This is a genomic window from Caballeronia terrestris (genome assembly GCF_001544515.1).
GTDB lineage: Bacteria > Pseudomonadota > Gammaproteobacteria > Burkholderiales > Burkholderiaceae > Caballeronia > Caballeronia terrestris.
Window position 1 is genome coordinate 56,047 of sequence record NZ_FCOL02000015.1, and the last position, 87,063, is coordinate 143,109.

The following is an 87,063-nucleotide window of genomic DNA, read 5'->3' on the forward strand; positions in this document are numbered from 1 at the left end:
GCGCTTTTATGCGATGACGTATGGCGTGGGCATCGTGATGGCGAATCGCGTCGGCATGGAGGGCATGTTGAGTTTCTGGGGCGGCTCATGCGTGCTCGATCCGTTCGGCAACACCCTCGCTACCGGCTCGCTCACGGAAGAGTGTCTGGTCGAAGCGGAACTCGATTACGAAGCGCTCCGAAGCGCACGCTTTCTGCTGCCGACTGTGCGCGATTCGCTCGCGTTCGCAGCGCGCCATCGTGCGGCGCAAGTCCAACAAACAACCTGAGACATTGCAATGCAAGACTTTCTCCTCGACGACACCGACCGCGCATTTCGCAGCGAAGTACGCGCGTTCCTGCAACGCGAACTCGCGCCGCGCGCGGCGGACATCGAAGACCGGCAGAACTGGGACGCCGTGAAGGCCGTCGTGCGTTCGCTCGGCGAGGCGGGCTATCTGCGCCTGATGTTCGCAGACGTGTACAAGGGCACGCTCGCCAAGCCCGGCCTCACGCACGCGACAATCCTCTCCGAAGAAGCCGCCGCCATCAACTACGCGTTCGAGACGACGATCGCCACCGCGCTCAGTTGCGCGTATCCGCTGCATCGGCACGCAAGCGAGCGCGTGCGCGAGGCGTACCTCGGCCCGATCCTCGACGGCGCCGCAGTCGGCGCTATCTGCGTGACGGAGCCGGACGCGGGCAGCGATGCGTCGGGCCTGCAAACGCGCGTCGAGTTCGACGCGCGCACCGACGAATGGGTCGTCAACGGCTTGAAGCGTTATATCTCGAATGCGTCGGTGGCGGATGTCTATATCGTCTACGGTGCCACGCCCGCTGGCGACGACGCGAAGCAAGGCCTCACCGCGGTCGCCGTGCCGAAGGACGCGCGCGGCATCTCGTTTCCGCGCAACTACACGTTCATGGGGCGGCGCGGCTGCATCGTCGGCGAGGTAAAGTTCGACGATTGCCGCGTGCCGGCGGGCAATCTGCTCGGCGCGCGCGGCGACGCGTTTCGCATCATGCGCGGCATGTTCAACTTCGAGCGCGCGATCCTCGGCGGTTCGGGCCTCGGCGTGGCGCGCAGCGCGTTCGCGATCGCCCGCGAGCACGCGCAGACGCGCCGCGCGTTCGGGCAGGCGCTCGGCTGCAAGCAACTGATCTGGGACAAGATCGCGCAGATGAGCTGGCGCATCGACGCCGCCGAGCTCATCACCTACCGCGCGACGAAGATGTACGACGCGGGCATCGACGGCCGTGCACTGATGAAGGAAGCCGCGATGGCGAAACTCGTCGCCACCGAAACCGCGAATTTCTGCGCGAACGAAACCGTGCAGATTCTCGGCGGCGACGGCATCACGAAGGAATACGGCCGCGCCGAGCAGCTTTACCGCGATGCGCGCGCGTTGACCATCGTCGGCGGCACGTCGGAAATGGCGAAGTACCTGATCGCCTCGCGCGATCTCCCCGACCTCAAGATCAATCTCTGAACGCGCGGCTCTCATGCTTACCATCACATCACTTTTCGAAAACACGGTTGCGAAATATCCGGACAGGCTCGCCCTCGTCTGCGGCGACACGCGCCTCACCTACGCGCAACTCGACGACCGCGTGCGCCGTCTCGCGCAAGCGTTCTTCGAGCTCGGCGTGAGGCAAATGGACCGCGTCGCGATCTTCCAGAAAACGTCGGAGGCGACGCCCATCGCGTATCTCGCGTGCCAGCTGCTCGGCGCGATCGCCGTGCCGATGAACTACCGCCTCTCGGCGAACGAAGCCGCGTTCATCGTGCGCGATGCGGGCGCGCGGGCGCTGGTCTACGACGATTCGATGCTGCCCATCGTCGAGAAAATGGTGACGGCGCTGCCCGATCTGCGCATCTGCGTGCAGGTTTGCGCGGACCGCAACGCCACGCTTCACGCCGGCCATCACGCGTTCGATGCGCTGATCGACGGCGTCGCAGCCTTCGATGCGCCGCTGCCGCCGCTCGCTCCCAGCGACATCTCCGCGCTCGTCTACACCTCGGGCACGACGGGCCGTCCGAAGGGCGCGATCCACACGCACGGCAACGACGTCGCCATCGCGACGAACTGCGTGATGGAGTACAGCCTGACCGAGAACGACGCCGCGTTGCACATCGCGCCGCTCTATCACGTCGGCGGCATGCAGGCGTATTTCGTGCCGCACCTGATGGTCGGTGCAGCGAACGTGATCCTGCAGCGCTACAGCCCCGAAAGCACGCTCGCCGCGATCGCCGCGCACCACATCACGACGCTCTTCGCCGTGCCTACGCAGATCCAGGACATGCTGTTCCATCCGGACTTCGCATCGACCGACGTGAGCAGCCTGCGCATGATCACGACCGGCGGCGCCGCGATCCCCGCCGCGACGATGCAGCGCGTGATCGAGGAGTTCTGTCCGAACGTCTTCAACGGCTACGGCATGACGGAAGCGAGCCTCACGCTCCTGCTGCGCCCCGGCGACGCGCTTGCACGCCTCGGCTCCTGCGGCAAACCGACGCTCATCAGCACGTGCCGCGTCGTGCGCAACGATCCGGGGCGCAGCGTCGCGCCGATAGAGACCGTGGAAGCCGGCGAAGTCGGTCAACTGATCGTGCGCGGCCCGCAGTTGTCGAGCAGCTACTGGAACAACCCGGTCGAATCCGCGAAGAAGTTCAGGAGCGGCTGGCTTTACACCGGCGATCTTTTCAGCGTCGACGAAAGCGGATACTTCCACTTCCACGGCCGTGCCGACGACATGATCGTCTCGGGCGGCGAGAACATCTATCCGCGCGAAGTCGAGGAAGTGCTGTATCACTGCCCGGGCGTGCAGGAAGCAGCGGTGATCGGCGTGCCCGACCAGAAGTGGGGGCAGGCGGTGACAGCGTTCGTCGTGCGGAGCGACCGGCAACTGACCGAGGACGCGATCATCGCGTTCTGCCGCACAAGCGACGACCTCGCGGCCTACAAACGGCCGAAAAAGATTTTCTTCGTCGAACGCCTGCCGCTCAATCCGAGCGGCAAGGTACTGCGCCACGAACTCGCGGGCGCGATCTACCACGGTTTCATCGCACAGGGAGCACAAGGATGAGCGAGCCGGTACGCTACGAACAGGACGGCAACGTTCTCACGCTGACGCTGAACCGCCCGGAGACGCGCAATTCGCTGACGGAAATGGATATGGTCGATGCGCTCGTGGGCTGTCTCGAACGCGCGCAGGGCGACATGAGCGTGCGCGCAGTCGTGCTGACGGGCGCGGGTACCGCGTTTTCGTCGGGCGGCAACATCAAGCACATGCGCGACGACGTCGGCACGTTCGCGGGCGGCTCGTCGCAGATTCGCGAGAACTACCGGCGCGGCATCCAGCGCATTCCGCGCGCGTTCCATGAACTTGACGTGCCGTGCATCGCCGCGGTCAACGGCCCGGCGCACGGCGCCGGCTGCGACTTGACGCTGATGTGCGACATCCGTATCGCGTCGCAAACCGCGCTGTTCGCTGAGAGCTTCGCGAAGGTCGGCATCATTCCCGGCGATGGCGGCGCGTGGCTGCTGCCGCGCACGATCGGCCTCTCGCGCGCGTGCGAGATGATCTTCACCGGCGCGCCGATCGATGCGCAACAGGCGCTCGACTGGGGCCTCGTTTCGCGAGTCGTGCCAGACGATGCGCTCCTCGACGCCGCGCTTACGCTCGCTCACGCGATCGCCGCCAATCCGCCCGGCGTGCTGCGCATGTCGAAGCGTCTGGTGCGCGAAGGGCAGCGAATGGACCTGCCGAGTCTGCTGGAACTGTCGGCGGCGTTTCAGGGCATCGCGCATCGCACGGCGGACCATCGCGAGGCAATCGCCGCGACCTTCGAAAAGCGCGCGCCCCGCTATAACGGAGATTGATTCGCACGGATGGCGGCGGTATCGTTCGAGACCGCCGCCATCCGGCGCACGTTCCTCCCGAGCCCATGCGCAGCAAGCACGAAGACCGCCCGTCCCTCGCCGCCGCGCTGCATCCGGTGCGGCGCGCGCAGGCATCTCTTGGGGATGCGCCTGCGCTCGTCGAGCGCATTGGCTTCTTCCTCGTACCCAATTTCTCGATGATGGCGCTCAGCTCCGCGACCGAGCCGCTGCGCGCCGCCAACCGCATGAGCGGCAAGACGCTCTATAGCTGGCATTTGATCAGCGCGGACGGCGAAGCGGTGTCGTCGAGTTCCGGCTTCGCGCTGCAGCCCGAAGCGGCGATGACCTCGTCGCCGGAGGTGGACCAGTTGTTCGTCGTGGCGAGCATCGGCGTGGCCGACTATCGAAGCGTGCCTGTCTTCGAGTTCCTGCGCCGCTTCGCCGCGACCGGGCGGCCGCTCGGCGCGATCAGCCTCGGCACGATGATCCTCGCGCGCGCGGGCCTGCTCGACAAGCGCACGTGCACGATCCACTGGGAAGCGCAAAAGCCGCTCGCCGACGAATTCCCGACCTTGGCGATAACGCGCGACCTGTATTGCATCGACGGGGACCGTCTCACGTGCGGCGGCGGGACGGCCGCCATAGACATGATGCTCGACCTGATCGCGCGCCGGCACGGCCAGCAACTCGCTGCCGATGTTGCCGACCAGTTCCTGCATACGCGCATCCGCACGTCGCAGGAAAGCCAGCGGATGGCGATTCAATGGCGCTACAGCGTCGAGGACCGGCGCATCGTGAACGCGATCGCCCTGATGGAGCAGAACCTCGAACGCCCGCTGCCCGTGCAGACTATCGCGTCGCTCGTCGGTATCTCGCCGCGACAGTTCGAGCGCGTGTGGCTGCGTCATTTCAAGGTTGGGCCGTCGCAATTCTATGTCGAACTGAGGCTCAAGGCCGCGCAAAAGCTGCTGCACGAATCGACGTTTTCGCTCTTCGATATCGCGATGCAATGCGGCTTCGCGAGCGCGTCGCATCTCGGACGCTGCTATCGGAAGAAGTTCGGATGCACGCCCGGGCAGGAGCGCGCGGGTGCGCAGCAGTCGAGCAGTTTCGACAAGGCGGAGAAGAACGCGAACGAGGCCTGAAACAAAAAGCCCCGCCGTGCGAAGAACGAACGGCGGGGCCCCTCTCAAGGATATTTCGTCGACGGAGAGTAGTCGGCGGGTTGTGCTCTACCGCGCCATGACGCTATCCGGATCGGCTCTCACACTCTTTGGCGGATACGCTCAATGTACATACCATTGCGCGATTCATCGGTGTGCGGCCACACATTTCGCGGCGCATTCAAGCGCCGATATCGCTTGCTTACCCGCATCATTCAGCGCATTGTTGAACAGTTAGATGCACACGGCAGCTTTGTTGCATCGACGTTCCATCCTTCATGACGGTCGGCGCGGCATCAGGCGCGCACCATGACCTTCCGCGCGTTGCGATCGTGGCACGAGCCTCGTGTCCTGCCCGCGCAGACTTTTCCTCCGTCAGTCGACATCGTGGACACGCTCGCGTTTCCACATGCTTTGCATTGCACAACCGAGAAACCTCATGATCGACGACCAAGTGAACCCCGACGAAATCGCGGAGAGCAATAAGCTTCCGCCAACCGATGAAAGCAAGCGCGAACGCCACGGCGACGCCGCCGCTGCGCTATACGGATTGCAACCCGTCCCGCCGATGCGCTGGATACGGCACGCGAAACAATGGTTCGGCGCCGGCGCCGGCGTGACGCGGGCGAAGTGAACCGAGGGAAGTCCATCATGAACGACGACACCACACGTACTTATCGAGGCCTCGGCATCTATCCGCTCATCTACCCGCACCGGCCGCGCGGCGCCGATGGCGCGCGCCATCCCGACGAAGGTTTCGATGCATCGGTGAGGATCACGCGGCCACAGCAAGGAGCCGCGCCGGCGTTGAGCCGCGTATTCCGGATTCCCGCAGTCAAACCGTTCGACGGATCGGGCGAAGCGCGCCTTGCATCGACGAGTTACGCGGAACGCCTGATCGATGGCCAGATCGAAGGCATTTCGTTCGCCGCGCCTTAAAACGCAGGGCGCTCACCCTTGCGCCTGCGCCAGCCGCGTTATGAGCGCGGTCAAATGCGTGGGCTCCTGCCCTTTCTGGCAGTACCCGTCGAATTCGTGATTCGTGAGATGCCTGCGCACCTCGGATTCATCGAGCGCCGTGAACGCAATGATCGCGATGGGACTCGTGCGTTCATCGTGCCGCAGTGCGAGCGCTGCCTGGAATCCGTTGCACTCCGGCATCGAAATATCCATGATGACCACATCCGGATTCCAGTCGGTGCCCATCTGGATCGCCTCCGTGCCGCCGTATGCCAGGCGGCACTCCATCCCCTCGAAAGATAAATAGGCTGCCAGCGCCTCGGCGGCACTAGCGTTGTCATCGACGACCAGTACGCGCAATTGCGACGAATCAGCCTGCACGAGCCGTTCGGTCCAGGGGTGACACCTTCCTGAATGTGAATGTCGGTCCGAGGTCATGGCTTCGCTCCCATTGTTTTTTTTAATAGAGCATGCGCCATACCAGCCGGACTTGGCCGCGCTAGACGTCCGACCGCTTGAGACGCATCGCGACTGAAAAGCGCTCGGCAGGATGGACGCTGATCGATATCTCGAATGTCGCGCCGGACGAGTCCAGATAGCGCCGCACGATTTCGAGTGCGGCCGTGCCTTTTTCGACGCGCAACCGTTCTGCCATCTCCTGTGACACCAATACCGCCTGCACGCCCTGCTGGATCTCCGCGATGCTGCGTCCGTGGCGCGCCTCGATCAGCGAACTGATCAGCGTGCCGGGCTCTTCGCGCGCGGCTTCGGCCACGTCGATGTAGTCGGGATCGATGTAGACATCCGTCCATCCGACGGGCGGGCTGTCCTTGCCGCCATCGATACGCAGGCTGGATATACGTAGCCAGCGCGCGCCATCCGCGCACTTCAACGTCTTCGCGAGCTTGCCTTCCGCGACGATCTCCTCCACCGATTGCACCAGCCGCAAGTGCTCCGAGCCGAACTGCACGAGGTCATCCACCGAGGCGAGCGTCGGCCGGAAATCATTTCGCGGACGCGCCGATTCGACCCGCGTGCCCGCGTTCTTGCGCCTAGAGACCAGTCCCATTTGTTGCAATTCGTGCAACGCGGCCCGCACCGTGTGACGGCTCGTCTGGTACTGATCGCGTAGTTCGAGTTCCGTCGGCAGCACCGAGCCCACTGGATAACGGCCGGAGGCGATCGCCTCGGTCAACTCTCGGGCGATGTCGGCGAAATGCGGTCTGTTCATAGTCGTGTTGTGCGTCTTTGCGTGGCTAGGGTAAATCATAGCTTGTTGCATATGTTCGAACATATTAATCTGCATATGTCCGGACATATTGAGCGTTTTTGCTCTGACTGCTCCGTCCCTTTCCCGCATATCCGTGAGGTCGCAATGACGAGTCGCACTATTCCGATGGCCAGCACCGTGGTCGATTCCATCCTGTTCCGTGACGCGTTCGGCACCGCGAAGATGCGCGCGCTCTTCTCCGATCACGCGCTCGTGCAGCGCTATATCGAAGTGGAAGTCGCGCTGGCGAAGGCCGAGGCGCGCGTCGGCGTGATTCCCGCCGATGCCGCGCAGGTCATCGCGCGCGAATCGACGATTGAGCGGATCGACTTCGACCACATGCGCGAGGAAACCGACATCGTCGGCTATCCGATCCTGCCGCTCGTGCACCAGATGGTCGAAATGTGCGGCGACGCCGGGCGCTACGTGCACTGGGGCGCGACCACGCAGGACATCATGGACACGGCGGTCGCGCTGCAAGTGCGCGATGCGCTCGACGTGATCGACGGCGACATTCGCGAGTTGCGGGCGATCCTCGTTGATCTTGCGAAGAAGCATCGCGACACGCCGATGGCCGGCCGCACGCATTTGCAGCAGGCGCTGCCCGTCACGTTCGGCTACAAGGTCGTCATCTGGCTCGCGATGTTCGACCGGCATCAACAGCGCCTCGCAGAACTGCGGCCGCGCGTGGCGGTGGTCGAATTCGCGGGCGCGGCAGGCACGCTGGCATCGCTCGGCGACAAGGGCTTCGAGGTGCAGAAGGCGCTCGCCGAGGAACTGAAGCTCGGCGTCCCGGCGACGACCTGGCACGTCGCCCGCGACGGTTTCGCCGAAGCGGTCAATCTGCTCGCACTCGTGACGGGCTCGCTCGGCAAGATCGCGCTCGACATCATGATCATGGCGTCCACCGAGTTCGCCGAAGTGTACGAGCCGTTCGTCAAGGGCCGCGGTGCGAGCAGCACGATGCCGCAAAAGCGCAATCCGATTTCGAGCGAACTGATGCTCGCCGCAGCCAAGGCGGTACGCCAGCACGCGGGCCTGATGGTCGACGCGATGATCCAGGACTTCGAGCGCGCGACCGGCCCGTGGCACGCGGAATGGATCGCGATCCCCGAGAGTTTCATTCTGTCAGCGGGCGCGCTGCATCAGGCGAAGTTCGCGCTCGGCGGCTTGATCGTCGATACGGAGCGCATGAAGCACAACCTCGGCATCACGAAGGGGCTGATCGTCGCGGAGGCCGTCATGATGGGCATGGCGCCGTTCACGGGCCGCCAGCAGGCGCACGACATCGTCTACGACGCGTGCCGCACCGTCAACGAAATGGGCGGCACGCTCGCCGAGGCGCTCGCGGCGCTGCCCGAGGTCACGAAGCACTTCGACCGCGCCGAGATCGATCGCATGACCGATCCCGCCAACTATCTCGGCCTCGCTCCGCGCATGGTCGACCGAGCCATCGAACTGTCGAGCGGCATCTGACCCGCGACGTGGAGGAGCACACCATGAACAACGAAATCGCATCACGTGACGAGTCGATCGTCGCGCCGCCGAAGAAGCTGCCGTGGTATCGCAAGCTCGGCATGCAAGTGTTGCTGTCGCTCGTGCTGGGCATCGCGGTCGGGCTGATCTTTCCGAAGTTCGCCGCGCAACTGAAGGTGATGGGCGATATCTTTCTCTCGCTGATCAAGGCGGGCGTCGCGCCGCTCGTGTTCCTCACGATCGTGCACGGCATCGCATCGGCCGGCGACGTGAAGAGTGCGGGACGCGTCGGCTGGCGCGCGATCGTCTACTTCGAAGTCGTCTCGACGATCGCGCTGATGGTCGGTCTGCTCGCGGGCAACCTGCTGCAGATCGGCAAGGGCATGACGTCGGTTGCAGTCGGCGCCGTGCCCGCGACGGCCGCGAAAGCCGCGCCGCAGGGCTTCACCGAGTTCATCATGCACGTCGTGCCGGACAACTTCATCGGTGCGTTCGCGAAGGGCGAATTGCTGCAGGTGGTGGTGCTCGCGGTGATGGTCGGCATCGGCATCCTCGCGATTCCCGAACGGCGGCGCGTGCGGATCAACGAAGGGCTCGACCTCGTCTCCGAAGTGCTGTTCTCGTTCATCAACCTCGTGATGAAGCTCGCGCCGCTCGGCACGTTCGGCGCGGTCGCTTACTCGGTGGGCAGCAATGGCACGGCTGTGCTGATCGCGCTTGCCCAGCTCGTGCTCAGCTTCTACGGCGTGGTGTTCCTGTTCATCGTCGTCGTGATGGGATTGATCGCGAAGCTCGCGGGCTTCTCCCTCTGGCGCTTCCTGCGCTATATCAAGGACGAGATCTTCATCGTGCTCGGCACGGCTTCATCGGAAAGCGCGCTGCCGCGTCTTTTGATCAAGCTCGAACGGCTCGGATGCGCGAAGCAGACGGTCGGCCTCGTGCTGCCGACGGGGTACGCGTTCAATCTCGACGGCACCTCGCTCTTCATGTCGATGGGCGTGATGTTCATCGCTCATGCGTATGGTGTGCCGATCACGCTCGAACATCAGATCGGCATCCTGTTGCTGATGCTGCTGACTTCGAAGGGCGCGGCAACGGTATCGGGCGGATCGTTCGTCGTGTTCGCGGCCACGGTGACATCGACGGGCATCCTGCCGGTCGAAGGACTCGCGGTGATCTTCGGCGTGTACCGCTTCATGTCGATGGCGATCGCGACATGCAACACCATCGGCAACAGCCTCGCGACGGTCGTCATCGCCAAGTGGTCGCGCACGTATGACGCGAGCGTCGCCGAGCGGCATCTTTATCCGGAGCGTTATCCGGAGACGGCATCGGCCGATGCTAGTCTCGCTGACGGCAACCTGCTGCCCGAAGACATGAACGACGCGAATCCGCATCCTGCCGGTATTTCGATGACGAGCGCGGGCACCACGCGTTGAGCATGCGATGCCCGCGCTACGTCAGCGGGCGTTACTGCTGAGCATGCTTCGCCGCATCCTCGATCACAGCGGCGACCTGCTGCGGGCGCGACTCGTACACCGAGTGACTTGCGCCCGGAATGACCGTCGTGTGGCTATGCGCCCGCTCGTAGTACCAGCGTTCGAGATCGGGATTGATGATCTTGTCATTGGCGGCGACGATGCCCCAGCTCGGCTTCGTCGTCCACGCGGCGGCGGTCAGCGGCGTGCTGAACACTTTCGCCGCGGTCAGGATCTGGCCGTGCGATTCGAATTGCGCTTGGCTAAGCGGCAGATCGGCCGCGAAGTCTTTCGGAAACACAGCGGGATTGAGGTACGTGTAGCCGTCAGCGGTCTTCTCTACCGCACCCGCCTGTTTCGACGTATAGCTCGGCGTCTTCTTGCCGAGCGACCCTTCATCCTCGCCGACATTCGGCGCATGCGCTGCGACATACACAAGCCCGACGATCTTCGGATCGACGCCGGCTTCCGTGATGACGGAGCCGCCGTAACTGTGGCCGACGAGGATCGCCGGGCCGTCTTGCAGATCGATCACGCGCTTGGCTGCGGCGACGTCGTCTTCGAGTGAGGTCAGCGGTTCCTGCACGAGGCTGACGTGATAGCCGTCCTTGGTCAGGATGTCGTAGACCGGCTTCCAGCCCGATCCATCCACCCAGGCACCATGAACGAGCACGATGTTTTTGACAGGCCCGTGGGCCGGTTGAGCATCCTGCGCCATCGCGCCTGCGGATGCAAAGAAAGAAACCGACAAGGCGATAACCGATGCTGCGCGCGGCAAGAGTTTCACGGGTGACTCCAAAATGCTAAAGGGGTGAGACGCTAAAGTGATAGGACGGTTCGACGCTGCGCGCACGGCTCGTGCCGCAGCATCATGACCTGGCCACTCAGCTTCCGAAGTACAGGTTGCAGAAGCTCGCCGGTCCCACGCATGCCGACTTCATGGCGACGCGAGCAGGTTTGCCGGATGCCGACGACGTATCCGCGACGCCGCCGTAGCTTTGCTTGCCTTGATCGTCCTGCTTGGCGATCTTCGCTTCAGCGGCTTGAACGTCTTGCGGGTAGTAAGGGTCGCTGGCGAGCGCCGGGTTGTAGCCGGCCTGCTCGACACGCACCAGATCAGCGCGCACTTCCGCACGCGTGACCGGATCGTTCGATTGCGCGAAGCTCACGGCGGGGGCGGCGAAAACGCCGGCGGCAACAGCGAGGCAAACGAAGAGGTTCTTCATGGCAGTCATACTCCTTAGATGGGTGGGCGATTCTTTTGTCGAACATCGGGTTTTAATGACACTGCAAACACATCTGCCGTCCTGGTGATGTGAACACCGCTAGCGATTCATCCATTCCACGCTTGCCAAAAAATTTTTGATTCGGGCTTTGCGGCTTGAAGCGTTACGGTGAATGCAGTCTAGGCCGAGGCCGATGCGAGACCAATCGCTACAAAGGCACGTGTATGCGGAACGATCGTTGGATCAGCCGATACTTCGAGATGGATTGAGCGCAGGGTCGAGCGACCATGCACATGTAAAGAATCACGCCCGAGGATGAGCGGATAAGCCACGCGTCTTAGCGACCTATACGAAGGTATGGATCGCTCGTCTTTCTAAATGACGCGGCGACGATGACGTCGCCATAAGACTCAGGAGGTGATCGATCCTTGACGCGCGGCGCGCACGGGCGCCGCCGCCGCCCGGCGACGCGCCGAGCGCTTGCGCAGCCAGATCATGAGACCGGTCGCGCTAAGCACCGCGACCGCGACGCCTACCACGCTGATCAGAATGCGTCCGGGAAGTCCGATGATGCGTCCCGAGTGCAGCGGGAATTGCGCCTGCATGAAGATGTCGCCGGCAGAGCCGCGGCCGGGAATGTTCGAGCCGGCCAGCTCGCCCGTGTTGGCGTTGTAGTAGAGCCACGCGTTGCCGAGGCCCACGTCGCCGTGATCGTGGCCCGGCGCGAAAAACCCCACCGCGTATCCATGCAGCGGCGCCGCGTAAAACAGCGCACCAGGCGCCTCCGCAATCCCGTGCGCCTTGCCGTCAACGACCGCCTTGACGAGCACCTGTTCGCGCGTGAGCGGCACCGCGCCTGCTTCGGCCGAACGCGCGAGTTCGGGATTGGTGAGCATCGTCGGCGCGAGCTTCGAAAGCGTCGAAACGATGGGCCGCATGGCCGGCTCGCCGAGGTTCATCGATATCGACGTCAGCGCCATCATCAGGAGCAGACCCCAGATCCACACGCCGCCCGAGCGATGCAAGTCGAACGTGAGCGCGTAGCCGCCGCGCTGCACGCGAAACGCAAACGACTTGCGCCATGCCTTGACGCTCGGAAACGAGAGGACCAGCGCGATCGCGCTATCGAAGAACCACACGATGCCCGCGATGCCAAGCAGCCACGTCCCGAGATCGAAGCCCCCGATGAACGGCAGCAAGTCGATGCGCGCAAGCGACACGGCGCCCCATTCGCGGCGCGCTTGAATTTCGCCGGTGGCGGGATCGAGAGCGAGTTGATTGAAGCCGATCGCATACGGCTGGCCGGTCGCCGGATCGGTGCGCGGCTGAACCATCATCTGCTGCGTGTGGCCTGGCTCGACGCCGAGCGGCAGATACGTGACCTCCACGCGCGGATCGGCGGCTTCGACACGCCGCGCGAGTTCAAGCGACGGCAACGCGGCGCCATCGGTGTGCGCATAGAACAACGACGGATTGAGCATCGCATCGAGCTCGTGATCCCACGCGATGATCGCGCCGGTCAGCCCCGATACGAAGAGGAACAGCGCCGTCGCAACGCCGAGCCAGCGATGCAGGCAAACGAGCAGCGGCCTCATGCCCGCAGCCATCAATCAGACGAAACGCGCGTAATAGCTCATGGAAATGCGACCCGGCTACATGCTCGTAAACCTCGGCGCGACTTACGCGACGCGTATCGCAGGACACGGTGTCGCGTTTCGCGCGGCGATCGACAATCTGACGAATCGCCGCTATTGGGAGTTCCAGTACGCGGATTACATCGCCCCGGGCGAGCCGCGTACGCTGTCGCTCAACGCACGACTTGACTTCTGATCATGCGATAGAGGCGCGCGCTCGCGACCGGCCGACGTATATGATGTCCACGTCAGTCTGAAAGCGAGCATCCGTCATGCGCATCACGCCCCTTCCCCCGCTTCAATGTCTCGTGGCGTTCGAAGCCGCGGTCCGGCATTCGAGCTTCACCAAAGCCGCAAGCGAACTCCATCTCACGCAAAGCGCGATCAGCCGGCAGATACAGCAGCTAGAGGAATTCCTCGGGCGTTCGCTTTTCGTGCGCGAACACCGGTCGTTGCGTCTCACGATCGCAGGAGAAAGTTACGCGGGGCATGTGCAGTGGCTCCTCGCCAATTGCGCGGAGGCGACGCTCGAAGTCATGAAGCGCTATGGCGATCTCGAACTGACAGTCGCCTGTTCGTCGGGCGTCGCGGTTTTGTGGCTCACGCCGCGCCTGCCGCATTTTCGCGCGGCCTATCCGAACATCAAGCTGCGCATGATCGTGCGTGATGGACTGGCGTCACTCTCGCCGGCTGAATTCGATGTCGGCCTCTACTATGCTCGGCAGCACGTCGCGCCGCATTTCACCGCGCGCCGCATCTTCGACGAAGAAGTGTTCCCCGTCTGCTCGCCCGCCTACTTGCGCGGCCGCGTGCTGAGTCCCGCCGACCTCGCGAATGAAACGCTGCTGATGCAGGAAGACGGCCAGCGACAGTGGATGTCGTGGCCCGAATGGCTCGCGCTCAATGACGTCGAGATGCAGAAGACACCGCAAGCCGTCACGATCAACCACTACCCGCAACTCGTTCAGATGGCGATCCTCGGGCAAGGCGTCGTGCTCGGATGGCGCCATATGATCGACGCGTGCATCGACGAGGGCCTTCTCGTTCGCGCGACGCGCGAGTCGGCGAGTCACGGCGGCGGTTACTACATCGTGTCGCCGAACGATCGCGCGCAGAACCAGGCTGCACGTCTTTTCACGCGCTGGGTGTTCGAACAGGCGCAGACGCCGCCAACAAACTGAACGCGTTCGCATGCGCTACACGCATGCAAACATGCGAATCTTTCGTTTCAGAAATAAATCGATGCTCTTCTAGCATGTGAGTCATACGTCGCAGCTCCATCTGACCCAAGGAACGACATCATGCAAGGAACGCTTTCACCGCACGCGGCCATATCCGTCGAAACGCTCGCACAGCAGCGGCGGCGAGCCATTATCGCCACCGTCCTCGGCAACGGCCTCGAATGGTTCGACTTCACCGTCTACAGCTTCTTCGCGGTGATAATCGCGAAGCTGTTCTTTCCGACCGGCAACGAACTCACGTCGCTGCTGCTCGCGGTGGCGACCTTCGGCGTCGGCTTCATCATGCGTCCGGTGGGCGGCATCGTGCTCGGCATCTATTCCGACAAGATCGGCCGCAAGGCAGCGCTTTCGCTCACCATCCTGCTGATGGCATTCGGCACGGCGATCATCGGACTGGCGCCTACGTATGAACAAATCGGCGTGGCGGCGCCGCTGCTGATCGTGGTCGCCCGGCTGCTGCAGGGATTTTCCGCCGGCGGCGAAATGGGCGGCGCAACCGCGTTCCTGACCGAGTATGCCCCGCCTGAAAAGCGCGCTTACTACTCGAGCTGGATTCAGGCGAGCATCGGCTTCGCGGTGCTGCTCGGCGCGGCGGTGGGCACGTTCGTCACGTCTTCGCTCGATACCGAATCGCTCAATCGCTGGGGCTGGCGCCTGCCGTTCCTGCTCGGCATCCTGATCGGACCAGTGGGCTACTACATTCGCAGCCGCATGGACGAAACGCCCGCGTACAGCGCGGTCTCCGAGGAAGCGAAGGCCAAGTCGCCGCTCAAGGAAGTGCTCGCCGATTTTCCGCGCGAAACCTTTGCCAGCTTTTCGATGGTGATCCTGTGGACCGTCTGCACCTACGTGCTGCTCTTCTACATGCCGACGTATTCGGTGCGCACGCTGCATCTGCCGCAATCGACGGGCTTCATCGCCGGCATGATGGGCGGGCTCATGATCATGTGTTTCTCGCCCGTGATCGGCAAACTCGCCGATACGTACGGCCGCCGCATCTTCCTTTCAGGCGCTGCGCTTGCGATCCTGCTGATCGCCTATCCGATGTTCGCGTGGATCAACCATGCCCCCGGCCTCGGATCGCTGCTCGTGTTCCAGGCGGTCTTCGGCGTGCTGATCGCAGCCTACACGGGTCCGATTCTCGCCGCATTCTCCGAGCTGTTCCCGACCAAGGTGCTTTCGACCGGCCTCTCGGTCGCCTACAACTTCGCCGTGACGATCTTCGGCGGCTTTGCGCCGTTCTTCATTACGTGGCTCATCGCGCGAACCGGCAGCAACATGGCGCCCGCGTTCTACGTGATGATCGCCGCGGCCATCAGTCTTGCCGGCACGTTCTATGTGAAGGACGCGAAGCACATGAAGCGCACGTCAGCTTCGATTCGATAAGGAACCATGCAATGACCATCACCGTGATTCAGGGCGGCAACGTACTCGACCTCGTGCGAGGCGTCCTGCTCGATCATCATCATGTCGTGATCGAAGACGGCGTCATCGTCGAGGTAACGGATCGCAATGTCGATCTGCCGGGCGCGCGGGTCATCGATGCGCGCGGCAAGACCGTGATGCCGGGTTTCATCGACTGCCACGTCCACGTGCTCGCGTCGAATGCGAATCTCGGCACGAACGCAGCGCAGCCGAACATCCTCGCCGCGATCCGCGCGCTGCCTATTCTCGACGCGATGCTCTCGCGCGGCTTCACGAGCGTGCGCGATGCGGGCGGCGCAGACTGGGCGTTAATGCAGGCCGTCGAAACCGGGCTCGTGCCGGGGCCGCGCATTTTCCCGTCAGGCAAAGCGCTTTCGCAGACGGGCGGTCACGGCGACTTCCGTCCGCGCGGCGATCTCCTCGAACCGTGCTCGTGCTGCTTCAGGGCCGGTGCGATAGCGCGCGTGGTCGATGGCGTCGATGCCGTGCGGCTCGCGGTGCGCGAAGAGATTCAGAAGGGCGCGACGCAGATCAAGATCATGGCCTCAGGCGGCGTGGCGTCGCCTACCGATCCCATCGCCAACACGCAGTACTCGGAGGATGAGATCCGCGCGATCGTTCAGGAGGCGGAAGCGGCCAACACGTATGTGATGGCGCATGCATACACGGGTCGCTCCATCGCGCGCGCCGTGCGTTGCGGCGTGCGCACGATCGAACACGGCAACCTCGTCGACGAGGCCGCGGCGCAGGTCATGAAGGAACACGGAGCGTTCGTCGTGCCGACGCTCGTCACCTACGATGCGCTCGCGAAGCACGGCGCGCAATACGGCATGCCGCCGGATTCGATTGCGAAGGTCGCATCGGTGCAGCAGGCGGGGCGTGAGTCGCTGGAGATTTACGCGCGAGCAGGCGTGGCGATGGGTTTCGGTTCGGACCTGCTCGGCGAGATGCACGCGTTTCAGTGCGGCGAGTTCAAGATCCGCGCCGATGTTCTCGGCAATCTCGAAGCGCTGCGCAGCGCGACGACAGTCGCGGCGGATATCGTCGATATGCGCGGCAAGCTGGGGACTATCGCAGTGGGTGCGATTGCCGATGTGCTCGTCGTCGACGGCAATCCGCTGGCCGATATCAATGTCGTTGCGGGACAAGGCGAACGCATCGAGTATGTGTTGCAGCGGGGTGAAGTGGTGAAGGCCAGCGCCTAAAGAGAAAAGGCGGTGCCGTCGAAAGCACCGCCCGTTTGGCTTAACCGAGCCAACCCTTGATCGTCGTCGCCATCACATTGGTCGAGATGCCATAGCGATCATGCAAGGTCGGCAGCGCGCCCGCTGCGAGGAACTCATCGGGCAACGCGATCTGCCGATACATCGGCGTGACGCCAGCCGTGAGCAGCGTCGTCGCGACGGCTTCGCCGAGACCGCCGATCGTCGAGTGGTTCTCGGCGACCACCACCAGGCGTCCCGTGCGTTTGGCTTCGCGCAGGATCGTCTCCGTGTCGAGCGGCTTGATGGTCGGTACGTGCAGCACGCCCACGCCGACGTTGTCCGCTTCCAGCGCCTTCGCCACTTCCAGTGCACGCATCGTCATGATGCCCGACGCAATGATCAGCACTTCAGTGCCGTCGCGCAGCAGTTTCGCCTTGCCGAGTTCGAACTTGTAGTCGTATTCGTCGAGCACGGCGGGGACGTTGCCGCGCAAGAGGCGCGCATACACCGGCCCCTTGTGCGCGGAGATCGCGGCGACCATCTGCTCGGTATCGAGCGCATCGCATGGGTCGATCACGGTCATGTTCGGCATCGCGCGCATCAGGGCAAGATCTTCCGCTGCCTGGTGGCTCGGACCATAACCCGTAGTCAGGCCGGGCAAAGCGCAGACGATCTTCACATCGAGATTATCTTCAGCGATCGCCTGATGCATGAAGTCATACGCGCGGCGAGTTGCAAACACGGCATACGTCGTCACGAACGGCTGCGCGCCTTCGTGTGCAAGACCCGCAGCCGCGCCCATCAGCAGTTGCTCGGCCATGCCCATCTGATAGTAGCGTTCAGGAAATTCCTTTGCGAAAAGATGCAGGTCGGTGTACTTGCCCAGATCGGCGGTCATGCCGACCACGTTCGTCTTTTCGCGGGCGAGTTGCACCAGCGCATGACCGAACGGAGCGGAACGCGTGACCTGTCCCTCGCCCGCGATCGATGCAATCATCGCGGAGGTCTTCAGACGCGGCTTCTTGGTGATGGTGGTATCGCTCATGCTTGTCTCCCTGCTTCGAGTGCGGCGAGCGCCAGTTGCCATTCGTGGGCATCGACGCGGATAAAGTGGTTCTTCTCACGTTCTTCGAGGAACGGCACGCCGCAACCCATACGCGTATCGCAGACGATGATGCGCGGCTGCGGCTTCGGATGATTGCGTGCGTTGTCGAAGGCGGCCTTCACGGCATCGATGTCGTTGCCGACCACGCGTTGCGTGTACCAGCCGAACGCTTCGAGCTTTTCGACGAGCGGCTCGAACTGCATGATCTGCGTCGAAGGTCCGTCGGCCTGCTGGTTGTTCACGTCGACGATGGCGATCAGGTTGTCGAGCTTCCAGTGCGCCGCCGACATGATCCCTTCCCAGATCGCGCCTTCATCGAGTTCGCCGTCGGAGAAGAGCGTGTAGACGAATGCGTCAGAGCCTTTGCGCTTGAGTCCGAGACAGCGGCCCACTGCAATCGTGAGGCCGTGCCCAAGCGAGCCGCCCGACATCTCCATGCCTGGCGTGTAGCTCGCCATCCCGGACATCGGCAAGCGGCTGTCATCGCTGCCGTAGGTTTCGAGTTCCTCGGCGGGCAGGATGCCGGCTTCGAGCAGCGCCGCATACAACGCGATCGCGTAATGGCCGTTGGAAAGCAGGAAGCGGTCGCGGCCTTCCCAGTGCGGGTCCGCGGGCTGGTAGCGCATCGCGCCGAAGTACGCGACGGCAAGCACGTCGGCGATATCGAGCGCCTGACCGATGTAGCCCTGCCCCTGCACTTCGCCCATCAAGAGGGCGTTCCTGCGAATCCGATAGGCGCGCTCGGCGAGCGGCACCGCAGATGAGGGAGTGTTCATGTTGTCTCCTTGAATTGACGTTGATTAGCGATTGACGGATTTCGCCGGCACGAGGAAAACAAGCCCTGCCCCCAGCACGATGGCAACAGAGATGAAGATCAGCCCGGCCGTCGACTTGCCGGTGAAGTCGTTGAGCCACCCGACGATGGCCGGTGAGAAGAAGCCAGCAAGATTGGCGAAGCAGTTCACTGCGGCGATCCCTGCTGCGGCCGACATGCCGCCCAGCAACGCGGTCGGCAGCGACCAAAACTGCGACGATGAAGCGAGGATGCCCGCCGCAGCCACGCTGACACACACGAGCGACGCACCGACTCCACCGAGCATCGGAAGCGTGGCGAAGCCTGCTGCGGCGACGAGCATCGGGATCGCCAGATGCAGGCGGCGTTCACGATGACGGTCCGCGCTTGCACCGACGAGCGGCAACGCGATGATGGCGCACAGGTAAGGAATCGCGGTGAAGATGCCCACCCAAAGCGGATCGGCGACGCCTGACTTGCGGATGATCGTCGGCAGCCAGAACGTGAGGCCGTATTGACCGAGCACGACGCAGAAGTAGATCGAAGCCATCAGCCACAGACGACGATCGCCGATGAACGAACCGATCGAAACGTGCGACACCTTGTGTGCATTGTCGTTGGCGACGTTGCGGGCGAGGAGTGCTTTCTCGGCGTCTGTGAGCCACTTCGCGGAAGCGATGCCGTTGTCGAGATAGAACAGAATCGCGACACCGAGCACGAGCGAAGGCAGCGCTTCGAGAACGAACAGCCACTTCCAGCCCGACAAGCCGTGCACGCCCTGGAACGCGTGCATGATGTAACCCGACAACGGTCCACCGATCATGCCCGCAAGCGGAATCGCCATGAAGAAGAGCGAGAGCGCCTTGGCGCGCCGTGCCGCGGGGAACCAGTACGTCAGGTAGAGAATGACGCCCGGTGCGAATCCCGCTTCGGCTACGCCCAGAAGAAAGCGCAGCACATAGAACGTAGTGGGAGTCTGGACGAAGGCGAAGCACGCTGAAATGACCGCCCACGTCAGCATGATGCGAGCGAGCCAGTTGCGCGCGCCGACTTTGTGAAGCAGCAGGTTGCTCGGCACCTCGAAGATGAAATAACCGAGAAAGAAGATACCGGCGCCGATGCCGTAGATGGTTTCGCTGAAGCGCAAGTCGCTGAGCATCTGCAACTTCGCAAAGCCCACGTTCACGCGATCCAAATAGGCGCCGAGATAGCACAGCATCAGGAACGGGATCAGGCGCCGCCCGACCTTTGCGTAGGTTTTAGATTCGAAGCTCGCCGAATCGGCGTGCGTCATCATCTCGGCCGTCGCGGACGGCGCGTGAGTTTTCGTTTTCATGCTTTGTCTCCTGTCGACCAGAGTTGGCGCTTTAGCGCCTTACTTTGGTCCCATGCTGATTTATCGCAACCATGTTGCCCCGGATGTTTGTCCGGGTGCATATAGCGTTCCGCTGCGGAACGCGACGAAAGACACCTCAGTGAATCAGCATCCCGCCATTGACGTCGAGCGTAATACCCGTGAGATATGTCGACAGGTCGCTCGTGAGGAACAGGCATGCGTTCGCGACGTCGTTCGCGTCGCCGAGGCGGCCAAGCGGAATGCCCTTGATGATGTCGGTGCGCATCTCCGGCGTGAGCTTGTCGCCGGTGATGTCGGTCTGGATGAGGCCCGGTGTGATCGAGTTGACGCGGATGCTGTCCGCGCCGAGTTCACGCGCCATCGCACGGGCGAGGCCGAGCACGCCCGCCTTCGCGGCGCTGTAGTGCGGGCCGCCGAAGATACCGCCGCCGCGTTGCGCGGAAACCGACGACATGCACACGATGCTCCCGCTCTTTTGCTCGCGCATCTGCGGGATGATCGCTTGCGACATGTAGAGCGTGCCGCGCAGGTTCACGTCGACGACGGCATCGAAGTTGGCCGCTTCGATGTCCATCGTCTTGAGCGGCTGCGTGATGCCGGCGTTGTTGATGAGCGCGTCGATGCGACCGTATTTTTCGAGCACGGCGGTCGCTGCCGCAATGCAGGCCTTCTTGTCGGTCACATCGCAGGCGAGGCCCAGGTGGCCTTCGCCGAGATCGCTTGCCGCGCTCTCTGCATCTTCGAGTCGCAGGTCGAGGATCACGACGCGTGCGCCCTGTGCGGCCAGCGCCTTCGCGGTCGCCTTGCCGATGCCGCGCGGCGATGCTGCGCCGGTTACGAGTACCACTTTGCTGTCGAGCAACATGTTGTCTCCATTGATCGTTGGGTTGGTGTAGGCGCAGTTTCGGCGCAAGCACCAACGCGATCAACGCAGATTGGCTCAGCTATCGTTGAAAAATTTTCAGGTATCGGCGGATCATCGGGCCTGATGTGGCGTCGCGCCGCGCGCGACCTGGTTCTCGGCCCATGCAAGGAACCGGGCGACACGCGGCAGATCCGCGTTCTGGGAAGGGTAAACGAGGTGATGCGCGCCGACCTCCACAGCAAAGCTGCGATCGAAGACCGGCACGAGCGAACCGCGTTCGAGATGGACCGATGCGAGCATCGTGCTTTCGAGCGCGATGCCGTGACCGAGCGCCGCCGCTTCGAGCGACATGTACGAGCGGTCGAAGGAGAAATCGAACGCCTTGCGCGTCACCGCGACGCCGAACTTGCCGAACCATTGCTGCCACTGCACGAGCGGCGTTTCAGAGAAGATCAGGCGCCGCTCGAGCAGGTCGTCGGGCTTGTTCACGGGAAAGCGTTCGAGATAATCCCTGGACGCGAGCGGCGCGACGAACTCGTTGCGCAGCGTCTTCACGTGAACATCGGTCCAGTGCGCGTAGCCGTGGCGGATATCGACGTCGTAATAGCCCGACGTGAACGACACATCCTCATACGAGCACGCGAGGTTCAGCTGGATATCGCCGTTGGCTTCCTGAAACGACGCGAGCCGCGGCAGCAGCCACATCAGGCCGAAGCTCGGGCTCGAATGAATGCGCAGGATTTCGACGCCCGTTTGCGATGATGCGCGCTCCGTCGCGCGGCTGAGATCGGCGAGCGAGCCGGTGACATCGGCGAGATATTGCTGGCCTGTGGGGGTCAGGACGAGACCGCGTCCGAGTCGCGTGAACAAGGCGCGGCCGACCGCTGATTCGAGATTCGCAATCTGATGGCTGACAGCGGAGGGCGTGAGGCCAAGCTCGTCGGCCGCCCGGTTGACGCTCTTCGTGCGCGCGACACTTTCGAATGCGATGATGGCTTTGAGCGGTGGAATGCGCATTGTCGTTCAACACCTGGTTCGCAAGAGTGGCCGGCTGGCGGGCTTCGAACGCTAGTGTATCGCTGCATGCGCATTCATCGCTCATGGTGTTTCGGGTGCGCTTGCGGGCGATTTGATGGAGGTTTCAGCAGGCTCAGTCACTTCAGGCATCGACGGAATAATCGGCGGCAATTCAGGCGCTTCTGAAGGCGCTTCCGGCGCTTCTTGTTGAACTACCGGCGCATGACGCACCGGAGGCCGCGCCTTCGCCTGTGGCACCGGAGGCGCAGGCTTCGCGGGAAACAGCTTGTCGAACCACGCGCGCGCATCGGCGATCCACGCGCCGAACGTGCCATGCGGCTCTTCCTTCACGAAGCGCACCCGCTGGTCGATCAGGCGGGAGCGCAACGAGCGCTGAAAGAAGTCGCCGACGATCGGCAGCGCACTATGCGCGCCCTGCCCCCAGTAGTCGCTGCGAAGCGTGACGCGGCTATCGTTGAAGCCGACCCACGCTCCCGCCACGAGTTGCGGATGCATCAGGATGAACCAGCCGTCGGCGTTGTCCTGCGTCGTGCCGGTCTTGCCCGCCACGTCGCCGCGTATGCCGAATCGGCTGCGAATGCTCGTGCCCGTCCCGCGATTGATCACGTCGCGCATTACGTCGAGCAGTTCCTGCGCGGCTTCGGCGGACAACACCTGCTCGGGTTTCGCGGGCTCGAATTGCGCCAGCACCTCGCCCTTGCGATCTTCGATGCGCGTCACCAGCACGGGATCGATGCGGCCGCCGCCATTCGCGATCGTCCCATATGCCGCGACCATTTCCTTGAGCGTCACCGGGCTCGTGCCGAGCGCGAGCGACGGGACGACGTCGAGCCTGCTGTCGCGCACACCCATCCCACGCGCGAGTCTCGCGACCTTCGCCGGCCCGACGTTCTGCATCAGTTGCGCAGTGATGCGGTTCTTCGAATACGCGATGCCGTCGCGCAGCGTGACGGGCCGGCCGCTCGGCGGCGCATCGTCGGTGGGACGCCAGATTTCGCCGCCCGCAAGCGGGATTTCGACCGCCTGATCGATCAGCGTGTCTTCAGGCTTCGATCCTTGCGCAAAGGCCGCGCCGTAGACAAACGGCTTGAAGGTTGAACCGGGCTGACGGCGCGCCTGCGAAACGTGATCGAACGGGTCCTGGCTGAAGTCGCGACTGCCGACCCATGCCCTGATCTGCCCATTGCGCGGGTCCAGTGCGAGGAAGCCCGCCTGCATGCGCGTCTTGTTTTCGCATAGCGTGCGCATGAAACCGCGGTCGGAGGCGAAGCGTTTCATCGCATCGTCGTCGGTGAGACCCATGTCGCGCGCCGCGCGATATTCGGGCGTCTCGCGCACGAACGCATGCACGAGATCCGCGTTGCCAGCGTTGCATCCCGCATGCGCACCCCATGCCGCGTTGGCGATCGACTGCAACTGATTGCCCTGCCACACGACGGCCTGCGTCGCCATCGCCTGCAAGCGCGAATCGATGGTCGTGCGCACGACGAGCCCATCGGAATAGATGTTGTAGTCGTTGTCGTCGGCCCAGGCGATCAGCCACTTGCGCAACTGCTGCGCGAAATGCGGCGCGCGGCCGGGGGCTTCCAGTTGCCGCTCGAAATCGACGCGCAACGGCCGGCGTTTCAGCGACTCATACGCGGATGGCGCGAGATGACCGAACTTGACCATCTGCGCGAGCACGATGTTGCGCCGCTGCAGCGCGCGCTCAGGGTTGATCACCGGATTGTAGTAGCTGTTGCCCTTGAGCATGCCGATGAGCGTCGCGCTCTCGGTGACGTCGAGCTTGCCGGCGGACTTGTCGAAGTACGTGCGCGCCGCCATCTCGATGCCGTATGCGTTGTAGAGGAACGGCACCGTGTTGAGATACGTCTCGAGGATCTCTTCCTTCGTATAGACCGCTTCGATCTTGAACGCCGTGATCGCTTCCTTCACCTTACGCGTGATGGTCTGCGAGCGGCCGATGTCGTCGGGATAGAGATTGCGCGCGAGCTGCTGCGTGATCGTCGAGCCGCCCTGTCGGTTCCCCGAAAACGTATGCAGCGCCGCCGATGCGGTGCGCCGGAAGTCGAGCCCGTGATGCTGATAGAAGCGATGGTCTTCGGTCGCGACGAGCGCGTCGACCACGTGCGGCGAGACATCGGCGAGCTTGACCCATTCGCGGTTCGTGGGCTTGAACTCGGCGAGCAGCTTGCCATCGGCGGAGAGAATCTGCGCGGGCTGCTCGACCTTCGCCTTGCGAAGATCGCCGATACCCGGCGTAAACGGAATCAGGATCAGCACATAGAGCAGCACGAGCGCCGGTACGGCGGCGGCCGTCCAGGCGAAGTCGCGTCGCGTGGGATGCCTCAGGCGCGTCAGTGCGCGGGCGGCGTAGGGCTTGATGCGGGCGATGGACCGTGCAAAAAGGTCTCGAACAACGGATACGTCTGCGTGCTTCACACTGGCATACCGGCAACTGAGAAAGGCTGCATGCTACCAAACGATCGCACGCAAGCCGTTCTTCATGGATTCATCGCCGGGCGCCGCAATCGAGAATCGCGAGCAGCGCATCCACCTGTCGCAGATGCGCCCTCGATAAATGCTGAACGCTCATCAGCTGATTCAGGCGGCGCCGCCAGTACTCGGCGCCGAGCGCCGGATTGCCGGATTGATCGCCGAGCGAGCGCAGCACGGCCGAGCGGACGTGCCGGATATCCGCATCGATGATCGCCATTTCGTAGGCACCCGCAGGCATGTCGTTGTCGTATTCCATGCCCTTGTTTACGGCCGCTGCAACCCAAAAGTTGAGACTGAAGATCGGTGATGTTCGTTATCACACGGCCGTTATATTGGAACATCTTTTGTCCACGGCTTACTCGACGACTGCCGTGCAAGCCGCGCGTTACCCACCGATCAGCTTGGTCAACGCAGGCACGCTGAGCACGGCCGTGTAGTAGCCCATGAACTGCACGCCGGTATTGAACCCGAAGTTGCGCGAGAGCAAGCCGCCGAGCAGACCCACCGTCAGGATCACTAGCAGGCCGAGCAGTTGCCCTTCCCACACGCTGATCACGACGATCAGCCCGACGAACGTCGCGATGATCGCTTCGTGGCTCAGCTTGCGCGCGACGAACGATGCGGCGCGATGCGCGTAATGCATCGACAGCGGATACGCGATCAGCGCGGCCAGCACGACGGCGAGCAAACCATAACCAAGGAACTCCCAGGTCGTCATCAGCGTGTGCAGGTTGTTGATCTGCCCGGTCGCCGAATCGACGAAGAAGCGCGGCGGCGCATTGAAGAGCGGCGCGGCGGGACCAGCGGCCACCGGGCTCAGCGGCAAGCCGAACGCGATCAGCGGGATTAGCGCCTCGGCGATATACGTCGCTTCGGTCACACCGTTGCGTGCGGAAATCACGGTGGTGAGACGGTGATACGCATGCTTCACGCGCGACCCGACGAGTTCGCCGAGCACGACCGTCATCGCGACCGGGCTGAATACGAACGTCGCGCTCGAGATCGCGGCAGTCGCGGCGACCCAGCCGCGCTGCTGTTTGTCGAGCACCTTCAGCGGGTTCGGAAAGTAGCCGCTCCAGCTCTTCACATCGGGGGCCAGCGAGAACGTGCGCACGCGCTCGCGCTTCATGCGGGCACGGTCGGCGGGCGAGAGGATCGAAAACAGGTCGGCGATCAACGGTCCGATTGCGATGCCGAGAAAGTAGCTCACGCTCAGCTTCACGCCATACTTGCCGGTCAACGCCTGCAAGCCGACGATCACCAGCACGAACGGCACGAGCAGCAGCACCGACGCCCAGCGTCCCGACGAGAAGTACGCGATAGCAAGCGCAGCCGCGAGAAAGACCCACGGCGCGGCCTTCGTGATCGTCGGACCGAACGGCGCGAGCAGCACGGCGAAGAGCACGGCGAGCGGCACCGCGACGAACGCCGCGACGATCGCGCCCGAGATCATCTTGCGCAGCGCGATGTGCGGCACGCCGAGATTGCGCAGCATCGTCGCTTGCTGAAGGAGCGGCGTGGCGAGCGTGTCGCCGGGGATGCCGAGCAGCGCGGTCGGGATCGCGTGCGTCATGTGCTTCGACACGGCGCCCGCCATGAAGAACGAGAACACGCCGACGGGCGGCACGCCGAGCAGCACCACGAGCAACGTGAGCGGCGCGAGCGTGGTGGTCTCGTCGGTGCCCGAGATGAGGCCGATGCCCGAGAAGACGATCGCGCCGATCAACCCCATCGAGAGCGCGGCGATGAATTGCGAAAGCAGATGTTCCATCAGATGACTCCTTCGCGGCTGGCGTGAAGAACGGGCGTTTTCGTATCGGGCGGCACGTCGTGTTTTTCGTAATCGGCGAAGAGGTCGTAGAGGCCGAGTTCCTTCATCTCGGCGACAACCGCCGGCGGCAGGTCCGCCACGCGCCCCAGGCCACCCGCTTCCGCCGCGAGCTGCGCCAACACTTCTTCGCGTCCGGCCGTGCCGATCGCTTCCTCGATCACCTCGCGTTTCGGCTTGAAGAGCCTCGCGCAGATGACGCCCGCGACAAGGCAGCCGCCGAGGCCGACGAGCATCGCGTAGGCGCGCGCCATCGCCGGATCGTGGACGTATGCTGCGAGCACGCGGCTCGCCACGAAAAACGCCCCAAGGCTCACCACGATGCCGATCGCGACCGACCACGCGAGATGCCGCGTATCGACGGTATCGCCCCATATCTCGACGAGCTGATAGCCGTCTTGCCTGACCCTGCGTTGTTCCATCGTCTCCTCCTTGTGGAGTTATCGGTGCCCGCGAAAACGCGGGCTTTTGTCTTCAAGTACCGCACGCCTCACGACGACGCTTTCCTTCGATCGCACGCGCAACACGCGACGACGTCTCGCGCTTCAACGCCTGCGAAATGAACGCGCCGGCATCGGCGAGTTTGTACAGATCGATGCCGGTTCCGATACCCATCTCCTCGCACAGATAGACGACGTCCTCCGTCGCGACGTTGCCCGTCGCGCCCGGCGAATACGGACAGCCGCCGATGCCGGAAACCGAGCTGTCGAAGGTCGCGACACCGCATGCGAGCGCCGCGTTCACGTTGGCGATCGCCATGCCCCACGTATCGTGGAAATGTCCGGCCAGCGCTGTCACTGGAATGCTTTCCGTGCACGCATTGATCAGCGCTTCTGTCTTGCGCGGCGTGCCCGCGCCGATCGTGTCGCCGAGGCTGATCTCGTAGCATCCCATCTCGAAGAGACGCCGCGCGACGTTCGCGACCGCATGCGGATCGATCGCGCCTTCGAACGGGCAGCCGAGCACGCACGAGACGTAGCCACGCACCCGCACACCAGCTTCGCGCGCCGCCGCGATCACCGGCGCGAAGCGCGCGAGGCTTTCATCGATGGAGCAATTGATGTTCTTCTGCGAGAACGTCTCCGATGCCGCCGCGAATACCGCCACCTCTTCAACATTCGCTTGCAGCGCCGCTTCGAGCCCCTTCACGTTGGGCACGAGCGCGGCGAGCGTCACGCCTTCGCGCCGACCGATGCGCGCGAGCACATCGGCGCCGTCGGCCATCTGCGGAACCCACTTCGGCGAGACGAACGAAGCGGCCTCGACATACGTGACGCCCGCATCGATCAGGCGCTCGATCAAGCCGACCTTCACCTCGACCGATACCGGCGACGGCTCGTTCTGCAGGCCATCGCGCGGACCGACTTCGACGATGCGCACGCGCGCAGGCATCAACGCGGCATCACGCATCGCGCGGCCCCTGAAGCAGGCTCATGCCATAGTCGACGCTCACGTTCTTCGCGGCCACCATCTTCCTGACGACCCAGTCGACGTCGCCGCCCGTCGCGCCCGCTGCGAGCGCGATGTTGCGCGCGTGCAGCGCCATGTGGCCCCGCTGGATGCCTTCGGTCGAGAGCGCGCGCAACGCGCCCATGTTCTGCGCGAGCCCGACTGCGACTGCGACTTCGCCGAGCGCCTGCGCCGACTTCACATCCATGATCTTCAACGCGAGGCGCGCGAGCGGATGCGTCTTGGTCGCGCCGCCGACGAGTCCGACCGGCATCGGCATCTCGATCGTGCCGACGAGGTCGCCGTTGTTCGCCACTTCCCACGTCGTGAGCGACGTGTAGCGCCCGTTTCGGCTCGCGTATGCATGCGCACCCGCCTCGACCGCGCGCCAGTCGTTGCCCGTCGCGACGATCACGGGATCGATGCCGTTCATGATGCCCTTGTTGTGCGTCGCCGCGCGATACGGATCGATCGCCGCGAAGAGGCACGCATCGACGACACCGGCAATCACGTCCTCGCCCGAATACTCTTTCGTCTTCAGCGTCTCGGCGGAATAGCGGACCTGGGCGCGTGCAAGGCGCAAGTCGGCGAGATTCGACAGGATGCGCAGCCGCACCTTGCCGCCCGTGATTTCCTCGATGCGACCCGCCACCGACTCCGCCATCGTGTTGACCGTGTTCGCACCCATCGCGTCGCGCACGTCGACGATCAGGTGCGCGACCACCATCGCGCCGCGCGGCGTGTCGGGGAACACGTGCACTTCGATGTCGCGGCAGCCGCCGCCGAGGCCGATCAGCACCTTGTCGCGCGCATTCGCGAGTTCGACCAGTTCATCGCGATGCTTGAGGATCGACAGGCGCGCGCCGTACGGGTCCGACACGCCGATCACCTGCACCTGCGCGCGCATCAGCGGCCCGGTGCTCGACGTGCGAAAGCCGCCGGCCTCGCGCGAGAGCTTCGCCATATACGACGCCGCGGCGACGATCGACGGCTCTTCGACCGCCATCGGCACAAGCACGTCGCAGCCGTTGATCTGGAAGTAGCCGGCGACGGCCATCGGCAGTTCGAACGTGCCGATCACGTTCTCGATCATGCCGTTCGCCGTCTCGAGCGATAGCGCGCCGGGGTTCGCGAGCAACGCATGCTCGGCGTCGTCCAGTTCGACGGCGCGTGCGATGTGCCCGAGGCGTTCCGCGGGCGACATCGTCCGGAAGTTCGGCAGTTTCGAATCGATCATGTGTCTTCCTCTCCTGATGGGGCGCCGTGCCGGCGGACTTGCGGGCATTCGGCGGTTGAGCGAATAATAGGCGGACTGTACCCATATGAAAGGTACAATTCGGGAAGACAGTCTGCGTACTGTACCCAAAACAGTCACGCGTCAATAGGGAGGATTCGAGGTCATGCGCGGCGAGAAGAAGAGCCTGTCTGGCGTGCTGGCGGACAATTTGAGCAGACAGATCGCCGAAGGCCTCCTGCGCGCCGGCGACAAACTGCCCTCCATTAGGGAATATGCTGAGGCGAACGGCTGCTCGAAAAACACCGTCATCAGCGCATTCGATGCGCTCGCGGCGAACGGCCTGATCGAGCCGCGTCGCGGAGCGGGATTTTTCGTGGCGAGCGCGGGCAAGGCTCCACAGCACGACGAGGACACGCGCACGCTCGATCGCGCGATGGATTCTGTCTGGCTCATGCGCGAGCAGTTGCAGAGCAAGCCCGGTGTGCTGAATCTGGGCGAAGGATTTCCGCCGGTCGAATGGCTCGAGGAGACGCGGCTCGACCACTTTCATCAGCGCGTGGTGCGCACGGGTGTCGCGTCGCTGTTTCGCTATGGGAGCCGCTTCGGGTATCTGCCGTTGCGGCAGCATTTGCAGCAGAAGCTCGCGGGCTACGAGATCGAAGCGGCGCCGCAACAGATCGTGATGACGCACGGCGCCAATCAGGCGATGGACATGGTCGTCCGCTATTTCGTGCGGCCGGGCGATGCCGTGCTCGTCGACGATCCGGGGTATTACGCGCTGTTCGGCAAGCTGAAGCTGAGCGGGGCGAATATCGTCGGCGTGCCGCGTGGCATCGACGGGCCGGATATCGCTGCGCTGGAGGAAAAGCTCAAGACGCATCGGCCGAAGCTCTTCTTCACGCAATCGGTCGGACACAATCCCACCGCCACCGATACCAGCGCCGCCAAGGCGCATCGCATCCTGCAACTGGCGGAGGCGCACGACTTGATCGTGGTCGAGAACGATGCGCTCGCTGATCTCAAGCCGCGCTCGGCCATGCGGATTTCCGCGCTTGATCAGTTGCGGCGCACGATCTATATCGGGAGCTTTTCGAAGTCGGTTTCCGCAGCGCTACGAGTGGGATTTCTCGCGTGCGATGCGAATCTCGCAAGCGATCTCGCCGATGTGAAGATGCTGATTCACGTAAGCAGTTCGGAGTATTGCGAGCGCACGCTCGATGCCATCGTCAGCGACGGGCATTTCCTGCGCCATACGAACCGGTTGCAGGAGCGGCTCAGGCGCGCGACGGCGGCGGGCGTTGCCGCGCTCGGCAAGCTGGGGGCCGAGATCTACAAGGTCAGCGAACAGAGCCTTTATCTGTGGGCTGCGCTACCCGGGCACGACGATTCGATCGAACTCGCGAGGAAGATGCTGGAGCACAACGTCATTCTGGCGCCGGGGACCATCTTCTCCGCGCATGCGGATGGCGCTTCGAAGTGGTGCCGGTTCAATGTCGCTTATCTCGGGGATGAGCGGTTTGTGAAGGCGTTGGAGCGGTGTCGATGAATGAGCGTGCGAGCAAGCCCGCACGCTTTTGCCACACCATCATTTTCAGAACTGCAGCGTAGCGCTCGCCACCGCCGTCCGCGTCGCCGACGGCACCACGTAGTAGCCCCACGCCGTCGTCCAGTAGCGACGATTCAGCAGGTTGTTGATACCCGCGCGCAGCGTCACGTCCTTGCCCGCGATGCGCGTGTCATAGCGACCGCTCAGGTCATAGATCACATAGCCCGGCACGTACTGCGTATTCGCGGCATCGACGGCCATGTTGCCGACGTACTTGCCGCCCAGCGCCACCGTCAGCGAACGCAGATACGACGGGTTGTACTCCACTCGGCCCGTTGCGGTAAAGCGCGGCGCACCGTAGACACGGTTGCCTTCGATCGTCGGATCGTCGACGTCGACCGCCTTCGTATTGAGCCACATCACGCCGCCGAGCAGACGCCAGTCGCTCGCCAGTTGAACCCAGCCGCTTGCATCGAGACCGGTGTAGCGCTTCGTGCCGCTCTGCACGTACACGTTCTGCGAGTTCGTGTAGTTGTAGCCCTGATCGACGCGGAAGAGCGCGATATTGGCGCCCCACTTCTGGCGATCCGTCTTGAAGCCCACTTCATACTGCTTGCTCTTCAGCGGCCCGAACTGCGCCGGGAAATTGACGTTCGTGTTCGACGCCGACCCGCCCTGTTCGAGCGACTCCACATAGCTCGCGTAGACCGTCGAATACGGGTCGGTCTTGAACATCAGCGCGACGGTCGGCGTGACCGGATCGGCATCGTATTGCGATGCCACCGCGCCCGTCGGATCGTATGTGTGCTGGCGATACTGCGTGTAGCGCAAGCCGACCAGCGCGGACCAGCGCGAGTTGAACTGCACGGTGTCGCTGGCGTAGACGGCGGTCTGCGTCGTGAGCGACTGGCGATACAGGTTCCCGCCGATATGCACGGCATCGTTCGTCAGCAGCGTGCTGCCGTAGATGTTGCTCTCGCCGAGCGGGTACCCGACGTTCCAGCCCTCGCTGTTGTCGTACTCGCTGACCTGCGCCTGATAGCCCGCGCCGAACACGACATCGTGCTTGATACTGCCCGTCGAGAACTGGCCCTGCACCATCGCATCGACGTTCTGGTAAAAGTAGCGCGTGAGTGCCGCGTACAGCGTGTTCGAGTAGTTGCCCGCGCTGTCGAACACGTACAGCAGGCTGTCCGAGTTGTAGCGGTTCTCCTTCGCGAAACGATACTTCAGGCTCGCGTGCCAGTTCTCGCTCAAGCGATAGTCGAGGCCCGCGCCGAACGACGCCATCTCGGTCTCGTACCAGTTCTGCGGCTGCGTCAACTGGTGCGTGACCTGGCTCGCATCGGGAATGCCGAGGCCCGAGCCGAACAGCAGGCCGAACAGCGTGCCGTTGGTCTTGCGCTTCTGATAGAACGCATCGGCGGAAAGCACGAGGTCCGGCGTGATGCGGAAGTCGAACGCACCCGATGCCACCTGACGACGCAGATGCCCGTTCGCCTCGGCCGTGTTGCCCTCTTCGTTCACGAGGTTCACGCGATAGCCGAAGCGCTTGTCGGTGCCGACGCGCCCGCCCACGTCGATCTTCTCGCTGAACACGCCCGCCGACTGATAGCCGATCGAGACGCTGCGATACGGATCGTCGGTGGGACGCTTGAGCACGTAGTTCACGATGCCGCCCGGCGCGCCGAAGCCGTACATGAAGCCCGACAGGCCCTTCAGCAACTGCACCTGCTCGAACGGTTCGAGCGACAGGTCCGTGTCCCACGAAGGGAAGCTCTGGCCGTCGACCTTGATGCCGTTCAGCGTATCGATCGGGATGCCGCGCACGGTGAACATCGCGTTCTCGGCGATCGCGTTGTTGCTGATGTTCGACACGGCCGGGTCGTACTTGAAGAGGTCGTTCGCGGTCGTCGCGAACATGTCCTCGCCCTCTTCGCTCGACACGACGACCGTCGAAAACGGCGTATCGACCTGTTTGCGCGCGCCCAGTGCGCCGGCGTTGACGGTGTCGGTCGGCACGACGGCGCTCTCGCGCGATGCCGTGACGCTCACGGCGGGCAGCGTCGTCGAATCGGCGGTCGTCGCGGCGGCGGCGTCTTGCGCCCAGCCAGCGGACGAGAGCGTCGAGAGCGAAATGCCCACGCTCGCCATGAGCGCGGCACTGAGAAGCGACGGAGTACGGCGTGTGGCGCGCACAAACGCCAGACGGCTGGCGACGGAAGAAGTCTGCATGTTTTTTTGGTCGGGCAGGGGCGTACGCCGCGCAGCCTTGGGATAGCTGGGCGTCATCGCTCGTAGCGCGTGAATTAACAGTGGTTGAAAGCGGTGGTGAAACGAAGATGGCGAGCGCAATCATAGATGAAACTGATTCGCATTTACAACATTTTTTTACAAAAATACAACGCCCTAGATAGGCGTCTCCCGGACTTGCGCCGGGCGTCCAGGTGGGGTTCTCAGTTGCTTCCGGCGCCGTAGCGCGTATCGGTGCCGGATCCGGGCTTGATGGTCGGCGCGCCTTTTTTGGCTTTGTCTTTCTGTTTCGCGACGCGTTGTTCTTCGGTGCGCGTGAGGGTCGCCGGGTCGGTGCCGGCCTGGCCCGCCGCGCCTGCGCCGCCGCCCACGCCTGCCGCGCGGCCATCGCCGCCCTTGTCGGTGCTGTTCATGCCTTGCGCGAGCGCTCCGGCCGAAAGCGCGGCCAGCAGCAGCGCGGATGCCGCGTGTTTCATCGTCGATTGCATGTTTTGCTCCGTGAAGTCTCACGGATCCGCAGCAACCGCTGCGCCCGATGGCTAGATCGCGCGCATCGTCTTCGGCGGCGTCTGCACGATGGGCGCGGCGGCCTGAAGAATGTCCTCGCGCACGCGCGTGCGCGGCGGGTAGATGCGATCGCAATTGATCGTCTGCTTCGTGCGCTTCGCCGCCTCGCCTTCCGATACGAGGTGCCGGTCCCATCCCTCCGTGTAGACGGCACCCCACGGACCGAGGTCGAGAATCGTCGTGTACCAGTCGATCTGAAGCGGCAGCATCGGCAGGCCGTATAGATCGCACACCACGTTGTGGCCGGCGTAGCGCCCCATCGGCCGGCCGTGCTGGCACGACATCACCGAGGGCCTCACGCCGTCGATCGGCAGCCACGCGCAATCGCCGGCCGCGAACGCACCGGCGACGCCCTCCACGCGCAGGAATGCATCGACGGGCACGCGGCCGAACCCGTCCGCCGCGACCGGAAACTGCGCCGCGAGCGGACTCGCGCGCATGCCGCCGCACCACGCTACGGTCGCGGCTTCGACGCGCTCGCCGTTGCTAAACTCGACGCCATCGGCATCAAGCGATTTGAGCGATACGCCCGGCCGCAGTTCGACGCCCAGCTCGCGCATCGCGCGTTCGATCACGGGCTGGGCGCCGCCCATCGCCTGGCCGATTTTCGGCGAGCGGTCGGCGAGGATCACGCGGATCGCCTGACGGTCCGCCTCCGGGACAATGCCGCAGAACCGCGCTGGCAACTCGGCGGCGAGTTCGACGCCCGTCAGCCCCGCGCCGACGACCACGGCCGTATAGCGCCCCGCCGACGCCGCGCGCGACGGTAACGCGTGCAGATGGGCCTGGAGCTTGCAGGCGCCGGCGTAGGTATCGACGTCGAACGAGTAGTCGGCGAGGCCCGGTATCGCGGGATGCACGAGCTTGCTGCCTGCCGCGAATACAAGGCGGTCGTAGTCGAGTTCGAGCGGCTCGGTGGAATCGACCGACACGCGGCGATTCACCGTGTCGATTTGCGAGGCCACGCCCTCGATCAGACGAACGCCGATCGGATCGAACACGTCGGCGAGCGGTACGAGCGTCTCTTCCAGCCGCGACTCGTAGTTGCGCACGCGAATGCTGTGATATGCCGTCGGATTCACGACGACGACCTCCACGTCGTCCGCGCTCACGTGCAGTTCGTCGAGCTTGCGCGCCGCACCGACCGCGCTCCACAGGCCGGCGAAACCCGCTCCGATCACCACGATTCGCTTCATGTGCGTCTCCCATGAATGCCGGTCGGCTTCAATTACGCGAGTTGAAAGCGCGCCAGGGCCTGCCCGCGCGCCCGAACACCGGCCCGACCCTAACGCAACGTTCCGAAGAACGTCCGCACATCATCAGCAAGCAACTCCGGCTGTTCGAGCGCCGCGAAGTGCCCGCCCTTCGGCATGACCGTCCATTGGCGCAAATCGGTGAACACACGCTCGGCGGCCGAGCGCGGCGGACGAATCATTTCGCGCGGAAACGCGGCGTGAGCGGCGGGCACCGAAATCGTGTCGCCCGGCGGCAGGATGACCGCGCCGTGCAGCCGCCCGTAGTACGGCCAGAACGACGCGTTGATCGACCCCGTGAACCAGTAGAGCGCGATATCGGCAAGCATGCGGTCGCGGCTGATCGCGCGCTCGGGTTCGCCGCCACAATCCGACCACGCCTGAAATTTCTCGACGATCCACGCCGCGAGCCCGGCCGGCGAATCGGTGAGACCGAACGCGAGCGACTGCGGCCGCGTTCCCTGAATCGCGATATAGCCGCCCTCTTCCTGCGTCCAGCGCGCGAGTTCTTCGAGGTAGCGGCGCTCGTCGTCGGTCGGGTTCGGATAGGCGGCGGGATCGCGGCTCACCGCCGACAGCAGGTTCACATGCACGCCGATGATCGCCTCCGCGCGCGCATACGCGAGCCGGCTCGCGACGGCCGCGCCCCAGTCGCCGCCCTGCACGCCGAAGCGTGCGTAGCCGAGCACGTCGCGCATCAGGTCGAAGACGCAATCGGCCATCGCGGGGACGTCGAAGCGCGGCTGGTTCGGGCTGAACGAGAGCCCGTACCCCGGCAACGACGGCACGACGACCGTGAACGCATCGCGCGGATCGCCGCCGAAGCGCGCGGGATCGGTGAGACGCGGGATGATCTCGAGGAATTCGAACACCGAGCCGGGCCAGCCGTGCAGAAGGAGAAGCGGCATCGGCGCGGGGCCGTCGCCTTCGATGTGAAGGTAGTGCAGACGAATGCCGTGCAGCCCGACCTCGAATTGCGGGAACGCATTGAGCGCGGCTTCCTGCGCGCGCCAGTCGAAACCGTCACGCCAGTAGTCGACGAGATCGCGCAGATACGTCACGTCGGTGCCGAACTGCCAGGCGTCGCCGGGCGCCTGATCCGGAAAGCGCGTTCGGGCGAGGCGCGCCTTCAAATCGGCGATGTCGTCATCGGCGACGTGCAGTGAAAATGGAATCGGTGCGTTGTTCATGGCGTGGCCCACCTTATCGACGACGAGCGTGACATCGCAGATTATCAGCGCCCGCGAAATCAGGCACACATCACGTTCTCCTTGACATGCAACCAAATGGTTGCATAATGATTGCATGAACGACGACGCGGTGTTTCGTGCTCTCGCGGACCCAAGCCGCAGGCTGCTACTGGACCGGTTGCACGCGAAGAATGGCCAGACGCTCGGCGATCTGTGTCAGGGCCTCGCCATGTCGCGTCAGGCGGTCACGAAGCATCTCGCGATCCTCGAAGAAGCGAACCTCGTCGCGTGCCAGCGACACGGCCGCGAGAAGCTGCATTTCATCAATCCCGTTCCGATCAACGAGATCGCCGAGCGCTGGATCGGCAAGTTCGAGCGGCCGAGACTCAGCGCCCTGTCCGACCTCAAGAAGACCCTCGAAGGAGAAGATCATGACTGACGCGCCCACTTCCACATTCGTCTATGTCACGTTCATCCGCACCACGCCCGAGAAGGTATGGACGGCGCTGACGAGCCCCGAATTCGTGAAGCAATACTGGTTCGGGATGCATCAGGAGAGCGACTGGAAGTCCGGCTCGTCGTGGCGCATGGTTTTCGAGGACGGCCGCGTCGCGGATGCGGGCGAAGTCCTGGAGAGCGATCCGCCGCGCCGCCTCGTGCTGAAATGGCGCAACGAGTTCAAGCCGGAACTGGCGGCCGAAGGTTTCTCACGCTGCGTGTACGAGATCGAATCCGTCGATGGCGCAACGAAGCTGACCATCACCCATTCGATCGACCGCGCCGATTCGAAGCTCATACACGCCGTGTCGGGCGGATGGCCGCGCATTCTCTCGAACCTCAAGTCGCTGCTCGAAACGGGCGAAGTCGTGTTTGCGAAGAAGGTAGACTGACTCTCCTTCATCGGCCCGGCAGAGAGCGAACCTTATGAGCATCGACACGCGTTCCATCGCAAACGACACCTGGCCCGCGCAAGGCCTCGCGCCCACGCGCGAGCAGATCGTGCGGCATCTGCGGCACGCGAGCGCCGTCGCCGAACGCGCGACGCTGATGGGCCATCATCCGTTCGGCGCGATCCTCGTCGGACCGGATCAGGAGAGCGTGCTGATGGAGCAAGGCAACGTCGATACGGTGAATCACGCCGAGTCGGTACTGGCGCGCGTTGCGGCGCTCAACTTCACGCCAGAGTATTTGTGGAGTTGCACGCTCTACACGACGGTCGAGCCGTGCTGCATGTGCGCGGGGACGGCGTACTGGGCGAACATCGGCCGCGTTGTGTTCGGCATGACCGAAGCGCGCCTGCTCGAAGCCACCGGCGACCACGCCGAGAACCCGACGATGAGCGTCGCGTCGCGCTATGTCTTCGATCACTGCCAGAAGACCGTTGATCTGATCGGGCCGGTGGCCGAGGTCGAAGAGGAAGTGCTGCGCGTGCAGCGCGAATTTTGGGCGAAACGCTGAAGCACCGTAACGCTTGCCGACGCCCCCGCTCGCGTCGGCACATCTTTCCCCCGTCAAACTATTTCTCCATCGCCGTGCATCCGTCCGGATCGCGCGCTCGTAATTGCATCTGAAGACGGCACACAAGCTCGCGCAAGTTCGCGACCGATGCCGCTTCGCGCCCGCGAGTCCACATCGTCCTATCGCGCAAGGCCGTCTCTTGTCCCCAGAGCGCGCTGCTTCGCAGGCATGCCGACAACCAGCGAATCCATGAAGGAGATGACCATGAACGATGCATCGGTGCTAATGGGTGTGATGGACCGCCGCGGTGAGCGGCGCGCGCAACGCCGCCAGTTCTTTCGCAATGCTGGCGGTCTGGGGCTCGGTCTGATCGGCGGCACGCTGATCAGCGCATGCGGCGGCGGCTCGGGCAGCAACGTGATGGCGAGCACGACCACGCCAACCGACGAAGAGATCCTCAACTTCGCGCTCAACCTCGAATATCTGGAAGCGCAGTTCTATGCGTACGCGGTGACGGGCGCCGGATTGCCCGCCGGCATGCTCGGCGGACAAGGCACGCAGGGCGCCGTGATCGGCGGATCGCAGGTGCCGTTCCAGGACCCGCTCGTCGCGCAATACGCGAAGGAGATCGCACGCGACGAGATGGAGCACGTCGCCTTCCTGCGCACGGCGTTGGGCGGCTCGGCGGTGGCGCAACCGGCGATCGATATCGGCGGCACCGATCCGAACGGCGCGTTCTCGACGGCGGCGCGCGCGGCGGGACTGGTCGGCGCGGGCGTCGCGTTCAATCCGTACCTGAACGACAACAACTTCCTGCTCGGCGCGTTCATCTTCGAGGATGTCGGCGTGACCGCGTACAAGGGCGCGTCGCCGCTGATCACGAACAAGACGTATCTCGAAGCGGCGGCCGGCATCCTTGCGGCCGAGGCGTATCACGCGGGCATCGTGCGCACGACGCTCTATGCGAAAGGCCTGCAGACGCCGAGCCTGCGCACAGCCGCCGGAGCGATTTCGGACGCACGCGACAGTCTCGACAACACCGTCGACGACGACCAGGGCATCGTCGGCGCGACGCCCGACATCGCCAACATCGTCCCGCTCGATCAGAACGGCCTCGCGTTCAGCCGCAGCCCCGGCGACGTGCTCAACATCGTGTATCTCACGAGCGCGGCGGCCACCAAGGGCGGGTTCTTCCCGGCGGGCGTCAACGGGACGCTGCATATGAGTTCGTGATCATTGTGCGCGTTGGACAAGACCACGCAACACGGACTCGAGGCCGATGTCGCCCTTCACGATATCGGCCGCGTCGTGTTCGAACGCGATCCAGCCTTCGTTGAAGCCGTCGAGCATCTGGATGCGCGGCATCGGATCTTTGGTGCCTTGCGAACGAAATAGCGCGCCCCATGTTTCGCGCTCGACGGCTTCCGCACTCACCGGACGACCGAGGATGCGCGCGAACGTCGCGGCAAGGTCGTTGGGCGTCACGCGCTGCGGTCCTTCCAGTTCAACGATGCGATGGCCGCTCCAATCATCCATCAACAACCGCGCGGCGACGCGCCCTATGTCCGCCGTCGCGACCATAGGCACGGGTTTGTCGAGCGGTTGCAGAAAACTCGCGATCACGCCCGTATCGCGCGCGGACGCCACGTCCCACGCGGCGTTCTCCATGAACCACGCAGGACGCAGGAACGTGACTGGCATCGGCAGACCGGCGAAGGCGCGTTCCATCAGCGTGCGTTGTGTCAGCAGGTTCGATTGCGTGGCCTGCGCGCCGATCGTCGAAAGACACACGACCCTGCCCGGACGAGCCGCTTCGAGCGCGGTCATCACGGAGTCGATGACGGCGCGCGCTTCCGGAAAACCGGGCGCCGGATCGAACTCGGGCGGCGGCAGAATGAAGACGCCATCGGCGCCTTCGACCGCTTTCGTCAGCGCCGCCGCGTCGGTCACATCGGCGAGTGCGAGTTCGCAGCCGCGTTCGGTCCACGCACGTCCCTTGCCCGAGTCGCGCACGACGGCGCGCACGTCCTGCTGCGCTGCCAACAACGCATCTGCGAGCGCCCCGCCGACCTGTCCGGTGATGCCTGTGATTGCATGCATGATTCACTCCTTTTCGATGACTGAGTGCATGATAGGCGCCGGCGACCGTTGATGGAATCGACTGCGTGTCACATAATTAGTGACTTCGAATCACGAGTGATGAACATGAATTTCGATGGACGGATGCTCGCGAACGTCAGCGTTCTCGCGGCGATCGTGGAAAGCGGCAGCTTCGCGCGCGCCGCCGAGACGCTGGGCCTGACACCTTCCGGCGTGAGCCGCGCGCTCGGCCGGCTGGAGTCTCGCATAGGCGTGCGTCTCTTCGACCGCACGACGCGCTCGGTCGCCCTCACCGACGAAGGCCGCCGTCTCTACGAAGACATCGCCCCTTTGATTGCTGGCATCGGCGATGCGATGACACTCACCGCGGGATCGTCGGAAGCGGTGCGCGGGCGCTTGCGCGTGAACGTCGATCCGTTCTTCTCGCGACGGATGCTCGCTCCGCACATCGCGAAGTTCCTCGACCGCTATCCGGAGATTTCGCTCGAACTCGCGTCGCGTGAACAACTGGGCGACCTGATCGCAGAGGGTTTCGACATTGCCGTGCGCTTCGGACAGCCGCCCGCCTCGTCGCTCGTCGCGCGAAAATTGCTCGATACGCGCACCGTGACGGTCGCGTCGCCCGCATATATCCGCAAGCACGGACAGCCCGAAACGCCCCCCGATCTCGCCGATCACGCGTGCATCCAGATGCGCAGCACGGTGACGGGGCAGCCGCTCGAATGGGCGTACAAGTCGGGGCGCAAGGTCATTCCGGCGAAGACGTCGGGGCGCCTCCTCGTGAACGATGCGGGCACGTTGCTCGGCGCGTGTCTCGCGGGCGCGGGCATTGCGCGCATCAAGGCGAGCGGCGTGCAGGAACTGATCGATAAAGGCCGCCTTGTCGAACTGCTCGGCGACTTTACGGGCGAGTCGTTCGCGCTCTATGCGCTTTATCCGTCGCGCCACTTGCCTGCGGCGAAAGTGCGGGCGTTCATCGACTTCGTGATTGAAGTCCTGAAGGCGGATGATGCTTAGCCTGCTCCAGCAGGTTCGATAACACGATCACCTGATTCACCGCGTCGGTTTCCAAACGCGTGAGGCGTGTCGTCGGGAACGTGCGCAGTGCTTCGGCGCGTTCGTTGGCGGTGAGCCTTGCATCGAGCGCGTGCGCGACCGCGCGCACCCACGCGACCAGACGCTCGTCGGTCGTCGCGACGCCGACGGTGAGCCGTGCGCGCGTCGCCGTCCCCGCGATGCGCCGCAACAGCGCGAGCGCGGTCGAGCCAAATTCCTCCGTCGCAGACGTGTTGAGCCGTTCGAGCCGCAGTCGCGCCAGCGTCTCCTCCGCGTTGTTGCTCGCAAGCCCCGCCCCGCGCCGTGCGTGTTCGATTTCGGCGTCGGCGATGCGGGCCCGCGCGAGTGCCGCTGCAAGGTAAGCGAGATTCGCGCTGATCGCGCGGGCGAGCTTGTCGTCGAAGCTGGCGGGCTCGCGGCTCGGCCATAGGAGGAACGTCGCCGCGAGCGCGATCACGCAGCCGAGCACGTTGTTGCCGAGCCGCGTCGCGGCGTGCACGAATTCGCCCGCGCCGACGCTCGCCGCGAAGTCCGCGACGAGCACGAAGCTCGGCGTGATGAAGAACACGAATAGCGCATAGCTGACGGTGCGCAACGCCATCGTCGCGCAGACGAGCGGGAAGACGAAGAGCGAGATCGCGAGCGGCGTATGCACGAACAGCCCGAGGCCGGCCGCGAACAGCGCGCCAGCGACGCTGCCCGCCGCGCGTTCGACGCTGCGTGTCCAGCTCGTCGCGAGCGACGGCTGGAGAATCAAAAGCGTCGCCATCGTCGCCCAGTAGCCGAACGGCACCTGAAGCGTGCGGACGATGAGGAACGCGAGCGTCGTCGCCACACCGACGCGCGCCGCGTGCCGCATCCCGATCGATTCGATCGACGCATTCGCCTTCACCGTTTCGCCCGCGCGCCGCAGGACACTCAGCAACGCGGCGCGCCAGTCCTTGAGCGGCGCGGCCGCTTCGACCTCGGCCGGCTCCGTGCAGAATTCAAGCGACGTCCGCTCGCCGATCGCCGCGTCGAGCCGCTTACCGAGCGCGTGCAGGCGCTCGTGCGGTTCCGTCGACGGCGCTCCGGTCTCGCCGGTCACGATCTCGGCCAGGCGCTGCAGCGTCGCCGCGATGCCGTTCAACGCGCGCGCCGCGCGACGGGGATTCGGCAGCGTGTCGCGGCCGCGCTCGCAGGTGTCGGTCACGGCGATCAGGTACGCGAAGATCTGCTCGCTGTTGGCGAGCGCAATCAGCAGATCGCCGTAGGTGAGGCGCCGGTCCGTGCGCGCTGACGGCATTTTGCCGAGCGCCGCGCGTGCCGTTTCCACCGCGCCGCGCGCCTGGCCCCGGAACGTCGACGCATGCGCGGCCCATTGCGCTGCGTCGGCGTCATCGCTTTCGAGCAGGCGGGCGCAGTCGCGCGCCATGTCGGCGAGACGCAGGTACGCCGCGCGCAGCGCCGCGCGGGGCGGGCCGAACGGATGAATACGCCAGACGGTGAAACTGAGCAGCGTCGCGAACGCGCAGCCGAGGAAGTAGAGCAGCAGGAAGCGCGCATCTTCCACGCCGCCGTGCATCGGCCGGTCGACCATCACGACGCACGCCGTCGCGCCGAGAATCGCCACTTGCGATGCTGCCGCGCCGAAGATGCGCGCCCCTGCGCCGAGCATCGAAAACACCAGCACTGCCGCGGTCGCTGGCGCCGCGCCGAGTCCGGACGCCCACGCGGTCAACCCGCCGCAGAGCGTCGAGAGGAATGCGAACGCCGTCATCGATGCGAAGCGCATGCGGTTGGTACCGGCGGCATCGGCGAGGCAGGTCCAGAAGGCACCGATCGCCGCGTATGAAAAGTCCGGCTCGTGCAGCAACTGACCGAGCAGGAGCATCGCCGTCGATGCGCACGCCGCGCGCAGCCCTTCCGACAGGTTCGCCTCGGCAAACGCCAGCGACAACATCCACGCCGGGCGGCGCCGCGCGAGCGCGTCGAGGAATGCGGACCACGTCCGCGCGTGGCGGCCCGTCACGGTCGCCGACCAGGTGCGGAAGTCGTCCAGATAGCGCATGCATCGGCCTCGAAATCGTGCGGTCGTTCGCTTCATGCGAGCGCACCGCGCTGCCCGCGACGAATTTTTCGCGAACTTGACAGGCAATTATGAACGGGGCAATTTTGTGTTGCGACGCAGCAAAACGTGTGCCCCGGCCCTTCTCTTCTACGCGAGGCGAGTCATGTGGAAAGTCATTCTTTGCGGTGGTGTGATCGTCATGGCGTCGACTTCCGTATCGGGCGAATCGGCGACATCGGGGAGTGCCGCGAGTCAGGCCCTGCTTCACGAATCGGCAGCGGATCAGGAAATACGCGTCGCAAGCATGGCGCCGTCCGCGATGCGCACGAGTTACGACAGCGGACCGTGCGGCGCGAATGCACGCCGTGTGCAGATCGACATGCGCGGTTCCATCGATGGCGGCGCGCGCTGCAAGCTCTATTCGAGCGAGGACGAGTGAGTTTTTTTGGGGCGCCGCTCGTTTTGTCCAGCGCGAGCGGCGACTGAAGCGCTAACGCATCAATGCGCTTCGTGCTTCACGTGCTTGGCGTGGGGAGACTTGTGGTGATGATGCGTCGACTTGGCAAGCGCCGCAGTCGAAACGGCGAAGGTAGCGAGAAGCAAAACGGCAATACTTTTTTTAGCGAAAGCTTTCATCTGACAGTCCACGTTGTAAGGTCGGTTTGGCCGCATCGGCGATGGTTTGTCGATGCCGGGTCAGTCTAGCGTGTCAATTTTGGATTGTCGGCATTTGCGCGCGCATTACCTCCCGCGTAATTGTTCTCCCTCCCTCGAATTGCGACGATGAAGTCATCGAACGGCCCAACGCCGTGCGACTTTCAACCGCTTCGATCGAGGAGAACGACATGCTCGCCAACGCAATCACCCGCCCCAACTTCGTCACGACCCCCGACGGCGTCGAACTCTTCTATCGCGACTGGGGCACAGGCCGGCCGATCGTCTTCGTCGGCAGCTACTCGCTCCCGAGCGACATGTGGGCTACCAGATGCTGCCGCTCACGCGCGCGGGCTTTCGCTGCGTCGCATTCGACCGCCGCGGCCACGGACGATCGAGCGACCCGGGCCGCGGCTACGACTACGACACCCTCGCCGACGACATCGCCGCCGTCATCGAATCCCTCGACCTGCGCGACGTCACGCTCGTCGGTTATTCGATGGGCGGCGCCGAAGCCGTGCGCCACGTCACCCGCCACGGCACGGCGCGCGTCGCGCGGCTCGTGCTGATCGCCGCCACGCTGCCGATGCTCGCGAAGACGCCTGACAATCCCGACGGCATCGAGCGCGCCCACGTCGACGCCTTCCAGCGCGATCTCGCCACCGACTATCCGCGCTGGCTCGCCGAAAATGCGCGGCCGTTTGCGGGGCCGGACGTATCGGAGGCGATGATCGAATGGATTTGCGAGATGGCGTTGCGCACGTCACCGCTTGCGCTGCACGAGTGCTACGAGACGATCAACGGCGGCGATTTCCGCGCGGAACTCGAGGCGCTCGATTTGCCGACGCTCGTCGTGCAAGGCGACGACGACGTATCGAATCCGCTCGAGCTGACGTCCCGTCGAACGGCCGCGCTCGTGCCGAACGCGCGGCTCGTCGTGTATGAAGGCGCGCCGCACGGGGTCTTTCTGAGCCACACGGAGCGCCTGAACGCCGACATCCGCCGGTTCGCGAGCGAAGCGTGAGCCCTTTGTGCGCGGTGGTGCTATGTTGGGAACACGAAAACCCCGGAGCATCGCGATGATCTTCCATGCATCGATACCCGCGAAACAACCCGAGCGCGTCGCCGGCGTGATCGCCGAATTGTGGGACGGGTTCGCCGCGCCCTTTGCCGCGTTCCCCGGTTCGTGGATGGCGGTCGCGGGCGACGAGCGCGGCACCGTGCTGGAGGTGTATCCGGCAGACCGCGTCCTGCGTCCGGGCGACGCCGACTTCATTCCCGGCGACGCGCCTCCGGCCGGCTACAGCGCATTTCACCTCGCCATCGCGACAAAGCTGCCGGCGGAAGACGTGATCGCGATCGGCGCGCGCGAAGGCTGGCGCGCCGTGCGCTGCACGCGCGGCAATCACTTCTTCGATGTGATCGAACTGTGGATCGATAACGTCACGCTGATCGAATGCCTGACGCCCGAGATGCAGGCGCAATACTTGGCCTTCGCGACGCCAGACACGTTCCGCGCGATGGCGGGCGCGGGCGCACGCTAGAAACCGCGCTTGGAAGGCTCTTTCGCGACACCAAGCATCAGCGCAAGTCCGCTCAACAGCAGCAATCCGGCCAGCAGGTAAACAGCGAGATCCATACTGCCGGTCGTCGTGCGAATCTGGCCGATGACCCACGGACTCACGATCCCGCTCGTGATCCCGATGCTGCTGATGAATGCGATGCCGGCCGCCGCAGTCTTGCCCGTCAGATAGCTCGGCGGCACCGACCAGAAGATCGGCAGCGCGGCGAAAATCAGCACGCAGGCGACCGAGAGGATCGCGAGCATCGCCGGGAAGCTCGGCAGGTGCAGCGTGAGCGCCGAGAGCGCGAGGCCGCCGCCGATCGTGCAGAACGCGAAGTGCTTGCGGCGCTCATTCACGCGGTCCGAATGGCGCGCGATCAGAATCAACCCGACCGCGCCGATCGCATTCGGCACGACCGAATACAGGCTCACCGACACGACGTCCTTGATGCCGAAATCGCGGATCATCAGCGGCATCCAGAAGCTCAGCGTCAGCGAAGCGCACGTCAGCGAAAAGTAGATGAAGGCGAAGAGATAGACGCGCGGATTGCGCAGCGCGTCCAGCAGACTGTGCGAATCGTGAGCGTTTGGCGCGGCGTGGCTTTCCGCGCACAGCGTTTCGAGCCGATCTCGCTCGAAGGGCGTGAGCCACTTCGCGTGGCGCGGCGAATCGACGAGATAGAAGAGCGCCACGAAAGCGAGCAGCACGGCCGGCGCGCCTTCGATAGCGAACATCCACTGCCAGCCGAAGAGGCCGAGCACGCCGCCCATGTCGCGCATGATCCAGCCGGACACGAGCCCGCCGAACACACCCGCCACCGCGACGCCCGCGAAGAACACCGACAGCACCGCCGCACGCCGGCTCGCAGGGAACCAGTAGGTCAGATACAGCACGATGCCGGGGAAAAAACCCGCCTCGAACACGCCAAGCATGAAGCGCAACAAATAGAAGTGGCCGGGCGTCGAAACGAACATCATCCCGACCGAGGCAAGTCCCCACAGCAGCATGATCCGCGTGAAGGTGCGGCGCGCGCCGTACTTTGCGAGCAGCAGGTTGCTCGGCACCTCGAACATCACGTAGCCGATATAGAACACGGCGGCGCCGAGGCCGTACATCGCGTCGCTGAAACCGAGATCGTGCTTCATCTGCAACTGCGCGAAGCCGATATTGATGCGGTCGAGAAACGACACCACGTAGCAAAGAAACAGGAACGGGATGATCCGCCAAGCGACCTTGCGCAACAGCAGGTCGTCCTCATCCGCGACGGCGGTCACGGGGACCGTCGCCGTACTGATCGGCTTCGACATGTCTCACTCCAGGAACAGGATGGCCGGCGTCTGATGCGCCGTGGATTGAATTGAAGAGGGACGCGAACGGCGGGCGCCGTTCGCGGTGATCACGTTAAAGCGCGCTCATTCCTGCAGCGCGGCCCACATGTCCTTGTCGCGCTGCGCCGTCCAGATGCGCGGATGGGTGATGCCGCTCGCTTCGTCGAAGGCGCGCGAGACGTCGAACGGCAGGCAGTGCTCGTAGATGAACACATGGCCGAACTTCGGGTCCATCGATTTACGGGTATGCGCCATCGCGCCCTTCAGGTCGAGCTTCTCCTCGACGGCTTCGCGGCCCGCCTGCAGGAGCGTCGTCACGAAGTCCTTCGTGTAGTCGATGCCCTTAATCACGTCCGCCGGCGACAGCAGCGCGGGGCCGCGTCCGGGCACGAGCTTTTCGGCGTTCAGCGCGCGCAGGGCTTCGAGCGTCGTCGGCCATTGTTCGAGTTGCGCGTCGCCGCAATAACAGGCGGCATCGTATTCGACCAGGTCACCCGAAAACAGCACTTTCTGCGACGGCAGCCAAACAACCGTATCGCCCTTCGTGTGGCCCGAGCCAAGATGCGCGATCTTCACTTCGAGCTTGCCGAGCCACAGCGTGATTTCCTTCTCGAAGACGAGCGTCGGCCAGGTCAGGCCCGGCACCGTTTCGACGCCCGCGAAAAGTCGCGGAAAGCGCTCGATCTCGGATTTCATGTCCTGCTCGCCACGCTCGACGATCATCTCGTAAGTGCCGCGGCTCGCGATCACCTGTTGCGCGCCTTCCGCGAAATACGCCGACGCGCCCAGCACGCGCACCGCGTGGTAGTGCGAGAGGACGACGTACTTGATGGGCTTGTCGGTGACGCTGCGGATTTTCTCGATCAGGTCCTGCGCCATTGCCGGCGTGGCCGTCGTATCGACGATCAGCACGCCATCGTCGCCGATGATCACGCCCGAGTTCGGATCGCCTTCCGCCGTGTACGCGTAGGCGTTCTCCGAGAGCTGCGTGAACGTGATCTTCTTTACTTCCAGGTCGGCCTGGGATGCAAATGCCTTTGCCATATTCGTCTCGCTGAAGTGTTCTGTGAGGGGATGGGGCGATGATCGGCGTCCCCCGAATATTTGTCAACAGCAAGTGTGTTTGCTATATGCAAATTACGGGTAAACGCCGGGTCGCGGGTTCGGTTTCGGTTTTGAGGCGCGTCTCAGCTACCATCTTCCTTTCTCGAAATCTTGCCAACCGGGATTTGCTTGGCCGAACCATCCACAAACGACGCGCCGGAAAAGAAACAGCGCGGCATTCAGAGCGTCGAGGTCGGCGGGCGGCTGCTTGATGCGCTCGCGCGTCATCGCTCGCCGCTCGCCTTGAGCGCCCTCGCCGATGCCGCGCAATTGCCGACGGCGCAGGCGCATACCTATCTCGTCAGCCTGACGCGGCTCGGGCTCGTCAAGCGCGACGCGCTCACCGGCAATTACGAGCCGGGTCCGCTGTCGCTGCGGCTCGGTTTGCTGCAACTCGAACAACAGAGCGCATATCGCGTGGCCGTGCCGCACGTCGCGGCGCTCGCGGAATCGACCGGGTTCAGCGTGGCGGTGTGCGTCGGCGGGCCGCAGGGGCCGACCATCGTGCGTTTCGAGCGCGGCGGGTATCCGCTGCATGTGAATCTGCACGTCGGCACGGTGATGTCGCTCTCGGCGACGGCCACCGGGCGCGTCTTCCGCGCGTTCCACGATCCGGCACAGATCGCCGCGATGCTGGCTAATCAGCAAGACGCGGTGCTTCCCGACGAACGCATCGAGGAAATCCGCGCGCGCGGTATCGAGCGCAGCGTCGATGCGCCGAGCCCCGGCATCAGCAGCCTGAGCGTGCCGGTCGTCGATGCGTCGCAGCGCATGCAACTGGCACTGACCGTGATCGGCCCGTCGGGTTCGATCGATGTCGCGTGGGACGGCCCGGTCGCGCGGGCGCTCCTCGCGACGGCGCGCGACATCGCCGCACTCCTATGACGCCTCCCACCGACGACACCAAAGCCCAGCGCGGCATCAGCGCGCTCGACAACACCGGCGACCTGTTGCTCGCGCTCGTCGGCGCGGGGCGACCGCTTGCCCTGCGCGATCTCGCGGCGGCCGCCGGGATGCCCGCCGCGAAGGCGTTTCCGCATCTGGTGAGTCTGGTCAAGATCGGCCTCCTGACCCGCGACGACGCCGGCCTCTTCGAAGCCGGGCCGCTGAGCCTGGAACTTGGTTTGATCGCGCTCCAGCGCCTTTCGCCGATCCGCGATGCCGAGCCGGAAATCGCCGCCCTCGCCGCCGATACCGGCATGAGCGTCGCGGCGGCGGCGCTCGGGCCGCTCGGGCCGACCGTCGTGCGATTGGAGGAATCGGCGCGGCCGCAGCACGTGAGCTTGCGGATCGGCACGGTGATGTCGCTCGTGAATACGGCGATCGGGCGGGTGTTCGCGGCGCATCTCGCGCGCGACGTGCTCGCGCCGCTGTTGCAGCAGGACGGCATCCGGCTCGCGGGCCGGGCCAGTCCGCCAGACGACGCTTTTGAAGCGCGCCTCGCTTCGATAAAGCATGAAGGCTTCGACACCGCGCTCGGCGCGCCCGTCCCCGGCATCCACACGCTGGCGTCGCCGGTCTTCGATCACACGGGGAGCGTGTGTCTGGTGATCGCGGTGATCGGCTCGTCGGGCGGCTTCGACAGCGATCCTGCCGGCGCGCTCGCGCAGCGCCTGCTGACCGCGACGCGGCGCCTTTCATGGCGCTTCGGCTTCGCTCAAGGCTGATCCGACGGCCTTAGCCCCCGATAAACCTCCGCATAATCCTGCGCCGCCGCTTCCCAGCCGAAGTTCTTCGTCATCGCGCGCCGCATCACCGTTTTCCACTCGGTGCGGCGTGCTTTGAGCGCGAACGCCCGCCGGATCGCCGCGACGATGCCCGGCCGCTCGAACGAATCGAAGACGAAACCGGTCGCGAGATCGTCGGCGAGATTTTCCAGCGACGAATCCACGACCGTGTCCGCGAGACCGCCCACCCGATGCACGAGCGGCAGCGACCCGTAAGCGAGCGCGTACAACTGCGTGAGCCCGCACGGCTCGAAGCGCGACGGCACCATCACGATGTCGCTGCCCGCGATGATCGAATGCGACAGCGTCTCGTCGAAGCCTAGTTCCACCGCCACCGCACCCGGATGCGCCGCCGCCGCGTTCTTCATACCGTTTTCGAGCGCCGGGTCGCCGGTGCCGAGCACGGCGAGCTGTCCGCCACGCTGAACGATGTCCGGAATCGCCGACAGCAGCAGATCCAGCCCCTTTTGCTCCGTCAGACGGCTCACGACGCCGAAAAGCAGCGCGTCGTCGTTGCGTTCGAGCCCCAGACGCTCCTGCAACGCCGCCTTGCATTTCAGCTTGCCGGTGGGCTTGGCGGGCGTGTAGCGGGTGTCGATCGTCGTATCCGTCGACGGATTCCAGATCGAATAATCGACGCCGTTCAAAATGCCGCTGATGTCGTGCGAACGCGTCTGTAGCAAGCCGTGAAGGCCCGCTCCGTGTTGCTGCGTCTGGATCTCGCGCGCGTAGGTGGGGCTCACCGTCGTGATGCGCTCAGCGAAATAGAGCCCCGCCTTCAGGAACGACACATGGCCGTAGAACTCGACGCCATCGACCGCGTAAAAGTCCGCCGGGAGTTGCAGCACGCCGAAGTGCTCGGCCGGGAAGACGCCCTGATACGCCAGGTTGTGCACCGTCATCACCGACGGGATGCGCGGCGCGCCGCTGGAACGCTCGAACGCGCGCAGATAGGCCGGCGCCAAGCCCGCGTGCCAGTCGTGCGCGTGGAGGATGTGGGGATGCCAGTCGGGATCGGCGCCCGTCGCGACGCGCGCCGCTGCCCACGCGAGCAGCGCGAAGCGGCGGTCGTTGTCGCCGTACGGATGATGCGACGCGTCCAGGTACGGGTTGCCCGGACGGTCGTAGAACGAATCGGCCCGCACGACGTACACCACGACGCCGTGCGGCTCCAGAAGACCGCGCTCGAGCCGGACTTCGCCCGCGCCGAACGCGTGGCCGAGCACGGCGACCGGCTCGATGCCGGTCATACCCGCGAGCACTGCCGGAAAACCCGGCAGGATCACGCGCGAATCGGAGCCCAGTTGCGATTGCGCGGGCGGCAGCGCGCCCACGACATCGGCGAGTCCGCCGGTTTTCAACAGCGGATACATCTCAGCTGCGACATGCAGCACGCAAACGGTCATCGGCTCTCCAGTCGATTGCTTTTTTCGGGGGCGCGGCGCAGCAGCTCACCGCGCCGTTATGTGAGCCGTCGCAGCGCCTCCTGCGTGACGAGCGTGATGCCCGTCTCGGTGCGGAAGAAGCGCCGGGCGTCTTCCTCGGCATCCTCGCCGATCACGAGCCCTTCCGGCACGGTGCAACCACGGTCGATCACGACGCGCGTCAGGCGGCAGTTCGGTCCGACGGTCACTTGCGGCAACAATACTGCCTCGTCGATGTGACAGAACGAATGCACCCGCACCGCCGACGACAACACCGACTTCGACACGTGCGAACCCGAAATCACGCATCCGCCGCAAACGAGCAGGTTCGTGATCTCGCCCTGCTCGCCTTTCAGGTCGCGCACGAACTTCGCAGGCGGAAGCTGCTCCTGGTTGGTCCAGATCGGCCATTTGCGGTCGTAGAGATCGAGTTCCGGGATCGTCGAAGCGAGGTCGAGGTTCGCGGCCCAGTACGCGTCGACCGTGCCGACGTCGCGCCAGTAGGCCGGTGCGTTCGGGTCGCTGTCGGAGGTCACGCACGACATGCCGAACGGATGCGCGATCGCGCGGCCGGTCGTCACGACGCGCGGGATGATGTCCTTGCCGAAGTCGTGATCCGTGTTCGATGCCGCGATGTTCTCCTCCAGCAACTGGAACAAGTACTTTGCGTTGAACACGTAGATGCCCATGCTCGCGAGCGCGATGTCCGGCTTGCCGGGCATTGCGGGCGGATCGGCGGGCTTTTCGAGGAAGGCCGTGACGCGGCGGTCCTCATCGACGTGCATCACGCCGAACGCGACCGCCTCCATGCGCGGCACTTCGATACAACCGACCGTGCAGTCCGCGCCGCTTTCGACGTGATCCAGCACCATGCGCGTGTAGTCCATCTTGTAGATGTGGTCGCCCGCCAGCACGACGATGAACTCCGGCGCGATCGACCGGATGATGTCGAGGTTCTGGAACACGGCGTCGGCGGTGCCGCGATACCAGCTCGAATCGACGCGCTGCTGCGCCGGCCAGATATCGATGAACTCGTTGAACTCGCCGCGCAGAAACCCCCAGCCGCGCTGCAGATGGCGCAGGAGCGAATGCGCCTTGTACTGCGTAACGACGGCGATGCGCCGGATGCCGGAGTTCAGGCAGTTGGACAGCGCGAAATCGATGATCCGGTATTTCCCGCCGAAGTGAACGGCAGGTTTGACCCGCTTGTCGGTCAGCGGTCCGAGCCGTGTACCACGCCCGCCCGCAAGAACGATTGCGAGCGTGGACTTCTGCAAATCGGTGCGATTCTTTGCCAGCGTCTCCATTCCAGCCTCCTGATTTGACTTGCGGTTATTGATGTCTGTCCGTCTTCTGATCGCCCCGCTTTCTTCGTGGATCTGTTTGCTGTATTTCTTTAGCGCATAGGTAGTATGAAAGTGAATGCGCGGCTTTGCGCGTGAAAAGCATTATCGGGCTCACAAGCGAAATAGTGTGCCGGCATTACTCGTTTTTTTCGAGTGGCGAATAATCGTTCGCGTCGGAGAAATAAGCCCCTGTTTAGCGACGAAATAGAGCAATCGCCATGCCGTTTGTTGCATCGGCGCTACCATTTGCGCACCACGCGGGCACACTGGACGACAAAACGTCGCGCCTTTGCACGAGTTTGCAATTAATAACCGAGCGGCAATGCCGCAGCGCGCCAAGGCGCGGCACAATAGGACTCACGCGCCGGGCGGTCCCTTTCGGGCCTTAGTGCTCCGGTGTTCTTTAGCTAAACATGCAATTCGCCGCTCTCGTTTATCGTTTGCGGCGCGCGTGTTGTTTCGACGAACCGAGCATCCCGTTTCAAAGGGCGCCGTCCGCATCCCGGAAGAGATCATGAACAACGTCCTCAGTATTCAGTCGCATGTGGTTTTCGGGCACGCCGGCAATAGCGCGGCGGTGTTCCCGATGCGTCGGCTCGGCGTCAACGTCTGGCCGCTCAATACCGTCCAGTTCTCGAATCACACGCAATACGGCCGCTGGACCGGCAGCGTCTTCGATGCCGACGAATTGCAGAACGTGATCGACGGAATCGGCGCGATCGGCATGCTCGCGCGCTGTAACGCAGTGCTCTCGGGCTTTCTCGGCTCGACCGAGCAAGGGCGCGCGGTGGTCGAAATCGTGCGGACGGTGAAATCGGTGAATCCGCGCGCGATCTTCTTCTGCGACCCGGTCATGGGCGCGACGGGCGGTTGCACCGTCGAGCCGGCCATTCAGGACTTCCTCGTCACGACAATGCCGGACGTCGCCGACGCGATGATGCCCAACCACATCGAACTGGAGAAACTTTCCGGCCGGACGATCGAAACGGTGGAAGACGCCGTCGACGCGTGCCGCGAGGTGATCGGGCGCGGGCCGCGTTTTATTCTGGTGAAGCATCTGATCGACCGGAACAGCCGCGCGGATACGTTCAACATGCTGGTGGTCAGCGCGACGGAGGCGTGGTTCGCGCAGCGGCCGCTGTATCCGTTTGCTCGGCAGCCGGTGGGCGTGGGCGATTTGACGAGCGCGGTGTTCGTCGCGCGCACGCTGCTCGGCGATTCGCTGCGCGACGCGCTCGAGCACACGCTCGCGGCGGTGAACGCGGTAGTGAAGGCGACTTACGAGGCGGGACGCTACGAACTGGAGATCGTCGCTTCGCAGGATGAAATCGCCAAACCGACCGATCGTTTCCCCGCGATTCGCGTCGCCGGCAACGACATGGCGCGGCGTGGCCTTGGCCTCGGCATGGACCTGGGCTTCGACCGCGCCTTCGACTGAGGCCTGAGCATGCGGTGCACCGCGGTGGTGAAGCTCGCGAGGCAGGCGTCGTAGACCGGGCGGCCCGCTGCGAAAACCAGCGGGATCAGGCGCTCGTCGAAATGATGGCGCAGGGTGGGCTCAGTCGCGGTGCGATGAAGGGCGCGGCGGAGGGTATCGAACGGATCGTCGGCGAATTCCTCGTGTTGCGCCCCGAACTCCGCGACGTCTTGCTTCACCAGCGCTTCGAAGACGATGGTCGCCTCGTCTACGGAATCCGGACTAATCGCGCAGATGCGCCATGTGTCGTAGATGTGACGGACAAGCGCTGCGTCGAAACTGCCGCGTTGGCGGCCGTCCCGGTGCCACGCGCAACGCCGGAGCAGCGACAGGATTTTCTCGCCGAGCGTCTCCGCGACGGAGATGCACGGCATCGAAAACGGTTCGGCTGACGCGCGGCCAACCGGATGATCGAGCAGACAACCCATCTCGCGCGGCTCGATTAGGAGCATCGGCGGGCGGTGAATCAGTTCGATTTTAAGTTCGGGGCGCAGGGCAAAGTCGCTGCCGCCGAATTCCGCCCGGTACGCAAGATGCAGGCAGTAATAGCGACGATTGTCGCGTGAGCGCGGATTGTCTTCGTCCTCGGCCTCGATGAGGGTAAAACCCGAACCTTTCAGCCGTTCGCAGACTTCGACCTGCAGTTCGCCCAGGCGACTCCGGTCGCCGCGCCCGCCCGCGAGCGCATAGCCCTCCGGCACTTCATCCAGCACGACCTTGATGTCGATGTCCTCCGACACGCTCGATCAACCCGTGCGCCTTCGCGAGACAGGTGCCACCCGCAAAGATCATCCGCGTCTCGACAGCCACTTCAGCCGGCCGCGTGTCACGCTGCGACCGCCGATCCTTCCGATACGCCGTGTGACTCACGCGAATGCCGGCAAGCGCGGCAAGCGCATCAGTTACGTGAATGTCCTTTTCCAGGATCGCGGGGCGCAAGTGCCCGAGCAAATTTCCAGCGCGTGCGTCTTCGATTTCATTGTGCTGTTCGCGTGCGATCGTTCTCATACTTCACCATCATTCCAGCGACTTCGATTTTGCGGCTGATTCGCCGCTTGCCCGTATCAGCGACCAGTTCCACCGGCATCTGCGTCGTCTTGCGCTCGCTGTATTCGCATATCAGCCGCCCAGGCCGCACGGGGATACCGAGCTTCCTGAATGTCTCCGATGCGATGTTTTCGAGCGACCCCGCCACCGTCAACGTCCCGGTGAATTTGTTGATTCGCGTCTTCGCAAACACGCCTTTGCTCACGCGCACGAGTTTCCCTTTCTCCAGCAATTGCGCGAGCACGCGCGTGATTTGCGCGGCGCTGCCGAGCGGGGCGAGTTCCGAGCGCAGCACGACGGTTCCTTTGCGCAGGCTGATCGATCGGATGATGCGGTCTTCGAGGTTCATGACGTTTTCGCAGGCGTTTTCCAAAAGAGGTCACCATTCTATCAAAATCCGCTAGAACTCATGTGCAGCAATGTGTTGCAAGAACAGTGATTGCTCATCATCAAGCATTTTCTGCAAAAGATCCCGACTATCGCCGAAGCCAATAAAAACCCTTCAGGCGCGCCCCTTGCTCCCACACCAAAAGGCCCGCCTAACTCAAGAAAACGCCAAGGAACGCAATGACCAAACCCCTCGAAGGCCAGATCGCCCTCGTTACCGGCGCGAGTTCCGGCATCGGTTTCGGCGTCGCGCAGGCGCTCGCCGACGCCGGTGCAAGCGTCGCGATCAACTATCACTCGCACGGAGAGCCCGCCGAAACGCTCGCCGCCGACATCGAACATTCCGGCGGCCAGGCTTTCACGATCGGCGCCAACGTCGCCGACGAAGCCGAAATCGACGCCATGTTCGACGCCGTCACAAAGCGCTTCGGCACGATCGACATCGTCGTCGCGAATTCGGGGCTGCAGAAAGACGCGCCGTTCGCCGACATGACACTCGACGACTGGCACACCGTAATGAACGTCAACCTCGCGGGCCAGTTCCTGACCGCCCAGCGCGCCGTGCGCGAATTTCTGCGGCGCGGCCCGCGTCCGGTCTCGAAGGCGCTCGGCAAAATCATCTGCATGAGTTCCGTGCACGAAATCATCCCGTGGGCGGGGCACGTGAACTACGCGGCATCGAAGGGCGGCATCCAGATGATGATGAAATCGCTCGCGCAGGAAGTCGCGCCGCAACGCATCCGCGTGAATTCGATCGCGCCCGGCGCCATTCGCACGCCGATCAACAAGGAAGCCTGGGACAGCAAGGACGCGCTTCAGAAACTTCTCAAGCTGGTGCCGTACGGCCGCATCGGCGAAGTGGACGACATCGGGCGCGCTGCCGTCTGGCTCGCCTCCGACGAAAGCGACTATGTCGTCGGCACGACGCTTTTCGTCGATGGCGGCATGACGCTCTACCCGGGGTTCGCCGGCAATGGCTGAACAAACACAAACACAAATGAAGCGCGTTCCGTGCAGCACGCCGATCGAAGAGCACGGCGTGATCGGCAATATGCGCACGACGGCGCTTGTCGCCACCGACGGCGCGCTCAATTTCATGTGCTATCCGCGCGTCGATTCGCCGACGATCTTCGGTGCGCTGCTCGATGCGAAGCGCGGCGGGCATTTCCAGATCGCGCCCGCCATCGACGCCCCGCGCGTCAAGCAGATGTATCTGCCCGAAACGAATGTGCTGGTGACGCGTTTCATGTCGCCGGATGCGGTGTGCGAGGTGATCGATTTCATGCCGCTCACGCGCTCCGGCGACGACGCACCGAATTGCGTCGTGCGAATAGTGCGGGCGATATTCGGCCGCGTCTCGATGACGATGCGCTGCGCGCCGCGCTTCGATTACGCGCGCTCGAAACACGAAGTCGTGCAAGCCAGCGAGCGAGCGGTGCGCTTCGAACCGCCCGAGGCCGAAGCACTGACCCTCTGCGCCACCGTAGACCTTTCGATCGACGGCAAGAAAGACGCCATCGCCCGCTTCGACCTCGACGAAGACGAAACCGCGTGCTTCGTGCTCGGCGGCGCGTCAGAACCACTCGAACGCACCCAACCCTGCGACGCATCGCTCGACGAAACCGTCGCGTACTGGCGCGCGTGGGCTACGCAATCGACATATCGTGGCCGCTATCGCGAAGTCGTGATGCGCTCGGCGCTCTTGCTGAAACTCCTGAGCTCGCGCGAGCACGGCGCGATCGTCGCGGCGCCGACATTCGGCCTGCCGGAAACGCCGCAAGGCGGGCGCCGCTGGGACTATCGCTACACGTGGATCCGCGACGCCGCGTTCTCCGTCTACGCGCTGCTGCGGCTCGGCTACACGGGCGAGGCGCAGCAATTCATGCACTGGATCGCCGAACGCAACAAGCGCTGCGACTCGGACGGCTCGCTGCGCGTGATGTACGCAGTGGATGGCGAGCCGCCGCCGGAAGAAACCATCGCCGACGAGTTGCACGGAAGTGGCATCGAGCCGCCGCTCATCGGCAACGCGGCGCGCGACCAGATGCAGCTCGACGTCTACGGCGCGCTGATGGACGCCGTCTACCTCTACAACAAGTACGGCGCAGCGATTTCGCACGACGGCTGGCAGCACGTCACGCGCACCATCGATTACGTCGCCGCGCACTGGGAGGAGCCGGACCACGGGATCTGGGAATTCCGCAACGGCGCGCGGCCGCTGCTGCATTCGCGCCTGATGTGCTGGGTCGCGCTCGATCGCGCGTTGCGGCTCGCGCAAAAACGTTCGCTGCCGGCGCCGTTCGCGGAGTGGTTCGACGTTCGCGACCGCATTCATCGCGACATCCACGAAAATTTCTGGAACGATGAACTGGAAAGTTTCGTGCAGACGCCCGGCTCGACCATCCTCGACGCGTCCGTCCTGATGATGCCGCTCGTGCGCTTCATCGGCCCGAAAGACGCGCGCTGGCTCTCGACGCTCGATGCGATCGGCCGCGACTTGCGCGTCGATCCGCTGATCTTCCGCTACACACGCGGCGGGGCGCTCGATGGCCTCGACGGCGAGGAAGGCGGCTTCAGCGCCTGTTCGTTCTGGTACGCGGAGGCGCTGGCGCGCGCGGGGCGCGTCGACGAGGGTCGGCTCGTCTTCGAAAAGATGCTTGCCTATTCGAACCATGTAGGGCTTTACTCGGAGGAAGTCGCCGTCGATGGCGCGTCGCTCGGCAATTTTCCGCAGGCGCTCACGCATCTCGCGCTGATCAGTTCCGCGTTCCAGCTCGATCGCAGTCTGGAAGGCCGGCATGCGCCGTGGTCGTGAGCGCTATGACTCAAATGCCTGGAAAGGACTTATGAAAGAAGAACGGGTTGACGTCGCCGTGATCGGCGCGGGGACGGCTGGGATGTCCGCGTTTCGCGCGGCGCGCGCGGCGGGCAAGCGGGCCGTGCTGATCGAAGCCGGCGAGTTCGGGACGACTTGCGCGCGCGTCGGCTGCATGCCGTCGAAACTGCTGCTCGCCGCCGCCAACGGTTTACACGACGCGCAAGCGCTTGCGCCGCGCGGGATCGACGGCACGCACGCGCTCGAAGCGAACGGCGCACAGGTGCTCGATTACGTGCGCCGCGAACGCGATCAATTCGTGAAGGGCATCATCGAAGAGACGGATTCGTTTCCCGCCGATTGCGTGATTCGGGGACGCGCGCGCTTCGAGAAATCAGCGGCGGGGCATCACGTTTTATCGATCGATGAGACGCACAGGATCGAGGCGAAAAGCGTCGTGATTGCGACGGGCGCGCGGCCATCCGTCCCCGATGGTTTCGACGTCTTCGGCGACCGCCTGATCACGAGCGACGACATCTTCGAACTAAAGACCTTGCCGAAGCGAGCCGCCGTGTTCGGCGGTGGCCCGATCGCGCTGGAACTCGGGCAGGCGTTCGCACGGCTCGGCGTCGACGTCTTCATGTTCGGCAAGGGCGGGCGCGTGGCTGCGCTCTCGGATACGCCGGTGCGCGACGCGCTCACAGCGGCTCTGCGCGACGAGTTCTATTTCGATCCGGACGCCAGAATCGAAGCGATGTCGATGCAGGACGGTCTGCCGACGATCCGCTTCAAGGCACTCGACGGTACCACGCGCACCGAGCAGTTCGACACCGTGCTCGTCGCGACCGGCCGCGCGCCGAACCTCAAGCCGCTGTGCCTTGAAAACACCGGCACCGAACTGAACGACAAGGGTGTGCCGCGCTTCGATGAAACGTCGATGCAATGCGGCGACAGCAGCATCTTCATTGCAGGAGATTGCGACGGCACGCGCCCCTGGCTCTCCGATGCCGCCGACGAAGGCAAGCTCGCCGGCGACAACGCCGCGCATTTTCCCGACGTACAGCACGTCAAACGCAAGGTGCCGTTCGCGATCGTGTTCAGCGAGCCGCAGGTGGCGATCATCGGCGCGTCCTATGACGACCTCGACAAACAGATGGCGGTGACAGGATCGGCGTCGTTCGAAACGCAGGGGCGCAGCCGCGTGATGCGGCAGAACCGCGGTCTTTTGCACGTCTACGCCGATGCGAAGACGGGCAAGCTGCGCGGCGCGCAGGCATGCGGTCCCGTGGTCGAGCATCTGGGGCATTTGCTCGCGTGGGCGCTGCAACTCGAACTCACTGTCGAGGACATGCTCAAGTTGCCGTTCTATCACCCTGTCGTGGAAGAAGGCTTGCGCACGGCGCTAAAGGATGCGAACCGGAAGTGCTACGAAGAACGCGCGCAGACTCCGCCCGCGTTGCCGACTGCTGCCGGCTGCTGAAAAAAACAAAGCCGGTTGCGGGAGCAACCGGCCTTCTCTTACCGCGCAAAAAATCAACGCTTCTCAGATCGCATATTGCAGTGCAAGGTCGAATCCGAGCACGACGAGCGAGCAGAACAATCCGAGCAGCAGATTCGCCATCCGATGGCCGAAATCATGATGCTTGGTCAGTCCAGCAGCAGCGAGAAACGCGATTTCGACGATCACTTGCATTGCGAACACGGCGACCATCAACGCGAACTCGTAGCCCATCGACTTGAAGTTCATGAAGTTGAAGCCGTTGACGGCTACCCACGACCCCACGCGCCACGCTTCATACGCCAATAGCAGCAACGGAAACAAATAGCTGGCCACGTACGTAGGCATCGTGGCGTGCCGCAATTCCATGTTCAGGTGACGGGTTACTTGCATCGCGTGCTCCTTTGTCCAGGTCGGCAACATGCCGAAGTTCTACGTGCATCGAGCGTTTTCTTCCGTTGATTCGAAGCGTTAAGCAGCTACTTCGTTTTTACCGGAGCAGAACGTCGTGCTTTCAGAATAGGACATTTTTTGGGAAAGCGAATCATCGTAATCCCGATGCCCACGGCAGTCATGCGATTGCGGTCGGCGTTGTGCAGTGCAGCTTAGTAAAGCAGTTATTTGTTTGCAAATTCAGGCACGTACGTGCGTGCCTGAAAGCAGTTTCTAGTCCTTGCCGCTAGTCCTTTCCGTATAGCTTGATGATGCCCGAAAAATCGAGACCGCCCAGGCCCTGCTGGCTCATCGACTGATAAAGCTGCTGGGCAAGCGCGCCCATGAAAACCGGCTGTTTTGCCTGTCGCGCTGCATCGACGGCAAGGCCAAGATCCTTGAGCATCAGATCGGCGCCGAAACCACCGGTATAGCCGCGCGATGCGGGCGCCGTCGGCACGATATCTGGATAGGGATTACACGTTTCAGAACTCCAGCAGCGCCCCGTCGACGTGTTGACGATGCTCGCGAGTTTTCCCGGATCGATGCCCAGCGATTCGCCGAGTTTCATGGCCTCGGCGACGCCGATCATCGATATCGCGAGCAGCAGGTTGTTACAGATTTTCGCGATCTGTCCGGTGCCCGTTTCGCCGCAGCGCACCATGTTCTTGCCCATGCCGGCGAAGACGGGTCGCAGCGTTTCGAAGAGCGCTTCGTCGGCGCCGACCATGAACGTGAGCGTCCCCGCCTGCGCGCCGACGACGCCGCCCGACACCGGCGCATCAGCGAACGGATTGCCGTGCGCTCGCGCCGCCTCGCCGATCATGCGCGCGGTCGCCGGATCGATCGTGCTGCTGTCGATCAGCGGCACGCCGGGGCGCACGCCTGCTAGAACACCGTCGTCTTCGTTCAGATAGACGGCTTTGACGTGCGCGGCCGCCGGCAGCATCGTGATGACGACTTCGCTCGCTTCGGCTACCGCGCGCGGCGAGGCTGCCAGTATCGCGCCTGCTTTTTTCGCTTCGTCGAGTGCGGGTTCCGACAAGTCGAAAACCGTCAGCGCGTGACCTGCTTTCAGCAGGTTCGCCGCCATCGGACCGCCCATGTGTCCTAGTCCTATGAAACCGATTTGCATCGCTTGCCTCCTTATATCCAACGAAGTTGGGCTCAACGCAGTGAAATCGTCGTATTGACCCCATCGTTCACCGTCGCATCATCGAACCAGCGCGCGGTTACGGTTTTCGTCTGCGTATAGAACTGCACGACTTGCTTCCCATACGGCCCCAGATCGCCTAGTTTCGATCCGCGGGAACCGGTGAAACTGAACGACGGCACCGGCACTGGAATCGGAATATTGATCCCCACCTGGCCGATGTCGATTTCGCTCTGGAACTTGCGCGCTGCCGCCCCGCTTTGGGTGAAGAGCCCGACGCCGTTCCCCATCGGATTACGATTCACGAGCGCGATGGCCTCATCCAGCGACGCCGCTTCGAGCACGCAAATCACCGGCCCGAAGATTTCCTGCTTGTAGATGGTCATGTCGGTCGTGACACCTGCGAAAACCGTCGGGCCGATGAAATTGCCTTTTTCGTAGCCCTCGACCTGCACGCCGCGGCCGTCGAGCGCGAGCGTCGCGCCTTCGTCGACGCCCTTTTCGATCAGCCCCAGAATCCGCTCTTTCGCCGCGCGCGAGACAACCGGCCCGACGTCCGTGTTCGGCTCCATGCCGCCGTTGACCGTCAGTCCGCGCGCGCGCTCGACGAGTTCCGGCAGCCAGTTCTTCGACGCCCCGACGAGCACCACCACCGACGTCGCCATGCAGCGCTGCCCCGCTGCGCCAAAACCCGCGCCGGCGAGCGCGTTGAGCGTCTGCTCCTTGTTGGCGTCGGGCAGGACGACGGCGTGATTCTTCGCGCCCATCATCGACTGCACACGCTTGCCGTGCTGGCTGCCGAGGTTGTACACGTGCGTGCCGACGTGCGTCGAGCCGACGAACGAAATCGCCTTGATCTCGGGATGCGTGCAGATCGCGTCGACCACTTCCTTGCCGCCGTGCACCACATTCAGCACGCCCGCCGGAATGCCGGCCTGCACGGCGAGTTCGACGAGTTCCATCGTCGAGAGGGGGTCCTGTTCCGACGGCTTCAGCACGAACGTGTTGCCGCAGACGATTGCCATCGGGAACATCCAGAGCGGGATCATCGCGGGGAAGTTGAACGGCGTGATGCCCGCGCAGACGCCGATCGGCTGGCGCAGCGTGTACGTATCCACGCCGCCCGCCACGTTTTCCGCGAACTCGCCCTGCTGCAGCGTGCTGATCGAGCACGCGTGCTCCACGACTTCGAGGCCGCGGAAGATGTCGCCTTCGGCATCGGGCAACGTTTTTCCCTGCTCGGCGGTGAGCGTCGCGGCGATGCGCTTCATGTTCTGCCGCACGAGATCCTGGAACTTGAGCATCAGGCGCATGCGCACGCCGAGCGGCGTCGTGCGCCACGTCTGGAAGGCCTTGTGCGCGGCGGCGACGGCCGCGTCCACCTCGTCGATTGTCGCAAACGGCACGCGGCCGATCACTTCCTGCGTCGCCGGATTGACGATATCGCGCCATTCGGCCGATTTCGACTCGACGAACTCTCCATCGATCAACAGTTTGGCGGTGCGCACGCCTTGCGCGGCTTGCGCCGGATGGTCAGCAGCATTGTTCACGGATGGCTCCTTGGGACGGGATCGGGGGAGAGGACGAAAAGAGTCGGACGCGGCTTGAGCGCGTCGATGGGAAAAGGCATGTCGTCTCCATTTTGTGTGCCCGCCGGTCGGGCGGCGGGTCGATACCTTTTAGTATAGTTATGCAAAAGTCCATCAAGTATCGATAAAAATACCCGACTGACATGCAAAAAAGCATCAACCTCGATCCTTCGAAACTGAACTGGGACGACCTGCGCTATTTCCTCGAAGTCGCGCGGACGCAGCGTGCGAGCGGCGCGGCGAAGCGCCTGGGCGTCGATTACACGACGGTCGCGCGGCGCGTGCGGGCGCTGGAAGACGCGCTCGGAACGCTTCTCTTCGACAAGTCGCGCAGCGGCGGTTTCGTGCTGACCGCCGAGGGGCAGCGCCTGCTCGGCTACGTCGACGCGATCGAAACCACGGTGCAATCGGCGACCGAGCAGATCGCGAATACGGGGCACGCTTTATCGGGACACGTGCGCGTCGGATCGACGGAAGGGTTCGGCTGCTTTTTTCTCGCGCCGCAGCTCGCGCGTTTTCAGGATACGCATCCGAACATCACGATCGATTTGCTGCCCGTGCCGCATTTCGTGAGCTTGTCGAAGCGCGAGGCGGACATTGCGGTCACGCTCGAGCGGCCGGAACAGGGGCAGTATGTATACACGAAACTCTGCGACTATCGGCTGAAGCTTTACGCGACGGCCGATTACCTCGCGCGCCACGCGCCAATTGCCTCCGCCGACGACCTGCGCGGCCACCATTTCGCGAGCTATATCGACGATCTTGCGTTCAGCTACGAACTACTGTATCTGGAGCGCGCGGTGCCGGGCGCGCAGTCGCGCTGGCGCAGTACGAGCGTGATCGCGCAGTATTTCGCCGCGCTGCAGGGCCGCGCGCTCGCGATCCTGCCGTGCTTCATGGCGGCGCAGGATGAGCGGCTCGTGCCGGTGCTGCCGGACGAGATCGTGGTGACGCGTGCTTTTTATCTGTCGTGCCGCGAGGATTTGCGCAAATTAAAGCGCATCACGACGGTGTGGGACTACTTGCGCTCGGCGGCGGAGGGAAATCGCGCGTTCCTGATGGGCGACGGCGACGTGATGCAGTGGGTAGAAACCGGGACGCCCTGAACCACGGGCGCCCCGCATCGGCGATCAGCGCGCCGGCATCACGGCGACCGACACGGCCTCCGTGTAGACCAGCGTGACCTGGTCACCGGCCTTCACCTTCGCAAGCTTCGCGCGGTCCTGGACCTGCACGTCGAGCAGGTTGCCTTGCGGCCCCTTCAACTGCACGACGCCGCCCTTGTCGTCGACCTTCACGATGTCCGCGACGATCTTCACCTGCTGCGCGGCTATCGCGCCCGGCTTCGCACCGGCCGGCGCGCGGGCGGTGGCTTCCGTCTCGACGGCGCTGCGCAGCCCGCCGCCCTTCGTCACCGCGACGACGACATCGCGCGTCATGCGCACGCGCACCTCGTCGCCGACGTTCAACTGCGCGAAATTCTTCGCTTCCGGCCCGACAGTGAACGTCGCCGTGCCGCCCTGCTTGCCGGCGATCGTGACTTCGCGCGATTCGCGGTTCACCGACTGGATCGTGCCGGCCGCTTCCGCGACGCTGATCCCTTCGATCGCGTTCGGCTGCACAGTTGCGCTCGTGGCTGAAACCGGAGGCGCTGCATGCGCGATGGACAGGATGGCGGGTGAAATCGAAATCAGCGCGCCGGCGATGACGCTAATAGCTTGTTTGTGCATGTTTCCTCGAGACGTTAAAAAGTGCTGCAAGCGTTGAAATATCGAAGGTGAATTCGCAGTCGAATCGCTTCGTTTTGCGAAATCAAGTCAATCGGGGGTTTCCGAATTTTCTGAAGCGCTACTGGGTCATGCAGTGTGTTTTTCGAGATACCATTTGTCAACGCTGCACCCGAAACCGCCGTCAATGCTCCGCAACGCCTTGTGCGACAAGGCTTTCAACCCTTCGATCGATCAGCGCTACCCGGTGAACGACAGCACGCATCACGCGCAATGCAAGGTATTTCTGTAACTTGCATTGCAATCCTAATAAATTGAGATGAGCCGCGCACGAGACGTTGCATAATCGCCGCCTCACTCATATCTGACCGCGAGACAATGCGGCCTTTCATCATCGACGTGACACCTATTCTCTTCATGCCGACCGCGTTCCGTGCGCGCCCCCGCCTCGCCTCGCTCGCCTGCGAAGGAAGGAGGCGCTGATGGCCTTCGTCATCTGGTCCCGCCGCTCGGTTTCGAGCCAGCGCATCCGTTTCGTCGAGGCGCGTACGGCGCGGGTGATCGCGGTCGTCGCCCTGATCGCGATGATCGTCGCGGCGCTCGCGCTCGGCGTGGCGATCGGCTCGACGCTCGGCACGAGCCACGCCGCCGACGAGCAGGCGCAAGCCTCGCGCAGTTCCTACGAACTCGACGAGCTCGGCAAAGTCAGCGCGACGCTCACGCAGATCGAGCCGCGCGTTGCGCAACTGAGCGCGCAGGTGAGCGAGCTGCGCGCCTTCGAGGATCGTCTGAAGGCGACGCGCAAATCCGCCGACGGCCCCGACGTCCACGTCGTGCCGCCGCTGCCCGACAGCGAGGAAAGCGAACCGCTCGACGGCGCCGGCGGTCCACTGCTGCCGCCGCACGTCTGCGACGCGGATCGCGTGAAGAAAGGCGGCTCGGCGCCGCAGCGGCTCAAGCGCACGCAAAGCGTCATCGATTGCCTGAACGACACGCTCTCCCAGCTCGAAGACGACGTCCTGCCGCACTACGCGTCGTACATGTCGTATCCCGGCCGCGATCCGGCGCCGGGCGCTCGCTCGGGCTCGCCGTACGGCAATCGCGTCGATCCGTTCACGCGGCACGCGAGCTTTCACCCCGGCATCGACCTCGTCGCGCCGACCGGCACCGCGATCGTCGCGACGGCGGGCGGCCGCGTGATCCAGTCGGGTCCGCACGGCGGCTACGGCAACGCGATCGACATCCGTCACAGCGACGGCATCGTCACGCGCTACGGGCATACGTCGAAGATTTTCGTGCGTGTTGGCGATGTCGTGATGCCGGGACAGAAAATCGGCGAAGTCGGCTCGACGGGGCGCTCGACGGGTCCGCACCTGCATTTCGAGGTGATCGTCGATGGCGCGCAGATCAATCCCAAGCCTTATCTGGCGCTCTTCAGGCTGAAGCCCAATGCGCAAAGTTGACCGCAACCGCACCACGCATCAACTCGCGCGGCGCACCTACTCACTTACGCCGAAGCGCGGCCCGGTGCTGCTGCTCGGCGGGATCGCGGCCGCCTGCGCGATCTCCGCGATCGCCGCTGCCGGCTTCGCGCTGGTGAGCTCGCGCGAGTACAGCCGGCAGGTCGACGCGATCTGCGCGCCGCCGCTCTCCGAGCAGGATCTGCGCGACGAACTCACGCACGCGCGCCTCGCGCTCGATCACGAAGCCGCGACGCGCGCGGCCCTGCAAAAACAGGCCGAGGGCACCGAGGCCGAACTGATCAAGCTGCGCACGGATCTCGCGTTCTTCAAGCGTCAGCGCGACAAGTCCGACTGATCACCTACACGCATCCCCGCTTTTCAACGAAACGACGCAACGGAAGGCTCAAGCCATGTTCAGCAAGAAAAAAACCCCCGGCATACAGCAAGCGAAGCTCGCGACGCTCATCGCGCACGACGTCCACCTCAAGGGCGATCTCGAATTCAGCGACGGCCTGCGCATGGACGGCCACATCACCGGCAACGTGACCGGCCGCGCCGGCGAACAGACGCTGCTCGTCGTGAGCGACCAGGGCGCGATCACCGGCAACGTCAGCGCCTACGACATCGTGATCAACGGCACCATCACGGGCGATGTGACGGTCGAGCATTTTGTCGAGCTTCAGTCGAACGCGCATGTCAACGGCAACATCTACTACCAGCAGTTGCGCATGGACGTGGGCGCGTCGGTCGAAGGCAAGCTGACCAAGCGCGAAGCGGCCCCGATGCGCCACGACGCGATCTCCGATATCACCACCGATTGAGCCCGCCCGGTCTTTTACGCCGGGCAAACACGCCCAAATCCGCTAAGATGCCGACGAAGGGTCACGCGCGACAAGCCGCCGCCAGCGGAGCGGCGAAGCGGCGCGACAGTGCGCGGACCTACCTCCACTGCATCCGGGGCATCCATCCATGCTGGTCAATTGCGCGGCTTATCAGAACGGCCGCAAGCTCGCCGACGTTTCCATCGACGATATCAACGCATATCGCGATCTGCCCGACTGCTTCATCTGGGTCGCGTTGAGGGAGCCCGGCCCCGGCGAGCTCGCGCACATGATGCATCAGTTCGGCTTGCACGAACTCGCCGTGGAGGACGCGCAGAACGGTCATCAGCGGCCGAAGATCGAGGAATACGCCGATTCGCTTTTCGCCGTCTTCCACACGGTCGAATTCGACGAGGAAGGCGAATTGCTCGTTGGCGAGATCAATGTGTTCGTCGGCAGGAATTACGTGCTTTCGGTACGTAATCGGACTACGCAAGGCTTCCAGGAAGTGCGCACGCGCTGCGAGCGCGAGCCGCATCTGCTCAAGCACGGTCCGGCGTTCGTGATGTACGCGCTGCTGGATAACGTCGTCGACCGGTATTTTCCGGTGCTCGAAACGCTCGCCGCCGAGCTCGATGAAGTCGAGGAACGCATCTTCGCGCGCAATGGGTCGGCGGCGTCGCGCGAGATCATCGAAGACCTGTACTCGCTCAAGCGCCGGCTCGTCCTGCTGCAGCATCACACGGCGCCGCTGCTCGAAGCCGTCAGCAAACTGTATGGCGGCCGGCCGCCCGGCGTATGCGCAGGCATGCAGGAATATTTCCGCGATGTGTACGATCACTTGCTGCGCATCGTCAAGACCATCGAGGGACGGCGCGAAATGATCGTCACCGCGATCCAGGTGAATCTCGGCCTGATTTCACTCGCGGAAAGCGAGGTGACGAAGCGGCTCGGCTCGTTCGCCGCGCTCTTCGCCGTGCCGACGATGATCGCCGGCATCTACGGGATGAACTTTCACCGTATTCCCGAACTCGACTGGAATTACGGCTATCCGGCCTGCATCTCCGTGATGCTCGTCGTCGACATCCTGCTGTATTGGAGGTTCCGCAAGGCAGGTTGGTTATAATGGATGCTTCGATGCGTTGAACGCGTCTATATAGCGGCATCGAGAGGCGGGGCTTCCGGCGACAGCGGAACTATTTTCCGATTTACGCTGTCTAACAAGACTTGACGCGCCACGGCGCAGCAAACTTATCCCCGGCAGTAGCGACCACCCAGCATGTCAGCGCGCACGCGACACACCAGATACAAGCGCTGAATGTCATCGCCCCGGCAATGTCGGCAGCAGTTTCGCGGCATTCGTCTTCAAGTTTGGCTCAGGTTTGAGCATTAGCGACGTTGGCGGTCATGTGACCTCCGCGTTCTTCATCACCTAAAGCACATCGAGCGACCGCGCCCCAAGCGCTGCGCTCTTGTTTTTTTGCTCGCGTATCAACCGGGCCCCGGCAGGAGCCGCTTGTAGCCGTTTTGCCGCTTGGCGGACGTCTCGCGGCAGGAGCACCGTTCAATGCTCGCGCAAGAAGTGCGAATGGCCCCGGATCGAGCGCAACACAGGACACCAGGAAACATGAAAGACACAGTCAAGACGTATAAGGGTTACGAGATTCATCCGCTGATCTATCCGCGCGGGGCGCGTGATGGCGTTGCGGTGCGCGCGGCGGACGCGGGCTACGAGGCATCGGTGCGGATTCGCCGCGCGGTGCCGGAAGGCGAGGAAGCGGCGGGCGACAGCCGCGTCTTTCGCGTGACGCAGCCGGGCGCGTTCGAAAACGGCGGTCAGGCGCGACGCGCGTGCATGTTGCACGCAGAGAAACTGATCGACGGACAAATCGACGGGCAGACGGTCGCCGACCTCTGATGTTGCGTTGGAAAAACGCAATGCACGTATTGGCCGAGGCGCAAAGCCCGTGCGTCACCTACAATCTCATTATTATTGTTTAGTCAGGAGCTATATATGGCGAAAGAAGAACTCATCGAGTTGGACGGCATTGTCGACGAAGTGCTTCCCGATAGCCGCTACCGCGTGACGCTCGATAACGGCGTCGTGGTCGGAGCATACGCGTCGGGCCGCATGCGCAAGAATCACATCCGTATTCTCGCGGGCGACCGCGTGACGCTGGAACTGTCGGTGTATGACCTCACCAAGGGCCGCATCAACTTCCGGCACAAGGACGAACGCGCAGGCGGCGGAGCACCGCGCCCGCAGATGCGCCGTCGTTGATGCATCGGTGATGCATCGTCGCCCGCCCGGCATCCTTAGCCGGCAGGCGCCAGGAAGAGCACGGTTCGACGCCGCTGGAGCACTCTGCCATGCAGCAGTGCGCGCGCGTCGAGGCCGCTCTCCGCTCTCCCTCTCTCCCCGTTTTATCCCGTCACAGCATCGCGCGCCGCCAGAATCGCGTCGATTGCGACTGCAAAACCCTCTTCATCGTTGCTCGGCGACACCAGGCACGCCCGCGCCTGCACGGCCTCCGACGCTTGTCCCATCGCGATCGCGAGCCCCGCGACATCGAACATCGGGACATCGTTCGACATGTCTCCCAGCACCGCCACGCGCCCAAGCGGCACGCCCGCATGGCGCGACAGCTCGCGCGCCGCTTCGCCCTTGTTGGCGAGCACGCTCGTGACGTCAAGGTAGTAGGTCTGTGAGAGCGCGGCGAGCGCCTGACCGTGCAGCGTCGCCTGCAATTCGTGTTCGATGCGAGCGAGCAGCGGCTCGTCCGCCGTCGATCCGACGATCTTGTCGACCCCCGCGAGATCCAGCTCGTCGAAGCGCTTCACGAGCACGCCGTCATAGCCGACCGTGCGGCGCTCGAGCGCGACATAGGTACCCGCGGGATTCGTCAGATACCAGTTGTCGCCGATGAACACCCACGCGTCGATGCCCTCGCTCGCCAGGCGCCCGAGCACCGTCTCGACGGCCTCGCGCGGCAGCTTGTGCGCGCCGAGCACGTCCCACGACCCCGGCGCGACGATGTTGCCGCCGTTATACGACGCGAATGGCAAGTCCACTTCCAGCGCCTCGACGATATGCCGCATGCCCTTGCCCGGCCGGCTGCTCGCGACCGCGAACTTGACGCCGGCCGCGTGCAGGCGGCGCACGGCGTCGATGGCGGCGGCCGAGAGCGATTTGTCCGTGTGCAGCAGGGTGCCGTCGCAGTCGGTGATCACGAGGTCGATCTGCGCGAGTTGATCGAACGCGGCCTGGCCGTCGCCGATCACCGGGCGCAATCCGTATTTACGGTAGGGACTCATTCGAACGCTCCCGTGCGCAGGTTGGCCGCTGGCAGTTGCCGCGATTCGCGCACCGAACGCGGGTGCCAGAGCTTCGCGCCGCCCTCGATCCCCGCCGCGTTCGAGACGACCGCCACGTTCGGCGGCAGGTCGAATTTGAGATGCGCCGCATTGCCGCCGCCGATCCACAGCTTGTCGTAATTCACGAGCGACGCCAGCACGCCGATGATCTTCTCCACTCGTTTATTCCAGCGCTTGCCGCCCGCCTTCTCGCGCGCGGCGTTGCCGATGTACTCATCGTAGGTCTTCTTTTTCGCGACCGGATGATGCGCGAGTTCCAGATGCGGCATGAGTTCGCCGTCACGGAAAAGCGCCGTGCCCGCGCCCGTGCCGAGCGTCAGGACGAACTCGATGCCGTGGCCTTCGATCGCGGCAAGCCCCTGCATTTCGGCGTCGTTGATCATGCGCACGGGCGGATTGCCGAGGCGCTTTGCGATCATGTCGGCGAGCGGTATGTCGTGCCAGTTTTCGTTGCCGAAGTGCGGCGCCGTCAGCACGTGGTTGTTGCGCACGACGCCGGGGAAACCGATCGAAATGTGCGTCGGCGGCGGGTCGGCGAGCGGGGCGACCAGCTTGACAAGCGCATCGACGATGACGTCCGGCGTGTACGGCGCTGGCGTCTCGACGCGCAGGCGCTCGGTCTGCATGTGCCCGTCGGCGCTGACGATCGCCGCCTTCAGTCCCGTTCCGCCTACGTCGATCGCCAGAATCCGCTCGACTTTCTTATGTCCCTTTCCGGTTGTCACGCTTTGTCCTCCTCGTTCTTCTTGCTTTTGTCGATTAGTGACCGCCACGCGCGCCCGTCGGCCGCGATCAGCGCGTCAGCTTCCACCGGCCCTTCGCTGCCGGCCGCGTAGCCGTGCACGTCGATCGGCGCGCCTTCCGGATGCAACACCGGATCGGCCGCGGCCCACGCCGTTTCGATGCTGTCGGCGCGCTGGAACAGCGTCTCGTCGCCGAGCATGCAGTCGTAGAGCAGGGTCTCATAGCCGACGTTTGCCCGCTCGTCGAAGAAGTCGCCGTAATTGAACGACGACTGCACCGCGCCGACCTGCATCACCGGCCCCGGCACCTTCACGTTGAAATCGAACGTCGTGCCGTGCGCCGGATCGATGCGCAGCGTCAGCACGTTGGGCGTCAGCGCATCGACGGGCGTATCCCGAAACAACCGGAACGGCACCGCCTTTAGCTGCACCGACACCTCCGTGCGCCGCGCCGCGAGCCGCTTGCCCGTGCGAAGATAAAACGGCACGCCGGCCCAGCGCCAGTTCTCGACGTACACGCGCGCCGCCGCGTACGTTTCCGTGCGGCTCTCCGGCGCGACGTCCGGCTCCTCCCGATACCCCGGTCCCGCCGGTCCCTTCTCATACCGCCCGAACACGACGTCGCGTGCGCTGAGCGGCTGGATTGCGTCGAAGACTTCGGCCTTCTTGTCGCGCACGGTTTCGGCATCGAAGGAATTGGGCGGCTCCATTGCGATCATGCCGAGCAACTGGAACAGGTGATTCGGCACCATGTCGCGGAACGCGCCGGTCTGCTCGTAGAAGCGCCCGCGCCCTTCCACACCGATCGTCTCGGCCGCCGTGATCTGCACGTGGTCGATGTATTCGCGCCGCCACATCGGCTCGAAAAGCGCGTTGGCGAAGCGCACGGCAAGAATGCTCTGCACCGTGTCCTTGCCGAGAAAATGGTCAATGCGATAAACCTGCGATTCGCTCGCGTAACTGAGGATGTGCGCGTTCAGGTCGCGCGCGGAGGCGAGATCGGTGCCGAACGGCTTTTCGATCACGATGCGCCTGAAATTGCCGCCCTCTTCCTTCAGCAGCCCGGCGCGGCCGAGATGCTCGACGATCGGCTTGAAAAAGCGCGCCGTCACGGCTAGATAAAAGACGACGTTGCCGGTTTTCATCGTCGCGAGCAGTTGGGCGAGCTGGCTGAACGTCTCGTCCGATTCGAACTCGCCCGCGAAATACTGCAGCCGTTGCAAGACCCAGTCCCACGCCTTCTCGTTCAGTTGCGACGTGTGGAACGTGCTCGCGCGATCGGCGGCGAACTTGCGCAGCGACTCGGAAAGCTCGTCGCGCCATTCGCTCGTCTCACGCTGGCCGTGATTCACGCCGATGATTTGCATCTTGTCGTCGAGGAGAGCGTCGGACGCGAGGTTGTAGAGCGCCGGCATCAGAAGGCGCTTGGTCAGGTCCCCGCCCGCGCCGAAGATCACGAGCGTGCAAGGCGGCGCCGGATGCTTGCCGGCAAGCGGCGCGGCGGGTTGGTCTTTATCCGTTGGCATGGCGATGCGTTTTCCATGAAGAAGTGATGAAGCGGACAAACCGAACTCGAATCAGGAAAGACCTCGTTTCGCGCGGCACAGTTCAATAAAGGCTCGACGGCAGCTCGCAGCGAGTGGAGTGCCGTAGGTATTTTGTAATTTTTAACCTTACGTGTCGTAAAATATGCGCCATTTGGCGCTCGCGTTTCTGGCGCTTCTTTACGGGCAGGACTTCGAACATGAACGCAAAAATCACTCCGATCGACCTCGACGCCTACTTCGCCCGCATCGGTTTCGACGGCCAGCGCGATGCCTCGATCGAGACGCTCAACGCATTGCATCTGCTGCATCCGCAGGCGATTCCCTTCGAAAATCTCGATCCGCTGCTCGGCCGCCCGGTCCGGCTGGATGCGCAATCGATCCAGCGGAAGCTCGTCGGTGCGCGGCGCGGCGGCTACTGCTACGAACACAATCTGCTCTTTCGCGGCGTCCTCGATGCGCTCGGGTATCAAACGCGCAGTCTCGGCGCGCGCGTCGTCTGGGGCCGGACGGACGCCGAAATGCCGGCGCGCACGCACATGCTACTGCTGGTCGATCTGGAAGGCCGCACTTATCTCGCCGATGTCGGCTTTGGCGGCGTGACGCTCACCGCGCCGATCGTGCTAGAAACCGGCCGTGAGCAGGCGACCCCGCACGAGCCTTTCCGCCTCGACAGCATCGGTGAGAGCGATTTCCTGCTGCAAGTAAAGCTCAACGACGCCTGGACGCCGCTCTACCGCTTCAACCTCGAACCGCAGTTCGACATCGACTTCGAAGTGGCGAACCACTACGTCTCCACCTACCCGCAGTCGATTTTCCTGCACAACCTGCTGGTTGCGCGCGTCGCGGGCGAATCGCGCTACGGCTTGTTCAACCGCCGCCTGAACATCCACGGCGCGAACCGCGGCCAGCGCGAGCTGACGACCGTCCAGCAGATGCGCGACCTGCTGCAAAACGAAATCGGCATTCGTCTGCCCGATGACGCGGGCGATGTCACTTCATCCGAACTCGACGCGATGCTTGCCCGCCTCCCCTGAAGAATCCGCGATGCCCAACAAGAATAAAACGCCCAGCCGCGACGTTTATCAGACGCCGCATCAGAATCCGATGCTCGCGAGCCGTCTGCCGAAGTGGCGTTCGACGCTCGTCGTGATCCTCATGTCCTGCGCGTTCATCGCGCTCGCGGGCCGCGCGCTGTGGGTGCAGGTGCTCAACCAGGATTTCTACATCAACGAGGGCCAGAAGCGCTACCAGCGCACGCTGGAACTCACGGCGACGCGCGGCCGGATCGTCGACCGGAACGGCGCGATGCTCGCCGTGAGCCTTGCCACGTATGAGGTCTGGGCGTCGCCGAAACTGTTCGATGCCCAGCACGCGCCCGACGTCGCCCGGCTGCTCGACATTCCGTCGAAGGAATTGCTGCGGCGCGTGAATGCGGGCCGTTCGTTCGTGCTGCTCAAGCGTCAGGTCGATGCCGACACCGCCGCCAAGGTCGCCGGGAAGGCGCTCGCCGGCGTCACGCTCGTGCCGGACACTAAGCGCTTCTATCCGGAAGGCGAATCGGCGGCGCATATCGTCGGCTTCACGAATAACGAGGACAACGGCCAGGAAGGCATCGAGCTCGCCGCCAACTCCCGGCTCACCGGCGAGCAGGGCCAGCGCGAAGTGATCCGCGACCGGCTCGGGCGCGTCATCTCGGAAATCGGCGAGTCGGACCCCGCGCACAACGGTGAAGACATCCAGTTGACGATCGATCGCCGCATCCAGGCGCTCGCGCACGCGCAACTGAAGGCGGCGATCACGAAACATCAGGCGAAAGCGGGGAGCGTTGTCGTGCTCGATGCGCGCAACGGCGAGATTCTCGCGCTCGCGAACTACCCGACCTTCGATCCCAACGACCGCGCGCGCCTGACCGGCGAGCAGTTGCGCAATCGCGCGCTCACCGACACCTTCGAACCCGGCTCGACGATCAAGCCGCTGGTCGCCGCTCTTTCCATCGATCTTGGCAAGGCACGGCCGGACACGCGCATCGATACGTCGCCGGGGAGTTTCAAACTCGGTCCGAACGTGATCCACGATACGTCGAATCACGGCGTGATCACGGTTTCGCAGGCGGTGCAGATGTCGAGCAACATCGCGCTTACCAAGCTCGCGCTGCAGCTTCGGCCTGAAACGATGTGGCAAAAGTATCGCGAGTACGGCATCGGCAGCGCGCCCGAGCTGACGTTCCCCGGCGCCGCGACCGGCCGGCTGCGCGCTTACGAGCGCTGGAAGCCGATCGAGCAGGCGACGATGGCCTACGGCTACGGCCTCTCGCTGTCGCTGTTGCAAATTGCGCAGGTTTACACCGCGTACGCCGGGACCGGGCATTTCCACCCCGCTACGCTCGTCCTCGACGACAAGCGCCATGCGCCGGTGGCAGTCACGAAGCCCGCGACGGCCGCCGCTATCCGCACCATGCTCGAAATGGCGATGGGGCCGGAAGGCACGGGCCGCGCGGCGAACGTGGAAGGCTATCGCGTCGGCGGCAAGACGGGCACGGCGCGGAAGCAGGTCGGGCGCGCGTACGCGAAGAACAAGTACCGCGCGTCGTTTGTCGGGATGGCGCCGATGAGCGAGCCGCGCGTGATCGTCGCGGTGATGATCGACGAGCCATCGGGCGGGTCGTATTACGGCGGAACGGTCGCGGGGCCGGTGTTCGCAGGCGTCGTCGGGGGGACGATGCAACTGCTTGGCGTGCCGCCCGACGCGTGAGACAGCAGAAAGCGGGCGCGGCCCTTGCTGCCCCGTTTCTGCCAAAACCGTAAGGGGGCTATGCTCTAATGTCGTGTTCAGAACGAGACAATCGCGAAAATCGTCAACAACGCAAAGGGACCATGAAAAAACTCGTAGCCGCGCTCGCATTGCCGCTTCTCCTTAACGCGTGCGCCTATTTTCATAACGAAGACGCCGGCCAGCCGGAAGTGGAAAAGGCGTCGTCTCAGAATAACGTCGACAGCATCGTGCAATGCATCAGCGACGAAGCGAAGAAACACGACACCACGTTCAAGAAAACGTCGATTCCGCAGGGCGTGATGCTCGAATTCGGCGATTCGAACGTCGTCAAGGTCCGCTTCGACAACGGCGAAACCACCTATCGCTTTTATCCGGGCCAGCGCCACGCGTCGAATATGTGGATCGAAGGCGCCAGCAAGAAGTGCGCTCCCTGAGTTCCGTAGACCATGCGCTCCACCAAGGCAATCAACGCTGTCGAACGGCTCAAGACGCGTAGCGGCAATCCGCAATACGCGGCCGTCAGCCTGAGCGGCGGCCTCTTTTACCTCGTCGACAAATCGGTGAGCGGCGACCAGAAAGTCTCCCAGCCGCTGCCGATGGACGACTTCGTCGCATTCGTCAACGCGCTCAAGCCCGAAAAGCCGCGCAAGGTCAGCAAGCTCGACCTGGCGATGGAAGCGCAGATCCAGCGCAGCGGCAAAGCGCGCGAATCCGGCGAAAGCTGAACCCTTTTCACCCACCTGGTATTGCACTCGACGCGGCACAGCATTGTGCTGCTCAATAGCCCTTCGGCGAAACAATGTGCGATGACAGACGGTGCACCCCCGCCTGCGTTGCGTACATTTTTGATAACGGTCGCAGAACCAAAGGGCCGCCCAGAACGACGACGAGCGTTCGGGCGAACGGGGTGCCCGCGCGGCGTCGGATGAGCTTTCAGCGTCCTCCGCCACGTGGCTCGAAGGGTGACGAGTAAATGAAAAAGAAGAAATCCGAGACCACGGGCAGCTTGCTGCCTTCGGCCCTGGCCGACGTAGAACTCCAGCATATCGAGCGCGCGCTCGCTCAGCTCAGAACAATGAGCAACCAGTCGTCGGGAACCTTGAACGTCGAATACTGGCGCGAACGGCTCAACGCCGTCAGCGCCGGGCACGCGCTCGTGCCGGCGCAGAAGCGCCGCATCGAGTCGCTGCGCGCGGTGCTTGACGCGGTCGGCAAAGGTCCGCGCGACACGACGCCCGGGCGCCGAAAGACGACCAACAGGCTTTGGGCGAAAGCGGCCTGACCCGCCGCTTTCGCCACTTCGCGCCACGGCGCGATCAGGTTGCGCCGTCGCGGTTGCGACGGCGTGCGTCTGCTTGCTGGAAAGGTTTCAGGCATTGAACGTGCTCCATCGGAAGGGCCTTTAGCCGTCTTCCATGGAGCACGCATGACTCATTCCAATTCGATTCTCCGCTTCGTCACGCTGCGCCGCGTGGTGTCGGCCGCGCTCGTTTCGTCGATCGCCGTTTGCAGCACCTATGGCTTCGCGCAAATCACGAGCGGCGGCGGCTCCGAGCAGCAGGAAAGCCGCAGCACGGCGACCGGCACCCAACCCGCCGCCACGAACGCGACCGTCCACGAATCGCAAAAGCCGCAATCGCAGGATGCCGCCGGCAAGAACCGCGGCGTCACCGCCGGCAAAGGCCACAAGACCGAAGGCGCCGGCGGTTTCAACAACGGCCTTTACGGCACGGGCGCGGGCAGCAACAAATAAGCGCCGAATCAATCCTGCCGCGTCGACATGCCCGTGATCTCGGGCGCGATCGCGGCATGATTGATGATCGCGACGAGCGAAATCCCGCCGATCATGTTGCCGATGAACGTCGGTACGAGAAACACACCGAAGTAGTCGCGAACGGTCGCCGCGCCGATCATCACCGCGTACGACGCCTCCACCGATCCCGCGATCACGTGCGTCAGTTTGCTCACGGCGACCGTGTAGGTGATCAGCACGATCGTCAGCAGGCGCGCCGAGCGGGCGCTCGGGAGCAGCCACACCATCAGCGCGATCAGCCAGCCCGAGAAAAACCCGCGCACGACCGTCACGCCGAAACTGGCGGAAAGCGGCAGCATCGCGACTTTGGCGAGCGAATCGTCGACTTCCGGCGAAAACACGCCGTCGATCTGCAGGATCGCTGCGAAAATCACTGTGCCGACCAGGTTGAACAGCAACACGATCGCCCAGAGGCGCAGTGTTTTGAGGAGAGTCTTCAGGTCGCGTCGCGTGAGGACCGGCAGCACGGCGGTCAGCGTGCTTTCCGTGAAAAGCTGCTGGCGGCCGAGAATCACGATCACGAAGCCGATCGTGTAGCCGAAACTCGACACCAGCCCACGCCAGCTCGTCTCGGGCAGCGCGCTTTCCAGGATCGACTGCACGAGAAACGAAAATCCCATCGACAACCCCGCCGCGAGCGCCGACCACATCAGCGCGGCGGCGGTGCGGTCCATCGCGGCTTCGCCCTCCTCGCGCACGATTTCGTGGACGACGAGCGCCTGCGGGATCGAATGCTCGGCGGCCTGGTCCTGCTCTTCGCTGCTGAGATTGGGGGATTTGGAACCGGCTTGCTGTTCTGCCATGACCTTCTTTTCTCCGGAGTGCCCGCCGCGGTCGGCGGTGATCGGAGCCAGCTTTTTCGGCCGGCTTGTCCGCTAGAGGGGACGCATCGTTGAAGCACGAACGATGCCCGCGCGATGCCTTTTATCAGCCTCCGGCATATCGTCAGGCGCAATCGTTGGTTGGGGCGGGCGGGTCGCGTCGCTACTATTTGGGCTCGCCATGACTCCGACCGCCCATGTCCCTCTACCTCGATGACGCCCAACGCCAGGAAATCCAGCGCATGCGCGCATCGATGCGCTGGCGCAGCGAATGGCCGACGTGGCTGTTGATCGCGGGCGTGTATGGCGGATGGTTCGGGGTCGCGCTGAACGCCCAGACCCTCGGGATGCCGCTCGCGCTTGGGGCGCTGGCGCTCTTGTCGTGCTGGTACATGTCGCTGCAGCATGAGCTGCTGCACGGTCATCCGACGCGTTTTCCGCTCGTCAACGCGCTCTTCGGCGTCGCGCCGCTCGCCGTGTGGTTTCCGTACGCTGTTTATCGCGAGTCGCACCTGCGCCATCACGACGACGATCACCTCACCGATCCCGCTCGCGACCCGGAAAGCTATTTCGTGTCGCCCGAGCGCTGGGCGGCGGCCGGCGCGACGATGCGGCTCTTTCTCGCGCTGCGCAATACGCTCGTCGGCCGCGTGCTGCTCGGACCCGCGTTTTCGATCGCGGGCGCATTGCACGGTGCCGCCGTCGCGTTCGCGCGCGGGGACGTCCGCGTCGCGGCGAGCTGGGCGCTGCATCTCGCGCTTCTCGCCGCGCTCGCTTATTGGCTGGAGCATCGCTGCGGCATCCGCTGGTTCGCGTTCATGTTCGGCGTCGGCTATCCGGCGCTCGCGCTCGGCGCGGTGCGCTCGTTCCACGAACACCGCGCCGTCGCCGATGCGCCGCAGCGCACCGTCATCAACGAAGCGGGATGGTTCTGGCGGCTGCTTTTTCTGAACAACAACTATCACGCGGTCCATCACGACCTGCCCGGCGTGCCGTGGTTCGCGCTCGGGACGGTCTATCATCGGCGGCGTGAGGCTTATGCCGAGCGGACGGGGCGGTTCGTGGTGCAGGGATATGGCGAGTGGCTGAAGCACTTTGCGCTTGCGATGGTCGCGCCGGTCGTGCATCCGTTTGCGGGTCACAAGGTTCCGGCCGCACGCGTCACGCGCATTCGTGACCCGTTCGCCCGGCCTACCGCGAACGATGCCTCGAATCGCCTTGCGGGTTGAGGGCCGGTAGGCGGTTCACCGCCCGCATCCGCTCGCGTGCCTCATCGAGCCGCTCGTGTTTTCAAGATAGCCCGCAGATGAACTGGATCGCCGCCTTGCCGATGTACAACGTGACGCCCGCCCTCGCCGCCGACTGGCGCGAGTTGCTCGCGCACGTTCACACGAAACTCGAGGACTGGCTTTCCACGCGCGGCGAAACGCTCGTGATCGTCGATGCGGACGCTCCGCTCGAACCCTTCTGGCTGCGCGACGGCCTGCTGCTCTCGCAGACCTGCGGCTATCCGCTGGTCCACGCGCTCGACGGCCGCGTGCGCGTCATCGCGACGCCTGATTTCGACGTCGATGGCTGCGCGAACAGCAGCTATCGCAGCGTCCTCGTGACGGGCGCGCACGTGGATGCGCCATCGCTCGAAGCGTGCCGGGGCCTGCGCGCCGCCTACAACGACGACGATTCGAACAGCGGCATGAACCTTCTGCGCGATGCCGTCGCGCCGCTCGCGCGCGGCTCGCGGTTTTTCGCCTCGGTGCACAAAACCGGCGGACATCTGGCGTCGCTGCGGGCGCTCGCGATCGAGCAGAGCGCGGACGTCGCCGCCATCGACTGCGTGACGTTCGCGTTCGTGCGCGAGCATCTGCCGGAACTGGCGGCCGGCGTGCGTGAAATCGGCGTGACGAAGAGCACGCCGGGGCTGCCGTTCATCGCCTCGAACGCGTTGCCGGTGGACGCAGCCGCGCTCCTCGCCGATGCCCTCGACGATGCCGTCTCCGCCAATCCATCGCTCGCGAAGCGGCTGAAACTTAACGGTTTCGTGCGCCGCCCCGCCGCCGACTACGCATCGATCCTCGAGATCGAACGCGCGGCGATCGGCTTGGGCTATCCACGCCTCGCCTGAATAACCCTACCGCCCGCGCAATGGGCAGGTTTTCGCGACATTCGGCACAATCGGCTTTTAAGTACGCATTGCAGCGCGCATCGCACGCGCCTCGCAGCGTCAAGCCACCGGACAGCCGAATGATCCCCTTCTCAGTACTCGATTTATCCCCGATTCCCGCCGGCTCAACCGCCGCCGACGCCTTCCGCCAATCGCTCGATCTGGCGCAGCACGCCGAAAAATGGGGCTACCAGCGCTTCTGGCTCGCCGAGCATCACAACATGACGGGCATCGCGAGCGCGGCGACGTCGGTCGTGATCGGCCACATCGCCGGCGGTACGAAGACGATTCGCGTCGGTTCCGGCGGCGTCATGCTGCCGAACCACGCGCCGCTCGTGATCGCCGAGCAGTTCGGCACGCTCGCGTCGCTGTATCCGGGACGCATCGACCTGGGCCTCGGCCGCGCGCCCGGCACCGACCAGACGACCGCCCGCGCGCTGCGTCGCGACCTGCAAGGCAGCGCGGACAATTTCCCCGACGACGTCGTCGAACTGCAGCGCTATTTCGCCGATCCGGTCGAAGGCCAGCGCGTGCGCGCGGTGCCGGGCGCGGGCCTGGATGTGCCGATCTGGCTGCTCGGCTCGTCGCTTTTCAGCGCGCAGCTCGCCGCCGCGCTCGGGCTGCCGTTCGCGTTCGCGTCGCACTTCGCACCGGACTACCTGCTCACCGCGCTGCAGGTTTATCGCGCGCAGTTCAAGCCGTCGAAGACGCTCGCGAAGCCTTACGCGATGGTCGGCGTGAACGTCTTCGCCGCCGATACCGCCGACGAAGCCGAGTTGCTCTTCACCTCGCTGCAGCAGCAGTTCATCAACCTGCGGCGCGGTACGCCCGGCCAGTTGCCGCCGCCCAAGCGCGACATCGCGTGGAGCGAGACCGAGCGCGCGGGCGTCGAGCATTCTCTTGCGTGCTCGGTGGTCGGCACGCAGGAAGACGTGGAAGCGGGACTCGCGTCGCTGATTGAACAGACGCAGGCCGACGAGCTGATCGTCACGGCGCAGATCTTCGATCACGCCGCGCGCCTGCGCTCGTTCGAGATCACCGCGGCGGCGCACGCTGCGCTCGCACGCGCGAACTGAGCGCGAACCGACGCCTTTTACTCCGCGCGGCGCTGGACGCGCGGAGTTTTGGCAAGCAATAATGAGATGGCCGCCTTGGGTAGGACAAATGGGATCGGCGCGCCACTCATGGGCCACTCACGCGCGCGCTCCGCGTGCCTGCACGGCGCGGCGGCCATGACAACAAACACGCCGGAATACGGAAACGGAACGGAGAATGCTGATGCCGATAAGTGCCGCCACAGGATCGATGACCTTGCTGACGGAGCTGGACGAAGCAAGCGGACAGGAATTGCGCACGCTGCGCCTCGTGCCGGCGGAGGACGGCAAGGCTGTCGTGCTGATCGAAATCGACGAACGCAAAGCCGGCATTCACCGTGAAGTGCGCTATGAAATCACGACGGCAGAATTGATTGCGGCCATTCGCGCGCATGGCGCCGAATTGCCGGGTGAACAACATAATCGCTAGAATTGATTTAGCGCTTACAATAAGCGGCATACAATAGAGCGCATCGAGGTTTTGAAGCGCCTTGGCGTCGCTGGCCGGCTTCCCGGATTTCGTAAAAAGCACCCTTTACGTGCCTGTCCTTCGCAACGCCCGCCAGCCGTGCCAAAGCGCTGCCGTCCCTTTTCGGGGTATTTCGGCATTTGCGGTATTACACTAATTGACGCGTGGTTCGCCGCGCGCCACGCTTTGTAAAAATCACTTAACTCATCGAACCGCCCGGTCCGCGCGGGATTTCGGTTCGCCCTCCAGAAAGTTAAAGCTGAATCAGGACAGCCGTGGACGAAAGAAAGCGAGACAGCATCATTGCCTATTTACGCAGCCGAATGGCTGAGTTCGGCATTACCGAAACCGCGCTGGCCGAGGCATTGGCCGAAGCACCCGCGGCGGCGGCACCCATTCCCTCGAAAGCCAACGGCAACGGCCTGCCCAAGCGGCCTATGCCGCAAATGCCTTCCCTGCCGCGCGCCGAGAATGGCGCGACGCCCGCATTCAGGAACGCCAGCGGCGATACGTGGGACGGCGTCGGCGATATGCCCGAGTGGCTCAAGCGCGCGGTTCACGCGGGGCAGGACATCGAGTTTTATCGCGTGTGACGCAGTTTTGAACGAAAGCTGTGAATAGGCATCCCCAGGCCCCGCGTCATCGTCGCGGGCGGTGGCTGCGTTGTTCCCTGCGATTTCTGCTTTCACGCGCACGCCCTTTCCGCGCGTCCCGCCTGCTCGCGCGCGTGCTCATAAACGCGCGCGCGTTCCGCCGATGCAATGAGCCGCTTCTGCTTCATCGTCACGTACTGAAGCGGCGACGATCCGACCACCGCCGCATATTCGCCGTTGCGGAATTTGCGAAAGCGCTGGAAGAAGTCGGGGCCGGGCAGGCCGTTGTCGCAGGCGAGCAGCACGCCGTAATCCACCGCCGATACATCCGCGAGCGTGCGCACCGCGCTCTCCAGCACGCGATACCGCTCCGTGAGCGGCACCGTGCGCTCGAACATCGCGTGGAATCTCACGTAGGGCAGCACGCCATCGGCGGCCGCTGCGCGTACGAGCGCGCGCGTGATGCGTTCGGCGATCGGCCGTGAGGTTGCTCCGTTCGTCGTTGTGTTCATGATGGCTCCTTTACGTGTTCTCACTCGAAGGTCGCGCTGACCGATAACTGCACCGCGTTGCCGCGCGGGCGCTTGTGCGCCTCGACTTCGTTCACCCAGCGAAACGCAGCCGATACCGGCGTCTTGCCGACCTTGCCCGCCCACGTCACGATCGGCCCCAAACCAACCGAGTTGCCGCTCGCTCCGCCCAGACGGTCCGCGAGGCCGCCGGTGTCGTCGCCGAGCTGCTGGATCCAGCCGCCCACGATGCCCACGCCCCAGCCGCCCTTGAAGCGTTTGAGCGCGAGCACGTCGAGGACGGAGAGCGGCGCGTTGTGGTATTCGGTCGCGTTGTTGGTCGTGTAGAAGTTCACGCCGTAGTTCACCGACAGCTCCACGTCCTGCGCCGGGAAGAGCTTCGTGTACGACACGGTCGGGATGAACGTCCACGTATTTTGTCCGGCGTTCGCGAGGCGGTTCTCGTTGTACGCACCGCTCGGCGCATACATCTGCACACTGAACGCGATGTGGTCGGTCTTCGTCAGGTGGTAGCCCGCGATGACCGGCACGAAGAAGAGGTCGGCGAACTCGGTCGAGTGATCGTTGGGCAGGATGCCGTTGAACGACGACGCGTTCGTGTACTGCACCGGCACACCGATCGACGATGCGAAGTTCCAGCCGCCCGCCGTGATCCCCCAGGTCTTGATGAGGTTCGCCTGCACGTAGACGACGTTGTAGTCGAGACCCGCCGTGACCGTGCCCGCGATCGGGATCGTCTTGCTCGCGCCGAGTTTGCCTTCGTAGAAGATCGTCGTAAGCGTGACGATCCAGTCAGAGGTCGGCGGCACGACGCCCGCGTATGGCGTCACCTGCTGGCCGGTGATTGGCCGGCCGATGCCGCCCTCGGTTGCGTGGACCGGCATCGATGCGACGAGCGCCGCCGATACCGCCGTCGTCACGATTGCCGCCTTCGATGTTGAGCACCATGCGTTCATGACGACCTCCCGGGCCATCGGTTGGGATGCGAGCCTGAGTGCGTGCGTGCGTGGCTTCATTCGATCAACCGCCCGCCTTGACCGGCTTGACGATCTGCCAGGTGCCGTCGAAGACCGGCGCCTCCGGACCATAGATGCGCATGATCACCGTGTAGGCGCCGGCCGGCGCAGGCAGCCAGTTCGACGCCTTGTCCTTTCCCGGCGAGACGTGCTGCACGTAGAGATCGAGCGAGCCATCGGCGCCGTACTTGAGGCCCCGCGTGCGATCGCCGATCGAATAGCGATTGATCGGATTCGCGACGAGACTGCGCCCCGGCAGCTCGTACATCGTCATCGACCAGAAAAAGCGCGCGGGCGGCAGGTCTTTCTTGTCGAAATGCAGCACGTAAGGCTGCGTGCCGACGAGCGGCTTGTGGTCCGAGTCCTCGTGATAGCCGACGTAGACCGCCTCCTCCTTCGTATTCCCGTAGATGCCCATCGCAGCCGCGACGGCGCGCTTCATGTAGTCGTTCTTCATCTCCTCGCGCGTGCCGAAGAGATCGTAGGAACTCGTCGTCGCCCTTATCGACGTGGCGAGCGCGGCCTTGCCGTCCTGCACGCCGGCCGCGATCGCATCGCGCGTCGGTGCATCGAGCTTCGCGGCATCGAAAGGCCTGCCCGCGCCGATGCCGATCTTCGCGAAGCGCTGCATCAGCGCCACTTCAGAAGCGTTCGCCGGCTGCGTGAATTGCAGCAGGAAGTTCAGGTAAGCAATGAAATCGATGGACGTCGCGCGCGCCTCGTCCCACTTCGGAAAGCTGACGGCGGGTATGGGCGGCGGCGGCGCCTTGTGCTCGAACGCGGAAAGCGGCGCGACCTCGTACTGCTGCTGGATGCGCTTCACGTTCTTAACATCCGACGGACCATCGAGCGCGGTACGCCCGAGCGCGACGATGAAATCCGTTTCCGTGCGGAACACCCGGTCGATGCCCTGAGGCGTCTTACCGCTCCAGTGCGGTCCCGCGAATAAATAGTGACCGGCCTTCTCACCCGTCGTGCGCGATCCGACGTACGCGAAGTTGTACGTGAAGAGGTCGATCCACTGAAACACGTAGTAGCGCTTGTCAGGAATCGCCGGCACGCTCAGCACCCACGGTTCGCGGCGCAGATCGAGCCACACCCACGAATAAGGCGTGTCGTTGTTCGGCGTGACGATGTCCTTGTTCTGCGGACCATACGGTTGCGAATAATGACGGAACCTGCCGAAGCCGCCCACGTACGAATTCGATTGCTTGTCGACGGTCTGCTGATAGAGCGTCTTGTAGTTGAAGAGCATCGGATACGCGTAGATGAACGCTTCCTTTGCGATCGCCCGCGTCTCATCCGACGCGGCCTGAGCATGCGCCACGCTGCTGCCGATCAGGCATGCGCATAAAGCACTGAGCATTGGCGCAGATATTCGACTCATCACTTCCATTGCACTTCGTCGAATTGCATTCATCTCGATCCTTCAGGTTTCCATTCGACCTGCGCGAATAAAAAATGCGCAGGAATCTACCCGCCTGTTTGAGAAGGCGTTTCAAGAAACACGATCGATTCTGATGGCGCATAGCTGCGCCGATTCGGCAGACGATCTGGCCGAAAGTGATGCGTCAATCGAACAGCAGGACCCGGCTAGCGGGTAGACAGGGAAGGACGGCCATACACGTTCCTCGGAAAACGTGGGCAGGCGCGCGATTTCAGCGTTCGCGCGGATGGATGCTTACAGCGAGCTTATGCTTGATTGTTGATAGATGCTAACAAACGTTTTTCGCCGATGCCAAGAACATTTTATGACTGACGCCAAATTTGCAACGCGAGCGCTATCAATTGCATTAAGCGTTTTCACCTGCTTAATTCATTCGTTGACGCAATACCCATAGTAAAAATGAAATGAAAATTCAAGAAAAAAATTTGAAGCCCGTTCGCCCAAATCTCCGATAAAACGTTTATTGATACATGCTGTAAGGAGCTTCGGGAAATCGGCGTCGGCAATACGGAATGTGCTTCTTTCGACTCGCGGCGTGGCGCTCTTCACGACCAGGCGCGCCAGTCCGATGCAAGGCAATCACAACGGCGAGTGCGCAGATGCTTTCTCGACCAGAAAACCTTCCGAGCGTCGTGAGGCGAATGACGGCCGGCCAGATGCTGCTCGACGGCGCATCGGTCGAAGACGTCGCCGAGCGGCTGCATCTGTCGACGCAGACGGTCAAGCGCTATCAGGCGATCGTATCGGCGGGCGGGCTCGAAGCGCTGCAGAAGATGGGCATCGGTGGACGCGCGTCCGCGCTCGACCAGCAGGCGCTCGAATGGATCGCGGCTGCGCTGCAAGGCTCGGCCCGCGCGCAGGGCTTCGAAAGCGATGCGTGGACCAATGCGCGATTGCGCGCGTTGATCGAGCGGCGCTTCGGCGTGCGCTTCTCGCGCGTCTACATCTGGCAGATCGCAACGAATCTCGGGCTGGGGCATTTGCTGTCGAAATCACGGCGCTAGGCGGCATAGCGCCAAATCTTCTCTCACCTCCAACGAAGGAGCACCGCATGTCACTTCAAGCTCAATCACGCGTCCTGCACGCGGTCCTCGTCCGCGGCGTTGCTGTTGCTGCGCTCGCGCTCGCTTACCCGGCGTTCGCGCAGGACGCGGCCTCGGGCGCGAGTACCGATGCGCGCGGTGTTGCCGCGATTGCGGAGGTGCAGGCGCATGTCGTCGGCATCGATCCGGCGACGAACAGCGTCGCGTTGCAGGGGCCACAGGGACGTATCGTCGAGATCGCGGTGAATCCGGAGGTCGGCGATGTGAAGAAACTGCGTATTGGCGATACGGTCAACATCCAGTATCGCAATGCGCTGCTCGTGCGCGCGACGAAGGTCAAGTCGAACGGTATTCGCGAGCGTGTCGAGACGGAGGCGGTGATTCCTGCTTCGGGCGGCGTGACGGCGACGGCGCGCAGCGTGCAGATCCTTGCGACGATTCAAAAGATCGATGCGAAGAAGCGGCTGATCACGATGCGTGGGCCTACACGTACGGAGGTGTTCGAGGTATCGCCGGATGTTTCGCTAAAGGACTTGAAGGTGGGCGATTCGGTGCAGGCGGAGTTCGTGTCGGCCACGGCGGTGCAGGTGCTGCGGAGCGGGACGGCGGTGAAGTGAGGGGAGTTGTCCACAATTTCTGTGCGCTTAGCTGTGGGGAATCACACCCCATGATGCACAAGCCCGCTGCATATGGCCTCGCGGGCGGCGTGTGGGGAAAACTTCGTTCCCCACCGTCCTTCAAGCATCCATTCCCCTACGCTTCCCCACATGCTGCGGCGCGAGGCAAACATCGTCCGCCTACACCGGGACTACCCTACTTATTAGACGTGGGTCTTTTCAAAGTGGCAAGCTATCGGCATCTGCTAACGGCAGCTAGCGCCGCAGATACCGTGTTCGAAAGCAGACATGTGTTTTGTTCATGCTGCGCCGCACCCAGTGTGGGGAACGGCGCAGAGTTTCCCCACGTCAGCCCGATCAGCAGCGTCCTGCCCTGCCGGTAACGGAAACGGATTACGCGTCGCTCATGTTGTACGTACAACTGAGTAAAAGATGGCTGTTGAGACATTTTTTCCAACAGTCGTCTCGGCGCTCGCGAACCCGTTTGACGTGGGTGCTTACTCAGATTTGGCCGCTCCAGATGGTTTCGCCCATTGGAAAAGCACCCCCACTACCCATGTAAGCGTGGCTGCTTTGTAACAGATGCCCGTCGCCGGAATACCTGGACTGTCCCGTGAAATGGCCACCCGCGTCGTAGTTCTTACCAAAAAATGTGCCGTCGTTGTTATATGAATATTGTGTAAATCCCGCTAGATCTCCGGTACCTAAATTAAAGTGATCGGCTTCGATCGTCCGGCCGGATTTATCAAACAAATCACGCTCCCACACCTTACCCCCTACATACTCGTAAAAATCGTAGATCACGTGGTTGGTATCAAACAAGCCAACTAACTCATGTGAACCGTTGAATTGATGACCAACGTAGCTTTTGTCGACAAAGA

General features: G+C 63.7%; 86 protein-coding genes and 3 pseudogenes (1 of these 89 only partly in view). 47 read left to right on the forward strand and 42 right to left on the reverse strand.

Annotated elements, in window-relative coordinates:
• The 7 genes from AWB67_RS14945 to AWB67_RS14975 all read left to right on the forward strand — a co-directional run.
• Positions 1–268, forward strand: the end of a protein-coding gene (locus AWB67_RS14945) for a nitrilase-related carbon-nitrogen hydrolase (RefSeq protein ID WP_087657033.1). It extends 596 nt beyond the left edge of the window; the window shows 268 of its 864 coding nt (coding positions 597–864); its start codon lies beyond the left edge, outside the window; it ends in the stop codon at positions 266–268.
• Positions 269–277: 9 nt separating this feature from the next.
• Positions 278–1,468 carry an acyl-CoA dehydrogenase family protein gene (locus tag AWB67_RS14950; RefSeq protein ID WP_087657034.1) on the forward strand — a complete coding sequence of 397 codons (1,191 nt, stop codon included), beginning with the start codon at positions 278–280 and terminating at the stop codon, positions 1,466–1,468.
• Between the two features lie 13 nt (positions 1,469–1,481).
• Positions 1,482–3,065, forward strand: a complete 1,584-nt coding sequence (locus AWB67_RS14955; protein ID WP_087657035.1) for a class I adenylate-forming enzyme family protein — start codon at positions 1,482–1,484, stop codon at positions 3,063–3,065.
• Complete coding sequence (locus AWB67_RS14960) at positions 3,062–3,862, forward strand: crotonase/enoyl-CoA hydratase family protein (RefSeq protein WP_087657036.1); 801 nt, start codon at positions 3,062–3,064, stop codon at positions 3,860–3,862. The genes AWB67_RS14955 and AWB67_RS14960 overlap by 4 nt, the downstream gene beginning before the upstream one ends.
• Positions 3,863–3,927: 65 nt before the next feature.
• Positions 3,928–5,007 carry a GlxA family transcriptional regulator gene (locus AWB67_RS14965; RefSeq protein WP_087657037.1) on the forward strand — a complete coding sequence of 360 codons (1,080 nt, stop codon included), beginning with the start codon at positions 3,928–3,930 and terminating at the stop codon, positions 5,005–5,007.
• A gap of 457 nt (positions 5,008–5,464) precedes the next feature.
• Positions 5,465–5,659, forward strand: a complete 195-nt coding sequence (locus AWB67_RS14970; RefSeq protein WP_087657038.1) for a hypothetical protein — start codon at positions 5,465–5,467, stop codon at positions 5,657–5,659.
• 17 nt (positions 5,660–5,676) lie between these two features.
• Positions 5,677–5,964, forward strand: coding sequence for a hypothetical protein (locus AWB67_RS14975; RefSeq protein ID WP_087657039.1), 288 nt, complete (start codon positions 5,677–5,679; stop codon positions 5,962–5,964).
• Between the two features lie 12 nt (positions 5,965–5,976).
• Here AWB67_RS14975 and AWB67_RS14980 read toward each other — a convergent pair whose 3' ends face one another.
• Complete coding sequence (locus tag AWB67_RS14980; RefSeq protein ID WP_235025169.1) at positions 5,977–6,366, reverse strand: response regulator; 390 nt, start codon at positions 6,364–6,366, stop codon at positions 5,977–5,979.
• Positions 6,367–6,484: 118 nt separating this feature from the next.
• Positions 6,485–7,216, reverse strand: a complete 732-nt coding sequence (locus AWB67_RS14985; RefSeq protein WP_087657041.1) for a GntR family transcriptional regulator — start codon at positions 7,214–7,216, stop codon at positions 6,485–6,487.
• Positions 7,217–7,360: 144 nt separating this feature from the next.
• Here AWB67_RS14985 and AWB67_RS14990 point away from each other — a divergent pair, with 144 nt between their 5' ends.
• On the forward strand, positions 7,361–8,731 hold the full coding sequence (locus tag AWB67_RS14990) for a class-II fumarase/aspartase family protein (protein WP_087657042.1): 1,371 nt from the start codon (positions 7,361–7,363) through the stop codon (positions 8,729–8,731).
• 23 nt (positions 8,732–8,754) lie between these two features.
• On the forward strand, positions 8,755–10,170 hold the full coding sequence (locus tag AWB67_RS14995) for a cation:dicarboxylate symporter family transporter (RefSeq protein WP_087657043.1): 1,416 nt from the start codon (positions 8,755–8,757) through the stop codon (positions 10,168–10,170).
• A gap of 31 nt (positions 10,171–10,201) precedes the next feature.
• On the opposite strand, the gene AWB67_RS15000 is transcribed toward AWB67_RS14995, so the two are convergent.
• The 3 genes from AWB67_RS15000 to AWB67_RS15010 form a co-directional block, all read right to left on the reverse strand.
• Positions 10,202–10,927 (reverse strand): alpha/beta fold hydrolase, encoded by a 726-nt coding sequence (locus tag AWB67_RS15000; protein WP_087657111.1) that lies wholly within the window; start codon positions 10,925–10,927, stop codon positions 10,202–10,204.
• 166 nt (positions 10,928–11,093) lie between these two features.
• Positions 11,094–11,435: a DUF4148 domain-containing protein gene (locus AWB67_RS15005; RefSeq protein ID WP_087657044.1), complete on the reverse strand. Its 342-nt coding sequence runs from the start codon at positions 11,433–11,435 to the stop codon at positions 11,094–11,096.
• A 410-nt stretch (positions 11,436–11,845) separates the two neighbouring features.
• Positions 11,846–13,030: a PepSY-associated TM helix domain-containing protein gene (locus tag AWB67_RS15010; RefSeq protein WP_087657045.1), complete on the reverse strand. Its 1,185-nt coding sequence runs from the start codon at positions 13,028–13,030 to the stop codon at positions 11,846–11,848.
• Positions 13,031–13,082: 52 nt separating this feature from the next.
• On the opposite strand from AWB67_RS15010, the pseudogene AWB67_RS15015 reads away from it, so the two are divergent.
• From AWB67_RS15015 to AWB67_RS15030, 4 genes and pseudogenes are all read left to right on the forward strand, one after another.
• Positions 13,083–13,265, forward strand: a pseudogene (locus tag AWB67_RS15015) (hypothetical protein); the annotation flags it as partial.
• A 76-nt stretch (positions 13,266–13,341) separates the two neighbouring features.
• On the forward strand, positions 13,342–14,250 hold the full coding sequence (locus AWB67_RS15020; RefSeq protein WP_087657046.1) for a LysR substrate-binding domain-containing protein: 909 nt from the start codon (positions 13,342–13,344) through the stop codon (positions 14,248–14,250).
• Positions 14,251–14,370: 120 nt separating this feature from the next.
• Positions 14,371–15,696 carry an MFS transporter gene (locus AWB67_RS15025; RefSeq protein WP_087657047.1) on the forward strand — a complete coding sequence of 442 codons (1,326 nt, stop codon included), beginning with the start codon at positions 14,371–14,373 and terminating at the stop codon, positions 15,694–15,696.
• Between the two features lie 11 nt (positions 15,697–15,707).
• Positions 15,708–16,940: a metal-dependent hydrolase family protein gene (locus AWB67_RS15030; RefSeq protein WP_087657048.1), complete on the forward strand. Its 1,233-nt coding sequence runs from the start codon at positions 15,708–15,710 to the stop codon at positions 16,938–16,940.
• Between the two features lie 40 nt (positions 16,941–16,980).
• Here AWB67_RS15030 and AWB67_RS15035 read toward each other — a convergent pair whose 3' ends face one another.
• The 11 genes from AWB67_RS15035 to AWB67_RS15085 all read right to left on the reverse strand — a co-directional run bounded on the left by AWB67_RS15035 (position 16,981) and on the right by AWB67_RS15085 (position 29,111).
• Positions 16,981–17,985 (reverse strand): transketolase family protein, encoded by a 1,005-nt coding sequence (locus AWB67_RS15035; RefSeq protein WP_087657049.1) that lies wholly within the window; start codon positions 17,983–17,985, stop codon positions 16,981–16,983.
• Positions 17,982–18,821, reverse strand: coding sequence for a transketolase (locus AWB67_RS15040; protein ID WP_087657050.1), 840 nt, complete (start codon positions 18,819–18,821; stop codon positions 17,982–17,984). Before AWB67_RS15040 ends, AWB67_RS15035 begins: the two co-directional genes overlap by 4 nt.
• Before the next feature lie 24 nt (positions 18,822–18,845).
• Positions 18,846–20,174, reverse strand: coding sequence for an MFS transporter (locus AWB67_RS15045; protein ID WP_087657051.1), 1,329 nt, complete (start codon positions 20,172–20,174; stop codon positions 18,846–18,848).
• A gap of 136 nt (positions 20,175–20,310) precedes the next feature.
• Positions 20,311–21,060, reverse strand: a complete 750-nt coding sequence (locus AWB67_RS15050; RefSeq protein WP_087657052.1) for an SDR family NAD(P)-dependent oxidoreductase — start codon at positions 21,058–21,060, stop codon at positions 20,311–20,313.
• A gap of 111 nt (positions 21,061–21,171) precedes the next feature.
• A complete protein-coding gene (locus tag AWB67_RS15055; RefSeq protein ID WP_087657053.1) occupies positions 21,172–22,077 on the reverse strand; it encodes a LysR substrate-binding domain-containing protein in 906 nt (301 codons plus the stop codon).
• 81 nt (positions 22,078–22,158) lie between these two features.
• Entirely contained in the window at positions 22,159–24,540 is a 2,382-nt protein-coding gene (locus AWB67_RS15060) for a penicillin-binding protein 1A (RefSeq protein WP_087657054.1), read from the reverse strand.
• 70 nt (positions 24,541–24,610) lie between these two features.
• Positions 24,611–24,814: a hypothetical protein gene (locus AWB67_RS15065; protein ID WP_125477602.1), complete on the reverse strand. Its 204-nt coding sequence runs from the start codon at positions 24,812–24,814 to the stop codon at positions 24,611–24,613.
• A 168-nt stretch (positions 24,815–24,982) separates the two neighbouring features.
• Positions 24,983–26,368 (reverse strand): tripartite tricarboxylate transporter permease, encoded by a 1,386-nt coding sequence (locus AWB67_RS15070; RefSeq protein ID WP_087657056.1) that lies wholly within the window; start codon positions 26,366–26,368, stop codon positions 24,983–24,985.
• Complete coding sequence (locus AWB67_RS15075; RefSeq protein WP_235025170.1) at positions 26,368–26,847, reverse strand: hypothetical protein; 480 nt, start codon at positions 26,845–26,847, stop codon at positions 26,368–26,370. Before AWB67_RS15075 ends, AWB67_RS15070 begins: the two co-directional genes overlap by 1 nt.
• A 52-nt stretch (positions 26,848–26,899) precedes the next feature.
• Positions 26,900–27,835 carry a hydroxymethylglutaryl-CoA lyase gene (locus AWB67_RS15080; RefSeq protein WP_235025171.1) on the reverse strand — a complete coding sequence of 312 codons (936 nt, stop codon included), beginning with the start codon at positions 27,833–27,835 and terminating at the stop codon, positions 26,900–26,902.
• A complete protein-coding gene (locus AWB67_RS15085; RefSeq protein WP_087657057.1) occupies positions 27,828–29,111 on the reverse strand; it encodes a hydroxymethylglutaryl-CoA reductase, degradative in 1,284 nt (427 codons plus the stop codon). Before AWB67_RS15085 ends, AWB67_RS15080 begins: the two co-directional genes overlap by 8 nt.
• Positions 29,112–29,274: 163 nt before the next feature.
• Between AWB67_RS15085 and AWB67_RS15090 the strand changes: the two genes are divergently transcribed.
• Positions 29,275–30,657, forward strand: coding sequence for an aminotransferase-like domain-containing protein (locus AWB67_RS15090; RefSeq protein WP_087657058.1), 1,383 nt, complete (start codon positions 29,275–29,277; stop codon positions 30,655–30,657).
• Positions 30,658–30,702: 45 nt separating this feature from the next.
• Here AWB67_RS15090 and AWB67_RS15095 read toward each other — a convergent pair whose 3' ends face one another.
• The 4 genes from AWB67_RS15095 to AWB67_RS15110 all read right to left on the reverse strand — a co-directional run bounded on the left by AWB67_RS15095 (position 30,703) and on the right by AWB67_RS15110 (position 35,989).
• Complete coding sequence (locus AWB67_RS15095) at positions 30,703–32,892, reverse strand: TonB-dependent siderophore receptor (protein WP_087657113.1); 2,190 nt, start codon at positions 32,890–32,892, stop codon at positions 30,703–30,705.
• 221 nt (positions 32,893–33,113) lie between these two features.
• The gene (locus tag AWB67_RS15100; RefSeq protein ID WP_087657059.1) at positions 33,114–33,398 is read right to left on the reverse strand and encodes a hypothetical protein; all 285 of its coding nucleotides are present in this window, start codon (positions 33,396–33,398) and stop codon (positions 33,114–33,116) included.
• A 51-nt stretch (positions 33,399–33,449) separates the two neighbouring features.
• A complete protein-coding gene (locus AWB67_RS15105; RefSeq protein ID WP_087657060.1) occupies positions 33,450–34,673 on the reverse strand; it encodes an NAD(P)/FAD-dependent oxidoreductase in 1,224 nt (407 codons plus the stop codon).
• An 89-nt stretch (positions 34,674–34,762) separates the two neighbouring features.
• A complete protein-coding gene (locus tag AWB67_RS15110) occupies positions 34,763–35,989 on the reverse strand; it encodes an epoxide hydrolase family protein (protein ID WP_235025172.1) in 1,227 nt (408 codons plus the stop codon).
• Positions 35,990–36,035: 46 nt separating this feature from the next.
• On the opposite strand from AWB67_RS15110, the gene AWB67_RS15115 reads away from it, so the two are divergent.
• From AWB67_RS15115 to AWB67_RS15130, 4 genes are all read left to right on the forward strand, one after another.
• Positions 36,036–36,359, forward strand: a complete 324-nt coding sequence (locus AWB67_RS15115; RefSeq protein ID WP_087657061.1) for an ArsR/SmtB family transcription factor — start codon at positions 36,036–36,038, stop codon at positions 36,357–36,359.
• Positions 36,352–36,810, forward strand: a complete 459-nt coding sequence (locus AWB67_RS15120; protein ID WP_087657062.1) for an SRPBCC family protein — start codon at positions 36,352–36,354, stop codon at positions 36,808–36,810. The genes AWB67_RS15115 and AWB67_RS15120 overlap by 8 nt, the downstream gene beginning before the upstream one ends.
• A gap of 34 nt (positions 36,811–36,844) precedes the next feature.
• Positions 36,845–37,378: a nucleoside deaminase gene (locus AWB67_RS15125; protein ID WP_087657063.1), complete on the forward strand. Its 534-nt coding sequence runs from the start codon at positions 36,845–36,847 to the stop codon at positions 37,376–37,378.
• 264 nt (positions 37,379–37,642) lie between these two features.
• Positions 37,643–38,611 carry a ferritin-like domain-containing protein gene (locus AWB67_RS15130; protein WP_087657064.1) on the forward strand — a complete coding sequence of 323 codons (969 nt, stop codon included), beginning with the start codon at positions 37,643–37,645 and terminating at the stop codon, positions 38,609–38,611.
• Here AWB67_RS15130 and AWB67_RS15135 read toward each other — a convergent pair whose 3' ends face one another.
• On the reverse strand, positions 38,612–39,478 hold the full coding sequence (locus tag AWB67_RS15135) for an NmrA family NAD(P)-binding protein (protein WP_087657065.1): 867 nt from the start codon (positions 39,476–39,478) through the stop codon (positions 38,612–38,614).
• A gap of 105 nt (positions 39,479–39,583) precedes the next feature.
• Between AWB67_RS15135 and AWB67_RS15140 the strand changes: the two genes are divergently transcribed.
• Positions 39,584–40,495 (forward strand): LysR family transcriptional regulator, encoded by a 912-nt coding sequence (locus tag AWB67_RS15140; RefSeq protein WP_087657115.1) that lies wholly within the window; start codon positions 39,584–39,586, stop codon positions 40,493–40,495.
• Here the strand turns inward: AWB67_RS15140 and AWB67_RS15145 are convergent.
• Positions 40,452–42,584, reverse strand: a complete 2,133-nt coding sequence (locus tag AWB67_RS15145) for an FUSC family protein (RefSeq protein ID WP_087657066.1) — start codon at positions 42,582–42,584, stop codon at positions 40,452–40,454. The two genes, AWB67_RS15140 and AWB67_RS15145, sit on opposite strands and share 44 nt — an antisense overlap.
• Positions 42,585–42,747: 163 nt before the next feature.
• Between AWB67_RS15145 and AWB67_RS15150 the strand changes: the two genes are divergently transcribed.
• On the forward strand, positions 42,748–43,023 hold the full coding sequence (locus tag AWB67_RS15150; RefSeq protein WP_087657067.1) for a hypothetical protein: 276 nt from the start codon (positions 42,748–42,750) through the stop codon (positions 43,021–43,023).
• A gap of 59 nt (positions 43,024–43,082) precedes the next feature.
• On the opposite strand, the gene AWB67_RS40795 is transcribed toward AWB67_RS15150, so the two are convergent.
• Positions 43,083–43,220, reverse strand: a complete 138-nt coding sequence (locus AWB67_RS40795; RefSeq protein ID WP_159964847.1) for a hypothetical protein — start codon at positions 43,218–43,220, stop codon at positions 43,083–43,085.
• Between the two features lie 337 nt (positions 43,221–43,557).
• Between AWB67_RS40795 and AWB67_RS15155 the strand changes: the two genes are divergently transcribed.
• Complete coding sequence (locus AWB67_RS15155; RefSeq protein WP_235025173.1) at positions 43,558–44,262, forward strand: alpha/beta fold hydrolase; 705 nt, start codon at positions 43,558–43,560, stop codon at positions 44,260–44,262.
• Positions 44,263–44,317: 55 nt separating this feature from the next.
• Positions 44,318–44,782 carry a hypothetical protein gene (locus tag AWB67_RS15160; RefSeq protein WP_087657068.1) on the forward strand — a complete coding sequence of 155 codons (465 nt, stop codon included), beginning with the start codon at positions 44,318–44,320 and terminating at the stop codon, positions 44,780–44,782.
• Here AWB67_RS15160 and AWB67_RS15165 read toward each other — a convergent pair.
• Together AWB67_RS15165 and AWB67_RS15170 are read right to left on the reverse strand one after the other, a co-directional pair.
• Complete coding sequence (locus tag AWB67_RS15165) at positions 44,779–46,110, reverse strand: MFS transporter (RefSeq protein WP_087657069.1); 1,332 nt, start codon at positions 46,108–46,110, stop codon at positions 44,779–44,781. The two genes, AWB67_RS15160 and AWB67_RS15165, sit on opposite strands and share 4 nt — an antisense overlap.
• A gap of 105 nt (positions 46,111–46,215) precedes the next feature.
• Positions 46,216–47,175, reverse strand: a complete 960-nt coding sequence (locus tag AWB67_RS15170; RefSeq protein WP_087657070.1) for an MBL fold metallo-hydrolase — start codon at positions 47,173–47,175, stop codon at positions 46,216–46,218.
• Between the two features lie 183 nt (positions 47,176–47,358).
• Here AWB67_RS15170 and AWB67_RS43760 point away from each other — a divergent pair.
• A pseudogene (locus tag AWB67_RS43760) lies at positions 47,359–48,902 on the forward strand (IclR family transcriptional regulator).
• Here the strand turns inward: AWB67_RS43760 and glgA are convergent.
• Both glgA and glgC read right to left on the reverse strand, forming a co-directional pair.
• The gene (gene glgA, locus AWB67_RS15185) at positions 48,893–50,368 is read right to left on the reverse strand and encodes a glycogen synthase GlgA (RefSeq protein WP_087657073.1); all 1,476 of its coding nucleotides are present in this window, start codon (positions 50,366–50,368) and stop codon (positions 48,893–48,895) included. The pseudogene AWB67_RS43760 and the gene glgA sit on opposite strands and share 10 nt — an antisense overlap.
• 56 nt (positions 50,369–50,424) lie before the next feature.
• Positions 50,425–51,693 (reverse strand): glucose-1-phosphate adenylyltransferase, encoded by a 1,269-nt coding sequence (glgC, locus tag AWB67_RS15190; RefSeq protein ID WP_087657074.1) that lies wholly within the window; start codon positions 51,691–51,693, stop codon positions 50,425–50,427.
• A gap of 553 nt (positions 51,694–52,246) precedes the next feature.
• Between glgC and pdxY the strand changes: the two genes are divergently transcribed.
• Positions 52,247–53,170: a pyridoxal kinase PdxY gene (gene pdxY, locus AWB67_RS15195; RefSeq protein ID WP_087657075.1), complete on the forward strand. Its 924-nt coding sequence runs from the start codon at positions 52,247–52,249 to the stop codon at positions 53,168–53,170.
• Positions 53,171–53,274: 104 nt separating this feature from the next.
• Here pdxY and AWB67_RS41845 read toward each other — a convergent pair.
• The 3 genes and pseudogenes from AWB67_RS41845 to AWB67_RS15205 form a co-directional block, all read right to left on the reverse strand.
• Positions 53,275–53,949: pseudogene (locus AWB67_RS41845) on the reverse strand (nucleotidyl transferase AbiEii/AbiGii toxin family protein); the annotation flags it as partial.
• Complete coding sequence (locus AWB67_RS41850; RefSeq protein ID WP_235025180.1) at positions 53,912–54,217, reverse strand: hypothetical protein; 306 nt, start codon at positions 54,215–54,217, stop codon at positions 53,912–53,914. The gene AWB67_RS41850 and the pseudogene AWB67_RS41845, both read right to left, overlap by 38 nt.
• A complete protein-coding gene (locus AWB67_RS15205) occupies positions 54,186–54,605 on the reverse strand; it encodes a DUF6088 family protein (protein ID WP_087657116.1) in 420 nt (139 codons plus the stop codon). The genes AWB67_RS41850 and AWB67_RS15205 overlap by 32 nt, the downstream gene beginning before the upstream one ends.
• A gap of 218 nt (positions 54,606–54,823) precedes the next feature.
• On the opposite strand from AWB67_RS15205, the gene AWB67_RS15210 reads away from it, so the two are divergent.
• From AWB67_RS15210 to AWB67_RS15220, 3 genes are read left to right on the forward strand one after another with little or no spacing between them, the layout of a single operon-like run.
• A complete protein-coding gene (locus AWB67_RS15210) occupies positions 54,824–55,624 on the forward strand; it encodes an SDR family oxidoreductase (RefSeq protein WP_087657076.1) in 801 nt (266 codons plus the stop codon).
• A gap of 16 nt (positions 55,625–55,640) precedes the next feature.
• Positions 55,641–57,458 carry a glycoside hydrolase family 15 protein gene (locus tag AWB67_RS15215; protein WP_235025174.1) on the forward strand — a complete coding sequence of 606 codons (1,818 nt, stop codon included), beginning with the start codon at positions 55,641–55,643 and terminating at the stop codon, positions 57,456–57,458.
• A 31-nt stretch (positions 57,459–57,489) separates the two neighbouring features.
• Positions 57,490–58,938, forward strand: coding sequence for a dihydrolipoyl dehydrogenase (locus tag AWB67_RS15220; protein ID WP_087657077.1), 1,449 nt, complete (start codon positions 57,490–57,492; stop codon positions 58,936–58,938).
• Between the two features lie 63 nt (positions 58,939–59,001).
• Here the strand turns inward: AWB67_RS15220 and AWB67_RS15225 are convergent, their stop codons facing one another.
• The 3 genes from AWB67_RS15225 to AWB67_RS15235 form a co-directional block, all read right to left on the reverse strand.
• Positions 59,002–59,349, reverse strand: coding sequence for a hypothetical protein (locus AWB67_RS15225; protein ID WP_087657078.1), 348 nt, complete (start codon positions 59,347–59,349; stop codon positions 59,002–59,004).
• Positions 59,350–59,635: 286 nt separating this feature from the next.
• Entirely contained in the window at positions 59,636–60,523 is an 888-nt protein-coding gene (gene mmsB, locus AWB67_RS15230) for a 3-hydroxyisobutyrate dehydrogenase (RefSeq protein ID WP_087657079.1), read from the reverse strand.
• Positions 60,524–60,555: 32 nt separating this feature from the next.
• The gene (locus AWB67_RS15235) at positions 60,556–62,091 is read right to left on the reverse strand and encodes a CoA-acylating methylmalonate-semialdehyde dehydrogenase (protein WP_087657080.1); all 1,536 of its coding nucleotides are present in this window, start codon (positions 62,089–62,091) and stop codon (positions 60,556–60,558) included.
• 182 nt (positions 62,092–62,273) lie between these two features.
• Between AWB67_RS15235 and AWB67_RS15240 the strand changes: the two genes are divergently transcribed.
• On the forward strand, positions 62,274–63,236 hold the full coding sequence (locus tag AWB67_RS15240) for a LysR family transcriptional regulator (protein WP_087657081.1): 963 nt from the start codon (positions 62,274–62,276) through the stop codon (positions 63,234–63,236).
• Positions 63,237–63,260: 24 nt separating this feature from the next.
• On the opposite strand, the gene AWB67_RS15245 is transcribed toward AWB67_RS15240, so the two are convergent.
• Positions 63,261–63,860: a hypothetical protein gene (locus tag AWB67_RS15245; protein ID WP_087657082.1), complete on the reverse strand. Its 600-nt coding sequence runs from the start codon at positions 63,858–63,860 to the stop codon at positions 63,261–63,263.
• Between the two features lie 479 nt (positions 63,861–64,339).
• Here AWB67_RS15245 and AWB67_RS15250 point away from each other — a divergent pair, with 479 nt between their 5' ends.
• The 6 genes from AWB67_RS15250 to infA all read left to right on the forward strand — a co-directional run bounded on the left by AWB67_RS15250 (position 64,340) and on the right by infA (position 68,422).
• Complete coding sequence (locus AWB67_RS15250; protein WP_087657083.1) at positions 64,340–65,320, forward strand: M23 family metallopeptidase; 981 nt, start codon at positions 64,340–64,342, stop codon at positions 65,318–65,320.
• Positions 65,307–65,675 (forward strand): hypothetical protein, encoded by a 369-nt coding sequence (locus AWB67_RS15255; protein WP_087657084.1) that lies wholly within the window; start codon positions 65,307–65,309, stop codon positions 65,673–65,675. Before AWB67_RS15250 ends, AWB67_RS15255 begins: the two co-directional genes overlap by 14 nt.
• Before the next feature lie 55 nt (positions 65,676–65,730).
• A complete protein-coding gene (locus tag AWB67_RS15260) occupies positions 65,731–66,141 on the forward strand; it encodes a bactofilin family protein (RefSeq protein ID WP_087657085.1) in 411 nt (136 codons plus the stop codon).
• Between the two features lie 148 nt (positions 66,142–66,289).
• Positions 66,290–67,267 (forward strand): magnesium/cobalt transporter CorA, encoded by a 978-nt coding sequence (gene corA / locus AWB67_RS15265; protein ID WP_087657086.1) that lies wholly within the window; start codon positions 66,290–66,292, stop codon positions 67,265–67,267.
• Between the two features lie 501 nt (positions 67,268–67,768).
• A complete protein-coding gene (locus AWB67_RS15270; protein ID WP_087657087.1) occupies positions 67,769–68,059 on the forward strand; it encodes a hypothetical protein in 291 nt (96 codons plus the stop codon).
• A gap of 96 nt (positions 68,060–68,155) precedes the next feature.
• On the forward strand, positions 68,156–68,422 hold the full coding sequence (gene infA / locus AWB67_RS15275; RefSeq protein WP_035928093.1) for a translation initiation factor IF-1: 267 nt from the start codon (positions 68,156–68,158) through the stop codon (positions 68,420–68,422).
• A gap of 143 nt (positions 68,423–68,565) precedes the next feature.
• Here infA and AWB67_RS15280 read toward each other — a convergent pair whose 3' ends face one another.
• From AWB67_RS15280 to zwf, 3 genes are read right to left on the reverse strand one after another with little or no spacing between them, the layout of a single operon-like run.
• Positions 68,566–69,456, reverse strand: coding sequence for a Cof-type HAD-IIB family hydrolase (locus AWB67_RS15280; protein WP_087657088.1), 891 nt, complete (start codon positions 69,454–69,456; stop codon positions 68,566–68,568).
• Positions 69,453–70,241, reverse strand: coding sequence for an ROK family protein (locus tag AWB67_RS15285; RefSeq protein ID WP_087657089.1), 789 nt, complete (start codon positions 70,239–70,241; stop codon positions 69,453–69,455). The genes AWB67_RS15280 and AWB67_RS15285 overlap by 4 nt, the downstream gene beginning before the upstream one ends.
• On the reverse strand, positions 70,238–71,785 hold the full coding sequence (zwf, locus tag AWB67_RS15290) for a glucose-6-phosphate dehydrogenase (RefSeq protein ID WP_087657090.1): 1,548 nt from the start codon (positions 71,783–71,785) through the stop codon (positions 70,238–70,240). The genes AWB67_RS15285 and zwf overlap by 4 nt, the downstream gene beginning before the upstream one ends.
• Before the next feature lie 218 nt (positions 71,786–72,003).
• Between zwf and AWB67_RS15295 the strand changes: the two genes are divergently transcribed.
• The 6 genes from AWB67_RS15295 (at position 72,004) to AWB67_RS15320 (ending at position 76,331) form a co-directional block, all read left to right on the forward strand.
• Complete coding sequence (locus tag AWB67_RS15295; protein WP_087657091.1) at positions 72,004–72,840, forward strand: arylamine N-acetyltransferase family protein; 837 nt, start codon at positions 72,004–72,006, stop codon at positions 72,838–72,840.
• Between the two features lie 10 nt (positions 72,841–72,850).
• The gene (locus AWB67_RS15300; RefSeq protein ID WP_087657092.1) at positions 72,851–74,557 is read left to right on the forward strand and encodes a peptidoglycan D,D-transpeptidase FtsI family protein; all 1,707 of its coding nucleotides are present in this window, start codon (positions 72,851–72,853) and stop codon (positions 74,555–74,557) included.
• Positions 74,558–74,679: 122 nt separating this feature from the next.
• The gene (locus tag AWB67_RS15305) at positions 74,680–75,012 is read left to right on the forward strand and encodes a hypothetical protein (RefSeq protein ID WP_087657093.1); all 333 of its coding nucleotides are present in this window, start codon (positions 74,680–74,682) and stop codon (positions 75,010–75,012) included.
• A gap of 12 nt (positions 75,013–75,024) precedes the next feature.
• Positions 75,025–75,303, forward strand: a complete 279-nt coding sequence (locus AWB67_RS15310; protein WP_087657094.1) for a hypothetical protein — start codon at positions 75,025–75,027, stop codon at positions 75,301–75,303.
• A gap of 248 nt (positions 75,304–75,551) precedes the next feature.
• Positions 75,552–75,860: a hypothetical protein gene (locus tag AWB67_RS15315; RefSeq protein WP_087657095.1), complete on the forward strand. Its 309-nt coding sequence runs from the start codon at positions 75,552–75,554 to the stop codon at positions 75,858–75,860.
• A 144-nt stretch (positions 75,861–76,004) separates the two neighbouring features.
• Positions 76,005–76,331, forward strand: a complete 327-nt coding sequence (locus AWB67_RS15320) for a hypothetical protein (protein WP_087657096.1) — start codon at positions 76,005–76,007, stop codon at positions 76,329–76,331.
• A gap of 8 nt (positions 76,332–76,339) precedes the next feature.
• On the opposite strand, the gene AWB67_RS15325 is transcribed toward AWB67_RS15320, so the two are convergent.
• Entirely contained in the window at positions 76,340–77,194 is an 855-nt protein-coding gene (locus AWB67_RS15325) for a formate/nitrite transporter family protein (protein ID WP_087657097.1), read from the reverse strand.
• 215 nt (positions 77,195–77,409) lie between these two features.
• Between AWB67_RS15325 and AWB67_RS15330 the strand changes: the two genes are divergently transcribed.
• The 5 genes from AWB67_RS15330 (at position 77,410) to AWB67_RS15350 (ending at position 81,529) form a co-directional block, all read left to right on the forward strand.
• A complete protein-coding gene (locus tag AWB67_RS15330) occupies positions 77,410–78,441 on the forward strand; it encodes a fatty acid desaturase (RefSeq protein ID WP_087657098.1) in 1,032 nt (343 codons plus the stop codon).
• Between the two features lie 77 nt (positions 78,442–78,518).
• Positions 78,519–79,334 (forward strand): phosphate/phosphite/phosphonate ABC transporter substrate-binding protein, encoded by an 816-nt coding sequence (locus tag AWB67_RS15335; protein ID WP_087657099.1) that lies wholly within the window; start codon positions 78,519–78,521, stop codon positions 79,332–79,334.
• Between the two features lie 119 nt (positions 79,335–79,453).
• Positions 79,454–80,449 (forward strand): luciferase-like monooxygenase, encoded by a 996-nt coding sequence (locus tag AWB67_RS15340; RefSeq protein WP_087657100.1) that lies wholly within the window; start codon positions 79,454–79,456, stop codon positions 80,447–80,449.
• A 202-nt stretch (positions 80,450–80,651) separates the two neighbouring features.
• Positions 80,652–80,897 carry a hypothetical protein gene (locus AWB67_RS15345; RefSeq protein WP_025527800.1) on the forward strand — a complete coding sequence of 82 codons (246 nt, stop codon included), beginning with the start codon at positions 80,652–80,654 and terminating at the stop codon, positions 80,895–80,897.
• A 314-nt stretch (positions 80,898–81,211) separates the two neighbouring features.
• Positions 81,212–81,529, forward strand: a complete 318-nt coding sequence (locus AWB67_RS15350) for an H-NS family nucleoid-associated regulatory protein (protein WP_087657101.1) — start codon at positions 81,212–81,214, stop codon at positions 81,527–81,529.
• 92 nt (positions 81,530–81,621) lie between these two features.
• Here AWB67_RS15350 and AWB67_RS15355 read toward each other — a convergent pair whose 3' ends face one another.
• The 3 genes from AWB67_RS15355 to AWB67_RS15365 all read right to left on the reverse strand — a co-directional run bounded on the left by AWB67_RS15355 (position 81,622) and on the right by AWB67_RS15365 (position 84,441).
• On the reverse strand, positions 81,622–82,041 hold the full coding sequence (locus tag AWB67_RS15355; RefSeq protein ID WP_087657102.1) for a hypothetical protein: 420 nt from the start codon (positions 82,039–82,041) through the stop codon (positions 81,622–81,624).
• A 20-nt stretch (positions 82,042–82,061) separates the two neighbouring features.
• Positions 82,062–83,015: a SphA family protein gene (locus AWB67_RS15360; RefSeq protein WP_235025175.1), complete on the reverse strand. Its 954-nt coding sequence runs from the start codon at positions 83,013–83,015 to the stop codon at positions 82,062–82,064.
• 64 nt (positions 83,016–83,079) lie between these two features.
• The gene (locus tag AWB67_RS15365) at positions 83,080–84,441 is read right to left on the reverse strand and encodes a DUF1254 domain-containing protein (RefSeq protein ID WP_235025176.1); all 1,362 of its coding nucleotides are present in this window, start codon (positions 84,439–84,441) and stop codon (positions 83,080–83,082) included.
• A 713-nt stretch (positions 84,442–85,154) separates the two neighbouring features.
• On the opposite strand from AWB67_RS15365, the gene AWB67_RS15370 reads away from it, so the two are divergent.
• A complete protein-coding gene (locus AWB67_RS15370; protein ID WP_125477603.1) occupies positions 85,155–85,526 on the forward strand; it encodes a helix-turn-helix domain-containing protein in 372 nt (123 codons plus the stop codon).
• Between the two features lie 47 nt (positions 85,527–85,573).
• Positions 85,574–86,182, forward strand: coding sequence for a copper-binding protein (locus tag AWB67_RS15375; protein ID WP_087657105.1), 609 nt, complete (start codon positions 85,574–85,576; stop codon positions 86,180–86,182).
• A 501-nt stretch (positions 86,183–86,683) separates the two neighbouring features.
• On the opposite strand, the gene AWB67_RS40800 is transcribed toward AWB67_RS15375, so the two are convergent.
• Positions 86,684–87,063 (reverse strand): hypothetical protein (locus AWB67_RS40800; protein ID WP_159964849.1); only part of this gene is annotated, 380 nt, incomplete at its 5' end.

Excerpts from the sequence above, each read along its gene's own strand:
- AWB67_RS14950 (WP_087657034.1), top strand. The coding sequence starts at position 278 with ATGCAAGACTTTCTCCTCGACGACACCGACCGCGCATTTCGCAGCGAA.
- AWB67_RS14955 (WP_087657035.1), top strand. The coding sequence starts at position 1,482 with ATGCTTACCATCACATCACTTTTCGAAAACACGGTTGCGAAATATCCG.
- AWB67_RS14960 (WP_087657036.1), top strand. The coding sequence starts at position 3,062 with ATGAGCGAGCCGGTACGCTACGAACAGGACGGCAACGTTCTCACGCTG.
- AWB67_RS14965 (WP_087657037.1), top strand. The coding sequence starts at position 3,928 with ATGCGCAGCAAGCACGAAGACCGCCCGTCCCTCGCCGCCGCGCTGCAT.
- AWB67_RS14970 (WP_087657038.1), top strand. The coding sequence starts at position 5,465 with ATGATCGACGACCAAGTGAACCCCGACGAAATCGCGGAGAGCAATAAG.
- AWB67_RS14975 (WP_087657039.1), top strand. The coding sequence starts at position 5,677 with ATGAACGACGACACCACACGTACTTATCGAGGCCTCGGCATCTATCCG.
- AWB67_RS14985 (WP_087657041.1), bottom strand. The coding sequence starts at position 7,216 with ATGAACAGACCGCATTTCGCCGACATCGCCCGAGAGTTGACCGAGGCG.
- AWB67_RS14990 (WP_087657042.1), top strand. The coding sequence starts at position 7,361 with ATGACGAGTCGCACTATTCCGATGGCCAGCACCGTGGTCGATTCCATC.
- AWB67_RS14995 (WP_087657043.1), top strand. The coding sequence starts at position 8,755 with ATGAACAACGAAATCGCATCACGTGACGAGTCGATCGTCGCGCCGCCG.
- AWB67_RS15000 (WP_087657111.1), bottom strand. The coding sequence starts at position 10,927 with ATGGCGCAGGATGCTCAACCGGCCCACGGGCCTGTCAAAAACATCGTG.
- AWB67_RS15005 (WP_087657044.1), bottom strand. The coding sequence starts at position 11,435 with ATGAAGAACCTCTTCGTTTGCCTCGCTGTTGCCGCCGGCGTTTTCGCC.
- AWB67_RS15010 (WP_087657045.1), bottom strand. The coding sequence starts at position 13,030 with ATGAGGCCGCTGCTCGTTTGCCTGCATCGCTGGCTCGGCGTTGCGACG.
- AWB67_RS15020 (WP_087657046.1), top strand. The coding sequence starts at position 13,342 with ATGCGCATCACGCCCCTTCCCCCGCTTCAATGTCTCGTGGCGTTCGAA.
- AWB67_RS15025 (WP_087657047.1), top strand. The coding sequence starts at position 14,371 with ATGCAAGGAACGCTTTCACCGCACGCGGCCATATCCGTCGAAACGCTC.
- AWB67_RS15030 (WP_087657048.1), top strand. The coding sequence starts at position 15,708 with ATGACCATCACCGTGATTCAGGGCGGCAACGTACTCGACCTCGTGCGA.
- AWB67_RS15035 (WP_087657049.1), bottom strand. The coding sequence starts at position 17,985 with ATGAGCGATACCACCATCACCAAGAAGCCGCGTCTGAAGACCTCCGCG.
- AWB67_RS15040 (WP_087657050.1), bottom strand. The coding sequence starts at position 18,821 with ATGAACACTCCCTCATCTGCGGTGCCGCTCGCCGAGCGCGCCTATCGG.
- AWB67_RS15045 (WP_087657051.1), bottom strand. The coding sequence starts at position 20,174 with ATGAAAACGAAAACTCACGCGCCGTCCGCGACGGCCGAGATGATGACG.
- AWB67_RS15050 (WP_087657052.1), bottom strand. The coding sequence starts at position 21,060 with ATGTTGCTCGACAGCAAAGTGGTACTCGTAACCGGCGCAGCATCGCCG.
- AWB67_RS15055 (WP_087657053.1), bottom strand. The coding sequence starts at position 22,077 with ATGCGCATTCCACCGCTCAAAGCCATCATCGCATTCGAAAGTGTCGCG.
- AWB67_RS15065 (WP_125477602.1), bottom strand. The coding sequence starts at position 24,814 with ATGGCGATCATCGATGCGGATATCCGGCACGTCCGCTCGGCCGTGCTG.
- AWB67_RS15070 (WP_087657056.1), bottom strand. The coding sequence starts at position 26,368 with ATGGAACATCTGCTTTCGCAATTCATCGCCGCGCTCTCGATGGGGTTG.
- AWB67_RS15075 (WP_235025170.1), bottom strand. The coding sequence starts at position 26,847 with ATGGAACAACGCAGGGTCAGGCAAGACGGCTATCAGCTCGTCGAGATA.
- AWB67_RS15080 (WP_235025171.1), bottom strand. The coding sequence starts at position 27,835 with ATGCGTGATGCCGCGTTGATGCCTGCGCGCGTGCGCATCGTCGAAGTC.
- AWB67_RS15085 (WP_087657057.1), bottom strand. The coding sequence starts at position 29,111 with ATGATCGATTCGAAACTGCCGAACTTCCGGACGATGTCGCCCGCGGAA.
- AWB67_RS15090 (WP_087657058.1), top strand. The coding sequence starts at position 29,275 with ATGCGCGGCGAGAAGAAGAGCCTGTCTGGCGTGCTGGCGGACAATTTG.
- AWB67_RS15095 (WP_087657113.1), bottom strand. The coding sequence starts at position 32,892 with ATGCAGACTTCTTCCGTCGCCAGCCGTCTGGCGTTTGTGCGCGCCACA.
- AWB67_RS15100 (WP_087657059.1), bottom strand. The coding sequence starts at position 33,398 with ATGCAATCGACGATGAAACACGCGGCATCCGCGCTGCTGCTGGCCGCG.
- AWB67_RS15105 (WP_087657060.1), bottom strand. The coding sequence starts at position 34,673 with ATGAAGCGAATCGTGGTGATCGGAGCGGGTTTCGCCGGCCTGTGGAGC.
- AWB67_RS15115 (WP_087657061.1), top strand. The coding sequence starts at position 36,036 with ATGAACGACGACGCGGTGTTTCGTGCTCTCGCGGACCCAAGCCGCAGG.
- AWB67_RS15120 (WP_087657062.1), top strand. The coding sequence starts at position 36,352 with ATGACTGACGCGCCCACTTCCACATTCGTCTATGTCACGTTCATCCGC.
- AWB67_RS15125 (WP_087657063.1), top strand. The coding sequence starts at position 36,845 with ATGAGCATCGACACGCGTTCCATCGCAAACGACACCTGGCCCGCGCAA.
- AWB67_RS15130 (WP_087657064.1), top strand. The coding sequence starts at position 37,643 with ATGAACGATGCATCGGTGCTAATGGGTGTGATGGACCGCCGCGGTGAG.
- AWB67_RS15135 (WP_087657065.1), bottom strand. The coding sequence starts at position 39,478 with ATGCATGCAATCACAGGCATCACCGGACAGGTCGGCGGGGCGCTCGCA.
- AWB67_RS15140 (WP_087657115.1), top strand. The coding sequence starts at position 39,584 with ATGAATTTCGATGGACGGATGCTCGCGAACGTCAGCGTTCTCGCGGCG.
- AWB67_RS15145 (WP_087657066.1), bottom strand. The coding sequence starts at position 42,584 with ATGCGCTATCTGGACGACTTCCGCACCTGGTCGGCGACCGTGACGGGC.
- AWB67_RS15150 (WP_087657067.1), top strand. The coding sequence starts at position 42,748 with ATGTGGAAAGTCATTCTTTGCGGTGGTGTGATCGTCATGGCGTCGACT.
- AWB67_RS40795 (WP_159964847.1), bottom strand. The coding sequence starts at position 43,220 with ATGAAAGCTTTCGCTAAAAAAAGTATTGCCGTTTTGCTTCTCGCTACC.
- AWB67_RS15160 (WP_087657068.1), top strand. The coding sequence starts at position 44,318 with ATGATCTTCCATGCATCGATACCCGCGAAACAACCCGAGCGCGTCGCC.
- AWB67_RS15165 (WP_087657069.1), bottom strand. The coding sequence starts at position 46,110 with ATGTCGAAGCCGATCAGTACGGCGACGGTCCCCGTGACCGCCGTCGCG.
- AWB67_RS15170 (WP_087657070.1), bottom strand. The coding sequence starts at position 47,175 with ATGGCAAAGGCATTTGCATCCCAGGCCGACCTGGAAGTAAAGAAGATC.
- glgA (WP_087657073.1), bottom strand. The coding sequence starts at position 50,368 with ATGACCGTTTGCGTGCTGCATGTCGCAGCTGAGATGTATCCGCTGTTG.
- glgC (WP_087657074.1), bottom strand. The coding sequence starts at position 51,693 with ATGGAGACGCTGGCAAAGAATCGCACCGATTTGCAGAAGTCCACGCTC.
- pdxY (WP_087657075.1), top strand. The coding sequence starts at position 52,247 with ATGAACAACGTCCTCAGTATTCAGTCGCATGTGGTTTTCGGGCACGCC.
- AWB67_RS41850 (WP_235025180.1), bottom strand. The coding sequence starts at position 54,217 with ATGAGAACGATCGCACGCGAACAGCACAATGAAATCGAAGACGCACGC.
- AWB67_RS15205 (WP_087657116.1), bottom strand. The coding sequence starts at position 54,605 with ATGAACCTCGAAGACCGCATCATCCGATCGATCAGCCTGCGCAAAGGA.
- AWB67_RS15210 (WP_087657076.1), top strand. The coding sequence starts at position 54,824 with ATGACCAAACCCCTCGAAGGCCAGATCGCCCTCGTTACCGGCGCGAGT.
- AWB67_RS15215 (WP_235025174.1), top strand. The coding sequence starts at position 55,641 with ATGAAGCGCGTTCCGTGCAGCACGCCGATCGAAGAGCACGGCGTGATC.
- AWB67_RS15220 (WP_087657077.1), top strand. The coding sequence starts at position 57,490 with ATGAAAGAAGAACGGGTTGACGTCGCCGTGATCGGCGCGGGGACGGCT.
- AWB67_RS15225 (WP_087657078.1), bottom strand. The coding sequence starts at position 59,349 with ATGCAAGTAACCCGTCACCTGAACATGGAATTGCGGCACGCCACGATG.
- mmsB (WP_087657079.1), bottom strand. The coding sequence starts at position 60,523 with ATGCAAATCGGTTTCATAGGACTAGGACACATGGGCGGTCCGATGGCG.
- AWB67_RS15240 (WP_087657081.1), top strand. The coding sequence starts at position 62,274 with ATGCAAAAAAGCATCAACCTCGATCCTTCGAAACTGAACTGGGACGAC.
- AWB67_RS15245 (WP_087657082.1), bottom strand. The coding sequence starts at position 63,860 with ATGCACAAACAAGCTATTAGCGTCATCGCCGGCGCGCTGATTTCGATT.
- AWB67_RS15250 (WP_087657083.1), top strand. The coding sequence starts at position 64,340 with ATGGCCTTCGTCATCTGGTCCCGCCGCTCGGTTTCGAGCCAGCGCATC.
- AWB67_RS15255 (WP_087657084.1), top strand. The coding sequence starts at position 65,307 with ATGCGCAAAGTTGACCGCAACCGCACCACGCATCAACTCGCGCGGCGC.
- AWB67_RS15260 (WP_087657085.1), top strand. The coding sequence starts at position 65,731 with ATGTTCAGCAAGAAAAAAACCCCCGGCATACAGCAAGCGAAGCTCGCG.
- corA (WP_087657086.1), top strand. The coding sequence starts at position 66,290 with ATGCTGGTCAATTGCGCGGCTTATCAGAACGGCCGCAAGCTCGCCGAC.
- AWB67_RS15270 (WP_087657087.1), top strand. The coding sequence starts at position 67,769 with ATGAAAGACACAGTCAAGACGTATAAGGGTTACGAGATTCATCCGCTG.
- infA (WP_035928093.1), top strand. The coding sequence starts at position 68,156 with ATGGCGAAAGAAGAACTCATCGAGTTGGACGGCATTGTCGACGAAGTG.
- AWB67_RS15280 (WP_087657088.1), bottom strand. The coding sequence starts at position 69,456 with ATGAGTCCCTACCGTAAATACGGATTGCGCCCGGTGATCGGCGACGGC.
- zwf (WP_087657090.1), bottom strand. The coding sequence starts at position 71,785 with ATGCCAACGGATAAAGACCAACCCGCCGCGCCGCTTGCCGGCAAGCAT.
- AWB67_RS15295 (WP_087657091.1), top strand. The coding sequence starts at position 72,004 with ATGAACGCAAAAATCACTCCGATCGACCTCGACGCCTACTTCGCCCGC.
- AWB67_RS15300 (WP_087657092.1), top strand. The coding sequence starts at position 72,851 with ATGCCCAACAAGAATAAAACGCCCAGCCGCGACGTTTATCAGACGCCG.
- AWB67_RS15305 (WP_087657093.1), top strand. The coding sequence starts at position 74,680 with ATGAAAAAACTCGTAGCCGCGCTCGCATTGCCGCTTCTCCTTAACGCG.
- AWB67_RS15310 (WP_087657094.1), top strand. The coding sequence starts at position 75,025 with ATGCGCTCCACCAAGGCAATCAACGCTGTCGAACGGCTCAAGACGCGT.
- AWB67_RS15315 (WP_087657095.1), top strand. The coding sequence starts at position 75,552 with ATGAAAAAGAAGAAATCCGAGACCACGGGCAGCTTGCTGCCTTCGGCC.
- AWB67_RS15320 (WP_087657096.1), top strand. The coding sequence starts at position 76,005 with ATGACTCATTCCAATTCGATTCTCCGCTTCGTCACGCTGCGCCGCGTG.
- AWB67_RS15325 (WP_087657097.1), bottom strand. The coding sequence starts at position 77,194 with ATGGCAGAACAGCAAGCCGGTTCCAAATCCCCCAATCTCAGCAGCGAA.
- AWB67_RS15330 (WP_087657098.1), top strand. The coding sequence starts at position 77,410 with ATGTCCCTCTACCTCGATGACGCCCAACGCCAGGAAATCCAGCGCATG.
- AWB67_RS15335 (WP_087657099.1), top strand. The coding sequence starts at position 78,519 with ATGAACTGGATCGCCGCCTTGCCGATGTACAACGTGACGCCCGCCCTC.
- AWB67_RS15340 (WP_087657100.1), top strand. The coding sequence starts at position 79,454 with ATGATCCCCTTCTCAGTACTCGATTTATCCCCGATTCCCGCCGGCTCA.
- AWB67_RS15345 (WP_025527800.1), top strand. The coding sequence starts at position 80,652 with ATGCCGATAAGTGCCGCCACAGGATCGATGACCTTGCTGACGGAGCTG.
- AWB67_RS15355 (WP_087657102.1), bottom strand. The coding sequence starts at position 82,041 with ATGAACACAACGACGAACGGAGCAACCTCACGGCCGATCGCCGAACGC.
- AWB67_RS15360 (WP_235025175.1), bottom strand. The coding sequence starts at position 83,015 with ATGAACGCATGGTGCTCAACATCGAAGGCGGCAATCGTGACGACGGCG.
- AWB67_RS15365 (WP_235025176.1), bottom strand. The coding sequence starts at position 84,441 with ATGCTCAGTGCTTTATGCGCATGCCTGATCGGCAGCAGCGTGGCGCAT.
- AWB67_RS15375 (WP_087657105.1), top strand. The coding sequence starts at position 85,574 with ATGTCACTTCAAGCTCAATCACGCGTCCTGCACGCGGTCCTCGTCCGC.